The sequence below is a fragment of the Antarctobacter sp. genome, assembly GCF_048262615.1.
Lineage (GTDB): Bacteria > Pseudomonadota > Alphaproteobacteria > Rhodobacterales > Rhodobacteraceae > Antarctobacter.
The window spans coordinates 144,267-226,663 of record NZ_JBLXFB010000007.1 but is presented as its reverse complement, the minus strand read 5'-3'; the positions used below and the strand labels follow the sequence as shown (position 1 = coordinate 226,663).

At 65.4% G+C, this 82,397-nt stretch carries 87 protein-coding genes, 1 tRNA gene and 1 other RNA gene; 53 read left to right on the top strand and 36 right to left on the bottom strand.

The window, feature by feature from the left end; genetic code table 11:
* The 4 genes from ACN0S5_RS10505 to ACN0S5_RS10490 form a co-directional block, all read left to right on the top strand.
* A partial coding sequence (locus ACN0S5_RS10505) for an acetate--CoA ligase family protein (protein ID WP_417208129.1) occupies positions 1-1,952 on the top strand: 1,952 nt, incomplete at its 5' end.
* Positions 1,942-2,853 carry a 3-keto-5-aminohexanoate cleavage protein gene (locus ACN0S5_RS10500; RefSeq protein ID WP_417208128.1) on the top strand — a complete coding sequence of 304 codons (912 nt, stop codon included), beginning with the start codon at positions 1,942-1,944 and terminating at the stop codon, positions 2,851-2,853. The genes ACN0S5_RS10505 and ACN0S5_RS10500, both read left to right, overlap by 11 nt.
* 60 nt (positions 2,854-2,913) lie before the next feature.
* Positions 2,914-4,014, top strand: coding sequence for a Gfo/Idh/MocA family oxidoreductase (locus tag ACN0S5_RS10495; RefSeq protein WP_417208127.1), 1,101 nt, complete (start codon positions 2,914-2,916; stop codon positions 4,012-4,014).
* Between the two features lie 63 nt (positions 4,015-4,077).
* Complete coding sequence (locus ACN0S5_RS10490; protein WP_417208126.1) at positions 4,078-5,235, top strand: Gfo/Idh/MocA family protein; 1,158 nt, start codon at positions 4,078-4,080, stop codon at positions 5,233-5,235.
* A 121-nt stretch (positions 5,236-5,356) separates the two neighbouring features.
* Here ACN0S5_RS10490 and ACN0S5_RS10485 read toward each other — a convergent pair whose 3' ends face one another.
* Positions 5,357-6,226 carry a methylenetetrahydrofolate reductase gene (locus ACN0S5_RS10485; protein WP_417208125.1) on the bottom strand — a complete coding sequence of 290 codons (870 nt, stop codon included), beginning with the start codon at positions 6,224-6,226 and terminating at the stop codon, positions 5,357-5,359.
* A 104-nt stretch (positions 6,227-6,330) separates the two neighbouring features.
* Between ACN0S5_RS10485 and ACN0S5_RS10480 the strand changes: the two genes are divergently transcribed.
* Entirely contained in the window at positions 6,331-7,236 is a 906-nt protein-coding gene (locus ACN0S5_RS10480) for a LysR family transcriptional regulator (RefSeq protein WP_417208124.1), read from the top strand.
* Here the strand turns inward: ACN0S5_RS10480 and ACN0S5_RS10475 are convergent, their stop codons facing one another.
* Together ACN0S5_RS10475 and ACN0S5_RS10470 are read right to left on the bottom strand one after the other, a co-directional pair.
* Entirely contained in the window at positions 7,237-7,542 is a 306-nt protein-coding gene (locus tag ACN0S5_RS10475; RefSeq protein ID WP_417208123.1) for a hypothetical protein, read from the bottom strand.
* Between the two features lie 210 nt (positions 7,543-7,752).
* Positions 7,753-7,959, bottom strand: coding sequence for a cold-shock protein (locus ACN0S5_RS10470; RefSeq protein ID WP_417208122.1), 207 nt, complete (start codon positions 7,957-7,959; stop codon positions 7,753-7,755).
* 242 nt (positions 7,960-8,201) lie between these two features.
* Here ACN0S5_RS10470 and ACN0S5_RS10465 point away from each other — a divergent pair, with 242 nt between their 5' ends.
* Together ACN0S5_RS10465 and ACN0S5_RS10460 are read left to right on the top strand one after the other, a co-directional pair.
* Entirely contained in the window at positions 8,202-8,552 is a 351-nt protein-coding gene (locus ACN0S5_RS10465; RefSeq protein ID WP_417208121.1) for an arsenate reductase family protein, read from the top strand.
* Complete coding sequence (locus ACN0S5_RS10460; protein WP_417208120.1) at positions 8,549-8,917, top strand: hypothetical protein; 369 nt, start codon at positions 8,549-8,551, stop codon at positions 8,915-8,917. The genes ACN0S5_RS10465 and ACN0S5_RS10460 overlap by 4 nt, the downstream gene beginning before the upstream one ends.
* Positions 8,918-8,956: 39 nt before the next feature.
* On the opposite strand, the gene ACN0S5_RS10455 is transcribed toward ACN0S5_RS10460, so the two are convergent.
* The 5 genes from ACN0S5_RS10455 to thrS form a co-directional block, all read right to left on the bottom strand.
* Positions 8,957-9,523: a DoxX family membrane protein gene (locus tag ACN0S5_RS10455; RefSeq protein ID WP_417208119.1), complete on the bottom strand. Its 567-nt coding sequence runs from the start codon at positions 9,521-9,523 to the stop codon at positions 8,957-8,959.
* Between the two features lie 11 nt (positions 9,524-9,534).
* Positions 9,535-10,287, bottom strand: a complete 753-nt coding sequence (locus ACN0S5_RS10450; protein WP_417208118.1) for a putative DNA-binding domain-containing protein — start codon at positions 10,285-10,287, stop codon at positions 9,535-9,537.
* Entirely contained in the window at positions 10,284-11,201 is a 918-nt protein-coding gene (locus ACN0S5_RS10445) for a DUF692 domain-containing protein (RefSeq protein WP_417208117.1), read from the bottom strand. Before ACN0S5_RS10445 ends, ACN0S5_RS10450 begins: the two co-directional genes overlap by 4 nt.
* A 72-nt stretch (positions 11,202-11,273) precedes the next feature.
* Positions 11,274-11,639 (bottom strand): DUF2282 domain-containing protein, encoded by a 366-nt coding sequence (locus ACN0S5_RS10440; RefSeq protein ID WP_417208116.1) that lies wholly within the window; start codon positions 11,637-11,639, stop codon positions 11,274-11,276.
* 399 nt (positions 11,640-12,038) lie between these two features.
* Entirely contained in the window at positions 12,039-14,021 is a 1,983-nt protein-coding gene (thrS, locus tag ACN0S5_RS10435; protein WP_417208115.1) for a threonine--tRNA ligase, read from the bottom strand.
* A gap of 172 nt (positions 14,022-14,193) precedes the next feature.
* Between thrS and ACN0S5_RS10430 the strand changes: the two genes are divergently transcribed.
* The 13 genes from ACN0S5_RS10430 (at position 14,194) to ACN0S5_RS10370 (ending at position 24,100) form a co-directional block, all read left to right on the top strand.
* Positions 14,194-14,865, top strand: coding sequence for a DNA-3-methyladenine glycosylase I (locus ACN0S5_RS10430; RefSeq protein ID WP_417208114.1), 672 nt, complete (start codon positions 14,194-14,196; stop codon positions 14,863-14,865).
* A gap of 127 nt (positions 14,866-14,992) precedes the next feature.
* Positions 14,993-15,733, top strand: coding sequence for an alpha/beta hydrolase (locus ACN0S5_RS10425; RefSeq protein WP_417208113.1), 741 nt, complete (start codon positions 14,993-14,995; stop codon positions 15,731-15,733).
* A complete protein-coding gene (locus ACN0S5_RS10420; protein WP_417208112.1) occupies positions 15,730-16,710 on the top strand; it encodes an alpha/beta hydrolase in 981 nt (326 codons plus the stop codon). Before ACN0S5_RS10425 ends, ACN0S5_RS10420 begins: the two co-directional genes overlap by 4 nt.
* A gap of 1 nt (position 16,711) precedes the next feature.
* On the top strand, positions 16,712-17,140 hold the full coding sequence (locus ACN0S5_RS10415; RefSeq protein WP_417208111.1) for a VOC family protein: 429 nt from the start codon (positions 16,712-16,714) through the stop codon (positions 17,138-17,140).
* A 27-nt stretch (positions 17,141-17,167) separates the two neighbouring features.
* Entirely contained in the window at positions 17,168-17,779 is a 612-nt protein-coding gene (locus tag ACN0S5_RS10410) for a hypothetical protein (protein ID WP_417208110.1), read from the top strand.
* A gap of 122 nt (positions 17,780-17,901) precedes the next feature.
* Positions 17,902-18,864, top strand: a complete 963-nt coding sequence (locus ACN0S5_RS10405; RefSeq protein ID WP_417208109.1) for an ester cyclase — start codon at positions 17,902-17,904, stop codon at positions 18,862-18,864.
* A complete protein-coding gene (locus ACN0S5_RS10400) occupies positions 18,861-19,454 on the top strand; it encodes a class I SAM-dependent methyltransferase (protein WP_417208108.1) in 594 nt (197 codons plus the stop codon). Before ACN0S5_RS10405 ends, ACN0S5_RS10400 begins: the two co-directional genes overlap by 4 nt.
* Positions 19,455-19,626: 172 nt before the next feature.
* Entirely contained in the window at positions 19,627-20,733 is a 1,107-nt protein-coding gene (locus ACN0S5_RS10395) for a LysM peptidoglycan-binding domain-containing protein (protein ID WP_417208107.1), read from the top strand.
* A gap of 3 nt (positions 20,734-20,736) precedes the next feature.
* Positions 20,737-21,795, top strand: coding sequence for an ABC transporter substrate-binding protein (locus ACN0S5_RS10390; RefSeq protein ID WP_417208106.1), 1,059 nt, complete (start codon positions 20,737-20,739; stop codon positions 21,793-21,795).
* 264 nt (positions 21,796-22,059) lie between these two features.
* The gene (locus ACN0S5_RS10385; protein ID WP_417208105.1) at positions 22,060-22,770 is read left to right on the top strand and encodes an alpha/beta fold hydrolase; all 711 of its coding nucleotides are present in this window, start codon (positions 22,060-22,062) and stop codon (positions 22,768-22,770) included.
* A 28-nt stretch (positions 22,771-22,798) separates the two neighbouring features.
* Positions 22,799-23,183, top strand: an RNA gene (gene rnpB, locus ACN0S5_RS10380) — RNase P RNA component class A.
* 128 nt (positions 23,184-23,311) lie between these two features.
* Positions 23,312-23,479, top strand: coding sequence for a 50S ribosomal protein L33 (rpmG, locus tag ACN0S5_RS10375; RefSeq protein WP_114512614.1), 168 nt, complete (start codon positions 23,312-23,314; stop codon positions 23,477-23,479).
* 114 nt (positions 23,480-23,593) lie between these two features.
* Entirely contained in the window at positions 23,594-24,100 is a 507-nt protein-coding gene (locus ACN0S5_RS10370; RefSeq protein WP_417208104.1) for a GNAT family N-acetyltransferase, read from the top strand.
* A 3-nt stretch (positions 24,101-24,103) separates the two neighbouring features.
* On the opposite strand, the gene ACN0S5_RS10365 is transcribed toward ACN0S5_RS10370, so the two are convergent.
* The 3 genes from ACN0S5_RS10365 to ACN0S5_RS10355 all read right to left on the bottom strand — a co-directional run bounded on the left by ACN0S5_RS10365 (position 24,104) and on the right by ACN0S5_RS10355 (position 25,753).
* Positions 24,104-24,559 carry a cupin domain-containing protein gene (locus tag ACN0S5_RS10365; protein ID WP_417208103.1) on the bottom strand — a complete coding sequence of 152 codons (456 nt, stop codon included), beginning with the start codon at positions 24,557-24,559 and terminating at the stop codon, positions 24,104-24,106.
* 89 nt (positions 24,560-24,648) lie between these two features.
* Positions 24,649-25,434, bottom strand: coding sequence for a Bax inhibitor-1 family protein (locus ACN0S5_RS10360; RefSeq protein WP_417208102.1), 786 nt, complete (start codon positions 25,432-25,434; stop codon positions 24,649-24,651).
* A 136-nt stretch (positions 25,435-25,570) separates the two neighbouring features.
* Complete coding sequence (locus ACN0S5_RS10355) at positions 25,571-25,753, bottom strand: hypothetical protein (RefSeq protein WP_417208101.1); 183 nt, start codon at positions 25,751-25,753, stop codon at positions 25,571-25,573.
* 125 nt (positions 25,754-25,878) lie between these two features.
* On the opposite strand from ACN0S5_RS10355, the gene ACN0S5_RS10350 reads away from it, so the two are divergent.
* Positions 25,879-26,727, top strand: coding sequence for a LysR family transcriptional regulator (locus ACN0S5_RS10350; protein WP_417208100.1), 849 nt, complete (start codon positions 25,879-25,881; stop codon positions 26,725-26,727).
* A gap of 3 nt (positions 26,728-26,730) precedes the next feature.
* Here ACN0S5_RS10350 and ACN0S5_RS10345 read toward each other — a convergent pair whose 3' ends face one another.
* On the bottom strand, positions 26,731-27,129 hold the full coding sequence (locus tag ACN0S5_RS10345; protein ID WP_417208139.1) for a hypothetical protein: 399 nt from the start codon (positions 27,127-27,129) through the stop codon (positions 26,731-26,733).
* Between the two features lie 55 nt (positions 27,130-27,184).
* Positions 27,185-28,216, bottom strand: a complete 1,032-nt coding sequence (locus ACN0S5_RS10340) for an alkane 1-monooxygenase (RefSeq protein WP_417208099.1) — start codon at positions 28,214-28,216, stop codon at positions 27,185-27,187.
* Positions 28,217-28,380: 164 nt separating this feature from the next.
* Between ACN0S5_RS10340 and ACN0S5_RS10335 the strand changes: the two genes are divergently transcribed.
* The 4 genes from ACN0S5_RS10335 to ACN0S5_RS10320 all read left to right on the top strand — a co-directional run bounded on the left by ACN0S5_RS10335 (position 28,381) and on the right by ACN0S5_RS10320 (position 32,993).
* Positions 28,381-30,066 (top strand): NAD(P)H-dependent oxidoreductase subunit E, encoded by a 1,686-nt coding sequence (locus ACN0S5_RS10335; protein WP_417208098.1) that lies wholly within the window; start codon positions 28,381-28,383, stop codon positions 30,064-30,066.
* Between the two features lie 198 nt (positions 30,067-30,264).
* Complete coding sequence (gene ftsY / locus ACN0S5_RS10330) at positions 30,265-31,416, top strand: signal recognition particle-docking protein FtsY (protein ID WP_417208097.1); 1,152 nt, start codon at positions 30,265-30,267, stop codon at positions 31,414-31,416.
* A gap of 28 nt (positions 31,417-31,444) precedes the next feature.
* Positions 31,445-32,347 (top strand): EamA family transporter, encoded by a 903-nt coding sequence (locus ACN0S5_RS10325; RefSeq protein WP_417208096.1) that lies wholly within the window; start codon positions 31,445-31,447, stop codon positions 32,345-32,347.
* Between the two features lie 40 nt (positions 32,348-32,387).
* Positions 32,388-32,993 (top strand): inner membrane-spanning protein YciB, encoded by a 606-nt coding sequence (locus ACN0S5_RS10320; RefSeq protein WP_417208095.1) that lies wholly within the window; start codon positions 32,388-32,390, stop codon positions 32,991-32,993.
* 332 nt (positions 32,994-33,325) lie between these two features.
* Here ACN0S5_RS10320 and ACN0S5_RS10315 read toward each other — a convergent pair whose 3' ends face one another.
* A complete protein-coding gene (locus ACN0S5_RS10315; RefSeq protein ID WP_417208138.1) occupies positions 33,326-33,760 on the bottom strand; it encodes an Lrp/AsnC family transcriptional regulator in 435 nt (144 codons plus the stop codon).
* 112 nt (positions 33,761-33,872) lie between these two features.
* Here ACN0S5_RS10315 and ACN0S5_RS10310 point away from each other — a divergent pair, with 112 nt between their 5' ends.
* The 4 genes from ACN0S5_RS10310 (at position 33,873) to ACN0S5_RS10295 (ending at position 39,093) form a co-directional block, all read left to right on the top strand.
* Positions 33,873-34,997 (top strand): type III PLP-dependent enzyme, encoded by a 1,125-nt coding sequence (locus tag ACN0S5_RS10310; protein ID WP_417208094.1) that lies wholly within the window; start codon positions 33,873-33,875, stop codon positions 34,995-34,997.
* A 115-nt stretch (positions 34,998-35,112) separates the two neighbouring features.
* Positions 35,113-37,410, top strand: a complete 2,298-nt coding sequence (locus ACN0S5_RS10305) for a xanthine dehydrogenase family protein molybdopterin-binding subunit (protein ID WP_417208093.1) — start codon at positions 35,113-35,115, stop codon at positions 37,408-37,410.
* Positions 37,391-38,440: a DUF2235 domain-containing protein gene (locus ACN0S5_RS10300; protein WP_417208092.1), complete on the top strand. Its 1,050-nt coding sequence runs from the start codon at positions 37,391-37,393 to the stop codon at positions 38,438-38,440. Before ACN0S5_RS10305 ends, ACN0S5_RS10300 begins: the two co-directional genes overlap by 20 nt.
* 185 nt (positions 38,441-38,625) lie before the next feature.
* Complete coding sequence (locus ACN0S5_RS10295) at positions 38,626-39,093, top strand: CoA-binding protein (RefSeq protein ID WP_417208091.1); 468 nt, start codon at positions 38,626-38,628, stop codon at positions 39,091-39,093.
* 71 nt (positions 39,094-39,164) lie between these two features.
* Here the strand turns inward: ACN0S5_RS10295 and ACN0S5_RS10290 are convergent, their stop codons facing one another.
* From ACN0S5_RS10290 to hisF, 5 genes are all read right to left on the bottom strand, one after another.
* Positions 39,165-40,142 carry a zinc-binding metallopeptidase family protein gene (locus ACN0S5_RS10290; RefSeq protein WP_417208090.1) on the bottom strand — a complete coding sequence of 326 codons (978 nt, stop codon included), beginning with the start codon at positions 40,140-40,142 and terminating at the stop codon, positions 39,165-39,167.
* Between the two features lie 76 nt (positions 40,143-40,218).
* On the bottom strand, positions 40,219-40,752 hold the full coding sequence (locus tag ACN0S5_RS10285; protein WP_417208089.1) for a YcxB family protein: 534 nt from the start codon (positions 40,750-40,752) through the stop codon (positions 40,219-40,221).
* An 11-nt stretch (positions 40,753-40,763) separates the two neighbouring features.
* Positions 40,764-41,069, bottom strand: coding sequence for a phosphoribosyl-ATP diphosphatase (locus ACN0S5_RS10280; protein WP_417208088.1), 306 nt, complete (start codon positions 41,067-41,069; stop codon positions 40,764-40,766).
* Positions 41,070-41,079: 10 nt separating this feature from the next.
* Complete coding sequence (locus tag ACN0S5_RS10275; protein WP_417208087.1) at positions 41,080-41,487, bottom strand: hypothetical protein; 408 nt, start codon at positions 41,485-41,487, stop codon at positions 41,080-41,082.
* A gap of 10 nt (positions 41,488-41,497) precedes the next feature.
* Positions 41,498-42,256 (bottom strand): imidazole glycerol phosphate synthase subunit HisF, encoded by a 759-nt coding sequence (gene hisF, locus ACN0S5_RS10270; protein WP_417208086.1) that lies wholly within the window; start codon positions 42,254-42,256, stop codon positions 41,498-41,500.
* 41 nt (positions 42,257-42,297) lie between these two features.
* Here hisF and ACN0S5_RS10265 point away from each other — a divergent pair, with 41 nt between their 5' ends.
* Together ACN0S5_RS10265 and ACN0S5_RS10260 are read left to right on the top strand one after the other, a co-directional pair.
* Positions 42,298-42,636, top strand: a complete 339-nt coding sequence (locus ACN0S5_RS10265; protein ID WP_417208085.1) for a hypothetical protein — start codon at positions 42,298-42,300, stop codon at positions 42,634-42,636.
* A complete protein-coding gene (locus tag ACN0S5_RS10260; RefSeq protein ID WP_417208137.1) occupies positions 42,637-42,849 on the top strand; it encodes a DUF302 domain-containing protein in 213 nt (70 codons plus the stop codon).
* 4 nt (positions 42,850-42,853) lie between these two features.
* Here ACN0S5_RS10260 and hisA read toward each other — a convergent pair whose 3' ends face one another.
* Complete coding sequence (gene hisA / locus ACN0S5_RS10255) at positions 42,854-43,576, bottom strand: 1-(5-phosphoribosyl)-5-[(5-phosphoribosylamino)methylideneamino]imidazole-4-carboxamide isomerase (protein WP_417208084.1); 723 nt, start codon at positions 43,574-43,576, stop codon at positions 42,854-42,856.
* 133 nt (positions 43,577-43,709) lie between these two features.
* Here hisA and ACN0S5_RS10250 point away from each other — a divergent pair, with 133 nt between their 5' ends.
* The gene (locus ACN0S5_RS10250; protein ID WP_417208083.1) at positions 43,710-44,093 is read left to right on the top strand and encodes a DUF2147 domain-containing protein; all 384 of its coding nucleotides are present in this window, start codon (positions 43,710-43,712) and stop codon (positions 44,091-44,093) included.
* A 116-nt stretch (positions 44,094-44,209) separates the two neighbouring features.
* Complete coding sequence (locus ACN0S5_RS10245; RefSeq protein WP_417208082.1) at positions 44,210-44,602, top strand: DUF2147 domain-containing protein; 393 nt, start codon at positions 44,210-44,212, stop codon at positions 44,600-44,602.
* 127 nt (positions 44,603-44,729) lie between these two features.
* Here the strand turns inward: ACN0S5_RS10245 and hisH are convergent, their stop codons facing one another.
* From hisH to pyc, 7 genes are all read right to left on the bottom strand, one after another.
* Positions 44,730-45,365, bottom strand: coding sequence for an imidazole glycerol phosphate synthase subunit HisH (gene hisH / locus ACN0S5_RS10240; RefSeq protein ID WP_417208081.1), 636 nt, complete (start codon positions 45,363-45,365; stop codon positions 44,730-44,732).
* A 62-nt stretch (positions 45,366-45,427) separates the two neighbouring features.
* A complete protein-coding gene (gene hisB / locus ACN0S5_RS10235; protein WP_417208080.1) occupies positions 45,428-46,015 on the bottom strand; it encodes an imidazoleglycerol-phosphate dehydratase HisB in 588 nt (195 codons plus the stop codon).
* An 87-nt stretch (positions 46,016-46,102) separates the two neighbouring features.
* Positions 46,103-47,155: a hypothetical protein gene (locus ACN0S5_RS10230; RefSeq protein ID WP_417208079.1), complete on the bottom strand. Its 1,053-nt coding sequence runs from the start codon at positions 47,153-47,155 to the stop codon at positions 46,103-46,105.
* 91 nt (positions 47,156-47,246) lie between these two features.
* Positions 47,247-47,321: transfer RNA gene (locus ACN0S5_RS10225), tRNA-Gly, on the bottom strand.
* 101 nt (positions 47,322-47,422) lie between these two features.
* Positions 47,423-47,809 (bottom strand): VOC family protein, encoded by a 387-nt coding sequence (locus tag ACN0S5_RS10220; RefSeq protein ID WP_417208078.1) that lies wholly within the window; start codon positions 47,807-47,809, stop codon positions 47,423-47,425.
* Positions 47,810-47,813: 4 nt separating this feature from the next.
* Positions 47,814-48,419, bottom strand: a complete 606-nt coding sequence (locus ACN0S5_RS10215) for a YegJ family protein (RefSeq protein ID WP_417208077.1) — start codon at positions 48,417-48,419, stop codon at positions 47,814-47,816.
* Between the two features lie 146 nt (positions 48,420-48,565).
* Positions 48,566-52,009 carry a pyruvate carboxylase gene (gene pyc / locus ACN0S5_RS10210; protein WP_417208076.1) on the bottom strand — a complete coding sequence of 1,148 codons (3,444 nt, stop codon included), beginning with the start codon at positions 52,007-52,009 and terminating at the stop codon, positions 48,566-48,568.
* A gap of 261 nt (positions 52,010-52,270) precedes the next feature.
* On the opposite strand from pyc, the gene ACN0S5_RS10205 reads away from it, so the two are divergent.
* Positions 52,271-52,714 (top strand): BLUF domain-containing protein, encoded by a 444-nt coding sequence (locus ACN0S5_RS10205; protein WP_417208075.1) that lies wholly within the window; start codon positions 52,271-52,273, stop codon positions 52,712-52,714.
* Here the strand turns inward: ACN0S5_RS10205 and ACN0S5_RS10200 are convergent.
* The gene (locus ACN0S5_RS10200) at positions 52,700-53,860 is read right to left on the bottom strand and encodes an alpha-hydroxy acid oxidase (RefSeq protein ID WP_417208074.1); all 1,161 of its coding nucleotides are present in this window, start codon (positions 53,858-53,860) and stop codon (positions 52,700-52,702) included. The genes ACN0S5_RS10205 and ACN0S5_RS10200 overlap by 15 nt on opposite strands.
* 123 nt (positions 53,861-53,983) lie before the next feature.
* On the opposite strand from ACN0S5_RS10200, the gene ACN0S5_RS10195 reads away from it, so the two are divergent.
* Together ACN0S5_RS10195 and ACN0S5_RS10190 are read left to right on the top strand one after the other, a co-directional pair.
* Complete coding sequence (locus ACN0S5_RS10195) at positions 53,984-54,478, top strand: hypothetical protein (RefSeq protein ID WP_417208073.1); 495 nt, start codon at positions 53,984-53,986, stop codon at positions 54,476-54,478.
* Positions 54,479-54,560: 82 nt separating this feature from the next.
* Complete coding sequence (locus ACN0S5_RS10190) at positions 54,561-56,978, top strand: ATP-dependent helicase (protein ID WP_417208072.1); 2,418 nt, start codon at positions 54,561-54,563, stop codon at positions 56,976-56,978.
* A 9-nt stretch (positions 56,979-56,987) separates the two neighbouring features.
* On the opposite strand, the gene ACN0S5_RS10185 is transcribed toward ACN0S5_RS10190, so the two are convergent.
* Positions 56,988-57,464, bottom strand: coding sequence for an Lrp/AsnC family transcriptional regulator (locus tag ACN0S5_RS10185; protein ID WP_417208071.1), 477 nt, complete (start codon positions 57,462-57,464; stop codon positions 56,988-56,990).
* A gap of 119 nt (positions 57,465-57,583) precedes the next feature.
* Between ACN0S5_RS10185 and hppD the strand changes: the two genes are divergently transcribed.
* A complete protein-coding gene (gene hppD / locus ACN0S5_RS10180) occupies positions 57,584-58,681 on the top strand; it encodes a 4-hydroxyphenylpyruvate dioxygenase (RefSeq protein ID WP_417208070.1) in 1,098 nt (365 codons plus the stop codon).
* A 77-nt stretch (positions 58,682-58,758) separates the two neighbouring features.
* Here hppD and ACN0S5_RS10175 read toward each other — a convergent pair whose 3' ends face one another.
* A complete protein-coding gene (locus ACN0S5_RS10175; RefSeq protein ID WP_417208069.1) occupies positions 58,759-61,734 on the bottom strand; it encodes a hypothetical protein in 2,976 nt (991 codons plus the stop codon).
* A gap of 166 nt (positions 61,735-61,900) precedes the next feature.
* Here ACN0S5_RS10175 and ACN0S5_RS10170 point away from each other — a divergent pair, with 166 nt between their 5' ends.
* Positions 61,901-62,596, top strand: coding sequence for an SIMPL domain-containing protein (locus tag ACN0S5_RS10170; RefSeq protein WP_417208068.1), 696 nt, complete (start codon positions 61,901-61,903; stop codon positions 62,594-62,596).
* Between the two features lie 59 nt (positions 62,597-62,655).
* On the opposite strand, the gene ACN0S5_RS10165 is transcribed toward ACN0S5_RS10170, so the two are convergent.
* On the bottom strand, positions 62,656-63,948 hold the full coding sequence (locus ACN0S5_RS10165; RefSeq protein WP_417208067.1) for an O-acetylhomoserine aminocarboxypropyltransferase/cysteine synthase family protein: 1,293 nt from the start codon (positions 63,946-63,948) through the stop codon (positions 62,656-62,658).
* Positions 63,949-64,157: 209 nt separating this feature from the next.
* Between ACN0S5_RS10165 and ACN0S5_RS10160 the strand changes: the two genes are divergently transcribed.
* A complete protein-coding gene (locus ACN0S5_RS10160; protein ID WP_417208066.1) occupies positions 64,158-66,821 on the top strand; it encodes a hypothetical protein in 2,664 nt (887 codons plus the stop codon).
* A 128-nt stretch (positions 66,822-66,949) separates the two neighbouring features.
* On the opposite strand, the gene ACN0S5_RS10155 is transcribed toward ACN0S5_RS10160, so the two are convergent.
* Together ACN0S5_RS10155 and ACN0S5_RS10150 are read right to left on the bottom strand one after the other, a co-directional pair.
* Positions 66,950-68,110, bottom strand: a complete 1,161-nt coding sequence (locus ACN0S5_RS10155; protein ID WP_417208065.1) for an exo-alpha-sialidase — start codon at positions 68,108-68,110, stop codon at positions 66,950-66,952.
* 70 nt (positions 68,111-68,180) lie between these two features.
* Complete coding sequence (locus ACN0S5_RS10150) at positions 68,181-69,182, bottom strand: hypothetical protein (protein ID WP_417208064.1); 1,002 nt, start codon at positions 69,180-69,182, stop codon at positions 68,181-68,183.
* 96 nt (positions 69,183-69,278) lie between these two features.
* Here ACN0S5_RS10150 and ACN0S5_RS10145 point away from each other — a divergent pair, with 96 nt between their 5' ends.
* Complete coding sequence (locus tag ACN0S5_RS10145) at positions 69,279-69,836, top strand: hypothetical protein (RefSeq protein ID WP_417208063.1); 558 nt, start codon at positions 69,279-69,281, stop codon at positions 69,834-69,836.
* A 141-nt stretch (positions 69,837-69,977) separates the two neighbouring features.
* Here the strand turns inward: ACN0S5_RS10145 and ACN0S5_RS10140 are convergent, their stop codons facing one another.
* Positions 69,978-70,670, bottom strand: a complete 693-nt coding sequence (locus tag ACN0S5_RS10140; RefSeq protein WP_417208062.1) for a metal-dependent hydrolase — start codon at positions 70,668-70,670, stop codon at positions 69,978-69,980.
* Positions 70,671-70,804: 134 nt separating this feature from the next.
* On the opposite strand from ACN0S5_RS10140, the gene ACN0S5_RS10135 reads away from it, so the two are divergent.
* Genes ACN0S5_RS10135 through ACN0S5_RS10115 form a run of 5 tightly spaced genes read left to right on the top strand, consistent with a single transcriptional unit; the run spans position 70,805 to position 74,698 of the window.
* Positions 70,805-71,455, top strand: coding sequence for a ceramidase domain-containing protein (locus tag ACN0S5_RS10135; RefSeq protein WP_417208061.1), 651 nt, complete (start codon positions 70,805-70,807; stop codon positions 71,453-71,455).
* Positions 71,456-71,490: 35 nt separating this feature from the next.
* Positions 71,491-71,778, top strand: a complete 288-nt coding sequence (gene gatC, locus ACN0S5_RS10130) for an Asp-tRNA(Asn)/Glu-tRNA(Gln) amidotransferase subunit GatC (protein ID WP_417208060.1) — start codon at positions 71,491-71,493, stop codon at positions 71,776-71,778.
* Complete coding sequence (gene gatA / locus ACN0S5_RS10125) at positions 71,775-73,262, top strand: Asp-tRNA(Asn)/Glu-tRNA(Gln) amidotransferase subunit GatA (RefSeq protein WP_417208059.1); 1,488 nt, start codon at positions 71,775-71,777, stop codon at positions 73,260-73,262. The genes gatC and gatA overlap by 4 nt, the downstream gene beginning before the upstream one ends.
* 29 nt (positions 73,263-73,291) lie before the next feature.
* Positions 73,292-73,999 carry a hypothetical protein gene (locus ACN0S5_RS10120; RefSeq protein WP_417208058.1) on the top strand — a complete coding sequence of 236 codons (708 nt, stop codon included), beginning with the start codon at positions 73,292-73,294 and terminating at the stop codon, positions 73,997-73,999.
* A gap of 6 nt (positions 74,000-74,005) precedes the next feature.
* Positions 74,006-74,698, top strand: coding sequence for an N-acetylmuramoyl-L-alanine amidase (locus tag ACN0S5_RS10115; RefSeq protein WP_417208057.1), 693 nt, complete (start codon positions 74,006-74,008; stop codon positions 74,696-74,698).
* A 338-nt stretch (positions 74,699-75,036) separates the two neighbouring features.
* Here the strand turns inward: ACN0S5_RS10115 and ACN0S5_RS10110 are convergent, their stop codons facing one another.
* Both ACN0S5_RS10110 and ACN0S5_RS10105 read right to left on the bottom strand, forming a co-directional pair.
* A complete protein-coding gene (locus ACN0S5_RS10110) occupies positions 75,037-76,437 on the bottom strand; it encodes a helix-turn-helix domain-containing protein (RefSeq protein WP_417208056.1) in 1,401 nt (466 codons plus the stop codon).
* A 56-nt stretch (positions 76,438-76,493) separates the two neighbouring features.
* On the bottom strand, positions 76,494-77,720 hold the full coding sequence (locus tag ACN0S5_RS10105) for a multidrug effflux MFS transporter (protein ID WP_417208055.1): 1,227 nt from the start codon (positions 77,718-77,720) through the stop codon (positions 76,494-76,496).
* A 177-nt stretch (positions 77,721-77,897) separates the two neighbouring features.
* Between ACN0S5_RS10105 and ACN0S5_RS10100 the strand changes: the two genes are divergently transcribed.
* The 8 genes from ACN0S5_RS10100 to ACN0S5_RS10065 form a co-directional block, all read left to right on the top strand.
* The gene (locus ACN0S5_RS10100) at positions 77,898-79,430 is read left to right on the top strand and encodes an acyl-CoA carboxylase subunit beta (protein WP_417208054.1); all 1,533 of its coding nucleotides are present in this window, start codon (positions 77,898-77,900) and stop codon (positions 79,428-79,430) included.
* 132 nt (positions 79,431-79,562) lie between these two features.
* Entirely contained in the window at positions 79,563-79,904 is a 342-nt protein-coding gene (locus ACN0S5_RS10095; protein WP_417208053.1) for a hypothetical protein, read from the top strand.
* A complete protein-coding gene (locus ACN0S5_RS10090; RefSeq protein ID WP_417208052.1) occupies positions 79,904-80,404 on the top strand; it encodes a DUF6497 family protein in 501 nt (166 codons plus the stop codon). The genes ACN0S5_RS10095 and ACN0S5_RS10090 overlap by 1 nt, the downstream gene beginning before the upstream one ends.
* A 214-nt stretch (positions 80,405-80,618) precedes the next feature.
* On the top strand, positions 80,619-80,762 hold the full coding sequence (locus tag ACN0S5_RS10085) for a hypothetical protein (RefSeq protein ID WP_162846276.1): 144 nt from the start codon (positions 80,619-80,621) through the stop codon (positions 80,760-80,762).
* Between the two features lie 132 nt (positions 80,763-80,894).
* On the top strand, positions 80,895-81,257 hold the full coding sequence (locus tag ACN0S5_RS10080; RefSeq protein WP_323771389.1) for a hypothetical protein: 363 nt from the start codon (positions 80,895-80,897) through the stop codon (positions 81,255-81,257).
* Between the two features lie 358 nt (positions 81,258-81,615).
* Complete coding sequence (locus ACN0S5_RS10075) at positions 81,616-81,834, top strand: hypothetical protein (protein WP_417208051.1); 219 nt, start codon at positions 81,616-81,618, stop codon at positions 81,832-81,834.
* A 138-nt stretch (positions 81,835-81,972) separates the two neighbouring features.
* Positions 81,973-82,182 (top strand): hypothetical protein, encoded by a 210-nt coding sequence (locus tag ACN0S5_RS10070; RefSeq protein WP_417208050.1) that lies wholly within the window; start codon positions 81,973-81,975, stop codon positions 82,180-82,182.
* Between the two features lie 84 nt (positions 82,183-82,266).
* On the top strand, positions 82,267-82,397 hold a 131-nt coding region (locus tag ACN0S5_RS10065; RefSeq protein WP_417208136.1), incomplete at its 3' end, for a biotin carboxylase N-terminal domain-containing protein.

Below are 82,397 nucleotides of genomic sequence, written 5' to 3'. Positions count from 1 at the left end.
CCCGGATCGAGGACCTGCCCGGCGTGCCGGACGCGGTTTATATCGGCATCAACCGCAGTGCCACGGTCGAGGCGGTGGCGGCCCTGTCGGCAATGGGCGCGGGCGGGGCGATCTGCTTTGCCTCCGGCTTTGCCGAGGCGCAGGCGGAACTGGCGGACGGGGCGGATTTGCAGGCGGCTTTGCTGGCGGCGGCGGGGGAAATGCCGGTGCTGGGGCCGAACTGTTACGGGTTTCTGAACGCCTTGGACCGGGTGGCCCTGTGGCCGGACCAGCATGGGCTGGTGCCGGTGGCGCGGGGGGTGGCGATCCTGTCGCAAAGCTCGAACGTGGCGCTGAACCTGACCATGCAAAAGCGCGGCCTGCCGATCGGGTTTCTGGGCACGGTGGGCAATCAGGCGCAGGTGGATCTGAGCGCGCTGGGCATGGCGCTGCTGGAAGATCCGCGCATCACCGCATTGGGGCTGTATATCGAAGGCATCAAGGATGTCCGGGGCTTTGAGGCGCTGGCGGCGCGGGCGCGGGCGCTGGGCAAGCGGATTGTGGCGCTGAAACTGGGCGCGTCCGAGCAGGCCAATGCGGCGGCGGTGTCGCACACCGCGTCGCTGACCGGCAGCGATGCGGGTGCGCGGGCGTTTTTGCGGCGGATCGGGGTGGCGCAGGTTTCGTCGCTGTCGGCGCTGCTGGAGGTGTTGAAGATCCTGCATGTGGCCGGGCCTTTGCGGTCGAACCGGGTGGTGTCGGCGTCCTGTTCCGGCGGTGAGGCGAGCCTGATGGCGGACAGCGGGCTGACGTATGATGTGGTGTTTCCGCCGTTGGGGACAATGCAGCGTGAGGGGTTGCGCGCGGCGCTGGGGTCAAAGGTGGCGCTGGCCAACCCGTTGGATTATCACACCTATATCTGGGGTGACGTGGCCGCGATGCGCGCCTGTTTCGGCGCGATGATGCGGGGTGAGGATCTGGGTCTTGGGGTGGTCGTGCTGGATTTTCCACGCGGCGACCGCTGTTCGGCGGCGGATTGGGATCTGGTGATCGAGGCCTTGAACGGGCTGCGCGGGCCGGTGCCGATGGCGATCCTGTCGAGCTTGGTCGAGACCCTGCCGGAGGAGGTGGCGGCGCGGTTGGTGGGCTTGGGGATCGTGCCGCTGTGCGATGTGCCCTCGGCCTTGGAGGCGGTGGCGGCGGCGGCGTTTCTGGGGCGGGACTGCGCCCCGGCGCCGGTGTTGCTGGAGAGCGCGGAGGGGGCGCTGCCCCCGTCGCCTGCGGCGCCTCCCCCGGGATATTTTCGGACAGAAGAAGCGCAAGGTGGCGTGTTGAGTGAGGGTGTCGCAAAGCAGGCTTTGGCGCGGGCGGCGATGCCTGTGCCGGGGGTCGCGCGGGCTTTGACGCCTGTGGCGGCGGGGGAGGCGGCGGCGCGGATCGGCTTTCCGGTGGTGCTGAAGGGTGAGGGGTTTGCCCACAAGAGTGAGGCCGGGGCGGTGCGTTTGAACCTGGTTTCGGCGGAGGACGTGCGGCGGGCGGCGGAGGCGATGGGGGCCTCTGGCTATCTGGTTGAGGAGATGATTGTCGGCGCGGTGGTCGAACTGCTGGTCGGAGTGGTGCGCGACCCGGCGCATGGCTTTGTGTTGACGCTGGGGGCGGGCGGCGTCTGGACCGAGATTCTGGGCGATACTCAGAGCCTGTTGTTGCCGGTGACAGCGGCGGAGGTGTGTGAGGCTTTGGGACGGCTGCGGATTGCGCCTGTGCTGGCGGGGTATCGCGGGGCGGCGGCGGCGGACATGGACGCCATTGCCGGGGCGGTTCTGGCGATGCAGGCTTTGGTCGAGGCCCATGCCGACCGGATCGAGGAAGTGGAGATCAACCCGCTGCTGTGCACGCCTGACCGGGCGGTGGCGGCGGATGCGTTGATCCGTTTGCGGGACATTGGAACAGAGGGAGGCGAAGATGCCGCTTGAGATGAACAAAGAGGTTTTTATCACCTGCGCGGTGACCGGATCGGGCGGCACGCAGGACCGCAGTCCGCATGTGCCGCGTTCCCCGCAGCAGATCGCCGAGAGCGCGATTGACGCCGCCAAGGCGGGCGCGGCGGTGGTGCATTGCCACGTGCGCGATCCGGAAAGCGGCGCGCCCTCGCGCGATCTGGCCTATTACCGCGAGGTGACGGAGCGCATCCGCGCGGCGGAGGTGGACGTGGTGCTGAACCTGACGGCGGGCATGGGCGGCGACATCACCTTTGGGTCGACCGATGCACCGTTCCCGGTGAGCGCCTCTGGCACCGACATGATCGGCGCGGCGGAACGCGTGGCCCATATCGCCGAGTGCCTGCCGGAGATCTGTACGCTGGATTGCGGCACGATGAACTTTGCCGAGGCCGATTACGTCATGACCAATACGCCCGGCATGCTGCGCGACATGGGCGCTCGGATGACGGCGCTGGGCGTCAAACCCGAGATCGAGGCCTTTGACACCGGCCACCTGTGGTTCGCCAAGAAACTGGTCAAGGAGGGCGTTTTGGAGGGCCCCGCGCTGGTGCAACTGTGCATGGGCGTGCCTTGGGGCGCGCCGGACGACCTGAACACCTTTATGGCGATGGTCAACAATGTGCCGGACGACTGGTGTTTCAGCGCCTTCGGACTGGGCCGCAACCAGATGGCCTATGTGGCGGCAAGCGTGCTGGCGGGGGGCAATGTCCGGGTCGGGCTGGAGGACAACCTGTGGTTGGACAAGGGCGTGCTGGCGACCAATGCGCAACTGGTCGAGCGGGCGGTGGGCATCGTCGAGAACATGGGGGCGAAGGTGATAAGTCCCTCAGCGGTGAGAGAAAAGCTGGGTCTGGTGAAGCGCGCGCCGAAATAGGTCTTGTTCCCTGTCGGCGCGGGCGCAAGGGTTGTCTGGCGCTAACAGGGAGGACAGGACATGGCCCGGATCGGGATAGGCATTGTCGGCGGCGGCTATATGGGCAAGGCGCATTCCGCCGCCTTTGCCGCCGTGGGCACGGTGTTCGAGACGCGGCTGAAGCCGCGATTGGTGGCGATTGCCGGGTCGTCGCCGGAAAGTGGCGCGCGCTATGCCGAGGCCTACGGGTTTGAGCGGGGCGCGCGCGACTGGCGGGCCTTGGTCGACGATCCCGAGGTGGAGGCGGTGGTGATCGCCTCGCCGCAGGCGACGCATCTTGAGATCGCAACGGCGGCGTTTGACGCTGGCAAGCCGGTGTTGTGCGAAAAGCCTATGGGGCTGGACGCGGCAGAGGCGCGGGCGATGTTGGCGGCGGCGGAGCGCGCCGGTGTGGCGCATTCGGTGGCGTATAATTACAGCCGCACACCTGCAACTCAATTTGCCAGAGCCTTGATTTCACGAGGAGAATTGGGCCGTGTCCACCATCTGCGCATTGAGCATACAGAGGATTTCCACCTGACCTCGATCCTGCCGCCGTGGCGCTCGCAGGGGGAGGCGAACGGCTGTCTGGGGGATTTGGCGCCGCATCCGATCAACGCGGCGCTGGCACTTGGCGGGCCAATTGCGCAGGTCTTTGCGGTGATCGAGACGGTATTCCCCGAGCGCAATGGCGTCACCGTGACCAATGACGATCAGGTTTTGCTGACCCTGCGGTTTGCCAGCGGGGCGAGCGGGCATCTGTTCGCCAGCCGCGTCGCGACCGGCAAGAAGATGGGCTATGCCTATGAAGTGACTGGGGAAAAGGGCGCGCTGCGGTTCGATCAGGAGGATCAGAACGCGCTCTGGGTCTGTGATGGCGAGGCCCCGGAAGAGCGGGCGGGATTCACCAAGGTGCTGACCGGCCCGGCGCATCCGGATTACCAGCCCTTCTGCCTTGGTCCCGGTCATGGCACCGGCTATCAGGACCAGATCATCATCGAGGCAAAGGATTTCCTGACCGCCATCGACGAAGGCCGCGCGGTCTGGCCGACATTCGCCGACGGGGTCGAGGTGCACCGGGTGATCGCGGCGGCGCGGGCCTCTGCGGCGACCGGCGGATGGGCGCGGGTCAGCGATTTCTGAGCAGGCACAACACATGCACATCGCATGCACAGAGCATGCACAGGATGTGCGGGAGGAGAGAGTATGGCAAAACTAAACTGGGGCATGATCGGCGGCGGCGAGGGCAGCCAGATCGGACCGGCGCACCGGCTGGGCGCGGGGCTGGACGGGGCGTTCGACTTTGTCGCTGGCGCGCTGGATCATCGGCCCGAGGCGGGGCGCGCCTATGGTCAGCGGCTGGGGCTGGCTGCCGACCGCGCCTATGGCGACTGGCGCGAGATGCTGGAGGGCGAGCAGGGCCGCGACGACCGGATTGATCTGGTGACGGTGGCGACGCCCAATGCCACCCATTTCGAGATCACGCGCGCCTATCTGGAGGCGGGGTTTCATGTGCTGTGCGAAAAGCCGATGACCATGACCGTCGAAGAGGGGGAGGAGATTGTTGGCCTTGCGCGGGAAACCGGGCGCATCTGTGCGGTCAACTACGGCTACTCCGGCTATGCGCTGGTGCGGCACATGCGGGCGATGGTGGCGCGCGGTGATCTGGGCCGGGTGCGGATGGTGGTGGCGGAGTTCGCCCACGGCCATCACGCCGATGCGGCGGACGCGGACAACCCGCGGGTGCGCTGGCGCTATGATCCGGCGCAGGCGGGGGTCTCGGCGCAATTCGCCGATTGCGGCATTCACGCGCTGCACATGGCCAGCTTTGTGATTGGTCAAGAGCTGGAGCGGCTGTCGGCGGACACGGTGTCCTGTATCGAAAGCCGGGTGCTGGAGGATGACGCGCAGGTGAACCTGCGGTTTGACGGCGGGGCAGCGGGGCGGCTGTGGACCTCAAGCATTGCGCTTGGGCGACAGCACGGGCTGACCTTGCAGGTCTTTGGCGAAAAGGGCGGGCTGCGCTGGGCGCAGGAGCAGCCGAACCAACTGTACTGGATGCCTTTGGGCGGTCGGCTGGAGGTGATGGAGCGCGGCGGGCCGGGTCTGTCGCCCGAGGCGGACCGCGCCAGCCGGGTGACAATGGGCCATGCCGAAGGGATGCCGCTGGCCTTTGCCAATATCTATTCCGATCTGGCCGAGGCGATCCGCGCCCGCAAGGAGGGGCGCGATATGGACCCGGCGGCGGATCTGTACCCGCGCGCCGAGGATGGGCTGCGGTCGATGGCGGCGGTGTTTGCCGTGGCGCAAAGCGGCAAGGATCAGGGCGTCTGGATGGACGCCCGGCCGCCGATGTTCCGATAGCGCAGAGGGTGAGGCCCCGGATCAGGTCCGGGGCGGGTGGCTCTGCCCGGTGTGGCGCGGCCCCAAACGACAAAACGGCCTCGGAGCGATCCGGGGCCGTTTCTGTCAGCAGAAGGGCGTTTTACGCGACCTGTTCGAGGCTGACTTCGGGTGTGACACCCAGCGCGAAACAGACATCGCGGGTCAGTTCCGGACGGTTCAGGGTGTAGAAGTGCAGCTTGTCCACGCCGCCCTCGATCAGGTTGGTGCAGAGTTCCGAGCAGATCGCGGTGGCCAGCAGATCCTCGCGGCCGTCGCGCTGGGCCTTTTCAAACGCGTCCGAGACCCACGCCGGGATATAGGTGCCGCAGCTTTCGGCAAAGCGGCGCGCGCCGTTCCAGTTTTCGATCGGCAGGATGCCCGGCACCAGTTTCGCGGTGTCGATGCCCGCCTTGGCGCAGTCGTCGCGGAAGCGGAAAAACGTGTCCGCCTCAAAGAAGAACTGGGTCAGCGCCTCTGTCGCACCGGCGTCCAGCTTGCGCTTGAGCCACTCGATGCTGGCCTGCTGGCTGGCGGCCTCGGGGTGCGGGTCGGGGTAGGCGCCGACGCGCTGGGTGAACTTGCCGGTTTCGGCCAGCGCCTCGATCAACTCGATGGAATTGGCAAAGCCTTCGGGGTGGGGTTCAAACCCGTTGGAGCCTTTGGGCGGGTCGCCGCGCAGGGACACGATGTCGGTCACACCGGCCTCGGCAAAGGCGTCGGCAATCGCCAGCGTTTCCGCGCGGGTGGCGTTCACGCAGGTCAGATGCGCGGCGGTGCGCAGGCCGGAATGTTTGTGCAGGGTGGCGACCACATCGCGGGTCAGGTCGCGCGTGGTGCCGCCCGCGCCGTAGGTCACAGAGACAAAGCGCGGGGCCAGCGGGGCCAGAACCTGCACCGCGTCCCAGAGGCGAAAGGTGGCCTCGATGTTTTTCGGCGGGAAGAATTCGAATGAGATCGCGGGGCGCTGCATGATGCATAAGTCCTGTGTTGAGTTGCCACCCTTGTCGCACATGCAGCATTGTGAGACAAACTCATAAATCTCAAGATCAACATGAGGCGGACGCGGGGTTTCCCATGCACATCGAATTCCGGCACCTCCGGACCATCAAGGCCATTCACGACGCGGGCGGCGTGGCGCGCGCGGCAGAGCAGTTGAATATCACCCAGTCGGCACTGAGCCACCAGATCAAGGGGCTGGAGGATCAGGCGGGGGTAGAGCTGTTTGTGAGGCGCTCGAAACCGATGAAGCTGTCGGCGGCGGGCAAGCGTCTGCTGCGACTGGCGGAACAGGTCCTGCCGCAGGTCGAGGCCTTGCAGGAAGAGTTTGAGGGGTTGCGCTCGGGCAAGGCGGGGCGGTTGCACATCGCCATCGAATGCCACGCCTGTTTCGAATGGCTGTTCCCGGTGCTGGAAGGGTTCCGCAAGAAATTCGGCGATGTGGACGTGGACATCCGCCCCGGTCTTGCCTTTGACGCGCTGCCCGCGCTGATGAAGGAAGAGGTGGATGTGGTGATCTCCTCCGACCCCGAGGATCTGGCGGGCGTGACCTTTGTGCCGCTGTTTGACTACAGCCCGGTTTTTGTCGCCTCATCCTCGCACCCGCTGGCGGACAAGGCATTTGTCGAGGCAGAGGATTTTCGCGGACAGACGCTGATCACCTATCCGGTGGAACGGTCGCGGCTGGATATTTTCAGCCAGCTTCTGACCCCGGCCAAGGTGGAACCGGCGGCGATCCGTCAGGTCGAATTGACGGCGGTGATCCTGTTGCTGGTCGCCTCGAACCGGGGGGTGTCGGTGCTGCCGGACTGGGTGGTGCGCGAGGTCAAATACAGCTCGGACTACGTGACGCGGCCGCTGACGGAACAGGGGCTGACCCGCAGGCTGTATGCGGCGGTGCGGACCGAAGACCTTGAGAAATCCTATATGACATTGCTGATCCGGCTGGCGGGCGAAGAGGCGCGGCGCTTGCAGAACGCGTGATCAGCAGCTTTCGCCCGCCTGCGCGCGGGCCAGATCCCAGCGGTTGGCATAGGCCAGACCCTGAACCGGCTTGTGCGGCGCGCTCATGACCTCACCGGCCTTTTGGGCAAAGCAGGCGCAATTGACCCCCTCCAGTGTGGCCCGGCAAAACGCCTCCGGGTCTGCGGGGGCCGAGGCCGCGCCATAGGGCGGCGGACCGCTGCGGGGCAATCCGCCTTCGGTCAGGGGGGGCAGGGTGCTGACCCCCGCCACCAAGAGCGCAACGGTGCCAAGGATGGCGGCATAGGTGATCCACTTGACCGGCATAAATGCCTCCGGGGCGGGCCAGTGCGGAATGCGGCCCTGCCGTCAGGATACAGGCCAGCCCCCCGGCGGCAAAGCACCGAGTCCGTTGGATTTATCGCAAATCCCTGAAACCACGGGCCAGCGCGGCCGCCTCGCGCATGGCGCGCCCGTCAGACGGTCCGGCCAAAGGGCCGGGATCAAGGCATCGACGCCGGGAAAAACCCGCGCGGATCAGAGAAGTTTCAGGTCCGCCGCCATCGAGCGTCCGTCGCGGCCTTCGCGCAGTTCGAAACTGATCTTCTGATTGTCCGCCAGCCCGGTCAGCCCGGACCTTTCCACCGCCGAAATATGGACAAAGACGTCTTTGCCCCCTTCGTCCGGTGCGATGAACCCAAATCCCTTTGTGGTGTTGAACCACTTCACGGTGCCGGTTGGCATAATCCCCGTGCTCCTATCTCAGTCTGTCCATACATCCCGACAGATTGACCGGGACGGTCACATCCGGCGTTCAGCGCTGTGGACCACGCACACCGACAGCGGGCGGGATCGACAGATGATCGCCAAAGGTCACGAAGCCGAGATTAGCGTGGATGGGCGAAATACAAGAGTCCTGCCCTCGTAATTCACGGAAAGTTGGCCTATCTCACCGCCTACTGCGACAAACTGCCAAGGAATTGTGCATGATCATCTACGGACTGAAGACCTGCGACACCTGCCGCAAGGCGCGCAAGGCCTTGCCGGGGGCGGCTTTTGTGGATGTCCGCGACGCGGGGCTGCCCGGCGACGTGCTGGAAGACGCGCTGGCGCAGTTCGGCGAAAAATTGCTCAACACCCGGTCAACGACATGGCGCGGGCTGGATGACGCGGCGCGGTCGCTGGCGCCCGCCACGCTGATTGCCCGGCATCCGACGGTGATGAAACGGCCCTTGGTGGTCGATGGCGCGCGGATGGTGCTGGGCTGGGACAAACCGGCGCAGACGGCGCTGGGCGTGACCGGACAGGACACAGCCGGGCAGGGGGGCGGGGCATGAGAAACGCGGCCCTGACCCTTGGGATCATCGCCGGTGTGATCGGCATGATCGTCGGATTTTTCGGCTTCGGCTACACCGAACTGGTCAAGAACGTGGGCGAGGTCGAAGAGATGTTCGGCATGTTCGACGATCCGGCGACGGTGCGGACCGTCTCGATCCTCGGGCCGCTCTTGGCGATCGCGGGCGGGGCCATGGCCAAGGCGCGGGCGCTCTGGGGCGGCATCCTGCTGCTGGCCTCGGCGGCGGCGATGTACCATGCCTTCGGGTTCAACGTCTTCACCATGTTCCCGATTGCCTTTGCCGGTCTGGCCGGGGTGCTGGCGCTGGCCGCGGGCAAGCCGGATGAACCCAAGGCGCATTTCTGAGCGGCCGGGGCGGGCCTGCGCCTGCCGATGACCGCCTGTTCAGGCGGCAAGGGCGCGCGGTGCCGGGTTCAGACCCAACACCCGGTCAAGCGACACCGCCCCGGCGCCCCGGATCACCAGAATGCCCAGACCGAAGATCCACAACACCCGCTCGTCGATCAGCCCATAGCCGGTGTCGAACAGCCGACCCAATGCCGCGCCATGGCCGGTCACGTCGACAAAGGTCTGCACCACGACAAAGCCGATCATCCCCAGCGCCGCCAGCCGCGTGAACAGTCCCAGGATAATCAGCAAGGGCAGCAGCCATTCCGCATAGGTGCCGGCATAGGCGACGATGTCATAGCCAAACCCCAACTTGGCCGGATTATAGCCCGCCGCCTCAAAGGCCTTGGGGAACATCTGCGCATAAGTGCCGGATTCCAGAGTGAAAAAGTCAAACAGACCTTCCTCACCCTTGCGGTCCCAGACCTTGGTCCCGGCAGAGTTCCAGTAATAGCGCAGCAGGGTGGCGGCAAAGACCAGCCGCGCCAGTAGCGGGATCAGGTGATCGCCCAGCCGCTCGACGGGGGCAAAGATCGCGTGATGCAGGGAAAGAAGGCGGTCCATGGCGGGTCTCCTCAGGCCGGCAGAAGGTCGGAAAGCGCGCCCTGCTGCAACAACAGCGTCAGGGTCGCGGAAAGGTCGAACTCGGCCCCGGCGGCCGCAACCGCCGCGCCAAAGGGCAGGCCGCGCGCCAGCGCATCGACAAAGGCGGCACCGCCTTGCGGCAAAAGATGCGGGGCCGGGTCGAACTCTGCGCGGGTGATCAGCACATCTTCTCCGCGGGCCTGCGGCTTGGGCTGATCCGGCATCATGGTGAAACGGTAGACCGACAGAACCGGCCAGCGCGACCGCAGCACCTGAACAGACGGGGCCAGCACCAGCCGCGCCGCATTCAGCGCGGCCTCGTCAAGGGTGGCCAGCCGCCCGGCATCGAACGCGGGCGCGTCCGCCGCGTGATAGCTGCGGCGCAGCGCCAGTTCCAGCCGCGCCACATCGCCCAGATAGCCGATGCCGCGCAGCGCCTCGATCCCCTCAAGGAAGGCCGGAAACCCCGCGCCATATAACATCATCAACGGCGAGACCGGCGGCTGAGCGCGCAGAAACATCCCCGCCGCGCGGGCAAAATTTTCCGGCCCGATCAGCCTGACCACCGCCGGAAAGCCCGCCTCCAGCGCCTCGCGCAGCGCCACCGCGATATTGTTGCGATAGACGTCATAGCGCCGCCCGGCGGGTCGGCCCGCGCCATCGGTCAACCCGCCGGGGATCGCCACTTCGGCGCGCAGCAACCCGCTGCGAAACGCCACTTCGGATGCGCTGGCCCCGGTCATCCGCGCACCCTCCCGGTTTCTTCTCTGTCCAAATACACCCGGGGGAGGCTCCCGCAGGGAGACGGGGGCAGCGCCCCCCGCGACAGCGCCACTTGCGCGCGCTCTGCCTCTGCCGCCAGAACCGGCCAGTCGGGCACGTCGGTGTCCCATTCGATCAACACCGGGCGCGGGCCGGTCAGGTCCAGCACCCGGTCCAGCAGCGCCCAGACCGGCTCGGCCACCTCGCGCCCGTGGCTGTCGATCAGCAGCGGCGCGCCAAAATCGTCCTCGTCCTCGTCGTGGCCGGCCATATGGATCTCGCCGACCGCCGCCATCGGGAAGGCGGCGATATACTCCTGCGGGCTATAGCCAAGGTTCACCGCCGAGACAAAGACATTGTTGACGTCCAGCAGCAGGCCGCAGCCGGTGCGGCGGGCGATGTCGCGCAGGAAATCGGTCTCGGACATCGTGCTTTCGGCAAAGGCCAGATAGCTGGACGGGTTTTCCAGCAGCATCCGCCGTCCCAGCGCCTCTTGCACCTCATCGACGTGATCGCAGATGCGGTCCAGCGTGGCAGGTGTATAGGGCAGCGGCAGCAGGTCGTTCAGGAAATGGCTGTCATGGGTCGACCAGGCCAGATGTTCGGAAAAGCTGGCCGGGTTCAACCAGCCGACCAGATGTTTGAGGCGGGCCAGATGGTCGCGGTCCAGCCGGTCGGGGCCGCCGATCGACAGGCCGACCCCGTGGACGGAGATCGCAAAGCGTTCAGCCAGCGCGCGCAGTTGCGCCAGCGGCCTGCCGCCATCGCCCATGTAGTTCTCGGCATGCACCTCGAACCAGCCCACCGGGGCGGGATCGTTCAGGATGGCCGCATAGTGCTGCGGCTTGTAGCCGACACCGGGCAGGGGGGGGAGGGAGCTGGATGTATCGAACATGGGGCTTTCGCGGTTGCGGTGGGGTGGGGATGGGCCCACGGGGGCCCATCCCGGTATGTCAGAGCTTGGCGATCAGCTGTCGGACATCATCGACGGGTCGTAATACTTGGCCTGAACCTCTTCGGCCAGTCCTTCGGGCAGGTCGCGCTTGATGCCTTCAAAGCCCTTTTCCTCAAGCGCGGCGGCGGTCATACCCATGCGGCCGTCGGGCAGGTCGATTTCGGCGCAGGCGCCTGCGTCGACCAGGGTCCAGGCGTTGCCCTGATAGTCGACCTTGGATGTCCCGGCGCAGGTGGTGCCGGGGCCAGCGGCGCAGTCGTTTTCACCGGCGAGGCTGACGCCGTAGCATTTTTCCTGATCCATGGCCTGTACGCCCGAGGCGGACACGGCAGCGGCGACGATGCCTACGAGGGCGGCGGTCTTGAGAGTGGTGGACATATGGAAGTTCCTCCGGGTTTCTGAGTTTGAAACTTGTCCGAGGGCCGATCTGCCCTGCGGTGACACCACAGTGACCCGAGACACGTCCCCGGACCATTCACGGGCCTGTGCATCACGGGGGCGTCAGGGGGCGTGTCGGGGGCGTGAACCTTCCAGCGCTGGAAGGTGCGATTTCAGGGGGGGCGGAGAGCGGTTCTGTAACGAGTCCGGCGATTTTGCCGATGCTGCGGAGCAGAATGTTACAGGGTATCGGTCCGGTCCGGGACTCCGGGCAGGGCATATCACGCAATCTGTCAGGCTTGTAACGCGGCAGATCGGCGTTTCCGTCGCGGTTTTTGCAAAAAAAAGCGGGCCGCCCTGCGCAGGGCGGCCCGAGATGTCGCAATCAGAGGCGGAGTGTCAGCCGCGCAGATCGGGCGGGGTGGCGTCCGCGGCCAGCAGCGCGATGATCTCGTCCAGCGCCGCCACTTGCGTCTGCTTTTCGCCCAGCCGCCGCACGGTGACGGTGCGTTCCTCGACCTCGCGGTGGCCGACGGCGAGTATCACCGGCACCTTGCCGACCGAATGCTCACGCACCTTGTAGTTGATCTTTTCATTGCGAATGTCGGCCTCGGCGCGGACACCGGCGGCGGTCAGTTGGGCGACCACCTCTGCCACGTAGTCATCCGCCTCGGACGTGATCGAGGCAACAACCACCTGACGCGGGGCCAGCCAGAACGGCAGCTTGCCGGCGTGTTCCTCGATCAGGATGCCGATGAAGCGTTCGAACGATCCCAGCGTCGCGCGGTGCAGCATGAAGGGCCGGGTCTTGTCGCCGCTTTGTGCGATATAGGACGCGCCCAGACGTTCCGGCAGGTTCGGGTCCACCTGAAAGGTGCCGCATTGCCAGACCCGGCCAATGGCGTCGGTCAGGTAAAAGTCCAGCTTGGGGCCGTAAAAGGCCCCGTCGCCCGGTTCCAGCGTGTAGTCGCGGCCCACCGCCTTGATCGCGTTTTCCAGCGCGTTCTCGACATAGTCCCAGCTTTCCTCACTGCCGACGCGCTTTTCGGGGCGGGTGGCAAAGCGAATTTCGAACTCGGGGAAACCCAGCTCGCGGTAGATGTCGGCCAGAAAGTCGATGAAGCGCGCGCATTCCTGTTGAATCTGATCCTCGGTGCAGAAGATATGCGCGTCGTCCTGCGTGAACCCGCGCACCCGCATGATGCCATGCAGCGCGCCGGAGGGTTCGAACCGCGAGCACGATCCAAATTCGGCCAGCCGCAGCGGCAGGTCGCGATAGGATTTCAGACCCTGGTTGAACACCTGCACGTGGCAGGGGCAGTTCATTGGCTTCAGCGCGTTGATCCGGGTCTGGGACTTGTCCTTGACGGCGGCGTCATCGTTTTCACCGTCGCGGCTTTCATCGACTTCGACGATGAACATGTGGTGCTGGTACTTGTCCCAGTGGCCCGAGGCCTCCCACAGCTTGCGGTCCACCACCTGCGGGGTGTTGATTTCGCGGTAGCCACCGGCGCGCTGCTTGCGGCGCATGTAGTCCTGCAACTGGGTGTAGATGGTCCAGCCGTTGGGATGCCAGAACACCTGACCGGGGGCCTCTTCCTGCATGTGGAACAGGTCCATTTCGCGGCCCAGCTTGCGGTGGTCGCGCTTGGCGGCCTCTTCCAGCATGTGCAGGTGCTTTTTCAGGTCTTCCTTGTTCTTGAAGGCGACGCCGTAAATGCGTTGCAGCATCTGGCGCTTGCTGTCGCCGCGCCAATAGGCCCCGGCCACGCTCATCAGCTTAAAGCTGTCGCCCGGCACCTGCCCGGTGTGTTGCAGGTGCGGACCGCGGCACAGATCTTGCCAGTCGCCGTGCCAATACATGCGCAGCGGCTCATCGCCGGGGATCGCCTCGATCAATTCGACTTTGTAGGGCTCATTGTTGGCCTCGTAGAAGGCCACCGCGCGGGCACGGTCCCAGATCTCGGTGGTGACGGGATCGCGTTTGTTGATGATCTCTTTCATCTTCTTTTCGATCGCGCCGAGGTCTTCGGGGGTGAACGGCTCTGCGCGGTCGAAATCGTAGTACCAGCCGTTGTCGATCACCGGGCCGATGGTGACTTTGACACCCGGCCACAGTTCCTGCACCGCGCGCGCCATGATGTGCGCGAGGTCGTGCCGGATCAGTTCCAGCGCGGGGGCGTCGTCGGCCAGCGTGTTGATGGCGATGTCGGCGTCAGCCTCGATGGGCCATTGCAGGTCCCAGTGGGCGTCGCCTACGGTGGCGGAGATCGCTTTCTTGCCAAGCGATTTGGAAATGCTCGCCGCCACCTCGGCAGGGGTCACGCCCTTGTCGAAGTCACGTTTCGAGCCATCTGGAAAGGTCAGGGAAATCTGGGCCATCGGCCTCAACTCCTCGTCGGTTTGGCGCCCACGGAACGCCCGGTTGCGGGTATAGGTTTGTGGGGGCGGAAATGGCCCCCGACAGGTCGGTTGTCAAGCGGCAAGGCCCGGATGGCCCTTGCGCCCCGTGCGGCCCCGGCGCAGGCTGTCGCCCGACATGAAGGAGAGCGCCATGCGGAGCTATCAAGAGATCCTTTCCATCGCGGCAGCGCGCAAGGGCGGAGAGGACGCGGTGCTGGCGGATATGCCCAAGGTGCTGGACGCCGACGCGCTGGCCGCGATCCCCGACAACCGCTGGCTGGCGCAACTGGCGCGCGGCATCTTTCAGGCCGGGATCAGCTGGCAGGTGGTTGAAAACAAATGGGCAGGCATCGAAGAGGCGTTTCACGCCTTTGACGTCGGTCGCGTGGCGCTGATGTCGGAGGATTGGTTCGACGAATTGCTGGACGACCCGCGCATCGTGCGCAGCCCGCCCAAGGTGTCGGCGATCCAGCACAACGCCGCCTTTATTCAGGAGGTCGCCGCCGAAGCGGGCAGTTTCGGGCGCAGGATCGGCGACTGGCCCGCCGAGGATTTCGCCGGGCTGCTGGACTGGCTGAAAAAGACCGGATCGCGGCTGGGCGGCGCCACCGGGGCCTATGCGCTGCGGTCGCTGGGCAAGGAAAGCTTTGTGCTGTCGCCGTCGGTGGTGGCGCGGCTGGAGGCCGAGGGGGTGATCGACAAGGAACCGACCTCGAAAAAGGCGATGGCGGCGGTGCAGGATGCGTTCAATACGTGGAAGGCGGAGAGCGGCGAGAGCCTGACGGTGATCAGCCGGGTGCTGGCGCAGAGCATCGACGGGTGAGGGGGCGCTGCCCCCGTCTCCCTACGGTCGACCCCCCGGGTGTATTTTGACAAAGAAGAAGCTGGAAGAGTGTTATCGGCCTCATCGGGGCGGCGCTATGGTCAGGATATAAGAGAAGGGGCGCGCGATGGCGGCGATTGCGCATGTTCAGGGGCCGCGCGGCACGCGGCTGGCCTATGCCAGGACCGAAGGGAGGGGGCCCTGCGTGGTGTTTCTGTCCGGGTACCGGTCGGACATGGAAGGCACCAAGGCGGTGCATCTGGAGGCCTGGGCCGCGGCGCGGGGGCGGGCGTTTCTGCGCTTTGACTATGCCGGGCACGGCCAGTCCGGGGGGGTGTTCGAGGAAGGGTGTATCGGTGACTGGGCGGCGGATGCCGAGGCGGTGATCGGCCATGCCGCGCCGGGGCCGGTGGTGCTGGTGGGGTCGTCCATGGGCGGGTGGATCGCCGCGATTCTGGCCAAACGGCTGCCGCGGATTGCCGGGTTCATCGGCATCGCCGCCGCGCCGGATTTCACCGAAGACGGGTTCTGGGCGGGGTTTTCCGACGACCAGCGGCGGCAGGTGATGGAAGAGGGGCAGCTCTTGGTGCCGTCGGCCTATGAGGACCCGTATTTTGTGACCGCCAGGCTGATCGAGGACGGGCGTGAGCGGTTGGTATTGCGCAGCCCCTTGGTCATGGGCTGGCCGGTGCGGCTGTTGCAGGGGACCGAGGATGAGGCGGTTCCGCGCAAGACGGCGTTGCGGTTGCTGGATCATATCGACGGGCCGGATGTGCGTCTGACCTTGGTGAAAGGCGCGGATCACCGGTTTTCCACGCCGGAGTGCCTGAGGCAAATCGAGGCGGCGCTGGACGAGGTGCTGGGATGAGCCTGCTGCTTTGGGGGATCGGGGCGCTGGCCGCCGCGGGCGGCACCTATGCCGCGCTGGCGCCGCGTGAGCCGGTCAAGACCGATGTGACCTTTGAGGCCGCCGTGCTGGACGGCGGGGTCGACGCGTATCTTGCGGCGGCGGAGGCGCGGGTTCCGGGCATCCGCGCGGGCGCTGAAAAGCGCGTTCACTGGTCCGGCGCGCCCGAGGCGCAGACCGAGTGGGCGGTGGTCTATATCCATGGCTTTTCGGCGGCCCCGGATGAGATCCGCCCGGTGCCTGACCTTGTGGCGCAGGGGCTGGGGGCGAACCTGCTGTTTACCCGTCTCAGGGGCCACGGGCGTGACGGCCCGGCGATGGCGGAGGCCACGGTCGAGGGCTGGATGCGGGATGTTGCCGAGGCGCTGGCCATCGGGCGGCGCATCGGGCGGCGGGTGCTGGTCATGGGCACCTCGACCGGGGCCACTTTGGCGACCCTGGCGCTGCACGAGGGCATGGGCGCGGGGGTTGCGGGGGCGGTGATGGTCTCACCCAACTACAGGGTGGCTGATCCCAAGGCGGCGCTGATCACCTGGCCCGGTGCGCGCTGGTGGCTGCCGCTGCTGGCGGGCAAAGACATCGGGTTTGAACCGCGCAGCGCGGCGCATGCCCGGTTGTGGACCACGCGCTATCCCAGTCTGGCGGTTCTGCCGATGGGGGCGGCGGTGCGGGCGGCAACCCGGCGGCGGCATGAGGATGTGCGCACGCCCGCGCTGTTCGTGTTCGATCCGGGCGATCAGATCGTCGATCACAGGGTCAGCCGCACGGTGGCGGCGCGCTGGGGGGCGGGCGCGGACCTGCATGAGGTGACGCTTGGGCCCGAGGACGATCCGTCGCGGCATCTGGTGGCGGGCGCGGTGCTGTCGCCGGGCATGTCCGCGCCGCTGGCGGAGGTAATGCTGGACTGGGTGCGGCGATTGCCACCCGAAGGAGGTTAGTATGGACCAGAGAGTAAGTCTGATCACGCTGGGCTGCCGCGACATGGCGCGCGCGCAGGCCTTTTACGAGGCGCTGGGTTGGCGGCGCGTCGAGACGCCCGAGGGGATCGTGGTCTTTGATCTGGTGGGGCAGGCGCTGGGCCTGTACCCGCTGGCGGATCTGGCGCGCGACATGGGCTGTGCGGCGGGCGATCTGGGCACCGGGGCGGCCACGCTGGCCTGCAACACCCGGACCCGCGAAGAGGTGGCGCAGGTGCTTGCGGCCGCCAAGGCCGCCGGGGCCAAGATTCTGAAACCCGCGCATGACGTGTTCTGGGGCGGGCACATCGGCTATTTCGCCGATCCTGAAGGCCATGTCTGGGAGGTGGCCTATAACCCGTTCTCGACGCTGGGACCGGACGGCGCGTTTCGTTGGGGCGGATATGAGTGATTTGCGGGGATGAGACGCCCGCGCTCTATGTGGTCTTTGGAAAGGCTGGGGCGGGAACGCCTGTCGCGGCATTTCTGGATGCGCGAGTTCCTGTATTCCGAGATCGGAAACTTTCACGAAGTCAGCAATATACCGGACGATCCTGATCTGGCGCTTGAACGGGGGCGCGCCTTTGCGACCGCGCTAATGGACCCTTTGGAAGAGACCTTTGGCCGGGTCTTTGTGCGGTCGGGGTATCGGTCGGCGCGGCTGAATGCCTTTGGCAATGCCCGTAAACTGAACTGCGCGCGCAACGACTATCCGCTGGAATGCCACATCTGGGATCTGCCGGATCGGCCCGTGGCGGGGGCCTCCATCGTGATCCCGTGGTTTGCGGAGCGTTACGCGCAGGGCCGCGACTGGCGCGATCTGGCGTGGTGGCTGCACGACCATCTGGATTATTCCGACATCTGGTTCTTTCCCAAGCTCTGCGCCTTTAACCTCGCGTGGCGGCCGGTGCCTTTGCGGCGCATCGACAGCTATATCGCGCCAAAAGGCACGCTGCTGAAACCGGGGGCAGACCCGGAGGAGCCATTGGACACCCGCGCCGCGCGCTATGCGGATTTCCCACCGTTTCGGGGCATCGTCCGTCCGGCCTGAGCGGCGCTGGACACCCGGAATGCGGAGGGCTAGCCTGCGACGGACACAACCGCAGAGTGAGGTTCCCCAGCGTTGACCCGTCGAGACTGCACCCCCCAAACCCGCGACCGGGACGCCCCGTGATGGACGGTTTCGATCCCGAGGCGCATGATTTCCCCGATTTCCTGCTGGCGGCGACCAGCGACATCTGGGAAGGGCGCGGCCTGACCGCGCGGGCACAGGCGCATTACCACCCCGAGGTCATCCTGCGCGGCGCAGAGGGCATCCAGTTCGGCGCGCGCGCCATGGCAGAGGACGCGATGGCGACGCTGGTCAGCCTGCCGGACCGGCGGTTGCTGGGCGAGGATGTGATTTGGTCGGGTCATGCGCGGGTCGGGATGCTGGGCTCGCAGCGGATTCTGACGCAGGCGACCCACACCGGCGACGGGGCGCTGGGCCCTGCCTCGGGGCGGGCGCTGCTGTATAGGGAAATTGTCGACAGCTATGCCAAGCGCGACCAGATCAGCGATGTCTGGCGGGTGACGGACACCGGCGCGGTGCTGCGCCAGTTGGGACAGACCGCAGAGGACTGGGCACGCGCGCGGCTGCCCGATCTGGACCCGGACACCCAGCCGTTTACGCCACGGGTGGATGTCACCGGGCCGTATACCGGGCTGGGCAACACCGACCAATGGGGCGAAGGCTTTGCCGCCTTGCTGATGCGGGTGATGGACGGTGATCTGTCGGTGATCCCGGACCAGTACGACCGCGCCTGCCACCTGTTCTATCCCGGCGGTGTCGAGGCGCATGGCGTCGAGGCGGCGGACCGGTTCTGGCTGGGATTGCGGGCGGCGATGCCCTCGGCCCGGTTCGAGGTGCACCACCGGATCGGTATGGAAGAGCCGTTGATGCCGCCGCGCGCGGCGCTGCGCTGGTCGCTGAAGGGGCGTCACGAAGGCTGGGGCGCGTTTGGGCGGCCCACGGGGGCGGATCTTTATGTCATGGGGATCAGTCATGCGGAGTTCGGGCCGCGCGGGCTGCGCCGGGAATGGACCCTGTATGATGAGGCGGCGGTCTGGACGCAGATTGTGGCGCAGACCGGATGAGCAACCGCGAGGTCTATCAGCGGCAGGCAGAGGCCTATGCCGCTGAACGTGACACCTCGTTGTTTGAACGGCCCTGGCTGGAGCGGGCGCTGGCGGATGTGCCAAAGGGGGGCGCGGTGCTGGACCTTGGCTGTGGAGCGGGCGCGCCGATTGGTCTGTACCTCGCCGCACAGGGCTATGACGTGACCGGGGTGGATTATGCGCCCGCGATGCTGGCGCTGTATGCCCGCAATCTGCCGGGCGCGCGGGTGATCGAGGCGGACATGCGGTCGCTGTCGCTGGACCGGCGCTTTGACGCGATCATCGGCTGGGGCAGTTTCTTTCACCTCACGCAGGCGGCGCAGCGCACGGCCCTGCCGACCATCGCGCGCCACCTTGCGCCGGGGGGCCGTCTGTTGCTGACGGTCGGGCCGGGGGCGGGCGAGGTCTGGGGGACTGTCGCGGGCGAAAAAGTATACCACGCGTCCTTGTCGCCGGACGACTATGCCGAGGTGCTGTCGGCGGCGGGGGCCCCGGTCGAGGCATTTGTCCCCGAAGACGCCGACTGCCGGGGGCATTCCCTGTTGCTGGCGAGTCGCCCGATTCTGTAGGTAATCCTATGGTTGCATCACGGTCATTTCCCTCCCGCCCGTTACGGCAGAGCGGAAGGTATGGCCGCGAAGACCCTGATAGATATGGACAAGCCCACATTCCCTAGAGCGAGCGTTGACCCACGGCACAAGATGGGGGACAGTTTCGCGACGTTTATTGGGGGATAGGCAGATGATGAAACGCGCATGCGCGGCGGCTGTGGCTATGGCCATGGCGGGGGCCACGACGCTGTCCGCAGAAACTTGTGGTGGCAACTACAAGGTGCGACCGGGTGACTCGCTGTCGGCGATTGCCGACACGCATTACAGGGATGCCAGTCAGTGGACGGTGATCTATCGCAACAATCGCGACAAGATCCCGAGCCCGGACAAGATCCGCGTCGGCCAGACCTATCGGCTGCCCTGCATTGCCGGGATGCCGGTTGGACTGCCGGGGGGAACCCAGATCGACCCGGTCAATCCCGCGGCGGCAACCGTCTCTCCCGAGCGGGTACAGCAAGCGCGGATCGAGGCGACGGCGCGGCAGGCGCGCGGTGTGGATGTGCGGCTGCTGGCGGCGGATGACTTTCGCCCCTTTACCAACCGGCTGCTGATGTCCTCGGGGCTGATCACCGACCTTGTGAACCGCGCCTTTGTGGCCACCGACAAGGTGGGCCTGCACAAGTTCTACTGGGTCAACGACCGCACCGTGCATCTGGACCCGATGCTGAAAGAGGGCATGGCCGATCTGGCCTTTCCGTGGAAGAAACCGGATTGCGAGGGCGCGGCGGCCACCACGGATCTGTGTACCGATTACGTCTATTCCGAACCGATGTTCGAGATGCTGGTGGTGCTGTTCACCGCCAAGGGCAGCGGTGTGACCTATTCCGGCGAGGGCGATCTGGCCGGTCTGCGGGTCTGTAGCCCGCTGGGGTTCAACGCCGCCGGTCGGGGCGGGCTGGGGGGCGGCTATCTGGTGCAGGCGGGCGCGCGGTTGCAACAACCGCCCAGCAGCGAAGAATGTTTCGCGCGATTGGTCGACGGGTCGGTCGATGCGGTGGCGATGAATGAGTTCACCGGGCGCGTCGTGCTAAAGGACATGGGGTTGGCGGAGCGGGTCGAGCTGCAACTGTCCCGGCCCTTGGCCATCGAGGGGCTGCATGTGGTGGCGCACAAGGCGAATCCACGGGCGGCAGAGTTGATCGCCGCCTTTGACGAGGGTCTGGGCGTGCTGCGGGACAGCGGCGACTACCTGACCGTGCTGGACAAGCATATGTCGAGCATCTGGGCGGGACTCTAGGCCATGGCCCTTGGCGGACGGAAACGGGCGGCGGCGCTGGCCGCCGCGCTGACACTTTTGGCGTCGGTCTGGGCGTCGGGCGGTTTGGCCCAATGCGCGCCCGAGGCCTATACGGTTCAGACCGGCGACACGGTCTTTACCATCGCAGAGGCGCGCTATGGCGATCCCGAGAAATGGACGCTGATCTATTACGCCAATGAAGACCGACTGCGGTCGAGCGTGTTTCAGGTCTCGCCCGGCGAGGTGCTGGACCTGCCCTGTCAGGAGGGTGAGGTGCGCGCCGACGCCACCCCGCTGCGGCAGGGGCCGGACAATGCCGAGATGAAGCTGATCACCGGGTCGAACTACGCGCCCTTCACCGACCGCGAATGGCCGGGGCAGGGCATGGTGACGGAACTGGTGAATGCCGCGCTGGAGGCGACGCCAAGCCCGGTGACCTATTCGATCACATGGCAGGACGACTGGTCGACGCACCTGTTCCCGATCCTTGACAGCAAAGAGGCGGACATGGGCTTTCCATGGCTCAAGCCCAACTGCGAGCAGACCCCGGACAATGAGCGCTGCGCCAATTTCCATTTCTCCGACCCGCTGGTCGAGATTCTGGTGCTGTTGTTCACCCGTCCCGGATCGGGCTTTACCTACGACTCGGACGCGGATGTGATCGGCAAGCGCCTGTGCCGACCGAAGGGGTATTTCACCCATGACCTTGACCGTCCGGGCCGTGAATGGCTGAGCCGGGGGCTTATCACGCTGGTGCAGGCGGACGATCCGCAGGCCTGTTTCCGCGAGCTGATGGCGGGCCGGGTGGATGCGGTGACGGTCAACGTGTTTCTGGGTGCCAAGACCATCGACGACATGGGGCTGCGCGGGCAGGTGGTGCCGCTGGACAAGCCGCTGTCGGTCGAGGGGCTGCATGTGATCATCTCGAAAAAGCATTGGCGCGGCACGACACATCTGTACCGGATCAATGCCGGGCTGGCGGAGTTGAAGAAGACCGACCGCTATAGCCAGATCGTGTCGCGGCATCTGGGGGTGTTCTGGGACCAGATCAAGACGAACTGACCCTTGGACGGGTTCGGGGACGGGGGACGGCGCTCGATCCGGCCTTTGGCCGGAACATCGCCCCGCCCACCGTCCCCGGCCACAAGTCCGGTCTACAAATCTGGGCCACAGATCCGGGCAACTGTCGCTGGCGGCGGTCCATGACCACCGGGCCCACTTTCGCTCGCCGCGCCATCTGTTAGGGTGCGGCGCGACAACAGGCGTGTGCGGAGTGAGCGGAGTGGCAGGCAGGACAAGCGCCAGTGATCGGGTGCGCCGGATCACATGACCGAAACACTTGTCTTTCTGCCGGAGCAGATGTCCGATGCCCGCCTGTACGGCCCGCAGATCGCGGAGATGTCGCGCGATCAGGCGGTGATGATCGCCCCGATCACCCAAGGCGACCGTATCGAGGAAATCGCCTCGACCTTGCTGGACCTTGTGCCGACGCGCTTTGCGCTGGTGGGGCACGGGATGGGCGGGATCGTCGCCATGGAGGTATACCGCCGCGCGCCCGACCGTGTGACGCGGCTGGCGCTGATGGGCACCACGCCGCTGGCCGAAACGCCGCAGGTTGCGGCGCTGCGCGATCCGCAGATGATTCGCGCCCGCGCCGGTCGCTTCGACGCGGTGTTGGCCGAGGAATTCCGGCTTGCCGATCTGGCCCCCGGTCCCCACCAACGCGAGGTGCTGGCCCTTGTGCTGGAGATGGCGCGCGGTCTGGGGCCAGAGGTCTTTGTCCGCCAGTCGCGCGCCATGCAGCGGCGGCGCGACCAGCAGGGCACGCTGCGGCGGATCAATGTGCCGACGCTGGTGCTGTGCGGGGCCGAGGACAGGCTGTATCCGGTCAAACGGCACAGTTTCATGGCCGAGATGATCCCCAAGGCAGAGCTGCGGGTGATCGAGGATGCGGGCCACATGCCGATGCTGGAACAGCCCGAGGCGGTGACCGACGCCCTGCTTGGCTGGCTGGCGCAACCCTTGCTCTTGCGCTGAGCGCGGGCTTTGCCTAAGGGACACGGGCGCGGAAGGCCGGACGGCCGCTTGTGGAGACATGAGAGGAAAGTCCGGACTCACCGAAGCACCGGTGCCGGGTAACGCCCGGGCAGGGCAACTTGACGGAAAGCGCCACAGAAAACAGACCGCCTGCGCGCCTGCGTGCGGGACAGGGTGAAAAGGTGGGGTAAGAGCCCACCGGGGGGCTGGCAACAGCGCCCGCATGGCAAGCCCCACCGGGGAGCAATGCCGAATAGGGATCACACGCGCCTTCGGGCGCAGGGCCGCTTCGGCCTTGGTGATCCGGGTTGGCAGCTAGAGCCGCGTGGCAACGCGCGGTCCAGAGGAATGGTCGTCTGAGGGCCGGGAAACCGGCCCAAGAACAGAATCCGGCTTACAGGCCTTCCGCGCACATTCAGGCCGATTTTTCAGTCTGCCCGGCTTTGGTCAAGAAGTGGTTGACTCAGGCCCTGCAACCGATAAAAGGCGAGCCTCATACGGATTTCACGCGCGGGCTCCCGCGTGTTGCAGGAGACGACCCATGGCGAAGCCGACCACAATCAAGATCCGCCTGAACTCCACCGCGGGCACCGGCCACTTCTACGTGACCAAGAAGAACGCTCGGACCATGACCGAGAAGATGTCTGTCAAGAAGTACGACCCCGTTGTGCGCAAGCACGTGGAGTACAAAGAAGGCAAGATCAAGTAAGCCACTTCGGCTGAACGCGTTTTCGGGGCCGTGCGGGAGTGATCCTGCGCGGCCCTTTGCGTTGCCGCTGTCGTGGCCCTGAACCTGTGTGACACGATCGGGAAAGGTCGGGCCGTGGCCGACAACATCACCTTGCGCATCGCCCGACAGGCGGACATCGGCGCGCTGGACCGGCTGTTCCAGCGCAGCTACAGCCGCCTGCTGGCGGCGGACTACCCACCCTCGGTGCTGGTGACGGCTGTGCCGGTGATCGCCCGTGCGCAGCCCGCGCTGGTGGCGTCCGGGCAGTTCTATGTGGTCGAGGACGGTGAGGGGCGGGTTCTGGGCGCTGGCGGGTGGTCTCTGCAGGCGCCCGGCGGACACCCCGCGACCAGCGGCACCGGACATGTGCGCCACGTCGCAACGGATCCGGATGCGGTCCGGCGCGGGGTGGGGCGTCTGTTGCTGGAACATATCGTGCAGGCGGCGCGCGCCAGCGACGTCTCGACCCTGCACTGTCAAAGTACCCTGACCGCCGAGCCGTTTTACCGGTCACTGGGGTTTGAACCGCAGGGCCGCATGACCGTGCCCCTGCGCGGCGGGATCGGCTTTCCGGCGGTGTTCATGATCCGGCGTTTGTGAGCCTCAGGGCAGCGGGTCGGCGGGCGCGCCGTTGAGATGCGTCCAGCGCCGCTCATCGCTGGTGCGTTCGATCAGCTGCACGCGGTCCTCACCGGGATAATGCACCCGGTCGCGCGGGGCGCGGGTGCCGACCACAAGGATGCGTACCGGCGCGTCAGAGCGATTGACAAAGCTGTGGGGCGTTTCCGTTCCGGCGACAAAGGTCGCGGCGGACCCGGCAGAGATCACCTCTTCGCGGTCGCCCTCGATCAGGGTCAGCGTACCCTCCAGCACATAGACCATCTCATCCTCTGATTCGTGCCAGTGGGGATAGGAGGAACGCGCACCGGGCGACAGGATTTCCACCACCGCGCCGAATTGCGTCAGCCCGCCGGAGTCGCTGAACAAGAGCGATTCATAGGTTCCCAGCGGTCCGTCGCCGGAGTTTCGCTGCACGGTGTCTTCGGTAATGATCGGCATGTTGTCTCCCACGGCCGCCCAAGGCCCAACACGAAAAAGGGCCGGTCAACCGACCGGCCCTTTCCCTATAGCACGATTATTGCGATGTGTTACTCGCGGCTTCCGAGAAGCTGAAGCAGGAACATGAACATGTTGATAAAGTCGAGGTAGAGGTTCAGCGCGCCCATGATGGCGGCCTTGCCCAGCCAGTCCTGATCCCCATGCGCCGCATGCTGAATGTAGGTGTTCTTGATGTTCTGCGTGTCATAGGCGGTCAGGCCCGCGAAGATCAGCACACCCAGGATCGACACGGCGAACTGGATCGCCGGGCTGCCAAGGAAGATGTTGATGATCGAGGCGACCAGCAAGCCGATCACACCCATGATCAGGAACGACCCCCAGCCGGAGATGTCCTTTTTCGTGGTGTAGCCCCAGAGGGACAGACCGGCAAAGGCGACCGAGGTGGTCAGAAAGACCTGAATGATCGACAGGCCGGTGTAGACCAGAAAGATCGAGCTGAGCGAGAGGCCCATGAGCACGGCGAAGGCGTAGAACACCAGTTGCACGCCCGCAGCGTTCAGGCGGTTCACCGCCGCGCCGAAACCGAAGAAGATGAACGCCAGCGGAGCGAACATCACCACCCATTTCAGCGGCGACATGTACAGCGCCTCACCCAGTCCGGTTAGGAACTGGCCGTCGCGGATCATCACCGTGGCCCCTGCGGGGTCGGTGGTCACAGCCAGTCCGGAAATCGCCCATGCGGCCAGAAAGGTGATGAAGGTGCCCACGGACATGGTGCCGTAGACCTTGTTCATATGGGCGCGAAGCCCTTCGTCAATCTGGGCAGCGCGTGCGCCGGAGACGCCAGCTGCCCGGACCGTTTGATAATCTGCCATTTAAGCCTCCGAGTAATCCCTGTGTTCCCTCGGACGCCGCTCGTGCATGCGCCCGGAGTTGTCGTAGATATTGGCGGAACGGAGCCGATTTTCAAGAACTTCAGGCCTATTGGTTGGCATTATATCTGCGATATTGTCACCAATGGCGGTCCGGCTCGATCCAATGCGCAGGTGCGTCCCAATCCGGGCGGTCGTCGGGGCGGGCCTTGGGGGCGGTTTTGGCGGCGGTGTCGATGCGCGCGGCGACCGGAGAGTCCCGCAAATTCCGGCCGATACGGAACAGGAACGCGGGGAACAGCGGATCTATTGAGCGGATCATGATGGGGTCCTTCACAGAAATTGATACCTCATGGCCGTGCCATGTTTGCCGTTGATCAATGTGGCGATCCGTGCTTGATATTGAAAGTGAATGTATGTGACGAAACCCATCACAAGAGGTGATGAATGCGCAATCTGGACCTGACCACGCTGCGGTCCTTCGCGGCGGTGGCCCAGTCGGGCGGAGTGACCCGCGCGGCGGGCTTTCTCAACCTGACGCAATCGGCGGTCTCAATGCAGATCAAGCGGCTGGAAGAGATGCTGGACCAGCAATTGCTGGACCGCACCGGGCGCGGGGTGACGCTGACTCCGGCGGGGGCGCAACTGCTGACCTATGCGCAAAAGATGGTTGAGTTGAACGATGAGGCCTACGGACGGCTGACCGACAAGGGGTGGGAGGGCGAAATTCGTCTCGGTGTTCCTGTCGACATTGTCTATCCGGCGATTCCGCAGGTGTTGCAGCGCATGGGGCGCAGTCATCCTCGGGTCAAGATCCAGTTGGTCAGCTCTTTCACGCGGGTGCTGAAGGCGCAGTTCGCCCGTGGCGAAATGGATGTGATCATGACCACGGAAACCGGGGTCGAGGCCGGGGGCGAGACGCTGCTGGAGGTGCCGATGCGCTGGTTTGGGGCCCCGAACGGGCAGGCGGTGCGCCAGCGGCCCCTGCGCATCGCCTTTGCCCGGACCTGCGGGTTTCGCGAGGAAACCATGCGCAGGCTGGACGCGGCGGGGCTGGACTGGGAACTGGCGGTGGATTCCGACAGCGAAACCACCATCGACGCCACGGTCAGCGCCGATCTGGCGGTCACCGCCCGGCTGGAGGGGCATTCCGCCTCCTACCTGATCCCGCTTGACGGTTGCGGGCTGCCGGAACTCGGGATGCAGAAAATAAACCTGTATGTGGGCAGCGGTCAGCCTGCCATCACCCACGCCCTCAGCGATGAGATCCGGCAAAGCATGTCCGCGCTGGCCTGAGCGTCAGACGCCGACGTCGGGGCCGTGGCACAGCATCGGCTTGTCGTTCTGCTGGGCCTCGTACAGCACCGTGCTGGCGGGGTCGTTTTCGAACACCGCGCGCAGCCCGGCACCCTCTTTGAAAAAGCTCCAGCATTGCGGGTCCGGGTTGTCCTCATAGACAAAGCAGATCTGGCTGGACTCTTCGTACCAGAAGCCCTCCTTGCATTTGCCGTCAAGGAAGGACCAGGTCACCTGCCGGTCGGGCAGGTATTTCTCGACCCCGTAGGCCTCACCGTTGAGGCCGAAATACAGGGTTTTCCCGGTCACGTAGCGTTCAAAATCGGAGGCCGACATGGGCTCTGCCGCCAGCGCGGGCAGAGCGGTCAGGCAGGTCAGGGCAAGGGCGACAATGTGTTTCATAAGGCTCAAATTGCCAGAATCCGCCGGCGCCCGGAAGTGGGGTATTCATGAATGGTTAACCGTAAGCGGTCTCTGGCCGGTGTTGCGCGGCGGTCCAGCGGCGGGCGCGGGGGTCCATTATCCGGCGCCAGACCGGCGGGATCAGCGCGATGACCGCCATCGTGGGCAGGGCATAGGGCAGGATCGGCATGGCCTGCCGGTCAAGGTCCAGACCGGGATAGGGGCGCGCGGGATGCGCGTGGTGGTCGGAATGGCGCGGCGCGTTGAGCATCAGGGCCGAGGTAAAGCTGTGCGGCGCGTTCCAGCTATGTTGCGGGCCGACCGGTTCGGCCTTGCCGGGGGCGATGTCGCGCCGCTGCAAACCGTAGTGCTGCACGTAGTCGGACAACAGCAGTTGCACCTGCGCATAGGCGGAAATGGCGATCAGCGCGGCACCGCCTTTGGGGCCCGCCAGAAGCAGCGCAATGGCCAGAGACAGGGCCGCGCCGGACAGATAGCCCAGGTATGGATGCAGCCCGCTACCCCGCCGCAACCGCGATTCGGCCCGGTAGCCCGCCCGAAAAGCCCCGACCCAGGCCCGCAGCGCGAAGGCGTAAAAGCTTTCCCCGGCGCGCGCCGAGTTGGGATCGCGGCGCGTGGCGGCGTGAACATGGTGGACGCGCACATGGGCCGAGGCATGGTGCCCGAACAGGATCGAGGCATAAACCGCCACACCCAGCCGCCGCAGGCTGCGCGACCCGCGATGGATCAGCTCATGCGCGTTGGCGTTTCCCACCTGTCCGATGAACAGGGAGAGTGACAGGAAAATCAGTATCTTGTCAGGCGTTGTTGCGGCGCTTGCCGCCAGCGTCCAGACAGCGCCATACAGCAGCGGGAAGTGGGCCAGCGCCAGACAGACCGACAGCCCGTCACCGGCGGGAAATTCCTGCCCCGGATGATCCGGCCCGGCCAGGGCAGACAGGCGGTCCATGCCATAGGCAAAGACCGTGATATAGATCAGCGCAAGCGCCGGAAACGGCGCGCCGAACAGCAACGCCGCCGCCAGAAGTAAGACTATTCCATGCGTTGCCAAGATGAACCGCAGCATGAATGCTCCTGTAAGGCCCGGAGTTTAACATATCGGAACATTCCGTTCCCGATGCGACGAAACCGGGCGTTTTTCTGGGCGCAGTGACGCGGGAATGCGTCGTTTTTCGGTCCCGCCGCCCGGAGGAACGGATATATGGTGCGCGGCAGGCAAGGGAGACATGCATGGCACTCGACGAACGCAAAGGCGTCTGGAAATCGGGCAAGGGCAAGGGGCGGGTCACGCCCAAGGGCCGCCAGGTCGAGGATCAGGCTTGGGAAGAGGTCAAGGCGCTGTTGGGCGACCGCCCGCGCAATCGCGACCTGCTGATCGAGTTCCTGCATCTGATTCAGGACGCTAACGGCCACCTGTCGGCGGCGCATCTGCGCGCTCTGGCCGAAGTGATGCGCCTGTCGATGGCCGAGGTTTACGAGGTGGCCAGCTTTTACGCCCATTTCGACATCGTCAAAGAGGGCGAGACCCCGCCGCCCGCGCTGACCATCCGTGTCTGCGATTCGCTGTCCTGCGAACTGGCCGGGGCCGAGCAGTTGCGCGCCGCTCTGGAGGAAGGCATGGACCCGGCAGAGGTCCGCGTTCTGCGCGCGCCCTGCATGGGCCGGTGTGACACCGCGCCGGTGCTGGAACTGGGGCACAACCACATCGACCACGCCACCGTGGACAAGGTGCGCGCGGCGATTGACGCCAAGGACACGCACGCACATATCCCCGAATATCAGGGGTTTGACGCCTATTCCTCAGATGGCGGCTATGCCGTTCTGACGGACTTGCGCGCCAATGGTGACTGGGAAGCCGTGCAGGAAACCGTTTTGTCCTCTGGCCTGCGCGGGTTGGGCGGCGCGGGGTTCCCGTCGGGGCGCAAATGGGGCTTTGTCCGCGCCAATCCGGGTCCGCGCTATCTGGCGGTGAATGGCGACGAGGGGGAGCCGGGCACCTTCAAGGATCGCTTTTACCTTGAGCGGGAACCGCATGTTTTCCTTGAGGGAATGCTGATCGCGGCCTGGGCGGTGGAGGCGGAGCGCTGTTATATCTACATGCGCGACGAATACCCCGCCTTGCTGGAGGTCCTGCGCGTCGAGATCGCCCGGATCGAAGAGGCGGGGCTGGTCGACAAGGGCTATATCGACCTGCGGCGCGGCGCCGGGGCCTATATCTGCGGCGAAGAAAGCGCGATGATCGAGTCGATCGAGGGCAAGCGCGGGATGCCGCGTCATCGTCCGCCCTATGTGGCGCAGGTCGGGCTGTTTGACCGCCCTACACTGGTTCACAACATCGAGACGCTGTACTGGGTGGCGAAGGTCTGCCGCGACGGGCCCGAAATCCTGTCCGGCGTTGAAAAGAACGGTCGCAAGGGGCTGCGCTCTTACTCGGTTTCCGGGCGCGTGGCGCAACCGGGTGTCCATCTGCTGCCCGCCGGGTCCACCATCCTTGACGTGATCGAGGCCGCCGGTGGCATGGCCGAGGGGCACCGCTTCAAGGCCTATCAGCCGGGCGGCCCGTCGTCGGGGCTGTTGCCCGCGTCGATGGATGACATCCCGCTGGATTTTGACACCTTGCAGCCGCATGGCAGCTTTATCGGCTCGGCGGCGGTGGTTGTCCTGTCGGACAAGGACAGCGCCCGCGACGCGGCGCTGAACATGTTGCGGTTCTTTGAGGACGAAAGCTGTGGTCAGTGTACGCCATGCCGGGTGGGCTGCGAAAAGGCGGTCAAGCTGATGAGCGCGGAAAGCTGGAACCAGCCCTTGCTGGAGGAGCTTTGCGTGGCCATGGCGGATGCCTCGATCTGCGGGCTGGGGCAGGCGGCGCCAAACCCGATCCGGATGACCATCAAACACTTCCCCGACGAGGTTTGATCGGTTTTTCACAATGAAACTTGTCCACAGGCGCCTGTGGACAAGTTTTTTGCGGGTTTTGTGCAAGCAGACCGCGCTTCAACGGGCGTGGCGACCGCCGCAATCGAGGCCCGGACGGGGCGGTAAGGCCGCAAAGCCACCTTTCAATGCACGCTCAGGCGTATTAGGTGGGGGAAACCGCAGCATCAGGCGACCCCCATGTCTTTTTTCGGCAAGCTCAAGAACCGGTTGTTAAAATCCTCGTCCAAGCTGGACGAAGGACTGGACGCCATTGTTCAGGACGGGGGAGAGGACGCCCCCGCCGCGACCCCGGCCCCCACGCCCCCGCATCCCGAGACCCCGCCGACACCGTCCACCGCACCCGCACCGCAAGGCGCGCCCGAGCCTGCGCGCCCGGTGCCCGAGCCTGTGACCGTGGCCCCCGCCGCGCCGCCAAAGCCGGACACCGCCAAACGGCAGGGCGGTCTGCTTGGCCGGCTCATGGGGCGCTCGGCGGACAGCGCGCCGGTGGTGCGCCGGGTGCTTGACGACGACATGCTGGAACAGCTTGAGGAACTGCTGATCGCCTCTGACATGGGGGTGGACACCGCGCTGCGGGTGACCGCCAACATCGCGGAGGGGCGGTTTGGCAAACGGCTGTCGGTGGATGAGATCAAGCAGGCGCTGGCGTCAGAGATTGCCCGCGTGATGGACCCGGTTGCGCGCCCGTTGCCTCTGTACCCGAAAAAACCGCAGGTGGTGCTGGTTGTCGGCGTGAACGGCTCTGGCAAGACCACGACCATCGGCAAGCTGGCCAGCCAGTTCAAGGCGGCGGGCAAGCAGGTGGTGATCGCCGCGGGCGACACCTTTCGCGCCGCCGCGGTGGAACAGTTGCAGGTCTGGGGCGACCGCGCCGGTGTGCCGGTCCTGACCGCCCCCGAGGGCAGCGACCCGGCCAGCCTTGCGTTTGATGCAATGACAAAGGCGCAGGCCGAAGGCGCGGACCTGCTGTTGATCGACACCGCCGGACGGTTGCAGAACCGCGCCGACCTGATGGAAGAGCTGGCCAAGATTGTCCGCGTGATCCGCAAGAAAGACCCGGATGCGCCGCACAACACGCTGCTGGTGCTGGACGCCACCACCGGGCAGAACGCGCTCAGTCAGGTCGAGACCTTCCGCAAGCTGGCCGATGTCACCGGGCTGGTGATGACCAAGCTGGACGGCACGGCGCGTGGCGGTGTGCTGGTGGCGCTGGCGGACAAGTTCGGTCTGCCGATCCACGCCATCGGCGTGGGAGAGCAGATCGACGATCTTGCCCCCTTCGATCCCGAGGAATTCGCCGCCGCCCTGACCGGGCTGGAGGTGGAATGAATCCGTCCCGTCGGTGTGAGCGCCCCGCATGAGCGCGTGGCTGCTCTCGCTCGAAGGGACCGAGGCCGGGCATGTCGCGGCGCTGTGGCTGGCTCTGCTGGCGGCATTTCTGCACGCGGTCTTTGGCGCGTTGCAGAAGGGGCGGCACGATCCATGGGCCTCGCGCATGGCGATCGACGGCTGGCTGGTGGTGCTGACCTTTCCGATGATCTTTCTGGTGCCATGGCCAGAGCCGCACATGTGGCCGCTGTTTGTCGGGATGGTCGCGATCCACTTTGGCTACAAGTTTCTACAGGCCATGGCCTATATGCGCGGCGCGTATACGGTGGTCTACCCGGTGGTGCGCGGCACCGGACCGCTGTTTGCCGTCATCGGCGCATGGCTGATCTTTGGCGAGACCTTTTCCACGGTGCAGTGGATGGGGCTGGGGGTGTTGCTGGCCGGGATCTTCGGACTGGCGGTCTACAACCTGATCTTTTTGCAGACCGCGCGGGAGACGCTGGTCCCGGCGCTGGGTTATGCCCTTGCGACGGGGCTGTTTGTGGCGCTTTACACCACCTATGACGCCTACGGCATCCGGGCCACGGCGAACCCGTTCACCTTTCTGGCGTGGTTCTTTTTCCTCGCCTCTCTGGATTTTCCGCTGATGATGCTGGTGACGCCGATGCGGCACCGGCTGGCCGGTGTGCCGCTGAAGCCGCTGCTGACGCGGGGGCTGGCCGGGGCGCTGGTGGCCTATGGCAGCTTTGGGTCGGTGATGATGGCGACCCGGCTGGACAAGGTTGGCGAGGCGGCGGTGCTTCGCGAAACCTCGACGGTGTTTGCCGCCGTCATCGGCTGGCTGGTGCTGCGGGAGACGGTGGGGCCACGGCGGATTGCGCTGATGACCCTGATCGCGGCGGGGGCGGTGATCGTTGAACTTGGCGGCTGAAGGCCCTAAGGGGCGCTGAAACAGGATGGAGACGCGCGGCATGGAAAAACGGCAGGTCAACCCGATGGTGAAGGCGGCGCTGGAATTCGGCCCGCTGATCGGCTTTCTGGTCGCCTACTTTTGGCTCAAGGACCGGATCTTTGTCATTGGCGGCACCGAGTACGAGGGGTTCATCGTGGTCACCGCCGGGTTCATCCCGGTTTTTCTGATAGGCATGGGCGCGCTTTGGTGGCTGACCGGGCATCTGAGCCGGATGCAAATGGTCACGGCGGTGCTGATCGTGGTTTTTGGCGGGTTGAGCGTCTGGCTGAATGACGCCCGATTCTTCAAGATGAAGCCGACGTTGATCTATGTGCTGTTCGGCGGGGCCTTGGCGGTGGGGCTGATGCGCGGCGAAAGCTGGCTGCAACTGGTGATGGAAGGGTTGATCCCGCTCAAACATGAGGGCTGGATGATCCTGACCCGCCGGGTGACGGCGCTGTTTCTGGCGCTGGCGGTTCTGAACGAAGTGATCTGGCGCACCCTGAGCACGGACACTTGGGTTCTGTTCAAGTTTCCCGGTCTTCCGCTGGCGGTGTTTGTGTTCTTCATGTTCCAGGGCGGGCTGTTCAAGGCCTATGGGACCGAGGAGCCGGAGGGCGACTGAGGTCGTTCTGTTGCGTGCGTGAGGTAGACAGGGCGGGCCGCCGGACGGGACTCGTCGCGGCCCCAAGGGGCCGCAACATCGCCCGCCCGCCGACCCTGTGGAATCGCGCCTGACGGCGCGTTTTCCGCTTTGCGATTCACCCGCGAACAGACCCGCCTGTTCCCCGAAGCCATCGCTCGCTTTCTTGCTGCCTGAGCCACCCGGCGGCGGGCGACAAGGGCAAGCCGCCTGCGGCGGGGCTGCGCCCCCTTGTCCCCCGCCACCGGGCGTCTCTTTTCGGCATCAAGCGAGAGATGGCTCCGGCGAACAGGCTTGGGCGGCCGGGGAGGCTGTCATGCGCCCCGGTCGATCCGCGTGCTGAGGTGAATCAGGCTTTCCGAGGCCCTGACGCCTTTGGCCTCGCCGATGGTGTCCAGTGTTTTGTCGAGCGCTTCGGTGGTGGCGGCGCTGAGGGTGGCGATCATGTCGAACCGGCCCGAGGTGGTATGGACCGTTTCCACCGCCGTCAGCGATTTGAGTCGCGACAGCACCGCGGCGGTGGCGCGCGGTTCCACCGAGATCAGCACCGTGGCGCGCAGGGCCGGGTGCAGGCCGGGGCCGCGTTTCAGGGTGTAGCCAGCGATGACGCCGCGCGCCTCCAGCCGGTCGAGCCGTGCCTGCACCGTGGTGCGTGCCAACCCGAGGCGTCGGGCGAGATCGGCCACCGGCAGGCGGGCGTTCTCCGCCAGAGCAGCGATAAGGGCACGGTCGGTTTCGTCTATCTGCACATTCATTTCGTCGATCCGTCTGAAATGTCCATATGGTTTGTGAGTTTTGACAGGTGAATTCACCCGTCGCAAGCCGCAGGCTGACGCGGCAGGCGAACAGGAGGCACAGGCAATGGTGCTGCAACAGGCATTTCAGCGCGATCCCGCGCTATGGTTGGCGCGGATGCGTCCCGACGACCCGGTTTTCTTTTTCGATCCGGCGCGGCTGCGCGCCACGGCGGCGCTGTTCATGGCGCATTTCCCCGGTGAGGTGACCTATGCGGTCAAGGCCAATCCCGAAGCGGCGGTGCTGGACGGGTTGGCGGCGGCGGGGATGGCGGCTTTTGACGTGGCCTCACCCGACGAGATGGCGCAGGTGCGCCGCGCGGCCCCGGACGCCCGGCTGCATTACCACAATCCGGTGCGGTCGCGGGCCGAGATTGCGGTGGCGCGGGGCTTGGGCATCACCTCGTGGTCGGTTGACCGGCAGTCGGAACTGGACAAGCTGGGGCCGCTGGAGGGCACCGAGGTCGCGGTGCGGCTGAAGCTGCCCGTTGCGGGGGCGGCCTATGATTTCGGCTCGAAATTCGGCGCGGGACCAGAAGAGACCGCCGCGTTGCTGCGTGCGGTTGTGGCCAAGGGCGGCGCGCCATCGCTCACCTTTCATCCCGGAACCCAGTGCCGGGAGGCGAAGGCCTGGGAAACCTATATCCGGGCGGCGGCCGGGATTGCCGAGGGCGCGGGTGTCCGGCTGTATCGGCTGAACGTCGGCGGGGGGTTTCCGGCCCACCGCGAGGAGCCCGCCCCGGATCTGCCGGCGCTGTTTGCCGCCATCGACCGTGCGGTGGCCGGGGCCTTTGGCAAGGCCCGCCCGGCGTTGGTCTGCGAACCCGGACGGGCCATGGTGGCCGGGTGTTTTGATCTGGCGTTGCGGGTCAAGGCGCGGGACGGGGACGCGATCTTTCTGAACGACGGCATGTATGGCGGCTTGGCGGAGTGGCGCGACATCGCGCCGTCGACCCGGGTGAGCGTTCTGGACGCCGATGGTGGTCCGCGATCGGGCGAAAGCCGTCGCATGACCGTGTTCGGGCCGACCTGCGACAGCCTTGACCGGCTGCCCGACGGTTTGCGGCTGCCCGTTGGGCTGGAAGAAGGGGATTATCTGCTGTTTCAGGGCTGCGGGGCCTATTCCTTTGCGCTGGCTACGCGGTTCAATGGATACGGGGCGCAACGGATCGTGACTTTGGCCAGACAGTGACGCGCGCGGGGGTAAAGCCGCCTTTGGTTTGCCTTTGAGGGGTCCGCGCCTCTGGACACCTGCGCCATGACCTCTAATGTCCGGCTCAAAGCCAAACAGCGCGAGGAAGAGTCCCATGGACAAGTTCGGCAAGAGCCAACCAGTGACGCGGGTCGAAGACGTTCGTTTTCTGACCGGGCATGGACGCTATGTGGATGATATTGCGCCGGACGGGTCGCTGCGCGCCTATGTGTTCCGTTCGCCCGTGGCCCATGCGGAGATCACCACGCTGGACGTGAGCGAGGCGCGCGCCGCAGAGGGGGTGCATCTGGTCGTGACCTCCGCCGACATGCTGGCCGCCGGGATCGACATTGGCATGGCGTCGGCGCTGATCGGCAACCGCGACGGGACGCAGGGGGCCAACCCCAAGCGCCCGGTGCTGGCCGAAGACCGCGTGCGTTACGTGGGTGAGCCGGTGGCCGTGGTTGTGGCCGAGACCCTGGAGCAGGCGCGCGACGCGGCTGAGTTAATCGAATTCGACTATGACGAACTGCCGGTGGCGATGGCCACGGCGGCGGGCGACAACACCGTTCACCCCGAAGCTCCCGACAACCGCGCCTTTGATTTCGGGATCGGCGATGAGGAGGCCACCAACGCGGCCTTTGCGGCGGCGGCCAAAACCGTGTCGCTGGAGGTTGGTGACAACCGCATCATCGTGAACTCGATGGAGCCGCGCGGCGCCTATGCGGAATGGCAGGACGGGCGCGTGCATCTGGCCTTTGGCGGGCAGGGCGTCTGGGGCATGAAGGGCGAACTGGCCCGCACCTACCACATGGAGCCGGAACAAATCCGCATCACCAACCCCGACGTCGGTGGCGGTTTCGGGATGAAGGGCTTTCCCTATCCCGAATACTTCGTGCTGCCCTTTGCGGCGCGGGAAACCGGACGCCCGGTGCGCTGGATGTCGGACCGGACAGAGGCGATGCTGTCGGACAACGGCGGGCGCGATCTGGTGACGCTGGCCGAACTGGCCTTTGACGAGAACAACCGGATCACCGGCTACCGTCTGCACACCCGGTCCAATCTGGGCGCGTATAACGGCATGTTCGGGCAGATGATCCAGTCGAACCTTTTTGCCCGCGTGCTGACCGGCACCTACGATATCCAGACCGCCTATTACCGCTGCGAAGGGTTCTATACCAACACCGTGCAGGTGGATGCCTATCGCGGCGCGGGCCGTCCCGAGGCGATCTATGTGCTGGAGCGGGTCATGGACCGTGCCGCGCGTGAACTGGGTCTGGACCCGCTGGAACTGCGCCGGATCAACTTTATCAAACCCGCGCAATTCCCCTACAAGACGGTCACCGGCGAAAACTATGACGTGGGCGATTTTGTCCGCGTCATGGGCCATGCCGAACGTTCCGCGGATCTTGCGGGTTTTGCGGCGCGCAAGGCCGCGTCCGAGGCGGCGGGAAAGCTGCGCGGACTGGGAACCTGTTATTACATCGAGTCTATCCTTGGCGCTCCGAATGAGGACGTGAAGGTGGAATTCACCGAGGACGGCGGCGCAAAGATCTATGTCGGCACCCAGTCGAACGGGCAGGGGCATGAAACCGTGTTCCGCCAGTTCCTGTCGGACCAGACCGGCATCCCGGCGGATTTGATCGAGGTGGTGCAGGGCGACAGTGACCTGATCGCCAGCGGCGGCGGCACCGGCGGGTCGCGCTCTGTCACCGTGCAGACCAACGTGACATTGCAGGCGGTGGCCTCGATTGTCGAAGGGTTCTCTGACTTCCTCGCTGGTGAACTGGGGGTGGAGGCTGCTGACGTGCGGTTTGACGATGAAACCTTCCGCGCGGAGGGGTCGAACGTGACGCCGACCATGCTGGAAGTGGCAAAGATGGCGCGTGACGCAGGCCGCGACGACCTGCTGACATGGCAAGAGACGGCAACCCTGCCGGGCCGGTCCTACCCCAATGGCTGTCATGTCGCCGAGGTCGAGATCGACCCGGAGACCGGTGAGGTGGTCTGTGACCGCTTCAACGTGGTCGATGATTTTGGCAATCTGATCAACCCGATGCTGGCAGAGGGTCAGGTGCATGGCGGCGTGGTGCAGGGCATCGGTCAGGCGCTGACGGAACGGGTGGTCTATGACGCGGACGGGCAGCTGCTCACGGCCTCGTTCATGGACTATGCGATGCCGCGGGCCGACAGTGTTCCGATGATCGGATTCGAATTTGAGCCGGTGCCATCGACCGCCAACCCCATGGGCATGAAAGGCTGTGGCGAGGCCGGGACCGTGGGCGCATTGGCGGCGGTGTCGAATGCGGTGCAGGACGCGCTGTGGCATCACGGCGTCAGACAAGTGGACATGCCCTTCACGCCGCAGCGCGTTTGGGCCATGCTGGAAGGCGATGCGATCGCGGCTGAGTGATACTGTGTTCGGCTGGTTCCGCCGCCGACCTGCGGCGGACCACTCGGCCTATGCGCGGCGGCGCGGGCCGGTCGATCATGTCATCATCCTTGACGGCACCATGTCCTCGCTCAAGCCCGGCTCCGAGACCAATGCCGGGCTGACCTACCTGCTTCTCAAGGAAAAGGGCCATGCCTCGCTGTTCTATGAGGCAGGCGTGCAGTGGACGGACTGGGCCACCACCCCGGACGTGGCGCTGGGGCGTGGTATCAACCGCCAGATCCGGCGGGCCTATGGCTATCTTGCCTCGCGGTATCGGCCGGGCGACCGGATCTTTCTGATGGGCTATTCGCGCGGCGCATTTGCGGCGCGGTCGCTTGCCGGGATCATCGACATGGTGGGGCTGTTGCGCGCCGAAAGCGCGACAGAGCGCAACATCCGGCAGATTTATCGCCTGTATCAATACGCGCCAAAGGGCGAGGCGGCGGCGGCCTTTGCGGCGCAGACCTGCCACGACAGTGCGCCGATCGAGATGATCGGGGTGTGGGATTCGGTCAAGGCGCTGGGCCTGCGGCTGCCGCTGCTCTGGCGGCTGACAGAGCCGGGGCACATGTTCCACAGTCATGCGCTGGGCGCCTCGATCCGGCACGGCTATCACGCGCTGGCCTATGATGAGACCCGCGCCGCCTTTGCGCCGGTGCTGTGGGACTGCCCGCCGGATTGGGCGGGCAAGGTCGAACAGGTCTGGTTTCGCGGCACCCACGGCGATATCGGCGGCCAGCTTGGCGATTTCGAGGCGGCGCGGCCCCTGGCCAACATCCCGCTGGTCTGGATGCTGGAAAAGCTGGAGGGTTGCGGCGTCGATCTGCCGGCGGGCTGGCGGGCGCGGTTCCCCTGTGACGCAGAGGCGCCCTCGGTCGGGACATGGATGGGTCTGGGCAAGATTTTTGTGTTGCGCGGGGGGCGCACCGTTGGCCGCGATCCGTCCGAGAGCCTGCACCCGACGCTGGTGCGCAGCCTTGCCGCCGCCGCGCCGCAGGTCGCGGAGTAGGGCGTCAAGAAAAATGTTCACAGTTTCTTTACAGGGCTTGGAACTGTGGCATTCTCGCCTATCTCTCTAACAGGCCGCAGGGACGGAACCCCTGTGAGACCTTCACTGTCCCTCGTTCCGTGACTTGCGCCCGGGTTCTGCCCCGGGCGCTTTTTCTTTCGCGCCGGGCGCGTTATGGCTGGATCATGCAGTATTCCGACGACAAGCTGAAAGAGATTCTCAACCGCACCAAGGTGGTCGCGGTTGTTGGTGTGTCGATGAACCCGGTGCGGCCCAGTTACTATGTCGCCCGCTACCTGTCGCTGAAGGGCTTCACGGTCATTCCGGTAAATCCGGGCCATGCCGGTAAAGTGCTGTTCGGGCAAGAGGTGCGGGCCACGCTTGCCGAGTGTCCGAAAGAGGTCGACATGGTCGACATCTTTCGCCGCCCCGACCATGTGCCGCCCATCGTCGCAGAGGCGCTGGAGGTCTTTCCCGCGCTCAGGACGGTCTGGATGCAGATCGGCGTCGTGAACGAAGAGGCCGCCGCCATGGCCGAAGCGCGCGGCGTGGAGGTGGTCATGGACCGCTGCCCCAAGATCGAATACCAGCGCCTGTTCGGCGAGTTGCGCATGGGCGGCTTCAACACCGGGATCATTTCGTCAAAACTATAGGCCACGCCGGACGGACGCTGTTCCGCGCGTGCCGCGCGAAAGACGCCCCGCCCGCCGTCCCATGGCCCGCGCTATTGGCTGGCCGGGCTGCGCAACTGGCTGTGGGTAAAGCCCATCTTCTTGCGCACCGGCGGCGTCAGCACAAAGGGATAGAGATCCGGCAGTTCCAGCGCCCGGTTCACATGGGTCACCGCCATCGACAGCTGGATTGCATGGTTCAGCACGGCATCGGTGTTGGCCTCCGCATAGGCGTCATATCCGGCCACCGGCCCGCCGGGCAGCGCAAGGCCTGCGGCGGCGGCGCTGTCGGCGATGTCCACCAGATGCAGCAGGTGGGCGACGGTCTCGGCCCAGTCCTCATGCGGGTGGGCGGTGGCGTAGGGCGTGACATGGGTGTCGCCGGGATCGCGCGGGTTTGCATAGTGGCGTTCCAGCGCCTCGGCATAATCGGCACGTTCGTCGCCAATCAACTGCCGAAACCCGTGGAGAAAGCCCTTGTCCTTTGACAGCCGTTCGAACAGGAAATGCGCGCATTCGTGACGCATGTGGCCCAGCATGGTGCGGTACATCTCACCCAACTGGTCCTGACGTTCGGCGCGCAGCGCCTCGTCGGCCTCGGTCACGTTGATGGTGATGACGCCAAAGGCATGGCCCATGGTCACCTCGGCATCGCCATGCGCCGTCTCTTCGGACAACATGCGGAACACCGGGCGGTCGCCGGGGTCCGCATCGGTGAACCAGCCCCAGCGCGCAAGATTGGCCAGCATCCAGCGTTTCGCCTCTTCGGTGCGGGCCCAGAGTGGCAGGTTGTCGGTCTCGCGCAGGTCGGGCACGACCTCTGTCATCACACAGGAGCGGCACAGCCCCTCGGCCTCGGGGTCGTCTTCGGGGAGCCAGTTACAGCCGATGGACCGGTGGTTTGCGCAACGGTCCGTTGCGACAACCATGGTCTGCGCCTCGGGGTCAAACGCGACCTGTTGGCCGCAGGCGCAGCGGTCGTTTTCGAAGTAGAGCGGCGTGGCGCAGGCCGGGCATTTGAAGATTTGCATCGGGGACCTTTCAGGGCGGTTTGACGGGCAACGCGCGACCACGCGCTGCGGTTGCCGCGCATCCCGCGCTTTGTGATCAAGTGGGGGTGCGGGTCGCCTTGATCCAGCCCTCACAGGCGGATTTCGCCTCGTGCAGCGCATCCGGGTCCGCAAAGGCCTGTGTCGGGATGACGATGTATTCCATCTGGCCGGTCAACAGCAAAAGCCCTTCGGGGTCTTCGATCACGTCAAGGACGGCAGGCCAGCGGATCAGGCTGTCGATCAGGTCGCTGCGAATATGCAGGCCTTCGGGTGTCAGGTCGAACTGTTGCGGCGCGCTGCGGATCGGCGCATCGCGGACCGAGTCCCAGACATGGCGGCGACGCCAAAGGGACAGCCAGACCAGCGCGGCAAACAGAACCAGCAACGGCAGGTATGACGACCAGTCTGGCAGGCGCAGGGCGGTCAGATTGGCGACGAGGACCAGCAGGAACATCAAGACGATATAGACGCCAAGGCAGGCCAGAACGCCCCAGCGCATCAGCCACGGCTGATGCCGTTTGCGCAGGCGTCCGCAGATGCGGGCGTGGTTCAGCCCGGAAACCGTGCCGGTGAAACTCAGATCAGCCATAAGTGCCTCCTTTAGCGGGATGCCTTTTCGGCGAGGCCCGAAGTGCCTTGGCGGCGGGCCAGTTCGGCCATGACATCGGCCAGCGCCACATCGCGGGATTTCAGCATGACCAGCAGGTGAAACAACACATCCGCCGCCTCCGAGGTCAGCTTCTCGCGGTCGTTCCGGACCGCTTCGATGATCGCTTCGACCGCCTCTTCGCCGAACTTCTCGGCGCATTTCTCCGGCCCCTTGGCCAGCAACTTTGCGGTCCAGCTGTCATCGGGAGAGGCGGCGGCGCGGGCGGCGATGGTCTGTTCGAGGTCGTCAAGGGTCATGGCGGGTCCTTCAGAGGCGGCTGTCGCAGGTCAGGATGGTGTTGAGAAGCGACCAGAGCTGGCCCTCCATCGGCGTACCCAGCACCTGCGCGCGGTTGAGGGGCGTGAACACCGGTCGCACCTCTGCGGCGTCCTTTTCGGGCCAGTCCAGCAGGGTGGGGCCATCGCGCGAGATACCGACACGCAGTGCCCAGCGTTCATCCGGTCCGGCGCCGTCAGTCCAGTCACCGATATAGAGCCGCACCAGCGGCAGGTGATCGGGTTTGCCCAACGTCACGCCGACCGTGTACCACCCGGCGGACAGGTCGCCGACCTCCAGATAGCCGGTGACAACCGTCGTGGGCGCGCCGCAGCACTTGCAGGCGGTCTCTTCGGTCTCGCCCTCGCGCAGGGTGACATCAGAGCCGTCGCTGATCATCTGCGCGCGCTCATATCCGCACCGGGATACCGGCGGCGGCCATATGGGCCTTGGCCTCACCCACGGTAAAGGTGCCAAAGTGAAAGATCGAGGCGGCCAGCACGGCGCTGGCATGGCCTTCGGTCACGCCTTCGACAAGGTGATCCAGCGTGCCGACCCCGCCGCTTGCGATCACCGGAATATCCACCGCGTCGGCAATGGCGCGGGTCAGCGGCAGGTTGAAGCCCGCCTTGGTGCCGTCGCGGTCCATCGAGGTCAGCAGGATTTCCCCCGCACCCTTGGCGGCGATCATCTTGGCGAATTCCACCGCGTCGATGCCGGTGGGTTTGCGCCCGCCGTGGGTAAAGATCTCCCACCGGCCCGGCGCGACAGTCTTGGCGTCAATGGCGCAGACAATGCACTGGCTGCCAAACTGGTCGGCGGCCTCTGCCACCACATCCGGGTTGGCGACGGCGGCAGAGTTGAACGACACCTTGTCGGCCCCCGCCAGCAGCAAGGCGCGGACATCGGCCACCGTGCGCACGCCACCGCCCACGGTCAGCGGGATGAAACACTGCTCGGCGGTGCGCGTCACCACGTCGAACATGGTGCCACGGTTTTCATGGGTGGCGTGGATGTCGAGAAAACAGATCTCATCCGCGCCGGCGGCGTCATAGGCGCGGGCGGCGTCCACCGGGTCACCGGCGTCGCGCAGATCGACAAAGTTGACGCCCTTGACCACACGGCCATCAGCGACATCGAGGCAGGGGATGATACGGGTCTTCAGCATGGCAGCGGCGTAGCGCGAAACAGCCGGGTTGGGAAGGGGCGGTGTGGATTGGAACTCACGCGCGGATCACCGGGTTGTTCATGGGCAAAGGTGCCGCGATGCCCGAGGCTGGCACCGACGATCCACTCAGAGGAGCGACAGCGATGCGCAAGATGATGACAGCGACGGCGGTTGTACTGGCCGGACTTCCGGCCATGGTCATGGGCGAGACGGTGAAGGTAAAGGCCGACGCGCCGGTGCCGCAGGTCATGGATGCTCTACAGGCCGCAGTCGAAGGGGCAGGGGCCACGGTCTTTGCGCGGGTCGATCACACGGGCGGCGCGATGAGCGTCGACATGAACCTGTCCCCGGCGCAATTGCTGATCTTTGGCAACCCCTAGCTGGGCACACCGGCGATGCAGGATGACATTGAGGCAGGTCTGCTGCTGCCGCTGCGCGTGCTGGTTTACAGCGATGCGGAGGGCCAGACATGGCTGGCCTATGCCGATCCGGCAGAGCTGAGCGCGCTGGACGGGATCGCAGAGGATGCGCCCTATATCGCGATGATGCAGGGCGCGTTGAAAAAGCTGACCGGGGCCGCCGCAGGGATGTAGCCGCTCAGCCCTTGAGCGCGTCCAGCGCCTCTGCGAGGTCAATCGCGCCGTCGTAAAGCGCCCGGCCGGAAATGGCCCCGTTCAGCGGCGCGCCGCAATTGCGCAGCGCCTTGAGGTCGGCGATGGAGGACACCCCGCCCGAGGCGATGACCGGGATGGTCACGGCATTGGCCAGCGCCGCCGTCGATTCGACATTCGGGCCCATCATCGCGCCGTCGCGGTTGATGTCGGTGTAGATGATCGCGGCCACGCCCGCGTCCTCATAGCTGCGCGCCAGTTCGACGGCATCGACCTGAGTCACCTCGGCCCAGCCCTTGGTCGCGACGCGGCCATCCTTGGCGTCGATGCCCACGGCCACCTGACCGGGAAAGGCGCGGGCCGCCTCGCGCACCAGTTCGGGGCGTTCGACCGCCACGGTGCCAAGGATCACGCGGGCCAGCCCCTTGCCCAGCCACATTTCGATGGTGGCCATGTCGCGGATGCCGCCGCCCAGTTGGGTGGGCGTCTTGCACTGTTCCAGAATGGCCTCAACGGCGGCGGCATTCACCGGGGCACCGGCGAACGCGCCGTTCAGATCCACCAGATGCAGCCACTCACAGCCCTTGGCGACAAACTCCAGCGCCTGCGCGGCGGGATCGTCGTTGAACACGGTGGCCTTGTCCATGTCGCCGCGCAGCAGGCGCACGGCCTTGCCGTCTTTCAGGTCAATCGCGGGATAGAGGATCATGTCTTTGGCCCTTACAGTCATTTCCCGCGCCTTATTATGACGCCACGACAGACGCAAGCCGACCTTGCGTCATGCTTGATCGGCGCGTCACAGAGCCGTCACAGTCAAAGCTGTCCATTGGGAGGAAACAGGGATGAAGATTTTACGGATTGCAGCGGTGCTGGGCCTGATCGCGGGGGCCGCCGCCGCCGACCCGATCGAAGGCGTGTGGAAGACCGAAACCGACGATGGCGCCTATGCCTATGTCACCATGGCCCCCTGCGGCGCCAAGCTGTGCGGCGTGATCTCGCGCACCTTCAATGCGCAGGGGGAGTACAATTCGGCAAACAAGGGCAAGAAGCTGGTGATCGACATGGCCCCCAGCGGCGGCGGCAAATACGCGGGCAATGTCTGGCGTCCGTCGAACAACAAGATCTACATCGGCAAGATGACCCTGAACGGCAACAGCCTCAAGCTGCGCGGCTGCGTGGCGGGCGGGCTGATCTGTTCGGCCCAGACATGGAGCCGGGTGCAGTAAACGCCCCTTCGGCCCGCCCGGGATTATTTATCTGGGCGGGCTTGCAACCACTGGTAATCGGCCCCGGCGGGGCCATATCCGAACGAGTCTCACTCCAGTGCAAAGGAACGCACGCCATGACTCGTTTTCGCCTGCTCGCACCTCTGGTGTTTGTCAGTTTGGCGGCCCCGGCTTTTGCCGATCCTGCGGTTGGCCTCTGGCGGACGGAACCGGACCGCAAGAACCTGACAAGTCATGTCCAGATCGCCCAATGCGGCGCATCGCTCTGCGGAACCGTGCTCAAGGCCTTTGACGCGCAGGGCAAGGAAGTGAAAACCGCCAACGTGGGCAAGCAGTTGTTCTGGGATCTCAAACCCGCCAGCGCCGGGACCTATGACGGCGGCACGGTCTTTGTCCCGTTGCTGAACGTCAAGGCGAACGCCAAGGCCAAGCTGTCGGGCAACACGCTGCGCGTGACCGGCTGCAAGGGGTTGGTCTGCGACGGCCAGACCTGGACCCGTGTGAACTGAGCGAATTAGAAACGCGGCATGCCAAAAGGGTTTGGCATGCCGCGCTCGGCCTGCGGCCTCGCAAGATTTTGGGGTATTTTGACAGAGAAGAAACCGGAACCCGGTGCGCGGAGTCCGGGCTGGCGCGTCAGGGTCGCCAGGTCAGGAAATTGGCGATCATCCGCAGCCCGGCGGCGGCGCTTTTCTCCGGGTGGAACTGAAACCCGATCATGGTGTCATGGGCGACAATGGCGGTGACATCGCCGCCATAGCCGACATGGGCCACGCGCTGGTCCGGCGCGCTCATGCGCATCTGGTAGGAATGCACAAAATAGGCGTGCTCCCCGGTGTCGATGCCGTCCAGCACCGGGTGGGGGCGGTCGATCACCAGATCGTTCCAGCCCATATGCGGCACTTTCAAAGAGGTGTCGGCGGGGGCAATCCGTTCGACCTCGCCGTCGATCCAGCCCAGGCCGGGCGTTTCGGTGTATTCATGCCCTTTGCGCGCCATAAGCTGCATGCCGACGCAGATGCCAAGGAACGGGCGGCCGCGGGTCTGGACCGCCTCGACCATGGCCTGAAAGCAGCCCGAGGCGCGCAAGGCGCCGGCGCAGGCCGGAAAGGCACCGTCACCGGGCAGCACAAGACGGTCGGCAGAGGCGACGACATCGGGGTCGTCGGTGACGCGCACCTCTCCGGCACCTGTCTCAAGCGCCATTTTCTGAAACGCCTTTTCGGCGGAATGCAGATTGCCGCTTTCGTAGTCGATGATTGCCGTCAGCATCGCGGGCTCCCGTGGTATGGCGCGCGTCTGGTCGCGCAATGGGCAGGGCGGGTCAAGGCGTCCTAGAGCGCGCCTTTGGTCGAGGGCACCGCATCCGCCTTGCGCGGGTCGGTTTCCAGCGCGTCGCGCAGGGCGCGTGCCACGGCCTTGAAGGCGGCCTCGGCGATGTGGTGGCTGTTGACGCCGTGGATCTGGTCCACATGCAGGGTGATGCCGCCATGGGTGCTGAGCGCCTGAAAGAACTCGCGCACCAGTTCGGAGTCGAATGTGCCGATCTTCTGGGTGGGCAGGTCGACGTTCCAGATCAGGAAGGGGCGCGCCGACAGGTCCAGCGCCGCACGTACCAGCGCATCGTCCATCGGCAAGAGGCACGACCCGTAACGCACGATGCCGCGCTTGTCGCCCATCGCCTGCGTCAGCGCCTGGCCCAGCGTGATGCCCACGTCCTCGACCGTGTGGTGGTCGTCGATGTGCAGGTCGCCCGTCGCGCGCACCGTCATGTCGATCAGCGCGTGGCGCGACAACTGGTCCAGCATGTGATCGAAAAAGCCGACGCCGGTCTGGTTGTCGTAGAGGCCGGCGCCGTCGAGGTTCAATTCGACGCTGATGTCGGTCTCGGCGGTTGTGCGGGTGATCTTGGCGGTGCGCATGGTGTGTTCCCCTGTGGTCCGCGCCTTATAGGGGCGGGCGCGGGGCAGGCAAAGGGGCGGCGGCGCGATTTGCGGATGCCGTGGCGCTTAGTCCCCGCAGGCGCGGGTCAGGACGTCGAGCGTGGCGGCGTCGGGCACCGTGCCGGTGGCGGACAGAACCATGAAGAAATTTCGCATCTCATTGGTGACAAAGCGCAGATTCTGGCCAGCGTGCCGGTGCAGATCAACCGGTAGGTGCACCGAAATCGTATAATCCGGCCCTGCCGGTCCAAGCGCAACAACCTGCGCAAACGAGAGGGGAACAATGCGGTCGCCCAAAGCGATGTGCATATCCGGCGCGCCTCTTGCGCGGTCAGGAACGCCATTGTTCGCGCCGATCCCGGTGTGCAGAACCGAGAGCAGCCAGCCGCCCTGCGCGCGTGAACAGCGTAGGCTTTGAGCGCGGGACAGGCTGCCGTCATCGTCCAACGCGTCCCAGCGGGCCACAAGCCCGCCATCGCCGACTTCCAGCCGCAGGGGGGACAAGCTGCTGGACGTGGCGATGCCCAGCCGGTCCAGTTCCGCTTCGGTCAGGTAGTGCATCCGGTCACCGGGGATCTTGCTGGCGAGGGTCAGTAATTCGGGGCTGATCCCCATTTCGATCAGGTAGAGGACGATCTGCCCCATGATCTGCTGCGTGGCCGCCGTGGGAATATTGGAACCGTTGGGGGTATAGAACTGGTGGACGCCCAGTTCGCCGCCTTCGGCCCAACGGGTGCTGCCGCCGAGCAGCGCGAAAACGCATGCGGAGGCGCAGCGGCCACCGTCACGCCGTTCGTGCCACTGCGGCAGACCTTCCATCGGAGCACTACGCCCGACGGATGTGCGGGCTTGGGCTTCGCGCAGGATGCGCCCGACCTCAATCGCGGCCCCAAGGTTTCCACCGGGTGAGTCGAACATCACTTCGGCAAAAAGCCGATCCCTGTCGCCGATGTACTCTCTGAGCGTTTGAGGTGTGTCCGCCGTAATCTCACCTGTGGCGGCGATCCATTCACAGCCGTTGCAATTGCCGCCATTGCCGCGCAAGGCAAAGCTCATCGGTTCGGCATGCGCGGTTGCGGCAACCAGCGTGAAAAGGATAGCGCGGACAAGGGTTTTCATAAGGCGACTCCGGAGAAAAGCACGCTGACGCTAACCAGCGACATGCGCCCTGTAAACCGGATATCCTGTAAATCGGAGAGAGAGAGACAGATGGAGCGGGCGAGGCGATTCGAACGCCCGACCCTAACCTTGGCAAGGTTATGCTCTACCCCTGAGCTACGCCCGCGTGCCAAATGGTGAGCGGGGATTTAGCCTCTGTCGTCGGGGGGGGCAAGAGGAAAATGCGCCTTGTGAGCGGATTAGATGCAACAGGACAGGGCGTGCGCGTCAGCCCGCCCTGGCGGGTTCGATCAGGTCCCAGCGGTTGCCGAACGGGTCGGTAAAGACGGCGACGGTGCCATAGGGCTCATGGCGCGGGGCCTCGGCAAAGGGCACGCCTGCGGCGCGCATCGCGGCGTGGTCGCGGGCGAAATCGTCGGTGTGCAGAAACAGCCAGACACGCCCGCCGCCCTGTTGGCCGATAGCGGCGCGCTGGTCGCCCACGGCGCGCGCCAGCAGGAATTGCGTCTGCGCGCCGCGCGGGGCCACCCGCACCCAGCGTTTGCCGCCACCCCTGTCGGTGTCTTCCAGCAAGTCGAACCCCAGTTGACCGACGAAAAAGGCCAGCCCGTCCTCGTAAGAGGGCACGAGGATCGAAATCAGGGCAAGGTGCATCGGGTCACTTCCAGAGCGCGGGCACAGGATTGCCAACCAGCAGGGCGCGCAATGCGCTGGCAAGCGGGTCATCCAGATCGGGCAGCCGCGCGCGGGTGGTAAAGTACCCGTAGTAACGGCCATCCTCGGCCTGCACCGCCCAGTCGGCAATCTGCGGGTTCAGAAAACGGACCGGCGCGCGCAGGCGGTTGTCCTTCAGGAACCGCGCTTGGCCCGCAAGCTTGCCGCGATAGCCCTTGCCATCGCGGCGGATCGTGTCGACCCAGACAAATTCGATCGGCTGGCCGGGCGCATTCACAAAGACCGCGACATACAGCGCCAGCGAGGGCGAGAACCAGCCGTGGCGCTTTTCGGTGGCGGCCAGCGCGGCGGGCAATGATGCGCGCGCCTGCGTAAAGGCGCGGTTCATCGCCGGATGGCTGCTGCGCACATGCAGCGTCGGCAGCAGGCCGGGGGGCAGGGCGTCCGGCGGGATGATATTGACCGGGCCGGGGGTGTCGTAAATGCGCGCCAGCAGCGCTTCTTCTTCCTCGGTCAAAGGCTCGCTCACGGCCAGTGTCGCCACGGCGCCCAAGGCGCAGAGTACGGCTATGACACGGCGAATGAGCATCCGGGAATCCTTCCCGATTCTGGAACTGGCAGCGCGGGCAGCATATCGGCCCGCGCGTCGCCCGGCAACGCCCTGTCAGATTTGAGGAAAGAGGCCCATAGGCGGGCAGGGGCGGCCCCGGTCGATGCCGGGGCCGTCCGCGCGGGTCATTCCACTTCGACCAGCAGGTCCTTGGCGTCGATCTGCGCGCCGGGCGTCACATGCACCGCCTTCACGGTGCCGTTGCGTTCGGCGTGCAGGCCGGTTTCCATCTTCATCGCCTCGATGGTCAACAGCAGATCGCCCTCCTTGACCTCTTGTCCGACAGAGACCGCCACCGTGGCCACAACCCCCGGCATCGGCGCGCCGATGTGGTTGGGGTTGCCCAGTTCCGCCTTGGGCCGGGCGGCGGTCTTGGCCTTGGCATCGCGGTTCGGCACGCGGATGGTGCGCGGTTGGCCGTTCAGTTCAAAGAACACCTTTACGTCGCCGTCTTCCTGCGTCTCGCCCACCGCCTGAAGGCGGATTTCCAGCGTCTTGCCGGGGTCGATCTCGGCGGTGATCTCCTCCCCCGGTTCCATCCCGTAGAAGAAGGTGCGCGTCGGCAGAACCCGCACCGGGCCATAGGTCTCGTGCCGTGCGGCGTAATCGGTGAAGACCTTGGGATACATTAGGTAGCCGTTCAGATCCTCATCGTCAAAAACCGTGTCCTCGAACTTGGCGGCCAGATCCTTGCGCGCCTGATCGATGTCGATGGGGGCGGCCTTGAGGCCCGGACGCTCGGTAAAGCCTTTTTCGTCCTTGAGGATCTTTTTCTGGATTTTCTTCGGCCACCCGCCCGGAGGCTGGCCAAGGTTGCCTTTCATCATGTCGATGACCGAGTCGGGAAAGCTGACGTCCCGTTTCGGGTCCTCGACATCGGCGCGGCTCAGGCCCTGACTGACCATCATCAGCGCCATGTCGCCCACCACCTTGGACGAGGGCGTGACCTTGACGATATCGCCGAACATCTGGTTCACGTCGGCATAGGTCTGCGCCACCTCGTGCCAGCGTTCCTCAAGGCCAAGGCTGCGTGCCTGCGCCTTGAGGTTGGTGAACTGGCCGCCCGGCATCTCGTGCAGGTAGACCTCGGAGGCGGGGGCCTGCATGCCCGATTCAAAGGCGGCGTACTGGCCGCGCACCGCCTCCCAGTAGTTGGAAATCTCGCGGATCGCGGCGATGTCCAGCCCGGTGTCGCGCTCGGTGAACCGCAATCCTTCGACCACCGACCCCAGCGTCGGCTGCGAGGTGTTGCCCGACAGCGCGTCCATCGCTGCATCGACCGCATCCACGCCTGCGCGTACCGCCTCCATGATGGTGGCGATGGCCGCGCCGGACGTGTCATGCGTGTGGAAGTGGATCGGCAGGCCGACCTCTTCTTTCAGCGTCTTGATCAGCATCGCCGCCGCGTTGGGTTTCAGCAGCCCGGCCATGTCCTTGAGGCCCAGCACATGCGACCCCGCATCGCGCAGATCCTTGCCCATGGCGACGTAGTATTTCAGGTCATATTTGGCGCGGTCGGGGTCAAGGATATCGCCGGTGTAGCAAACCGTGCCTTCCAGCACCTTGTTGTTTTCCAGCACCGCATCCATCGCGACGCGCATGTTCTCGACCCAGTTGAGGCTGTCGAACACGCGGAACACGTCAACGCCGGTCTCCGCCGCCTGTTTGACAAAGAACTGCACCACGTTGTCGGGATAGTTGGTGTAGCCCACCCCGTTCGCGCCGCGCAACAGCATCTGCGTCATCAGGTTGGGCATCGCCTTGCGCAGATCGCGCAGGCGCTGCCACGGGCATTCCTGCAAAAAGCGATAGGCCACATCAAAGGTGGCCCCGCCCCAGCACTCCACCGAGAACAGTTGCGGCAGCTTGTGCGCGTAGGCGGGGGCAACCTTGATCATGTCGTGGCTGCGCATCCGGGTGGCCAGCAGCGACTGGTGGCCATCGCGCATGGCGGTGTCGGTGATCAGCACCTGCTTTTGCGCCGCCAGCCAGTCGGCCACCGCCTGCGGGCCCTTGGCGTCCAGCAAGGTCTTGGTCCCCGGCGGCGGGGTGTCCAGCGGCACCTGCGGCGCGCGGGCCGGTTTCAGGTCGGGGTGCGGCATGGCGCGGCCCTGCACCTCGGGGTGGCCGTTCACCGTGATGTCGGCGATATAGGTCAGCACCTTGGTGCCCCGGTCCCGGCGCTTTTTGAAATCGAACAGCTCAGGCGTCGTATCGATGAACTTGGTGGTGTACTGGTTGTTCAGGAACACCGGGTGTTTCAGCAGGTTGATCACGAATTCGATGTTCGTGGTCACACCCCGGATGCGGAACTCGCGCAGCGCGCGGTCCATCCGGCTGATCGCCTTTTCCGGGGTCTGTGCCTTGGCCGTCACCTTGACCAGCAGCGAGTCGTAATAGCGCGTGATGACGCCGCCCGCATAGGCGGTGCCGCCGTCCAGACGGATGCCCATACCGGTGGCCGACCGGAACGCCGTGATGCGCCCGTAGTCGGGGATAAAGTTGTTGGACGGGTCCTCGGTGGTGATCCGGGTCTGAAGCGCGTGGCCGGTCAGGCGGACATCGTATTGCGAGGCCTTGCCGGTGGCCTCGGCCAGCGATTTGCCCTCGGCGATCAGGATCTGCGCCTGCACGATGTCGATGCCGGTCACCTCTTCGGTGACGGTGTGTTCGACCTGCACACGCGGGTTGACCTCGATGAAGTAGAACTTGCCGGTGTCCATATCCATCAGGAATTCGACGGTGCCCGCGCATTCGTAGTTCACATGGGCGCAGATCTTGCGCCCCAGCTCGCAGATTTCCTCGCGCTGCGCCTCTGACAGGTAGGGGGCCGGGGCGCGTTCCACGACCTTTTGATTGCGGCGCTGGACCGAACAGTCGCGCTCATACAGGTGATAGATATTGCCGTGGCTGTCGCCAAGGATCTGCACCTCGACGTGGCGGGCGCGGGTGATCATCTTTTCCAGATAGCCCTCGCCGTTGCCAAAGGCGGCTTCGGCCTCGCGGCGGCCCTCCAGCACCTTGTCCTTCAGGTCCTTGGCGCTTTCTATCGGGCGCATGCCCCGGCCGCCGCCGCCCCAGCTTGCCTTCAGCATCAGCGGATAGCCGACCTCTGCGGCCTCTTTGGCGATGGCGTCGAAATCGTCGCCCAGCACCTCGGTGGCGGGGATCACCGGCACACCGGCCTCGATGGCCACCCGGCGGGCGCTGGCCTTGTCGCCAAGGGCGCGCATGGTCTCGGCCTTGGGGCCGATAAAGGTGATGCCCGCCGCGGCGCAGGCATCGACGAAATCGGGGTTTTCGGACAGCAGACCATAGCCGGGATGGATCGCATCCGCCCCGCAGGCCTTGGCCACCCGGATGATCTCGGGGATCGACAGATAGGCCTGAACCGGACCCAGCCCCTCGCCGATGCGATAGGCCTCATCCGCCTTGAAGCGGTGCAGGCCCAGCTTGTCCTCTTCGGCGAAGACGGCAACCGTCTTCTTTCCCATCTCGTTCGCGGCCCGCATGATGCGGATCGCGATCTCGCCCCGGTTGGCAATCAGGATCTTTTCGAAATCAGCCATGAGTCAGGGGTCCCTTTTCGGCACAGACGCGTGTTTGCGCAATTTTGTTACTTTGAGGCTGTGCCGCGCCGCAGCGCAAGAGGGGTTTGCAAATTATTCGGTCGCCGCGGTCGCGTTTGCAAACTTCGGTGAAGCCCAGCCCGAAGGATAGCTGAAATTTGAAACAATGCCGGGTTTCGAAAGCTTGTCTTCAGCAAATGGTTTTAGCGTTGTCGCGCTGGAATGCCTTGCATTTCGGGGCCAAAACACGGGGAGCGTTGCGTGAAACGGCTGATCTATCTCAGTTCCGCTGTCAGGCTGGCAACACCGGACGACCTGGCGCAAATTCTCGCCGTTGCGCGGCGAAACAACAGGCGGGACGGCGTCACCGGCCTGTTGTTGTATCACGACGGGACGTTCCTTCAGGTTCTTGAGGGGAAGGATGAGGCCGTCGATCGCGTCTTTGGGCGAATCGCCGCCAACCCGCTGCATCGCGGCATCCAGAGCCTGCCGCCCGCGCAGGTCAGCGAACGGTTGTTTGCCAACTGGACCATGGCCTTTGCCCGGCCAGACACGATGTCCGGGGCCGACGATCTGGGGGCAAAGGCCTTTGAGGCGGTCAAACAGGATCTCGCGAGGATCGAGTCGCTGGACAAACGCGCCGCCATCTTTGTGCGCACGTTCTTTGCCTCTTTTCGCGATCTCGGGTCGTTAACCGGGGCCTGAGCCGACAGGCGCGGCTGGCAAGGCCATCCCGCGCAGGTCCGTCGGGCGCGCCACGCCCAATTGCCCGATGCAGGACACCAGATCGCGCCGCAGCATGTCGATCAAATGGGCGGGACCGCGGTCCCCCAGCGCGCAGACCGCATAGTGCCAGGCCCGGCCCATCATCACAAAATCCGCCCCCAATGAGATGGCGCGCAACATATCCAGCCCGCCCTCTATCCCGCTGTCGAAAATCACCGGCAACGTCGTTGCCGCCCGAACGCCGGGCAGATAGTCCACCGACGCGGGCGCACCGTCAAACTGCCGTCCGCCATGGGTCGAGACCCAGATCGCGTCGACCCCTTCGGCCTGCATCCGCGCCGCGTCCTCGGGGCGCAGCACACCCTTGACCACCAGCGGCCCGTCCCAGGCGTCGCGCAGCCAGCGCAGATAGTCCCAGTCCGGCGCGGTGCGCAGCAGATAGCCGATGTGGGCGGTCGGATCGCGCGGGGCAATGTCCTGCGAATAGCGGTCCAGCGTTTTCATCCGGGGCATCCCGGCCCGCAGCCGCGCCAGCGACCACGTCGGGCGCAGCGCGCATTGCATCGCTATTCGTGGCGTGATGCGCGGCGGCTGCACCAGCCCGCCCCGGACCTGCTTTTCCCGCCGCGCCGCCACCGGCACGTCGACCGTCAGCACCAGCACCTTGAACCCGCTGTCCTTGATCCGCGCCAGCATGTCCCGGCGCATGTCGATGTCGCGGGGCGGGTACAGCTGGAACCAGCCGCTGCCGCCGGTGTCCGGGCCAACCTCTTCGGGGGTGGCATTGGCGACCATGGACAGCGCGTAGGGCAGGCCCGCCGTGGTCGCCGCCCGCGCCAGCAGCCGTTCCGCCCCCGGCCACAGCAACCCGGACTGACCCACCGGGGCCACGCCAAAGGGCAGGGGGTGGCTTTGGCCGAACAGGTCCACCGACAGATCCGGCGTCACCTCGCCGTCCAGAATGGACGGGGTGAACAGCACCGCGTCCAGCGCGGTGCGGTTGCGCCGGGCGCTGGCCTCGGTGCCGGTGGCGGTGTCCAGATAGGCCCAGGCAAAATGCGGAACACGTCGGCGCGCGGCGCGGCGCAGATCGGCGACGGTCAGAAAGCGGCTGTGAAGATCCATGGCAGTATCTGGCGCGGGATCGCGGCGGGGTGCAAGCGGCCTTGGCGGCATTCTCGACAAATCTTCAACATATTTTAAGTGCCTTGGCGGAAGTTGGTCGCAAGCGGTAGGAAAGGAAATCCCATGCACGCGATGATTGTCGACCTTGATCCCATACGCCTCGAGCGCAGCCAGATCGCCTTTTTGGAATCCGGCATCCATGTCACCGGGTCCGGCAGTTTCGCGGTGGCCGAAACCTGTCTGCGCCGCGCGGTGGTCGATGTGCTGGTGATCGACGCCGATTGCGGGTCAGAGCGGATTGTCAGCCTGACCGCGCTGGCGGAGCGGCGCAATCCCCGGCTGGTCACCATGCTGCTGGCCCGCGATGTGGCGGAGGTTACGGATCTGTACTCGGACGCGGTGACCACATTGCATTGCGTGCTGGACGGGCGGGTCGCGCCCCGCGTGGTCGCGCGGATGGCGCAGGCCTCGCTGGCCGGGCGCGCCGCGTGCAAGCTGACGCCCGCCCGCGCGGACACAGCACCGCAAACCCCGGCTGAGCCGCCGATGCCGAAACCGGTGTTTTCCACCACGCGGCGCAAACCGGCGGTGCAACCCGAATGGGCCGTCCCGGCCTGACGGGTAAAAATCGTCGCGCAAGGGGTGAACATAGGGCGAACACGCCCTTCCCCTGACCGCCCGATGGCGCTAGATTGCCGCCATGAGCAGTTTCGATGAATTCGACGCGTTTGAGGCGTCCTCGCTTTCGGCGCGCGCCATGGCGGCGCGCCCCGCCCCCTATCTGGATGAGCTGAACCCGGCCCAGCGCGAGGCGGTCGAGGTGCTGGATGGCCCGGTGCTGATGCTGGCGGGGGCGGGCACGGGCAAGACCAAGGCGCTGACCGCGCGCGTGGTCCACCTGCTGAACACCGGACGGGCCCGACCGAACGAAATCCTGTCGGTGACTTTCACCAACAAGGCCGCGCGCGAGATGAAGACCCGCATTTCGCGGATGCTGGGCCAGACGGTCGAGGGGATGCCATGGCTGGGCACCTTCCACTCGATCTGCGTGAAACAACTGCGCCGCCACGCCGAACTGATCACCGCCGGGACCGACACCGATCAGGTGGTCGAGGGGCCCGATTCGCAGCCTGTCCTGCACCTGAAATCGAACTTCACCATTCTCGACACCGACGACCAGCTTCGCCTGCTCAAGCAACTGGTGCAGGCGGCGGGCATCGACGACAAGCGCTGGCCCGCGCGGCAACTGGCCAACATCATCGACGGCTGGAAAAACCGCGCCCTGACGCCGGACAAGGTGCCCGCCTCGGACGGCGGGGCCTTCAACCATCGCGGGCCGGAACTCTACGCCGCCTATCAGCGCCGCCTGCTGGAACTGAACGCCGTCGATTTCGGTGACCTGCTGATGCACATGGTCACCATTTTTCAGACCCACCCGGACATTCTGGCGCAGTACCAACGCTGGTTCCGCTACATCCTTGTGGACGAATATCAGGATACCAACGTGGCGCAGTATCTCTGGCTGCGCCTGCTCGCGTCACAGCACAAGAACATCTGCTGCGTCGGCGACGACGACCAGTCGATCTATGGCTGGCGCGGTGCTGAGGTGGGCAATATCCTGCGGTTTGAAAAGGATTTTCCCGGCGCGCATGTGGTGCGGCTGGAACAGAACTATCGCTCTACCCCGCATATCCTTGCCGCCGCCTCGGGTGTGATCCGGGGCAACACCGGGCGTCTGGGCAAGGAACTCTGGACCCAGGCGCAGGACGGCGAAAAGGTGCGCCTGATCGGCCATTGGGACGGTGAGGAAGAGGCGCGCTGGATCGGTGAGGAAATCGAATCGATGCAGGGCGGCACCCGCGGGATGCGGCCCTATTCGCTGGACGACATGGCCATTCTCGTGCGCGCCAGCCACCAGATGCGCGCGTTTGAGGATCGCTTTCTGACCATCGGTCTGCCCTACCGCGTCATCGGCGGCCCGCGATTCTATGAGCGGATGGAAATCCGCGATGCCATGGCTTATTTCCGCCTTGTCGTGTCCCCCACCGATGATCTGGCGTTTGAGCGCGTCGTCAACACGCCCAAGCGCGGACTGGGCGACAAGGCGCAACAAACCATCCAGCGCATCGCCCGTGAAAACGGCGTCAGCCTTGTGGATGGCGCGGCGCTGGCGGTGGAACAGGGCGCGATCAAGGGCAAGGGCGCCAAGGCGCTGGGCGAATTGATCGTGGGCCTTGCCCGCTGGGGGCGGATGACCGGCGACAAGGACGTCAGCCACATGGAACTGGCTGAGATCGTGCTGGACGAAAGCGGCTACACCGGCATGTGGCAGAACGACAAGACACCAGAGGCCCCCGGCCGTCTGGAAAACCTCAAGGAACTGGTCAAGGCGCTGGAAAGCTTTGAAAACCTTCAGGGCTTCCTCGAACATGTCGCGCTGGTCATGGACAATGAAAAGGATGAGGCCGGGGCCAAGGTGTCGATCATGACGCTGCACGCGGCCAAGGGGCTGGAGTTTCCCGTGGTCTTCCTGCCGGGTTGGGAGGACGGGCTGTTTCCGTCGCAGCGCAGCATGGATGAAAGCGGCGTCAAAGGCCTCGAAGAGGAACGGCGGCTGGCCTATGTCGGCATCACCCGCGCCGAAGAGGTCTGTACCATCAGCTTTGCAGGCAACCGCCGGGTCTTTGGACAGTGGCAATCGCAAATGCCCTCGCGCTTTGTCGATGAATTGCCAGAGGAACATGTCGAGGTGCTGACACCCCCCGGCCTGTATGGCGGCGGCTACGGGGCGGCGGCCAGCGGCGGCATGGGCGGCTATTCCTCGGGTGTCGAACAACGCGCGGCAGAGGCGAATGTCTACAACTCTCCGGGCTGGAAACGGCTTCAGGAACGGCAGAACCAACGCCCCGTCAGCCAGCCGCGTGAAAGCCGCGCACAGGTGATCGACCTTGAGGCGGTCTCGATCCACACGGTCGGCGACCGCGTGTTTCATCAGAAATTCGGCTACGGTGCGATCCTTGGCATCGAGGGCGACAAGCTGGAAATCGAGTTTGAAAAGGCAGGCACCAAAAAGGTGGTCGCCCGCTTCATCCACACCGCCGACGACGTGCCGTTCTAGCGCGTCCCGTCACCCGATGGGCAGGGGCGCATCCGCTTTGGGCTGGTCCATCACGATCTGGGAATGCACCCGCGCCACCACCGGATGCGCCAGCAGAACCTCGTGGATCAAACGATTCAGCGACGGCAGGTCCGGGCAATAGACCCGCAGCAGGTAATCGGCCTCGCCCGTCATGGTCCATGCAGAGATGATTTCTGGCCGGATGCGCAGCAACCGCGCGAATTCCGCGCCTTCCTTGGCTCCGTGCCGCGCCAGTTGCACCTGCACAAAGGCCTGCACATCAAGGCCCAGCCGTTCCGGGTCCAGCCGCGCGCGGTAGCCGCGAATGACACCCGCCTCTTCCAGACGCTGCCGCCGTCGGCCCGCCTGACTGGGCGACAGGTTCAGGGCGGCGCTGAGATCCTGCGCCGTGGCCTGACCGTCCCGCTGAACCGCGTCCAGCAGAGCAATATCCGTCGCATCCAGTGTCGCGCGTTTTTCCTGCATGAAAATTGCCTTTCCGGCGCATTCCGCGCGCAGGGGTCTACATTCAGGACAATTATGCGCAAAACCCGCGCCCCGGTAAAGGTACATTGCCTGTAGGACATTCACAGCAGGAGAGACGCATGGGACCCTTCCCGCACGACGCCCCGCAGGCCACGATCACCGCAGAGAACCCCGCCGGCACCGACGGGTTCGAATTTGTCGAATTCGCAAGCCCGGAGCCGCAGGAACTGCGCGATCTCTTTGCCCGCATGGGCTATGCCCATGTCGCCAACCACAAGACCAAGAAGATCGAGCTTTGGCAGCAGGGCGACATCACCTACGTGCTGAACGCCGAACCCGACAGCTTTGCCGCCAGATTTGTTGCCGAACACGGACCCTGCGCCCCCGCGATGGCGTGGCGCGTGGTCGATGCGCAGCACGCCTATGACCATGCCATCGCCAAGGGCGCGGAACCCTATGAAGGGGCCGACAAGACCGTCGACTGGCCCGCGATCAAGGGCATCGGCGGCAGCCTGATCTACTTTACCGATCAGTATTACGACACTTCGCCCTACAACGCCGAGTTCGACTGGATCGAACAGTCCAAGCCGCGCGGCGTCGGGTTTTACTACCTCGACCACCTGACCCACAACGTCTTCAAGGGCAATATGGACAAGTGGTTCCACTTCTACGGCGACCTGTTCAACTTCCGCGAAATCCGCTTTTTCGACATCGAGGGCAAATTCACCGGGCTGTTCAGCCGCGCGCTGACCTCTCCCTGTGGCCGTATCCGCATCCCGATCAACGAAGACCGGGGCGAGAAGGGCCAGATCGTCGCCTATCTGAAAAAGTACAATGGCGAAGGCATCCAGCACATCGCCGTCGGCGCGCGCAACATCTATGACGCCACCGACCAGATCGCCGAACTGGGGGTCAAGTTCATGCCCGGCCCGCCGGACGCCTATTACGACATGTCGTTTGACCGGGTGAAAGGCCACGATGAGCCGCTGGACCGGATGAAGGCACACGGTATCCTGATCGACGGCGAAGGCGTGGTGGATGGCGGTGAGACCCGCATCCTGCTGCAAATCTTCTCAAAGACCGTGATCGGGCCGATCTTCTTTGAGTTCATCGAGCGCAAGGGCGATGACGGTTTCGGCGAAGGCAACTTCAAGGCGCTCTTCGAATCCATCGAACAGGAGCAGATCAACAGCGGAGAGTTGGGCGACGTCGCCTGATCCCCGACACACAGACGAAAAAGAAGCCCCGTCAGATCTCTGGCGGGGCTTTTGTTTTCCAAGCTGCGGGTATCCGGTCAGCCGCGCGGTATCTGAAGCGTCACGTTCCGGCTGCCCTTGGAGTACCGCAGGTCCTCATCGCCGATGGCCGTCACCCTGCCGCCGTCCAGCCGGTCGCCAACCTTGACCTTCTGGTATTTGCCATTGGCCAGACGCACCAAGGCGCGGCGGTTGTCGGAAGCGCCATAAACCCCGATCAGGTTGATCTTCTTCAGGTTTATCGCGTTTTCCAGCGTGGCGGAGCGGGCGACGCTGGCGCTTGACGGGATCTTGGGCGCGACGGTGCGGGGCGCAACAGCGGCGACGGCGGCGGTCTGGACCGGGCTGGGCGCGATGCTGCGGTCGGCCCGGTTCACGATGGCCTCCATGTTGCGCGGGCGACCGACCGGCACCAAGGACCGCGCCACCGCCTGATCGGTGGCATCGGGGGTGTCGATCTCGGCCTGTTCCTGCACGGTCGTCGGGCGCATGGTCGGGCGGATGCTGGCCAGTTCGGTGCGGGTGATGCCGCGCAACTGGCTGCGCTCACGCTGTTCGATGATGTCGCTGGGGCGGGCCTGCGGGCGCAGGCGCGGCACCGTGACTGCGCCATCCGGCGTGTCCGGGACATCCGGCTCGGCCACGGTGTTTTCGCCGCGCAGGGGCGGGATGACCGGCGGGCGGCCGGTGAAAATCCGCAACCCATCCGGGGTCAGCGCGCCTTCGGGGGTTGCGCGCACAACATCGCGCTCGTCGAAGTCAAACGTCAGCCCCGCGGGCGGCGGCAGGCCGGGGTCTTGCAAGCCCGGTTCCCGCTCCAGGTCCTTGACATCGGGCAGGGCCACGGCGTCGAAAATCTGGATGCCGGGATCGATCGAGGCGGCGTAGATGTCGTCGACGCCATCGGCGGGCGGCGTCATCGGCTTGACCGGCGCGCGCTGCCAGATGCCGGTGGCGGCATAGGTGGCGGCGGCCTCTTCGGGGGTCAACTGGCGCGGGTCCAGCGGAACCGACAAGGGCGGCACCGGCGCGTCAGCGGTGACATCCGGCGTGTCGAAGGCCGCCAGCCGAATGTCCTCGGCGGGACGGGCCACGGGCCGCAGCGACACCGCCGGCGGAGAGAGGGCAGCCGGAGACGCGGATTCTAGAACAACGCCAGTGTCGCGGGCATCCGGCACATCCGCGCCATCGGGAAGCGACGCAACCGCGCTGGCAGGGGCGTCATCCCCGGAGCGGAAAAGTCGCGCAAGCCCGTCCTCCAGAAACACCGAGGCCCATGCCGCAACCCCGGCGAGGAACAGCAACAGCAAGGCGGTCAGCAGCAGGCCCAGATAGCGGGGCTTGCCGCCGATCTCGCCACGGTCGCGCGCGCCAAAGACGGTCATCCGGTCGCGTTCGTTCGACGAACCGAACATCGCGTGGGCGGGGCTGGCGGTGGCCGTCGCGGCCCCGCCGGTGGCAAAGGCCGGACCGCCGATTTCGGCGTTCGGGCGCGGCCCCCGCAGGGCGGCCAGCTTGGCCAGGGGATTGGGACGCGCGGCGCGGCTGGGACCGGGTGTGGGACCGGGCGCAACCTCACGCGCCGCCACCGGCGGGGCGATGGTCTCGTCGGTCTTGGCGGCACGCGACGGGGCCGCGGCCAAGGCGGCAGCCCGTTCGGCGGCCATCTTGGGCAGCGCCTTCAGGCCGGTCTTGGCCGGGGCCTTTGTCTTGGTTCTGGCTTTCAGCCGGGGCGGCAGCTCGGGGCGTTTGGGCGCGGCCGGTTTGGCGGGTTTGTCGCGCTGGGCGACCTCTGTCGCCTCGACGGCGGCCGCCGCCTGCGCCAGCAGCGCCGTGGCCGCAGGCGTGGCGAAAAATCCGGTCTTGCCAGAGGCTTGCTTGTCTTCCGGCGTCTCTTCCGCTGCGCGGGCGGCGGCACGCGGGTCGGGCCCTTGCGGGGTGACGGGTGTGAACCGCGATTTCAGCGCGCCGGTCAGGGCAGGGGCGGCGCTGTCCGGCAGACCGCGCCCGGCGCGGATGGTCGAAAAGGCCGGGGGCGAGTCCGTCTCCGCGCCGGGGGCGGGGGCCACCGGGGCGCGGTCCGCGCGCGGCATATCCGGGGCCTTTGCCGGGGCCGCCACGGGAGAGGGCACAGGTTTCGTCGCCGCCGGTGCAGCCGTCGCGGCAGGCGCGGCCAGCGGCTTCGCCGCGGCGGGTGCTTTGGGAGGAGCCGTTGGCGCTGCTTGGGCCGCCTTTGGCGCGGGGACAGGCGGGGCCACCGGCATCTGCGGCGCGGGCAAGTCCGGCTGGACGTCAATCGCGGGCTCTGGCTCTGGTCGCTGGTGAAACGCCGGTTGCGGCACTGGTTTTTGCACCGGGGGCGCGGCCTCGGGCTGCGGGGGCTGCTCGGCAACAGGCTCGGCAACAGGCTCGGGCGCCGCGGCCGGTTTCGGCGCGGGCGCGTTCACCAGTTCCGGTTTCGGCAGCGGGCGCAACGCGGCCTCATCCGCCGGGACAATGTCGATGGCGCGGGACGGCCGCGTGACCACGCGATTCCAGTTCCCGGTCTTGCCGAAGAACACCGGCCCGTCAAAGGCGTCCCGTGATGCTTTGGCCAGAAAACAAACCGGCTCGAACCCGTGTTCGCGGGCAAAGCTCTGCGCCTCGTCCAGCGTTTCCTGTGCCACGGCGGCGACTTGCAACCGCCCGCCACTGACCACGTAATCGAACACAAGGTCCGACACCGCATAGGGTGTCGCCCCGTCCAGAGAGGCGCGGATCGCCACATCGCGGCTCAGTTCGTCGCCGCCAAGGTCGGGCTGATCCAGATAGCGGATCTGCTCGTTCGGAATGATCAGCGCCACCTGCGCGCCGGTCGGGTCCAGACGTTCGGCATGGTCGCGCAGGTCCAGAACCTGCGCGTCAAAGTCATCATGATCCAGAGCAACGTCATCAATCAGGGCCCAGCGGGGGCCCATCCGCCGGAGCAGGCTGATACCTTCGAATGAGAGCGAGAGCGCAAAATTTGGTGTCATGAGCGGTTCTTATCAGGCCTGCCATCACTGCGGGAGTCCTAGCGCAGTGTCTAAAATATATAAGGCAACTCTTTGCCGAAGAAAAGAAAGCAGCTGTTGCACCCTTGCCGATTTCACCCGATCGCGAGACAGTCGCGCCAGAATCCTACAGATTGTGAGGCAATTTATGCGAATTTTGGCATTCTTGACGGTGGTGGCGCTTTCGCTGCCGCTTGTCGCGGCGGCAGAGGGCCGCCTGACCGTCTCGGGCGAGGGCCATCTGGCGGTCGTTCCGGACATGGCGGTGATCACGCTGGGGGCCGACGGGCGCGGTCCCACGGCGGTCGAGGCGATGAACGCCACCTCTGACGCGGTCGAGGCGATTCTTGCCCGGCTGACCGGTCTGGGGGTGGACATGCGCGACATCCAGACCACGCAACTGCGGGTCAATGAACAGACCCGCTGGGACAACGCCCGCAACGAGGACGTCTTTCTGGGCTATTACGCCACCAACACGGTCAGCGTGCGGGTGCGCGATCTGGACGGGATCAGCGCGCTGTTGTCGGCGGTGCTGGACGATGGCGCGAACCAGTTGCAGAACCTGTCGTTCAGCGTGCAAGAACCGCGCCCGATCGAGGATGAGGCCCGCCGCCGCGCGGTGGCCGACGCCATGGCCAAGGCCAAACTCTACGCCGACGCGGCGGGGGTGACGCTTGGCCCGGTGCTGGAACTGCGCGACACCGCCGAGCCGCTGGTCCGCTCCATCGCCGGGGCAGAGGCCATGATGCGCGAAGCGGCGGTTGTCGCCAAGGACGTGCCGGTCGCGGCGGGCGAACTGGAGGTGCGCGCCGAGGTGACAATGGTGTTTACCATCGCCGAGTGATGCGGCTGATGCCGGGAACGCAAATGGAAAGGGCGGGGAAATCCCCGCCCTTTGTCGTTTCACTTGGCCTTGTTCAGCGCCTGATCGAGGTCGGCGATCAGATCGTTGGCATCCTCGATCCCGATGGAAATCCGCACCACGTTGGGGGCCGCCCCCGCCGCGACCTGCTGCTCCTCCGACAACTGCCGGTGCGTGGTCGAGGCCGAGTGGATCACAAGGCTGCGGGTATCGCCAAGGTTGGCCACATGGCTGAAGATCTCCAGCGCGTCGACAAACTTGATGCAGGACTCGTAGCCGCCCTTCAGCGCCACGGTGAACAGGCCACCCGCGCCCTTGGGACAGATCCGCGCCACCCGGTCGTGATAGGGCGAGGACGGCAGCCCGGCATAAGTCACACCGGCCACCGCGTCATGCCCCTCCAGCCATGCGGCGATCCGTGTCGCGTTCTCGACGTGGCGATCCATCCGCAGGCTGAGGGTTTCGATCCCCATCAGCGTGTAATGCGCCGCCTGCGGGTTCAGCGTCATGCCCAGGTCGCGCAGCCCGATGGCGATGCCGTGAAAGGTGAAGGCCAGCGGACCAAAGGTCTCGGCGAACTTGAGCCCGTGATAGGCCGGTTCCGGCTCTGACAGCGACGGGAACTTGTCGCTGGCGGACCAGTCGAACTTGCCCGAATCCACCACCACGCCGCCGGTCACGGTGCCGTTGCCGGTCAGGTACTTGGTCATCGAATGCACGACCAGCGTGGCACCATGGTCGATCGGGCGGCACAGGTAGGGCGTGGCCGAGGTGTTGTCGACGATCAGCGGCAGCCCCGCCTTGTCGGCAATCGCCGAGATCGCGTCCAGATCGGTGATATAGCCGCCCGGATTGGCGATGCTCTCGCAGAACACCGCGCGGGTGTCGTCATCAATCGCCGCCGCCACCGCATCCAGATCGTCAAAATCGACAAAGGTCGCGGACCAGCCAAAGCGCTTGATGGTCTGGCTGAACTGGGTGATCGAGCCGCCATACAGCCGCGTCGACACCACCACGTTGCGCCCCGGCGCCATCAGCGGGAACAGCGCCATGATCTGCGCCGCGTGACCCGAGGAACAGCAGACAGCGCCCACACCGCCCTCCAGCACCGCAACCCGCTCTTGCAGGGCGGCAACGGTGGGGTTGGTCAGGCGCGAATAGATGTAGCCGACCTCTTGCAGGTTGAACAACGCGGCGGCGTGTTCGGCGTCGCGGAACACATAGGCCGTGGTCTGGTAAATCGGCACCTGCCGCGCGCCGGTGGCCGGATCGGGCCGCGCGCCTGCGTGGATCTGAAGCGTGTCAAAACCGTAGCTGGGCTCTTCCTGAGTCATTTTTGTCTCTCCCTAATGTCCTATGCGACTAGCAGTAGGGGATTGAAAGCGGTTCTGCCAGCGGGCTTCGACAAGAACCGCCAAGGCCGCGCCTCGGGCCAAATCTTCCGGGCAATTTCATTGAGATCGGCCGCGCTCTCGTGCAGACTTACCCCTGTTCCGGCGCATGTCCCGCGCCAGTCCGGAACCCGCCCATGAGGTTTTCTGGTATGCATTGTCCCGCTGTTTTCCACCTGTCGATCCTGCCGCCCACCCTTGCGCTGATGTTCTGCGCGCAAACGGTGGCGGCGGAACAGAAGACCGAATTCTATCCAATCATTTACGACACCGACACACCGCATGTCCTGTCATTGGTCGACGCCATCGACATCCGCACGCCGGTCCTGCTGAACCGTGCCCTTGGCAGCTATCCGCAGGTCAGCGACCTGTCGCTGTCCAGTCGCGGCGGATCGGTACATGCGGCACTGACCATGGCCTATACTGTTCGTGAGGCCGGGCTGCGCACCGTGATCCCCGAGGGCGCAGATTGTTTTTCCGCCTGTTCCTACCTGTTCTTTGCCGGGGTCGCCCGCACCGCCCATGGCGCGCTGGGGGTGCACCAACTGGCCTCGAACAGCGACAGCCTGCGGTCCGGGCAGGTCGCGCTGGCTGACATCATGACCGCCTATGACGATTTCGGGGTCCACGGGGCGGTGGTCAACAAGATGCTGCTGACCCCGGCGGACGACATGTATGTTTTTACGGATCAGGAACTGGCGACGCTGGGCATCGTCAACAGCGCCCCCTGCGCCGGGGCTGAGGCGCATCTGGACCGGATCGCCCCGCTGGGCGCGGAGGGGCTGCGCCTGCATCTGCACCGCTTTGCCACCTGCCCGACAGCGCAGGCCGCCGAACGGCAACTGGCCGCCGCGCTGGCCGCCGACGCCACCGGGACCGCCAAAGACACCGCCAAAGACACCGCCAAGGCCCCGCCGGTTGCGCCCCCCGCGCAACGGGCCGCGCGCGCCTGTACAGAGGCCGACGGGTGGGAGCAGATCCTGCGCGTCTGCCGCGCCGCGCTGGCCTCGGGCAAGTGGGACGACACCGAAGAGGCGGCGCTGCAAAACGCCGTGGGGGCCGCGTTCCTCGCCACCGGAGACGCCTTTGCCGCGCATGAGGCGTTTCAGGCCGCCCTGACGCTGCGCCCCGACACACCGGCGCTTTTGGAAAACCGCGCGCTGGCGCTGGCCGCCCTTGGACGGCACGCGGACGCGGCGCTGGCCCTGCGCGCCGCCATCGACGCCACATCCGCGCCCCCCGAACGGTTCCTTGCCCGGCTGGGCCTGTTCGAACGCGCCGCAGGAAACGTGAACACCGCCTTTCAGGTCTGGGATGACCTGTTGTCCGGCAAACCGCAGGGCGACAGCCGGGTGCGCGCATGGCAACAGGCGCTGGCCAGCGCCGGTTATCTCGATAAGGCCGCCGATGGCCGCTATACCGCGCTGACCCGCATCGCCGTGCAACGGTGCAGCTATGAAAGCGACTGCCTGCCGCCGGACACCGATGCCGCGCCGGACCTGCTGCCGGTGCCGGTCTCCGACACCGCGCTGGATCTCAGCCGCAGCGCCGCCAACAGCCTGCTGATGCCCTTGGGCGAACCGGACGGGCAGGGCAGTTGCAATCAGGGCCAGCCGGAAATGAACATCTACATGTGTGAGGCGATGTTGCAGGAGGGCGATTTCGACGCTGAGGAACGCACGCAGATCGAGAATTTCCTTGCGGTGCAATATGCGGAAATCGAGGCGTTTGAAGAGGCTGACGCCGTTATCACCCGTGCCATCGACGCGGTGGCCCCGGACCACACTCTTTTCAAGAACCGCGCCGCCATCCGTTACCGCAAAGGCGACTACGCGGGCGCGCTTGACGACGTGGAGGCGGTGCGCGCTGTCACCAGCCAATGGTCACGCTCCTTCTTTCAGCGTGAGACAGATGTGGTGTACGGCAATATCCTTGCCCGCCTCGGGCGCGCGGATGCGGCGGTCGAGGCATGGATGGGGGCGATCTTCGAAGAGACAGAGGACATCGGCGATACGAGAGCCCTTGACCTGCAACGCTTTCTGCAACGGGCAGGGGTCTACACGGGCGCGATTGACGGCAAGTTCGGGGCCGGGTCACGTGCCGCCCTTGCGGCCTGCGCCGCCGCCACCGACTGCGTGATTTCCGGTCAGATCGGCTATGACGACTACAGCGAGGCCTTTGGCCTGTCCTATGTCGTCGGCCTGCCTGAGGGGCCGCTATATTTTGACACCGCGCGCCGCGAGCACGCCAAGGCCGCCGCCCAGACCTGCGATTCCTATGTCGAGGACGCGATCGAAAAATGCACCCGCGCAATCGACACCGGATGGCTGCTGAAGACCGAAGCAGCCAAGGCGTATAACGCGCGATCCTATGAGCACTACCGCATCGACGCCTTTGAGGCGGCGTTGCGCGATTATCGCGCCTATATCCGGTTTCTCGGGTACAGCGGCTATGACAGGGATTGGTATGTGCGCCTGCTGTTGATGGCGGATCAGCCGGAAAACGCGCTTTTGCAGACAGAGCGTTTTCGAGGCTCTCAAGAGGATCAGGCCGATTTCTATCGCGGGCTGGCGCTGGCCGCGCTGGGCCGCAATGCCGAGGCAGAGCGCGTATGGCTGGCCCATTACGACCGGCTCGACAATGTCACCAGCGATTTTTCCGCCGATGCGCGGGTGTTCGAACTGTACCAGCATCAGCTTGAACGCCACGACATGCTGCCTTCCGGCTACGACCGTTATCAGGATGGCAAGTCACCGGCCCTGCGCGCCGCCATCGGGCGCTGCGCCTCTGACCCGGCCTGTTTTTCCCTGAACTGAGCATGGAAAATGGCCGGATCGGGCGGTGCGCCCGGACCGGCCAATCGTTACCCAAAAGTAAAACCGTCTCTGTAACCGTTTGATTTTTCTAAGGGCGGTCTCTGTCCACGCGTGGACAAGCGGCAGGATCACCCCGCTGTCACCGTCTCCACAGACAGCACCGTGGGCAGATGCCGCGCGATCTCGGACCAGTTGTCGCCCTCGTCAAAGCTGGCAAAAATCGACCCCGAGTTGGTCCCGAAATAAACCCCCGGCGCGGCGGCCCGGTCGGTGGCCATCGCCTGCCTCAGCACGGTGAAATAGCAATGCGCCTGCGGCAGCCCCTCCCGGCACGCCTCCCAGCTATCGCCGCCATCGCGCGACCGCCAGACCGCCGCCGAGGCGTCGGGCGGATACCGCCCGGCACTGTCCCCGTTCAAGGGCAGCACCCAAAGCGTGCCGGCCTGATCGGGATGCACCGCCACCGGAAACCCAAAGGTCGAGGGCAGCCCCTCGGTGATGTCATCCCAACTGCGCCCCCCATCGGCAGAGCGCCAGACCCCGTGGTGATTTTGCTGGTACAGCAGGTCGCCCGCACCGCCCGCCCGCACCAGATTGTGGACGCAATGCCCGGTCTCCCCGTCCCTCGGGGCGGCGGGGTGATGGTGATGGCCGCAGGCCTCGGCATTGGACAGCCGGTTGCGCCGCTCCCAGCTGGTGCCGCCATCCTCGGTGGCAAAGACCCCGGCAGAGGAAATGCCCAGCCACATCTTCGCCGGATCGTCCGGGCTGCTGACAATCGTGTGCAGCGTCAGCCCCGCGCCACCGGGCTGCCAACTGTCGGACGAGGGGTGATCGGTCAGGCTCTCGACGGCCTCCCACGTCTCGCCGCCGGTCTCACTGACAAACAGCGTCGCGGGCTTGGCCCCGGCGTAAAGCTTGCCGTTCACCCGCCCCAGCGACCAGACCGACTGGACCCGGCCAGAGAAAGGGGCGGGCGGCTGCGGCTCTGCCCCGAAAAAGGCGGCGGTGTCGGGATCGTTGCGGATCCATTCGTCCATGTTGCCGTCGGCAAGTTTGGTCAAAGTCCAGCTGTCGCCGCCATCGGTCGACCGCCAGACACCGGCCCCGTGAAATTCATTGCCACCCCCGGCCCAGAGCGCGCCGCTGGCCGCGTCGCCGATGGCGTGGTTGACGGTCCAGCCGTCGCAAAGCGGCCCGCTGACCGTCCAGTCCGACCGCGCCGCGTCAGAGCGCAGCAGGAACAGACCCTTGGTGGTGCCCACCAGCACCGTGACAAAATCCGACATCAAATCACCTCGTCCTGATCGCGCGCCAAGCATATCACGGGGTGGCGAGGACAGGGCGTCAAATCTGCGCCTAGCGCATCCAGAATCCCTCGCGCTTGATCTTGTTGCGGATCGCCTGTTCGCGGCGGGGCAGGTCGTTCCGGTCGAACAACGCGCGCACCTTTTGACCGCGCTCCTGATAGATCATCCGCTTGATCGCGTCATAACCCTTGAGCACCTTCTTGACCCGGTTGGGCGCGGTGATCTCTTCGAGCACTTGGACCACCCGGTCCGCCTCGCGCGCATAGAGCAGCGGCAGCACCCGGTAGTGACAGCTGACCTCGCCGTCCAGCAAACCCTCGGGCAGGGTGTCGCGCGCGCCGCCCAGCCCATGGATCACCAGCGGCAGGACCACCTGATCCAGCCAGGGGTCAAGGCTTTGACAGACCAGTTCGGCGGGCGGGTCGTCGCGCACCGTCAGGGCATAGTCAACAAAGCGGTCGCCGAACAGGCGGGGGCATTTGTAGAAGAAAAACCCGGCGTTGAAATACAGATATCGCTGCCAGTATTCGTCCGGCCAGCTCAGGTCGAGGCTGCTGTCAAAGTCCAGTCCGAACCGATCATAGAGCGCCTTCCAGGTCTGCGTGTAGCCCGGCCCGTAAAGTTCGATCTGCGGCCATGTCCCTTCGCGCCGCATGGAGGCGGTGGGGCGGTCGAAATCGAAGGGCACCCGCGACAGGCGGTCAAGGATCAGCGTGTCGGTGTCGAAAAAGACAAACGGCTCTCCCTCGGGCAAGACGCGCAGCGCCTCGATCTTGTTGCCATAGGGATAGGAGGCGCCAAAATGCTGCGCCTCGAAGGGGCGGATTTCCGCGCCCAGATCCTCTAGCAGCGCGCGGACCTCTGGCTGGCGGATGCGGGGATCGGTGTCCCACAGCGGCCCCGGCGCGGGTTCCGCCACGATCAGGCGAAAGCGGTCCTCTCCCTGCGCCTGAAGCGAGGCGGCAAACAGCACCGCCTCATAGGACAGCCGCCCGGCCTGCGCCACGATCAGGATATTTACAGTTTGAGCCGCGCCGCCCTCGCGTGTCATGGTGATCCTGCCCGTTGCCCTTTTGTCGGCACTATAGGCGGGCGGGGACCGCATCGAAAGCGGCCTGAACCGGGAATTTCAGACAGGACGCGCCTTATGCTCGATCTTATTCTTATCGTCATTGCCATCGCCAGCGGCGGACCGGACGGGGCTGCCGAGCGGGTCGAAACCGCCCCCGCCCCCAAGGTCGAGGCCGCCGACGCGCTGAGTCGCTCGGACGAAGCGCCGCCGCCCAGTTCGGAAGCCGATCCGGGGCCGGAGCGCGTGCTGCCCTATACCGCCGAACAACAGGTTGCCACGGGCCGCTTTACCACCGCGGTCGAGGTCAAACCGATCCTGGGCGCGACCCGCGCCAACTGGATCGCGGTGCGCGAGTTCGACGGTCAGGATCTTGTCTACGTCACCCACCTCTGGGCATGGCGCTGCGGGCTGGTGGCGATCCATGTGGGGATCAACGGGGCCGCGCCGGAACCCTGGCCGCTGCCCGACTGCCATGAGGACACCAATGCCCCCAACGCCATGCTGCCCGACGACGGGCTGCCCTATCGTGCCTTCCCGCTGAAGTCGGTCGAGAGCATGACGGTGGAGGTGATTTATGACGACCTGACGACCGAGAAGGTCAGCTTTAACCGTCAGGGGGCCATGATCCCCTGATGATCCCCTGAAAATCCCCTGACGGGTCGGGGACGGGACTCGCGTCCCTGCGGGCCGCATCGCCCGCCCACCGACCCGTTCTCGGCGCGCCTTTGGCGCGGTTGCCTTGCTTCGGGTCTCACCAAGGAACAGGCCCGAAGATCAGACCGTGATCGGCTGCATCACCTGCGGCTCGATCACATCCACCCCCGGCAGGCCCTTGGCCAACACCTCGGCCGATTGTTCAAGCGCCGGGAAGGTGCGGTAATGGCCGGGGATCACCGTCTTGAAATCAAAGTATTCCCGCGCCGCCCAGGCCGCCTGTTGCATGTCCATGGTGTAGTAGCCGCCCGCCGACAGGATGCCGATGTCGGGTTTGAAATAGGCCCCCATCCAGCCCATGTCGGCCATGATGGCGGTGTCGGAGGAATGATAGATCGTGTGACCCTCGCCCGCGATCATGAAGCCCGTCTCTGACCCCATGTAGCGGGCCGCCCCGTCCACCGCCATCGAGGAGCTGTGCGAGGCGGGAACCATGGTCACCGCCACCGCGCCAAACCGCACCGTGCCGCCGGTATTGAAGGCATTGCCTTCGACAGCCCCCATGCCCACCAGCGTGGACGCAAGTTCATACATCCCCGACACCGGCGCGCCGGTCTTTTGGCTGATCTCGACGATATCATTGGTGTGGTCGAAATGGCCGTGCGTCACCAGGATCTGTGTCGCCCCCGCGATGGCGGCCTCTGCGTCCTGCCCCTCCATCATGGGGTTGCCGTTGATCCACGGGTCGATCAGCAGCACCTCGCCGCCGATCTCGATTCGGAAACTGCCGTGGCCAAGCCAGATGATCTGCATGAAAACCTCCCTTGCTGGTTCTGACCAAGCCTAACATGTCGGCAGCCCGAGACCAGTCTGTCCGAGGGGCCGGATTGTCGGAGGCCTGCGCCCTGTGGCAGATGTTGTTTGGGGTATTTGGACAGAGAAGAAACATGGATTGGACGCGGGCCATCGACGGATATTGCGAGCGGCTGGGGCCAGAGTTCTGGGCGGAGCCGCTGAACGCCGTGACCAACGCGGCCTTTGTGCTGGCGGCGGTGGTCCTGTGGCGGCGCACCTTCGGGCTGGGGCGGGTGCTTTGCCTGATCCTTGGCGTGATCGGTTTTGGGTCGTTCCTGTTTCACACCTTTGCGCAGCCCTGGGCGGGGATCGCGGATGTGGTGCCGATCCTGATCTTTGTGCTGGTCTATATCTACGCCGCAAACCGCGATTTCTGGGGGCTGTCGCTTTGGCCCGCGTTGGGGCTGACGGGGTTGTTCATTCCCTTTGCCGCCGTCACCGCGCCGCTGTTTGCTCTGGTCCCCGGACTGGGCGGCACCGCCAGCTATGCGCCAGTGCCGCTGTTGATCGCCATCTATGCCGTGCTGCTGCGCCGCCGCGCGCCGGACACCGCGCGGGGACTGGCCATCGGCGTGGTGATCCTGCTGGTGTCGATGATGGCGCGCATTCTTGATGGGCCTTTGTGCGCCGCGCTGCCAATCGGTACGCATTTCCTGTGGCATCTGCTCAATGCGGTGATGCTGGGCTGGATGATCGCGGTCTGGACGCGCCATGTGCTTGCGGCGCGGCAGGCGGGGCGCTAAAGCCTGCCCTTGATCCGGAAACGAATGAGGCCCCCATGTCGATCGACATCGAGACAGCGGCGCGCGTGGCGAAACTTGCCCGCATCAAGGTGGAAAGCGATGATCTGCCCGCGCTGGCGCAATCCTTCAACGACATCCTTGGGTTCATCGAGCAGTTGAACGAGGTGGATGTCGAGGGCGTCGAGCCGATGGTGTCGGTGACGCCGATGCGGCTCAAGCGGCGCACGGACGGGGTGACCGACGGCAATATGCAGGACAAGATCCTGTCGAACGCGCCCGACGCGCGCGAAGGCTTCTTTGCGGTTCCGAAGGTGGTGGAATGACGGATCTCACGAATTTGAAGATCGCCGAGGCGCGCGATGCGCTGCGCAAGGGCGACGTGACCAGCGTGGACCTGACCGAGGCCTGCCTGAGCGCCATCGACAAGGCCGGTGCGCTGAACGCCTTTGTCCACAAGACGCCAGAGATCGCGCGCGCACAGGCCGCCGCCGCCGATGCGCGGATCAAGGCGGGCGATGCGCCGTCGTTGTGCGGCATTCCGCTGGGCATCAAGGATCTGTTCTGCACCAAGGGTGTGGCCTCTCAGGCGGCCTCTGCCATCCTTGACGGGTTCAGGCCGGAATACGAATCCACCGTGACCAGCCAGCTGTTTGACGCGGGCGCGGTCATGCTGGGCAAGCTGAACATGGACGAATTCGCCATGGGCTCATCGAATGAGACCAGCACCTATGGCAACGCGGTGAACCCGTGGCGGCGCGGCAATGACGACGCGCAATTGACGCCGGGCGGATCCTCTGGCGGGTCGGCCTCGGCGGTGGCGGCGGACCTTTGCCTTGGGGCGACGGGCACCGACACCGGCGGCTCGATCCGCCAGCCCGCGGCCTTTACCGGCATTACGGGCATCAAGCCGACCTACGGGCGCTGTTCGCGCTGGGGAATCGTGGCTTTTGCCTCGTCGCTGGATCAGGCCGGGCCGATGGCTAAGGACGTGCGCGACGCCGCGATCATGCTGCAGGCGATGTGCGGCCATGACCCGAAGGATTCGACCAGCGCCGACCTTGCAGTGCCGGATTTCGAGGCGATGCTGACCGGCGACATCAAGGGCAAGACCATCGGCATTCCGCGCGAATACCACATGGACGGGATGCCCGAGGAGATCGACGCGCTTTGGGCCGAAGGGCGCAAGATGCTGCAGGATGCGGGCGCCAAGCTGGTCGACATCAGCCTGCCGCATACAAAATACGCACTGCCCGCCTATTACGTGATCGCGCCCGCCGAGGCGTCCTCGAACCTCGCGCGTTATGACGGGGTGCGCTATGGCCACCGGGCAAAGCTGGCACAGGGCGACGGCATCACCGAGATGTACGAAAAGACCCGTGCCGAAGGCTTTGGCGAAGAGGTCAAGCGTCGTATCATGGTCGGCACCTACGTGCTGTCGGCGGGGTTCTACGACGCCTATTACAACCGCGCGCGCAAGGTGCGGACACTGATCAAGAAGGACTTTGAGGATGTGTTTGCGCAGGGCGTGGACGCGATCCTGACGCCCGCGACGCCCTCTGCCGCCTTTGGTCTGGGTGAGATGACAGAGGCCGATCCGGTGCAGATGTATCTCAACGACGTGTTCACCGTGACGGTGAACCTTGCCGGTCTGCCGGGGATTTCGGTGCCTGCGGGGTTGAGCAAGCAGGGGCTGCCGCTGGGTCTGCAACTGATCGGGCGGCCGTGGGAAGAGGGTGATCTGCTGAATTGCGCCTATGCGCTGGAGCAGGCCGCAGGATTTGTGGCCAAACCGGTTAAATGGTGGTAGGGCGGGCCGCAAAAGAGCAGACAGGACGAATGATGCGGACCCGATTCCTGATTTTGGCGGCGCTTGCGGTGGCGGCCTGCGAACCCATCGTGCCCGACAGCGGCGCGAAAGTGCCCGATCCGGGCGCAGGCGTGGGCTTTGGCAGTTACGATGACTATGCCGCGCGCCGCGAGGCGCAGCTGAACGGGCAGACGGCGTCGATCCCGGCGGCGACGCCGGTGCAGTCCGGCCCGATCGACGAGAGCGATGTCGTCGCCGCCGCTGCGGCCCGCGCGCTCAATTCCGGTGTGCCCCCTGTCGATGCGGCCCCCGGCAATCCGGCGCCGCCGGTGGTGGCCAACGCACGCGGCATTTCCGGCGAGAACGATTTTACCGCCGTGTCCGCGACCCGCGACATCGCCGCCGACGCCGCGATGATTCAGCGCAACCGCGCGCAATATTCCGTCATCCAGCCCGAGGCGCTGCCCAAGCGGCCCGGCTCTGACGCGCCCAACATCGTGGAATACGCCCTGCGCACCACCAACCCGGTGGGCACGGCGCTGTACAAACGATCCTCCTTCAACGGCAGCTCGCGGTCGCAGCGGGCCTGTGCGGCCTATGCCTCTGCCGATCTTGCGCAGGAGGATTTCCTGGCGCTGGGCGGCCCCGAGAAAGACCGCAAGGGTCTGGACCCGGATGGCGACGGCTTTGCCTGTCGCTGGAATCCGGCACCGTTCCGCGCGGTGCGCGGCGGCTGATCCACTATGACGCCGGAGCCGATCTGGCATCCTTCGCCGAACTTCGGGGATCGGCGCGGACCCTCTGCGCCGGATATGGTTGTTCTGCATTACACCGCCATGACCACGGCGGAGGCGGCGCGCGACTGGCTGTGCGCGCCTGAAAGCGAGGTGTCCTGCCATTACGTGATCGCCGAAGACGGGCGGCTGTGGCAATTGGTGCAGGAAAGTGACCGCGCCTGGCACGCCGGGCAGGGGACATGGGGCGGGGCGGCTGACGTGAACTCGCAGTCCATCGGCATCGAACTGGCGAACACCGGCTTTCATCCCTTCCCGGAGCCGCAAATGGCGGTGCTGGAGGCGGTGCTTGCAGGCCTCTTTACCCGTTGGACCGTCCCGCCGGAGCGGGTTGTGGGCCACTCCGACACCGCGCTGGGCCGCAAGACCGACCCCGGTGGGCGGTTCGACTGGCAACGGCTGGCACGGCTCGGGCTGGCGGTCTGGCCAGAGGTGCGGGGTGGTGGTCTGGATGCGGCGCGGTTCTGGCAGGATTGCGCGGCGTTTGGCTATGAGGTGACGCCCGAGACGAAACCGGACGTGCTGAACGCCGTCAGGCTGCGGTTCCGCCCCTCGGCGACGGGGCCGCTGGACGGCACCGATTGCGCCATCATGGCGGATCTGGCCGAACGCTATCCCTGTCGGGGTCCGGCGGGGGCGTGATCCAGAGGAGCGCGACCGCGCGCTGGTTTCCGCCCTTGGCGAGGTGACGTGTCCCACGGGTGGTTCGGGTGTGGAGAGCGCGCGCAGCTTCTGACTTCACCAGAACGAAGATCTTCGTCCCTGACCCATCCTCTCGCCCCGCTCTGGACCTGACAGCGCCGACCGCCCGCGCCAAGCGAAATAGCGGTCTCCCGCCGGGCCGCGTCAAGCCGCGATGCTGGCGCGTGGAGCGGCGGGGCCCTCCGCGATTTCGCTTGTCCCGACCGTCCGGCGCTGTCGTTCGGTCCGCGCGGCGAGAGGCTGGCTCCGGAACGAAGATCGCGGCCGGCGTGGCGGGTCTATTCTAACCCGTAGGGCAGCACGTCGCGGCGGTTGGGGGTGGTGGTCAGGCGCTTTTCCAAGGGCGGGACAGAGCGTTGATGGCAATGGGTGCGTTCGCAGATGCGGCAGCTGATGCCGATGGGTTCAAACGCGCTGGCGCGGGTGAAATCGAGGTCGTCGGCGTAGACGAGGGCGGCGGCGTGGCGCACCTCGCAGCCGATCGAGATCGCGTAGCGGCGCACCGGCGCGCCAAAGTGACCGCCGGTTTTGGACACATCACGCGCAAGGCTGATGTAGCGTACGCCGTCCGGGGTTTCCGCCAGTTGGCGCAGAAAGCGGCCCGGGGTCTCAAAGGCACGGTGGACGTTCCACAGCGGGCAGGCCCCGCCGAAGCGGGCAAATTGCAGCCGCGTGGCCGAGTGGCGTTTGGTGATCGTGCCCGCCTGATCGACCCGCACAAAGAAGAACGGCACGCCTTTGGAACCGGGGCGTTGCAGGGTCGACAGCCGGTGCGCCACCTGTTCGACCGAGGCGCCAAAGCGCGCTGCCAGCAGTTCCAGATCGTGCCGGGTTTCCTGTGCGGCGGCCAGAAACGCCTTGTAGGGCATCATCGCGGCCCCGGCGAAATAGTTGGCAAGGCCCAGCTTGGCGATGGCGCGGGCCTCTTCGGACTGGAACCGGGCGAGGTCCAGCGTCGCCTCCAGCAACTGGTTCTGGCGGAACAGCGCCACCTGCACCAGCAATTGAAAGGTCTGCGTTTCCACCGGCAACAGCGAGGACAGCATCAGTTCCTGACGCTCTTCGTCAAAGGCGCGCATCGGTGCTGTCTGGGACAGGCGGACGGTGATGCCGCGCGCCTCCAGCCTGTCAATGCAGGCGCTGCGGATATTGGTCTCACCGGCGTGCAGCTGGGCGAAATGTTCGGCGGCGCGGTCCACCGCGTCGATGTAGTTGTCGCAGTAGTGGAAGAAATCCCGCACCTCTTCCCACGGGCTGGGCTGTAGCTGTGCGCCTTCGCGGCCCAGGGCCTCATCCAGCGAGGCGAGGCGTTCATGCGTCTGCCGGTAGGCGCGGTGCAGGGCAAGGAACGCGCGCGCCAGAACCGGCGCGTTCGAGGCGGTCAGCCGCAGGTCAGCCAGTTGCGGCGTGCTTTCGCCAAAGACCGGATCGGCCAGCGCTTCGCGCATGTCGGTGACCAGCCGTTCGGCATCGCCTTGGCCCAGTTCGGTCACGTCGTAGCCGAACTCCTGCGCCAAGGCCAACACCACCGTGGTGCTGACCGGGCGGTTGTTGTTCTCCATCTGGTTGAGATAGGGCAGCGAGATCCCCAGCTTGGCGGCGAAATCCTTTTGCGTCAGGTGCAAACGGGTGCGGATGTCGCGCAGCTTGGCGCCGGCGTAGAGTTTCTGGGTGGCCATTCGGGGATTCCGGTTTTGCATCTTTGCTTAATCGTCGCGCGAAGATGCAAATTTTGTCAGGCGGCGTCCAGCCCCCGCAATTGCCGGGCGCGCCGGATCACCACCAAAATCGCCCCGACAGATGCAAGGCCGGAAAAGAACATCATCCACAGCAGCGGCCACGCCCCGCTGCCCGGTTGCAACAGCGCGCTGGCCAGTTGCGACAGTGCCGCGCCGCCCCCGAGCATGATCGCCCCCGCCAGACCGGAGGCGGTGCCCGCCAGACCGGGCCGGACCGACAGCGCGCCCGCGGTGGCATTGGGGATCGTCAACCCGTTGCCCAACCCCACAAAGGTCATGAAGCCGAAGAAAACCCAGGCATTGCCCAGCCCCATCGCAAAGACCACCAGCGACAGCGCCATGCCACCGGACACGATCACGCCGCCCCACAGCACCATGGAATTGATCCCGATCCGGGACGAAAACCGCCCCGACAGGAAGTTGCCTAGCGCATAACCCACGGCGGGCGCGCCAAAGAAGAACCCCAGCACCGTGGTTGACAGGCCAAACACCTCGATCCCCACATAAGAGGCGCCGCCGACATAGGAAAAGAACGCGCCGGAGGAGAACGCGCAGGCCAGGGCATAGCCCCAGAAACGCGGGCTGCGGAACAGTTCGGGGTATTCGCGGAACTGCTGGCCAAGGGTCAGCCCGCTGGCGGTTGTCGTCTCGCCCAGATCGCGCAGGCACAGCGCGATCAGCGCCAGCCCGAGCGCCAGCATCAGCCAGAAATTCGCATGCCAGCCGTAATTCTGCGCCAGCCAGCCGCCCGCGATGGGGGCCAGCATCGGCACCAGCGACATGCCCATGGTCACATAGCCGATCATCGAGGCGGCCTCGTTCGGCGGATAGAGGTCGCGAACCACGGCGCGGCTGAGGACCATGGCGACGACGACGCTGGCCTGTAGCATCCGGAAGATCAGGAAAACCGTGATATTGGTCGCCAGCAGGCAGCCGACGGTGGCCAGCGCGAAAATCACCATTCCGCCAAGAATGACCGGCCTGCGCCCCAGCTTGTCCGAGATCGGCCCGATAAACAGTTGCAACACCGCATTCCCGGCCAGATAACCGGATACCGAAAACTGCATCACCGCGTAATCGGTCTCAAACCATTCGGCCATGATCTGCAACGACGGCACAAAAATATTCATCACCAGCGCGGACATTCCGGCCAGCAGAACCAGTGTGACAATATGCGGCGGGGTGCTGCGGTCGAGGAACCGCACCTGATTTGTGGTTTGCATGGCAGTATCGGTATGCCGCGTTTCGGGGATTGTCCAATGCTAGCACGGCTTTTGGCGTCGGTTCGCTAATTTGCACTATTCACCATGTGGGGATTTGCCTGTTTGCAAATTTGCGAGGAATCCCTTGAGGCCCCGCGTTTCCCCTGTATTTTCCGCCCAAACCGGAAGGGGTCGCAGATGAAAGACATTATCCAGGAATTGCATGACCGCCGCGAGAACGCACGTCTCGGCGGCGGGCAGAAACGCATCGACAGCCAGCACGCCAAGGGCAAGCTGACGGCGCGTGAACGGATCGAGCTTTTGCTCGATGAGGGCAGTTTCGAGGAATACGACACCTTCGTCGCCCACCGTTGCACCGATTTCGGCATGGAGCAGAACCGTCCCTACGGTGACGGCGTTGTCACCGGCTGGGGCACCATCAACGGCCGCATGGTCTATGTCTTCTCGCAGGACTTTACCGTGCTTGGCGGGTCGGTTTCGGCCACCCATGCGCAGAAGATCTGCAAGGTCATGGATATGGCGATGCAGAACGGCGCGCCGGTCATCGGTCTGAACGACTCCGGCGGTGCCCGCATCCAGGAAGGCGTGGATGCGCTGGCGGGCTATGCCGACATCTTCCAAAAGAACATCGAGGCCTCGGGCGTGATCCCGCAGATCTCTGTCATCATGGGGCCCTGCGCGGGCGGCGCGGTCTATTCGCCTGCCATGACCGACTTTATCTTCATGGTGAAGGACACCTCTTATATGTTCGTCACCGGCCCCGATGTGGTCAAGACGGTGACCAATGAGATCGTCACCGCCGAGGAACTGGGCGGGGCCTCGACCCACACCAAGAAATCCTCCGTCGCGGACGGCGCGTTCGAAAACGACGTCGAGGCGCTGGCCGAGGTCCGCCGCCTTGTGGATTTTCTGCCGCTGAACAACCGGGAAAAGCCCCCGGTGCGCCCCTTCTTTGATGAGGTCGACCGGATCGAGGCCAGCCTTGACACCCTGATCCCCAGCAACCCCAACATGCCCTACGACATGAAGGAGTTGATCACCAAGGTCGCGGATGAGGGGGATTTCTACGAGATCCAGCAGGATTTCGCGGGCAATATCATCACTGGGTTCATCCGTCTCGAAGGGCAGACCGTGGGTGTTGTCGCCAACCAGCCGATGGTGCTGGCGGGCGTGCTGGACATCGACAGCAGCCGCAAGGCCGCGCGCTTTGTCCGCTTCTGCGACTGTTTCGAGATCCCGATCCTGACCCTTGTCGATGTGCCCGGCTTCCTGCCCGGCACCGCGCAGGAATACAACGGTGTCATCAAGCACGGTGCCAAGCTGCTGTTCGCCTATGGCGAGGCCACCGTGCCGATGGTCACGGTCATCACCCGCAAGGCCTATGGCGGGGCTTATGACGTCATGGCCTCCAAGCATATGAAGGCGGACGTGAACTATGCCTGGCCGACGGCGCAGATCGCCGTGATGGGGGCCAAGGGCGCGGCAGAGATCATTCACCGCGCCGATCTGGGCGACCCGGCCAAGATTCAGGCCCATGCGGACCGGTACGAAGACCGCTTTGCCAATCCCTTCATCGCGGCGGAACGCGGGTTCATCGACGAGGTGATCCAGCCGCGTTCGACCCGGCGGCGGGTGGCCAAGGCCTTTGCGATGTTGCGCAACAAGCAGCAGAGCATGCCGTGGAAAAAGCACAACAACATCCCGCTCTGACAGCATGGGGAGAGGTGGCATGACACGCGGTCAAGACATGGCGTTTCACCCGGTCACGGCCGTCGCGCGGGCGGCGGGCGTCGGCCTGTGGTCCGCATCGGTCCGGTGCAGGCACGGCGGCGGAGTACCCGCATGAGGCGGAACGGCTGGCATACCCATGAAAAGGACGGGCGCTATGTGCTGGCCCGCCACTGGCCGCCGCGTTTCGACGTGGCCGCGATCAGTGGATTTCCGCCGGTGCGGGCGGCCTGGCTGGCGCGGCAGATCCGGCAGGATCTCTGGCGCACATTTCAGCACTTGCGCGGTTTTTCTCCCGTGGTAGAAGTTGCCGCCACGGAAGACGGCGTGATCGTGCGCGCTGGCGGTCGCCTCTCGGGGCGGACCCCGCCGGGCACAGAGGGCCGCATCCGCGATCTGCTCGACAGTCCTGCGCATCGCGCGCGCTGGATGGTCTGTGCGGGGGAGGACGCCTGATGCGGGTGTCACGGAATACAGCCTCGGGCGCGCCCGAGGCCAAGGCGGCCCCGGTGGGAGGAGCCGCGGGTGTCAAAACCCGCTGGTGCCGGGGCTGCCGCCTAAAGATCTCACATCCGAAAGTCATCAGGCTGGGCGCTGCCGCCATTGCCGGGCTGTTTGCCGTGCCGCTGGACGCCGCGCAGCAGGTCTTGCCGACCTCGGGGCTTGAGATCGAACTGCATGACATCATCGCGCAGCCGCCGGTCTGGCGGGTGCGCTACATCGCGCCAAATCTGGCGCAAGACGGTTTGCCCTTTGCCGATGTGGCCGGGGACATGGAGCTTTTGTGTACCCAGGACGCGCTGCAACGCATCACCCAAGAGGGCGGCGCGCCGTCGCAAATCGTGATCACGCTGATGTCCGCGCCGGTGGAATTCGGCGTCATGACACCCGGCGTCACCCAATTTTTCGAAAGTTACACGGTCGAAAGCGACCTCTGCATTTGGGAAGCTTTTTAATGACTCCACAATATCTTGCGGCTCGACTCTCATGTGGACAAGTATTTGCGGCTTCTGTGTCACAGCGCGAATCGTTGCCACGGGCGGCGTATCTTTTTCCACAACCCTCGGTTAGGTTCGCTGGTGATTGCACCCAAGCAATCGAAACCTCAGAACGGGGACAGGCAGGGCGCTTGCGCGCTGAATGTTTCATTGCACTAGACAGGAGTAGACGATGTCCAAGAGCATCAAACTGCTTGCCATGTTCGCTGTCATCGCAGGCGTCTCGGCTTGCGCGCAGCAAGAAGAAGAAGAGTATATCGTCGTCGATCCCGAGCCCATCTCGGTCGAGCCGGTTTACACAGGCAAGTACAAGTAAGAACCTATCGGGGCGGGCCAGTGCGTCCGTCCCGCTTTCCCGCACCAACGGGGCAGCGTGCGGACCCCGGCAGGGTCGCCGCCGACTTTCGCGCCACGCCGATGCGCGCGCCCATGTGCCGGAGGTCGGCACATGCTGAAGCATCGCGGATTCCCCGGCCGCCTCAGCGGCACCGACTATCAGTTTGTCATTCGCCGCGCCAATCCCAAGGGCGTCTCGCCGATCACCCGCCGCGAACGTTATCGCGACCGTCGTCCGCCGGACCGCCGCGCCGACACCGCCTTTATGGCCGCGCTCTGGCGTCACTTCGGAACCGAACCGTTCGAGCGGGGCAATCTGGACGCAGGCCGCCTGTCGTGGCTGTTTGGCCGCGAGGTGCTGCCGGTTGACGACCCGTTCGATCCGGAGAGCTACGAGGCGCTTCTGGTCATCGACGAACAGGCCGCCCGCGCCGCCTTTCCCGAGGCCTTCGACGAGTCGGAGGACTGGGAATGAACGTGGGCGTAATCTTGCCAGTTCCCGGCCAGATTGCGCGGGGCGTTGCCGATGGATTCTTTCCGCGCATTGCGGGCTTTGCAGAGCCGCAGGATTCTGTAAGCGTGACCTTGGGTCGCGGCCCGGGTCCCATACCGTCCCTTCGTCCCCGCGCATCCCAACCCCCCTCGGGGCGGCCAGGTCAGTCCCCGGCCCGGTCGCCCCATCTTCTCTCTATATCCGAAAAACCTGTATGCTACCAAAGGGTTGGCGGATTCCCGCGCCCGGATCGCGGGGCCGGGGAATGGCGCTGGCAATTCCGGTCCCGATGGTGTTGTGTCGTCTCGGAGCAGTCGACCCGAGATGAGGAGAACCTCACATGCGCACAGACATCACGATCCGCTATCCCTTTGCCCTCTGCCTTGGCGCGGCCACTGTGCTGGCGGGCTGTGGCGACAACCTTGGCGAGCAGGCGGCCTATGGCGCCGGGGCCGGGGCGGCCTCTGCCGTGGCGTTGGACACCAATGTCCTCACCGGTGCCGCCGTCGGCGTCGCAACCAATATCGCCTATTGCAGCACCTACCCCTCGCGCTGCTGAGACCGCGCTCCGGCGGGTTGTCGCGCATCATGCGCTGGAACCCGCCAACCGGATGAAAGCCGCGCGGAACGATCTTTCGCCTGACACGTTTGCCCTTCATCATCCTGTCGTTCTGACATGGGACAAGGAGGCTTCCTCATGCGTATCATCACCCTTTCCGTCGCTCTTGCCGCAACCCTTGGCCTTGCGGCCTGCGAAGGCACAGACCTTGAACGCGGCGTCATGGGCGCGGGCATTGGCGCGGCCAGTGCCGCAGCGACCGGGCGCAGCGTGGCTGCGGGCGCGGCCATCGGCGGCGCAGCCGGCGTCGTCTGTGACGACGTCACACCGGAGTTGTGCAGAAAGTAACCAGATCATCGGCGGGCGCCTGACACGCGCTGCCCCCGTACCGTTTCAACGCCGTCCGGACCGCAGGGTCCGGGCGGCGTTTGCATGTGCAGATGCGCGCCCGAACGGCGCCAAGAAGAAGGGACAGACATGTTCGACAAGATCCTGATCGCAAACCGGGGCGAAATCGCCTGCCGGGTCATCAAGACCGCCCGCAAGATGGGCATCAAGACGGT

Coding starts and splice junctions, on each gene's coding strand:
- hppD (WP_417208070.1), top strand. CDS start 57,584: ATGGGACCCTTCCCGCACGACGCCCCGCAGGCCACGATCACCGCAGAG.
- ACN0S5_RS10080 (WP_323771389.1), top strand. CDS start 80,895: ATGCTGAAGCATCGCGGATTCCCCGGCCGCCTCAGCGGCACCGACTAT.
- ACN0S5_RS10425 (WP_417208113.1), top strand. CDS start 14,993: ATGGCGGCGATTGCGCATGTTCAGGGGCCGCGCGGCACGCGGCTGGCC.
- ACN0S5_RS10275 (WP_417208087.1), bottom strand. CDS start 41,487: ATGATCAGCGACGGCTCTGATGTCACCCTGCGCGAGGGCGAGACCGAA.
- ACN0S5_RS10395 (WP_417208107.1), top strand. CDS start 19,627: ATGATGAAACGCGCATGCGCGGCGGCTGTGGCTATGGCCATGGCGGGG.
- ACN0S5_RS10345 (WP_417208139.1), bottom strand. CDS start 27,129: ATGAAACACATTGTCGCCCTTGCCCTGACCTGCCTGACCGCTCTGCCC.
- ACN0S5_RS10495 (WP_417208127.1), top strand. CDS start 2,914: ATGGCCCGGATCGGGATAGGCATTGTCGGCGGCGGCTATATGGGCAAG.
- ACN0S5_RS10310 (WP_417208094.1), top strand. CDS start 33,873: ATGGTGCTGCAACAGGCATTTCAGCGCGATCCCGCGCTATGGTTGGCG.
- ACN0S5_RS10410 (WP_417208110.1), top strand. CDS start 17,168: ATGTGGTCTTTGGAAAGGCTGGGGCGGGAACGCCTGTCGCGGCATTTC.
- ACN0S5_RS10335 (WP_417208098.1), top strand. CDS start 28,381: ATGGCACTCGACGAACGCAAAGGCGTCTGGAAATCGGGCAAGGGCAAG.
- ACN0S5_RS10355 (WP_417208101.1), bottom strand. CDS start 25,753: ATGATCCGCTCAATAGATCCGCTGTTCCCCGCGTTCCTGTTCCGTATC.
- ACN0S5_RS10400 (WP_417208108.1), top strand. CDS start 18,861: ATGAGCAACCGCGAGGTCTATCAGCGGCAGGCAGAGGCCTATGCCGCT.
- hisA (WP_417208084.1), bottom strand. CDS start 43,576: ATGATCCTCTATCCCGCGATTGACCTGAAAGACGGCAAGGCCGTGCGC.
- ACN0S5_RS10440 (WP_417208116.1), bottom strand. CDS start 11,639: ATGTCCACCACTCTCAAGACCGCCGCCCTCGTAGGCATCGTCGCCGCT.
- ACN0S5_RS10200 (WP_417208074.1), bottom strand. CDS start 53,860: ATGGATCTTCACAGCCGCTTTCTGACCGTCGCCGATCTGCGCCGCGCC.
- ACN0S5_RS10150 (WP_417208064.1), bottom strand. CDS start 69,182: ATGACACGCGAGGGCGGCGCGGCTCAAACTGTAAATATCCTGATCGTG.
- ACN0S5_RS10155 (WP_417208065.1), bottom strand. CDS start 68,110: ATGTCGGATTTTGTCACGGTGCTGGTGGGCACCACCAAGGGTCTGTTC.
- ACN0S5_RS10480 (WP_417208124.1), top strand. CDS start 6,331: ATGCACATCGAATTCCGGCACCTCCGGACCATCAAGGCCATTCACGAC.
- ACN0S5_RS10250 (WP_417208083.1), top strand. CDS start 43,710: ATGAAGATTTTACGGATTGCAGCGGTGCTGGGCCTGATCGCGGGGGCC.
- ACN0S5_RS10390 (WP_417208106.1), top strand. CDS start 20,737: ATGGCCCTTGGCGGACGGAAACGGGCGGCGGCGCTGGCCGCCGCGCTG.
- hisH (WP_417208081.1), bottom strand. CDS start 45,365: ATGCTGACGGCAATCATCGACTACGAAAGCGGCAATCTGCATTCCGCC.
- ACN0S5_RS10220 (WP_417208078.1), bottom strand. CDS start 47,809: ATGCACCTTGCCCTGATTTCGATCCTCGTGCCCTCTTACGAGGACGGG.
- pyc (WP_417208076.1), bottom strand. CDS start 52,009: ATGGCTGATTTCGAAAAGATCCTGATTGCCAACCGGGGCGAGATCGCG.
- ACN0S5_RS10320 (WP_417208095.1), top strand. CDS start 32,388: ATGGAAAAACGGCAGGTCAACCCGATGGTGAAGGCGGCGCTGGAATTC.
- ACN0S5_RS10185 (WP_417208071.1), bottom strand. CDS start 57,464: ATGCAGGAAAAACGCGCGACACTGGATGCGACGGATATTGCTCTGCTG.
- ACN0S5_RS10470 (WP_417208122.1), bottom strand. CDS start 7,959: ATGCCAACCGGCACCGTGAAGTGGTTCAACACCACAAAGGGATTTGGG.
- ACN0S5_RS10460 (WP_417208120.1), top strand. CDS start 8,549: ATGAGAAACGCGGCCCTGACCCTTGGGATCATCGCCGGTGTGATCGGC.
- thrS (WP_417208115.1), bottom strand. CDS start 14,021: ATGGCCCAGATTTCCCTGACCTTTCCAGATGGCTCGAAACGTGACTTC.
- ACN0S5_RS10145 (WP_417208063.1), top strand. CDS start 69,279: ATGCTCGATCTTATTCTTATCGTCATTGCCATCGCCAGCGGCGGACCG.
- gatC (WP_417208060.1), top strand. CDS start 71,491: ATGTCGATCGACATCGAGACAGCGGCGCGCGTGGCGAAACTTGCCCGC.
- ACN0S5_RS10100 (WP_417208054.1), top strand. CDS start 77,898: ATGAAAGACATTATCCAGGAATTGCATGACCGCCGCGAGAACGCACGT.
- ACN0S5_RS10110 (WP_417208056.1), bottom strand. CDS start 76,437: ATGGCCACCCAGAAACTCTACGCCGGCGCCAAGCTGCGCGACATCCGC.
- ACN0S5_RS10245 (WP_417208082.1), top strand. CDS start 44,210: ATGACTCGTTTTCGCCTGCTCGCACCTCTGGTGTTTGTCAGTTTGGCG.
- ACN0S5_RS10190 (WP_417208072.1), top strand. CDS start 54,561: ATGAGCAGTTTCGATGAATTCGACGCGTTTGAGGCGTCCTCGCTTTCG.
- ACN0S5_RS10465 (WP_417208121.1), top strand. CDS start 8,202: ATGATCATCTACGGACTGAAGACCTGCGACACCTGCCGCAAGGCGCGC.
- ACN0S5_RS10325 (WP_417208096.1), top strand. CDS start 31,445: ATGAGCGCGTGGCTGCTCTCGCTCGAAGGGACCGAGGCCGGGCATGTC.
- ACN0S5_RS10445 (WP_417208117.1), bottom strand. CDS start 11,201: ATGTTCGATACATCCAGCTCCCTCCCCCCCCTGCCCGGTGTCGGCTAC.
- ACN0S5_RS10090 (WP_417208052.1), top strand. CDS start 79,904: ATGCGGGTGTCACGGAATACAGCCTCGGGCGCGCCCGAGGCCAAGGCG.
- ACN0S5_RS10485 (WP_417208125.1), bottom strand. CDS start 6,226: ATGCAGCGCCCCGCGATCTCATTCGAATTCTTCCCGCCGAAAAACATC.
- ACN0S5_RS10340 (WP_417208099.1), bottom strand. CDS start 28,216: ATGCTGCGGTTCATCTTGGCAACGCATGGAATAGTCTTACTTCTGGCG.
- ACN0S5_RS10420 (WP_417208112.1), top strand. CDS start 15,730: ATGAGCCTGCTGCTTTGGGGGATCGGGGCGCTGGCCGCCGCGGGCGGC.
- ACN0S5_RS10170 (WP_417208068.1), top strand. CDS start 61,901: ATGCGAATTTTGGCATTCTTGACGGTGGTGGCGCTTTCGCTGCCGCTT.
- ACN0S5_RS10430 (WP_417208114.1), top strand. CDS start 14,194: ATGCGGAGCTATCAAGAGATCCTTTCCATCGCGGCAGCGCGCAAGGGC.
- ACN0S5_RS10490 (WP_417208126.1), top strand. CDS start 4,078: ATGGCAAAACTAAACTGGGGCATGATCGGCGGCGGCGAGGGCAGCCAG.
- ACN0S5_RS10300 (WP_417208092.1), top strand. CDS start 37,391: ATGCGATCGCGGCTGAGTGATACTGTGTTCGGCTGGTTCCGCCGCCGA.
- ACN0S5_RS10105 (WP_417208055.1), bottom strand. CDS start 77,720: ATGCAAACCACAAATCAGGTGCGGTTCCTCGACCGCAGCACCCCGCCG.
- ACN0S5_RS10070 (WP_417208050.1), top strand. CDS start 81,973: ATGCGTATCATCACCCTTTCCGTCGCTCTTGCCGCAACCCTTGGCCTT.
- ACN0S5_RS10415 (WP_417208111.1), top strand. CDS start 16,712: ATGGACCAGAGAGTAAGTCTGATCACGCTGGGCTGCCGCGACATGGCG.
- hisF (WP_417208086.1), bottom strand. CDS start 42,256: ATGCTGAAGACCCGTATCATCCCCTGCCTCGATGTCGCTGATGGCCGT.
- ACN0S5_RS10360 (WP_417208102.1), bottom strand. CDS start 25,434: ATGGCAGATTATCAAACGGTCCGGGCAGCTGGCGTCTCCGGCGCACGC.
- ACN0S5_RS10455 (WP_417208119.1), bottom strand. CDS start 9,523: ATGGACCGCCTTCTTTCCCTGCATCACGCGATCTTTGCCCCCGTCGAG.
- ACN0S5_RS10115 (WP_417208057.1), top strand. CDS start 74,006: ATGACGCCGGAGCCGATCTGGCATCCTTCGCCGAACTTCGGGGATCGG.
- ACN0S5_RS10160 (WP_417208066.1), top strand. CDS start 64,158: ATGCATTGTCCCGCTGTTTTCCACCTGTCGATCCTGCCGCCCACCCTT.
- ACN0S5_RS10405 (WP_417208109.1), top strand. CDS start 17,902: ATGGACGGTTTCGATCCCGAGGCGCATGATTTCCCCGATTTCCTGCTG.
- ACN0S5_RS10475 (WP_417208123.1), bottom strand. CDS start 7,542: ATGCCGGTCAAGTGGATCACCTATGCCGCCATCCTTGGCACCGTTGCG.
- ACN0S5_RS10230 (WP_417208079.1), bottom strand. CDS start 47,155: ATGAAAACCCTTGTCCGCGCTATCCTTTTCACGCTGGTTGCCGCAACC.
- ACN0S5_RS10385 (WP_417208105.1), top strand. CDS start 22,060: ATGACCGAAACACTTGTCTTTCTGCCGGAGCAGATGTCCGATGCCCGC.
- ACN0S5_RS10140 (WP_417208062.1), bottom strand. CDS start 70,670: ATGCAGATCATCTGGCTTGGCCACGGCAGTTTCCGAATCGAGATCGGC.
- gatA (WP_417208059.1), top strand. CDS start 71,775: ATGACGGATCTCACGAATTTGAAGATCGCCGAGGCGCGCGATGCGCTG.
- ACN0S5_RS10175 (WP_417208069.1), bottom strand. CDS start 61,734: ATGACACCAAATTTTGCGCTCTCGCTCTCATTCGAAGGTATCAGCCTG.
- ACN0S5_RS10280 (WP_417208088.1), bottom strand. CDS start 41,069: ATGACCCTTGACGACCTCGAACAGACCATCGCCGCCCGCGCCGCCGCC.
- ACN0S5_RS10120 (WP_417208058.1), top strand. CDS start 73,292: ATGATGCGGACCCGATTCCTGATTTTGGCGGCGCTTGCGGTGGCGGCC.
- ACN0S5_RS10295 (WP_417208091.1), top strand. CDS start 38,626: ATGCAGTATTCCGACGACAAGCTGAAAGAGATTCTCAACCGCACCAAG.
- ftsY (WP_417208097.1), top strand. CDS start 30,265: ATGTCTTTTTTCGGCAAGCTCAAGAACCGGTTGTTAAAATCCTCGTCC.
- ACN0S5_RS10085 (WP_162846276.1), top strand. CDS start 80,619: ATGTCCAAGAGCATCAAACTGCTTGCCATGTTCGCTGTCATCGCAGGC.
- ACN0S5_RS10095 (WP_417208053.1), top strand. CDS start 79,563: ATGAGGCGGAACGGCTGGCATACCCATGAAAAGGACGGGCGCTATGTG.
- ACN0S5_RS10305 (WP_417208093.1), top strand. CDS start 35,113: ATGGACAAGTTCGGCAAGAGCCAACCAGTGACGCGGGTCGAAGACGTT.
- ACN0S5_RS10290 (WP_417208090.1), bottom strand. CDS start 40,142: ATGCAAATCTTCAAATGCCCGGCCTGCGCCACGCCGCTCTACTTCGAA.
- ACN0S5_RS10135 (WP_417208061.1), top strand. CDS start 70,805: ATGGATTGGACGCGGGCCATCGACGGATATTGCGAGCGGCTGGGGCCA.
- ACN0S5_RS10195 (WP_417208073.1), top strand. CDS start 53,984: ATGCACGCGATGATTGTCGACCTTGATCCCATACGCCTCGAGCGCAGC.
- ACN0S5_RS10075 (WP_417208051.1), top strand. CDS start 81,616: ATGCGCACAGACATCACGATCCGCTATCCCTTTGCCCTCTGCCTTGGC.
- rpmG (WP_114512614.1), top strand. CDS start 23,312: ATGGCGAAGCCGACCACAATCAAGATCCGCCTGAACTCCACCGCGGGC.
- ACN0S5_RS10350 (WP_417208100.1), top strand. CDS start 25,879: ATGCGCAATCTGGACCTGACCACGCTGCGGTCCTTCGCGGCGGTGGCC.
- ACN0S5_RS10285 (WP_417208089.1), bottom strand. CDS start 40,752: ATGGCTGATCTGAGTTTCACCGGCACGGTTTCCGGGCTGAACCACGCC.
- ACN0S5_RS10165 (WP_417208067.1), bottom strand. CDS start 63,948: ATGACTCAGGAAGAGCCCAGCTACGGTTTTGACACGCTTCAGATCCAC.
- ACN0S5_RS10215 (WP_417208077.1), bottom strand. CDS start 48,419: ATGCTCATTCGCCGTGTCATAGCCGTACTCTGCGCCTTGGGCGCCGTG.
- ACN0S5_RS10450 (WP_417208118.1), bottom strand. CDS start 10,287: ATGACCGGGGCCAGCGCATCCGAAGTGGCGTTTCGCAGCGGGTTGCTG.
- ACN0S5_RS10365 (WP_417208103.1), bottom strand. CDS start 24,559: ATGCCGATCATTACCGAAGACACCGTGCAGCGAAACTCCGGCGACGGA.
- ACN0S5_RS10500 (WP_417208128.1), top strand. CDS start 1,942: ATGCCGCTTGAGATGAACAAAGAGGTTTTTATCACCTGCGCGGTGACC.
- hisB (WP_417208080.1), bottom strand. CDS start 46,015: ATGCGCACCGCCAAGATCACCCGCACAACCGCCGAGACCGACATCAGC.